Genomic DNA, 111,971 nt, shown 5'->3' with positions numbered 1-111,971 from the left:
TGAACGTACTGCCACCAAAGTCGAACTGCTTCCGCTCCGTTGATCTCATACGGTAAATCGCGTTTGATCCCGAGAGCCTTTTCGCAACCTTTGAGTCCTCCCTTGAAACCCAAACTCCGTAGGACGTACATCAGATCTATATGTCTATTCTTGAATTTACGACTAAACTCTCTTTCTAAGAAGGGAACATCGAAAGCGGCTCCGTTGTACGTTACGAACACATTCGAATTAGAAACGCTCTCCGGAAAATCATCCATATTCCTTCCTCTCAGAAAACTTTGGAAATTCTTTCCGTTGTAGGTGCCTACCACGGTTACAAAATCTCCGTCTCCTAGCCCGGAAGTCTCTATGTCTAAATACAATAAGCTTTCTCTAATATACGGAAAAAGTCTCCATTTTTGCTGGTTAGGAAGAGCAAAGAAGAAATAGTCCCAGTTCTTTCTCCCGATTTCTTTACGAGAGAAGTCCAAGGAATCCAAGAGAAGTCGAGAATACATATCCTCGGGTGATTTTACTTTCTCTTTCAATTCCTCCCGGAATTCGTTCCAATGCAAAATCCCTCTTTCCCAGAGTTTTGCCTCTTCGATTACGTCAATCCCAGGGAGATGACAGAAAGTATGTTCTAGCATGTTCCTCTCGGATCTTAATCTGGCGTTCCCGCCAAGAACCGTTTTCCCATAAGAGGGAATAACGCGGCGATCAAAATCGAGTAAAGAAAGAAGGGTATATTTCCCCATTTGGCGAAAAATGTATTCCCACCTGCTTTCAACTTAGTCGCAGGAAGAAGGAAGGAATCTGTAACCTTCTCACCATATTGAGTAGGATGATTTAAACTTCTTCCGTATGCATCCACCGCGAAAGAAACTCCAGTTACAGCAGGTCTTACAAAACTGAGTCCGTATTCGATCGCTCTGAAGCGAGCTGCTCCTCCATGTTGCCAAGCTTCTACTCTGGAAGAAAACCAGGAGTCGTTCGTTGGATTGGCTAAGAAGGTATACATATCGTTAGACGCGCTTTTGACTGAATCATGCACAAGCGCAGGAAACATTGCCTCATAACAGATTAGAGGAAGGATCTGATATTGCACCTTTTCTTCTTTTCTCATTTCGGCAGAAATAGGATGAAAATTTTCCGGATTCTGGATAAGAGAAATTTCCTCTTCAGTCGGTGGAGAAGGCCACCTTTGTCTTTGCAGAAATCTCTCTCCTTGCAAAGGTTTAGGATCTCCTCCAGTCACATAGTAAGAAGTTTCTTTGAACAATTTTCTTAAGAAGGGAAGAGCTGTTTCGAAAGGAATGTATTCCCCGAACGCCAATAATCTTCTCTTATCGTAACGAATAAATTCTCCTGTGTTTGAGGAGAGCAATGTGACCTGGTTCTTCAATCCTTCTGGAAATTGATTCAATTCGTTGAATAAAACATCTGCACCCGTTTTATACGTTAGATACATTACCGCGCCGTGAAATGTAGAAGAATAAACGGAAGGATTTGCAGGATCGCTTGGAATTGTCCCGTGGAACGGGATTGCAGACTCTGGAATAAAAAGAATATCAGGAGGAGGAGAAGTTTCTAAAGAAGATCTAAGCCCTAATTCTAAGGAAGTGCTGATCGTCTGACCTACGAACTCCGGATTTTCGGCCAGCTCTCTTTTTCCTGGGGAAGTATTCGGTTGCAATAGGACTGCGGAAAGTTTTAAAACATCGTTCTCTACTTTAGGAGTGCTGTTCGGTACTTCGTAATTCGGGGCCAAATAAAGCCTGAGTCCTCCAAGTGTCCAAACAAGCCCAAAGATCAAGATCCCGGAATATGCAAATTTTCTAAAGGATGAGTTCTTCCACAGAACAAGGCTGGAGGTTCCTAAGAGAAGAAAGAATCCAACTCCGTAAACTCCTACGAAAGACGCGATCTGGGAGAACGAAAGATTCCCTTCTCCTAAGTTTCCCCAGAACCATGGAAATAATTGAGGGGTCACAAGATCTGAGAATATTCCCCAGATCGGAAACAGGAACCATCCGAATAATTCCTTTCTCTTGGAAGAATTCTCATATTTAGAATATACGTTTAAGCTAATATTCCATCCAAAAAAGAATAAGAACAATTTGCTATGGGAGAAGAGTCCGTACACCAGAAATATGATCCAGGATACGAACAAGCCTGTTCCTGAGATCGCAGTGATAGAAGAGGGAATCCAAAAGAAAACCACAAGATTGATGATCTGAGAGAGAACAAGGAGCCAATAGATCACAGAACGTGTGCTCCATTTTCTTAGCTCCAAGAATAGAAGATATGCGCAGGCCGCTCCGAGTCCTCCCGCAGGAAAGAACTCGAAGGGTTCCATTCCGAATAAGATCCCGAATGCAATCCCGAACGAGTAGGCGAGAGGAAGGATCGGATTTCTAGAAAATCGGATCATTTTCCTTGGAGGCGTCTCTGGTCTTCTTCCAACGCTTTACGTCTAGCATACGCGTCCGCTTCTTCTTGGCCCAAATTCTTGACACGGATATCTTTTAAAGCCTTGTCTCTTTCTTCTGGACGAGCGGTTGGATGAGCCTTGAGCCAAGTCTGTTCCTCTTGGTCTGTCTGGCTTTCCTTCTGCTTGCTAGATTCGATCTCTTTATAGACCTTCTCTATGCGATCCGCTCCGTCTTTTCCGAAATATTTCTCTCGGATCGCTCTGACTTGAGGATCTTTCTGAGCTGGCGGAAGTTTGTCTAGATCAGATTCTTTAAAGAAGAGTTCCGTTTCATACTTAGTAAACTTAGGCTCTCTCTTATTGATCGCATTATAATAATTTCCATAAACTCCTTTGCGATACTCTTCGTATCTCGCGAGTTTTTTATCTCCGGAAAGACCTTTGGTTTCGCTCAAGAATTGATTGTATCCGAACTGGAATTCTTTCTCTGATTCTTCTAAGCCGAAGATCAGTTTTGCATCTTGGTCGGAGAAGATCTCTCTTCTCTTCTTCTTTACTAAATCGTAGATCTCTTCGGGAGTTTTGCCTCTGGGTTGCTCGAAATCTCTCAGCACGATCTCATAAGAAAGATACTTTCTAAATAGACCGACCAATCTTTCTCCGTCTGCACCAGGATAATGTTCTAGAATGAAAGCTTTTACGATCTCATTGCATTGGTCTGGACTATAATCTGCAGGACATTTTCTTCTCAATTCCCAAAGAGAAGAAACCAAATCCAATTCTCCATTGGATGCACTCTTTAGAATCTCATCATACGTGAGCCATTCGCCGTCTTTGTACAATTCATGAGAGGTGGAAACTATCTCAGGATTGATGACCCATTCTCCGGCTTCATTTTGGGTTACTGTATAACCGTCAGCGTCGGAGCCATCGAATCCGAATTCTTTGCCAGTGGAACCTGGTTCCCAAAGCAGGAAAATAACGAGTACTAGGAAAAAAAGGAAACCTAGGGAAAAAAGCCAAACTTTCAGGGGTATTTCTTTTAAACGTTCTAACATCTTCACTCTTTACCGATAAGAAGCGTTGAAACTATCTTCTAGGCGCGAGATGGCAAGATGTTTTTAAAGTAAAAATAAATGGCGCCTTCCACCGGACATGAAAGAAGTATCACATGCCTCTTCCCATTCTATATTATCCGGAAGGAACCACCGGAGCCTCAGAGATCTTTTCTTATTTTCGTAATCTGGAAATAAGATCATATCCAGTAAGGCATCCGGAGTCTGTGGAAAAGGAGAAGCCAGAGATCCTGATTGCGAACACTCGATTAAAGATAGATAGAGAAACTTGTGTAAAATTTCCGAGTGTGAAGGTTTTTGCTACTGTGAGTTCCGGGACCGATCATGTGAATTTTTCGGATTTAAAACAAGAATCTCGGATCTTTTTGAATTCTCCCGGCTGCAACGCAGGCTCTGTCGCTGAATACTGCTGGGTTGCTCTTCTTCATTTCTTTTCGGAAGAAGAATTGAAGCAAAAGAAGGTCGGCATCATCGGTTATGGAAATACGGGCCAAGCTTTCGGAAAGATCCTAGAAGCGAAAGGGATCGCCTTTCAATACAATGATCCTTATCATAAGGAAAAATCTCTGCCCTTAAAAGAGATCTTAGAATTCCCCATCGTAAGTTTTCATATTCCTCTTACTTCAGACGGGCCTTATCCTACGCTGGATCTACTTACGCAAGAGATGGCATCTTCTCTTCGTCCCGGGACATTGGTGCTGAACACGAGTAGGGGAGAGATTTGGACTGAGGAAGCGTTCCATAAGATCCTGGATCGAAATGATTTATCCAAGGTGCTGGATGTGTTTCGCCCAGAGCCTCCTAAGAATGATCTGGCCGTCCAGATGAGCGATCTCGCTCATTCTATTTTTACTCCGCATATCGCAGGATATAGCCAACTAGGCAGGCTCCTCGGAACATATAGATTAGCGGAGAAGCTTTGCATTCTATACAAAGATGGGCCCCTTCCTCCTTTGGAAAAATTCTTAGCGAAAGACCCCGCGATAAAAACAGAGAACTTCTTAAAAGAAGAAGATTCCCTTCTCAGAGCCTCTTGGAAGAAGAATGACTGGGAATATTTCGAAAAAAGAAGAAACTCTTATCCGATCCGGAAGGATCTGGGTATTGTGGATCTATATTAGGAAATTCTATTTTACTAAAGTCTTTTCACCCGGAAAGATCATATATTTGGGTCGGACTTTAGCGAGAATATCGTCTATCACAAAGACTTCTCTTGTTCCTCTCTTTCTCTCGAATGGAGCCTCATACAAGAATCCTAAGAATACCAACTCCGAACTCTTATGAGTGACCAGGTCGTCTTGCCTTACTTTTCGAGTGATATCCACTTTCAATGTTTTCCATCCGGTAAAATTGAAATGAGTAAGAAGGAGTTTTTTGATCTCCAGACTCGAATCTCGAACCAAAATAAAAAGAGATCCTCCACCTTCGTTCGCATAGAGATGAAACTTGAATTCCTTTACGAACTCTTGAGAGGACCAAGGTTTCTTGAATAGAATCTGGAAGGATTGATTCTTCTCCGCGCTTACTTCTACATAAAGGGATTTTTCAGATTCTCTTTCGGGAGTTCTGAATACACTGGAGATACGGACTTCCGGAGTAAAATCGGGGCCGAGCTTTGATTTTACATTCTCCTCTCCGAATGGATCCGTTTCGAAATCTTGCACTAAGACTTCCTTATAAATTCCGGAAAGATCCACTGCATCACTTCTATAGAAAGAAAGAAAGTATATAGCGCAAAGAGTTCCGAAGAGAAATTTCTTCTTAGAGTTAGAGAATTCTTTTCGGTCCATATTCTTAATTTCGGCCAATTTGACTAGAACTGCAATCTTTCCTTCTTCTCTTTTTTTAAGATTTGTCGAGCTTAAGATCGGACAGGCTTTTTCTAAAACTCTTGCTCGGAGGGATGTTCCTTCGAGAATTAGTCTATGGATCCTTCGGAAGATTCTTCCCTTCCTACAAAACTAGAATTTTCGGATGCGTTTCGTTCTGCCTTTCACGAATTCTTCGGAGACGAGAAGGAATTGCAGTACGAGTTATACGATATCAAGTCAGAAGGATCAGGCCCTAAGGCGAGATGGGCTACATTCACGATCCGAAATCCGTTAGGGGGAAGATCTCTTGCTTTCCGATTCGATCCTGATAGCGGTTCCTTCTACGCAATGCTCAAAGTACAAGTAATCCCAGGAGAAGAAGATTGGAGCTTGGATTCTTTCTTCTTAAGAAAAGGATTCACGAGCATGAATTCTAACGATGTGAAAAAGAATGCGGGCGAGTGGATGTTCCATTCTTTGGCTAGGCATTATCTAGGGACTATCTTTCGTTTTTGTCCTAGAATTTTGGAACCGGATTATAAATTAGAGCCTTAAGGTCCTTATGAGAGAAAGCATAGATCCAATACTCATCTTAGTCATCGTTTCGGGATTATGCGTGGGAATTCTGTACGGACTTTGGATCAAAAAAAGACATAAAAACAAAGAATGAGATTTATACTTTGGTTCACCAACTTAAGGGCTAAGAAAAAAATTTCCTCATTTTGAAATCCGCAAGCGAGCTCGTTGTTATCCAATTAGATAACGATGCAGAACGGAAAAAAAATCAAACTTCGGATCTGGAAATTCTACAGGATGTTTCGCCCATTTATGGCGATCTTACTTTCCTTGTTGTTTTTGCTTTTGATGCTTTATCTTCCGATCCGGCTCTGAACTGGAATCTATCAGATTGATTCTTGGCTTAGATCTGGCAATCATCCGAAGGAATAAATAGCAAGGTCTTAAAGAAGGATTTCAACACTTCTCTTCCTTTGCTTTGCAAATCTCTTTCACTGGAAATGTCCGATTGTATCTGCAATCCGTCAAATAAAGCCAGAAGTGTGCGTGCCAATAGCTCAGGAGATAGTGTCTCATGGATCTTTCCGTTTTTCTGGGCTTCTTGTATGGTCTTTGCAAATAGGCGCTCTAAAGAATTATAAAATTCTAATATTTCGGGTTCCATTGCTCCGCAGGCGGTGGCTTCTGCAAACAAGCGAGGACTGCAATTTCCATCTATGGCCAGTCGTTTTGCCAATCTCTCTAAATATTCCACCAATCTTAGATGTGGGGGAAGGGCGGCCACCTCCGGATCCTCGAAGCCGAATCTTTCCCAGGATAGGAAATTTCGAATGAGAGTGTCCCGGATCTCTTCTTTGCTCTCGAAATGGAAATAGATCCCACCTTTCGTGAGTCCTGCAGCTTCTGCAATATCCTGAACCGAGGTGCGTTCGAAGCCTTTGCTAAAGAAACAACGCATCGCCGCCTGCAGGATCGAGGTTTTGCGGATCTCTTCCGGCATTTTCTTCCAGCCAGGCTTGGATTTTGCCAATTTCATTAGGCCTCTATTTCCTCCACTTCGGGCGCATGAGTCAAATGAATTCTGACTCCAGTCTAAAAATAAATACCAACTGGTAGGAATTTTCAATTGATCGGATCGTCTAAATAAATACCGATTGGTAGGAGATTTCCGTAGGGAGAGGTAAGTGAAATGGTATCAGTATTAGAGAAAAATCCGTTGGTAGAGCCGCTTAGGCTTCCGAACGGTACGGTTCTTTTGAATCGAATCGCAAAGGCATCAATGGAAGAAGGACTTTCGAATGGGAAATTTCTTCCAGGAGAAAAGATCTTTAATCTCTATTCTCGTTGGGCAAAAAGCGGTGCTGGATTGCTGATTACCGGAAACGTAATGGTGGATCCGAATGGGCTCACAGGTCCTGGCAATGTGATTCTGAGAAAAGGAATGGATCTAAGCGGATTGAAAAAATGGGCCGAGATCGCAAAGTCAGGAGGCTCCAAGATCTGGATGCAGATCAATCATCCAGGAAGACAAACCTTCAGTTTTGTTTCCGAAACTCCAGTAGCTCCCTCTGCAATCAAAGTTAAAATTCCAGGAAAGATGTTCGAAAAGGTCTTTGGAGTTCCAAGAGCGTTAAGCGGAACAGAGATCAAAGAACTCATCCAAAAATTCGTACAGGCTGCTTTGCTCGCAGAAAGCGCGGGTTTTGACGGGGTGGAAGTCCATGCGGCCCACGGGTACATGATCAGTCAGTTCTTATCTCCTATCAGCAATATTAGAGAAGATGAATGGGGTGGTTCTTTAGAAAACAGAGCCCGACTTCTTGTAGAAGTGATCAAAGGGATACGAGCTGTAGTGAAGCCTGGCTTCGGTGTAGGAGTAAAATTGAACTCCGCCGATTTCCAAGGAGGAGGTTTTCAAGAAGAAGACGCCATCCAAGTCATTCGAATGTTGGAACCTCTGGGAATAGACCTCTTAGAAATTTCCGGTGGGAACTACGAGTCTCCTGCTATGCAAGGAACAAGCGGCAAGAGAGAGGCTTACTTCTTGGAGTTCGCTAAAAAGGCAAAACAGATCACAAAGATCCCTCTTTTGGTCACCGGTGGTTTTCGGACAAGAGCAGTGATGCTAGAAGCGATTTCTTCTGAAGAAGCAGACATGATCGGGATCGCTGCTCCATTTGCGTTTCATCCGGAATTTGCGAGTTCTTTGGCAGAAGGAAAGATAGAAAAAGTTTCTGCCGATATTCCTAAACTATCCAATCCTGCAATCAATTCGATCGCTAAAATGTCTGCGATCCGTTTGCAATTTCGTAGAATGGGAGAAGGAAAAGAACCTAAGTTACCTCTGTCTTTGGTATTCAATCTGATATTAGATCAGATCCGTTCCAGAAGAAACGCCAAAAGATATAAGAAATTCTTAATAGATGGAGCGAATTAAGCAAACAGTAGAATAGAATTTATCTGTAGAATAGCAAACCTTAAACTATCCGTCGGGAGTTTATTCCGACGGACTTTTTTTATCTGTTACTTGTGAGTTAAGGAGTTCTCTTTTAGTTTTTCTCCATTCCAATCCATCATAGGAGATTCCTTCAACAAGAAGGCGATGGCTAAATTCACCGCTCCGAGTCCAATAAAGATCTTTAGGAATAGATCCGATCCGAGAGTATTCAGTCCTACGATGAATGCGATGCCCGAGATTTGTCCGATCCAAAGAAGCAATCCTTGAGAAGAAGATTCGGGTGCAGGAGAAGTTACCTCTGCACAGTATTGGAATCCGATCGGAGCACCGATCCCCAAAACAAAGAATCCAATCAGGAATGCTCCTGCTAAGACGAAATAATAATCATGAGCAAACGAAAGAAGAAAGATCCCTGGTAAGAAGCCTGCCATAGCGAGCAGAATGAATGGTTGTCTTCTTCCTAACTTATCAGAGATGATAGGAACAAAAACGCCGCCGATAATCCCCGACATGAGCATCATTCCTGCGATCTCTCCGGATTGGGTCATATTCAATCCTTTGGATTCACAGATTTGATCGATACAGGTGCTGATCGCATTAAAGATCCCAAGTCCGATCAAGAAGAGAAAGAGAGCCTTTTGCATATCTTTTTGTTTCAATATATGTTTCAAGCCCTCGAACACTTTGATCCTTGCATCTTCTCCATGAACGCTAGGAGAAGTAGGAGGCTTTTCCTTAAAGAATGCTAAAAACAGTAAGGAACCTACAAAAGAAGCGATGCCGTAATTTAGTAGGATCCCAGGGATGGCCGCAGGATTAGGTGCGGTTTCTCCGATCAGTCTCGGGGTAAGAAGCATTACGATTATGATCCCTATGAATTGGGCTAATGTTCCTAACGCGACAGCGGTGGCTCTTTCTGTAATTGGGAACCATTGCACGCTTACCTTAGTGACTGCGTTTAGAATGAAAGGTTGAGCGATCGCTAGACCGATTTGAGATAGAACCACGATATTAAAATCATGCGCATAAAAGCCTTTGAGTAAGGAGAAGATGCCAGTTAGAAAGGCTCCGATTCCTACTCCAATGCGAATTCCATAAGTGTCGATGATATAGGAAGCAGGGATCGCTAAGAACACGAACACTCCCAAGAAAATCAAGGAGAGAAGGTCGATTTGAAAACCGCTCACTCCGTAGAATAGTTTAGCCTCTCTCGCAATCGACGCAAGACTTAGCCATTGTATTTGAATAATTGCCGTGATTAGCGCGTATAGGCCGAGGATCACCCATCTGTAGCCGTATACCTTTACCTGGTTTTCACGCATAGAAAGCCCCATTTATCTTTTTGATCGTAAAAGGAATAATTTCGCTTAACCTTCTCGCAATAGACGCGTAGATGCGCTCAAGAAGTTACTTTGACAGTATAAAGTGGATTGCTCAAGCTTCCAAGCAAATTATGATTTTAGAATGAGTACTCTCGGATTCTTCTAACGTTAATTATTACGATCACAATGTTTTACGAGTAAGCTCTTAGTAGAAATGTAAGGAGCATATAAGTGAAGGGTAATTCCTTCTTTATTTTATAATTTCGTGCTCTCTGGATTATTGTAAACGCTCGTTCTCCTACTTTAAGAAATAAGAAAGTTGTAAGTCTTGTTTTTTCTCTTTGGAGCAGTTCTTAAATTCGGACGTTCGACTTTAGTAAGACGGACGACCTTTTTTATTTTCTTTGCTAAGATGAAAAGCAGTGGAGAGAATTGTATGCTAAAAAAATGGGTCATGGTTTCGATACTTATATCGGCCTTCCTAAAATGCGAAACAGGCAATCTAGAAGATAGAACAACCGCTCCTAAATATTCCAGTTCTTCGATGGAGACAGTGATCAAGTTAGATCGTCCTCCTGGAAATATCAGTGTTTCGTCTTCCGGTAGAATTTTCTTTTCCTTCTTCCCGCAAGGAACACCTCCCATCAAAATTGCCGAGCTCAAGAACGGACAGGTCATCCCTTTTCCAAGCCAAGCCTTCCAAAGCAATTTCAATACCGTCATCTCTGTTCGTGTAGATAATAAAGGGAGACTTTGGACCTTGGATTACGGCAATCTAGGGATCGGAAATCCTCCCGGTATTTATGCTTTCGACATAGATTCAGGAGCAGTATTGCATCATTATCAATTTCCCTCCGACATTGCTCCTAAGGATTCTCTTTTCAATGATATGCAAGTGGATACAGTGACGGAGACGATCTATATCACTGACACGAGTCCTATTATTCCGGATCCGGGATTAGTAGTTTATGATATTGCATCTAAGAAGGCGAGACGCCTTTTAAAAGGAAGCGCTTCCGTAACCGGTGAAAGAAATGAGATCGTTGTAAATGGAAGTCCTTTCGAGGTGGCAGGAGTTCCTATCATTTTCAATGCAGACTCTATCGCACTGGATCAGAATTTGGAGTGGTTGTATTTTGCTCCGTTTACTTCAGGCGAATTGTATAGAGCCAAGACCGGCGTGTTGCTGGATACTACTCTTACTGCAGCTCAACTTGCGGCTCAGGTAGAACAATATTCTCTTAAGTCAATGAGCGACGGAATCAGCATCGATAAGAACGGAAATATCTATGTAACAGACCCGGAACATTCTGCCATCAACCTGATAGATCCTACTAAGAAGATCACGACTCTTTTTAAGGACACTAGCTTTCGTTGGCCAGATGGGTTCTCTTATGCGCCGGATGGCTATATGTATCTGACATGTAGCGCATTGAACGATGTGTTCCTACAAACGGATCCAACGATCTTAAGCAAAGGACCATATTATATCTATAGATTCAAACCGGAGGCGGAAGGGATCATCGGAAGATAATCAGACCGGAACACTCGAGTATTGTCCGTCGATTGAGAGTCGATGGGCATTCTGTGTGATTCGCTGGCCTTTGTTTTTTTCTGAGTGACTTTTTAAAGCGAATACCTATCTCTTCTCTGCCAGCTTTTTAAGATATTGCATAAACCCTCTCATCAATCCGGAAAAATGATTGCCCTTTTGGACTTCTTTTCCAATCTCCTGATGAGTGAGCGCTCACTCATTTTTGGCCTCGGCCAAGAAAGCTGGAGATTAGGAGGTTTGTATTCATGAAATCTAAAGTCTATGTTTTGGCCTATGATATTGGAACCACTGGGACCAAGACTTGCCTTTTCGAAATCGAAGACAAACTGACTCTGATTCATTCTTCTTCCTTGGAATACGGACTTACTCTTTTGGATGGGGGAGGAGTGGAGCAGGATCCGGAAGATTGGTGGAAGGCAATGAGAGAGACAACTTCCCTTCTTCTAAAAGAAACCGGATTGGATCCGGCTCTCATCTCAGGTATTTCCTTTTGTTCTCAAATGCAAGGGCTGGTACTCATCGATAAGGATCTGAAACCTGTTCGACCTGCTATGAGTTATATGGACCAAAGAGCTCGAGAAGAAATGAAGAAGGGAATAGAACACGGGATCAAGATAGAAGGTCTCAATGCATTTAAACTTCTTAGATCCTTGCAGATTACGGGTGCAGTTGCCGGAAGTGTTAAGGATCCATTATGGAAATATAAATGGGTAGAAGCGAAGGAACCTGAAAACTTTTCCAAGATCTATAAATGGTTGGATGTAAAAGATTATCTAACTACCAGATGCACTGGACGGGCAACCATGACCTTGGACTCAGCATTTGCTACATTCTTATATGATTCTCGTCCGGGCAAGGGGCATTGGCATAAAGGACTTTGCAAGACTTTCGGTGTAAGACTGGATCATCTTCCTGAATTGGTTCAATCTACGGAGAAGATCGGCGGGTTAACAGAAGCCTCTGCTAATGAACTGGGTTTAAAACCGGGGACTGCCGTTTTTGGAGGAGGAGGGGACGCTTCTCTTATCGGTATAGGAGCAGGAGCAGTAGAAGAAGGTGACACGCATATTTATGCGGGTACTTCCGGCTGGGTTTCCACCGTAACCAAAAAAAGAACGGTGGATATCAATGCTAGGATCGCTTCTATTGTGGGAGCAAGAGCGGGTTATTATAGTTATTTTGGTGAGCAGGAAACCTCCGGCAAATGTCTGCAATGGGTAAAAGACCATCTCGCCTTGGACGAAATCGACGTATATTTAGAAAAGAAGAATGTAACGGAAGGCCAAGACGCCATACATGATAGCCTCTTTGCATTCTTATTTGAGTCTATAAAAGATACTCCTGCGGGAAGTGATGGTGTGATCTTTACTCCTTGGTTGCACGGAAATCGTTGTCCTTTCGAGGATCCAGCAGCAAGAGGAATGTTCTTCAATATTGGTCTGGATACCGGAAAGAGAAAGCTGATCCGTTCCGTAATCGAAGGGATCGCATTTCATAAAAGATGGATATTAGAATTATCTGAAGCAAAGATCCCCGCTTCCTCTACCATACGATTTGTAGGAGGAGTGGCTCGCTCTCCGATTATTTGTCAGATTCTTGCAGATATTACTGGTAAGATTATAGAGACAATAGATCATCCGCAGAACGCGGGAGCTACTGGTGCCGCTGCGATAGCTGCTCTTGGTCTGGGAAAGATAAGTTCTTTCGCAGAAATCAGGAATTTGATCCCGAGTAGACAGAGTTGGTCTCCGAATAAAGCGAATCAAAAAATATATGATCGAAACTTTTCAGTATTTAAAAAACTTTACGAATCCAACAAAGAGCATTATGCAACTTTAAACATACATATATAAATTTAATCGGTGTTATATCCCATAAGGGATTGCTTATGAAAAATACTCCTAACGCATTAGTTTTTCGAAATGCTGAGGTGGTTCTTGGATATTTCGGAGAAGATCCGTTTTCGGATCTTTTTCCGAACCCGGTTAAGGCAAGGGTGTTAACCAATGAAGAGAGAGGAACAATCGAATCGCGTTCGAGCAAAGATATTAGAAGTCTCGAGAAAGTTATTCGTCAGCGAAGGATATGAGAAGGCAACCATCCGCAGGATTATAGAAGAAGCGGATATCACAACAGGAAGCCTTTATCATTTCTTTAAGAACAAAGAAGAGATTCTGCTAGCAATAGCTGGAGAAGTCTTTAACGAAGCGGGAGATACCGCAGAAAGGCTCGTGGGAGAAATGGATCCTCCCTTGGTCTTTGCCTTGGAGATAGGACTTCAATTTTATCTCTGTCAGAAAAAGCTTTCTATAGCCGAAACCTATCTGGCTGCCTATCGGACCCAAGGAGTCACGGAGATGATAGGTAAGAGGGGAGCTCATAGAAGTAAGATCCTATTCGAGAAGTACAACCCTAGATTTGATCATCAAGATTATCTAATACGCACTCTTGCTTTTAGAGGAGTCTTTCAAAGCTTATTGGAAGAAATGGTGTATTCCGGGCAGGTGGATCGAGTCCGAATGATGGCGACCGTTATCGAATTGGGACTTGCGACCTTCGGGGTCCCGAAAGAAGAAGCGGAGCTTGCCATGCAAAAAACTTTCCGTCTCTTGCAAGAGAGAGCCAGTGAAATAGAAGCATTGGCTGAGGGTCTTCTCGAGATCTTTGTAAACGGACCTAGATAATTTGCGAAAGTTTTCTTGATTAGCCCGATCGATTGTCGGGCTAATCTCAATCAAAAAGACAAGAACTGGAAACTAATCGCCTTTGTTGCAGGAGATTGACTAAACTCTCGAAAGTCTTTCTTCCATACCTTCTGCGACCTTGCGGACATCCTTCTTATTGATGACTACTTCGTAGGCTGCATACATAATAGGAACGTCCGTAGGATCTATCTTCATTAGGTTCGGCATTACTTTCAGACCATAAAATCCGTTAGACATCTTTTCGGACGGACGTCCGTTTGCGATATCATAGCCGGTCTTTCTGTCTTTTGCATCCGTTCCGAAACAAGAAAGCATGAAGTCAGTGAGTCCCGATAATCCTTGGAAGGTTTCTTGTTTTCCTCCCATCTGCACTCCTACCTTTACCATTTCATTGAAGAAACGATTGGAAAGATGGAAGAGAGAATTATCCACATTCCCACCGAGAGTCTGCTCAAAATGACCTTCTACAATTCCCATAACGAGAGCGTAGATCGTTTTGAGAGCTCCTCCAAGCTGCACTCCTTTCACGTCTGTTGGAATGATGGCCGGTCTCGGGAAGATATAACCTGTAGTTAACAATTTTTGAATACGTGGAATGAGGCTTTCGTTTACGGCAGCAATCTCGAATCCGGAGATCTTTCTCTCCATGATCTGATCCGGATAAGAAGCTCCGGAGATGACTCCGATCCTATCGTCTTCTAACCCGAGGCCTTGTTGTAGATCGTCCAAGATCAAACCGGAACTTGTAAATCCTTTGATGATATTGAAGAAAGGCGCCTTGTTCTTACTTAAGTAAGGTTGCAGATCCGGATAGATCGTATGCAATTCCCAAGGATTGGTTCCTTGGATGAATAAGGTAGCATTCTTCAGATCTTCCGGATCGGAAGTAAATGTCAGGTTGGGTGGAAGCTTGTACAGAGAATAAGTTCTTAGATCCCTTCTCTCTATATTGGATTGGGAAGTATAGCTTTGGTCCGGATGATATACTTGAACGACTACATCCTTGTTTGCAAGCACCGTTGCGATTGCAATTCCCATGCTGCTGTTTCCAATGACGACAACTTTCTCATTTGGTTCTTTCGGTACCTTGATGAGTTTGTTTTGGTCTCTGGAATCCGCGCTATATAGGTTTCGATAAATACCATGTTGGTGCTTGTTCAGATTTTGTCCTACAAGCAGAGCAAGATTATCGATCAGGAATTGCTTCTTATCCCCATGTTCCGGAAAAGGAAGATGCTCTACGTCTTTTGGAAATGTTGCCATTTCCTTTTTAGAGAGATCTCCGACCAGTACTGGTTTGCCGATCGTAAGCTTTCCTGCAACCTGATTGAATAGAAGGCTAGTTGTAGGAAGAATCTTGTCCGTCTTCTCTAAAGAAATAGGAAGGATCACCTTATTCGCAACATAATGATAGACAGTGTCCACGAAAGGCATCAATCTTCCGTCTCTGGAACGGGTTCCTTCGGGGAAGATGGCAGCGATCTTTCCTTCGCTTTGTAGTTTCTGAGAATGACGGAAGGCTCTCATGTTGATCTTGGTCATTAAATCCGAAAGACTTGGGTTATCCGCCATGTCCCTCTTGGAGCAGACCAGAAGTGTTCCGAACATATACAGACCGAGTCTGGTAAAATCGGGTTCGTATGCCAGACGACCGGCGATAAAGACCAGTTGCTCTGCGACTTCTCTTCCTTCTGGAGAAGCATGGTACAAAAGATGAAAGATTGCAGGAGCGTCTAAGTGGCTCAAGTGATTGGAGATCAGAGTGACAGGATATTTTCCGATCAGAGGTTTTACTGCAGCAAGGTTTTCGATCCCTTCTACAGTGAAGAATTTCATAATAGGAGAAAGGAACTCGATCATGAACTCTCTTGCCTTTTTCTCAGGAGGAGTATACACACCGATTTTTTCCAGGGAAGAAGGGTCCTTGAAAACATCCATGACCGGAGGCATAGGAGTGACTGAGCAAAGGTACAGAAATTTCTGGAGTATCTTCTTTGCTTCTTCTTCGCTCATTCCCGATCTTTTGAAGAGGTGAATGTTCTCGAAGAATTCCTTTTGCCATCTACCGACGGATTGCTCTTTTTCTGCCATGGTACGTCTCTGTCTTTGATCTAGCGGTGGTTCCCGGTTTTCGGTTGGAGTAAGATCGAACTTACGGTTCGTTACGAGATTTCCGGAGAATACTTTCTATCCTTGGAAGGCTTATTGTCATTCTATTTTTTGGGAAAAACGATTTGAATTCTACCCTATGCAAAACGAACTGTTCTTTGGGGCTTTCGCAAAGAGCAGATGACACATAATCCTCCAGAGTTTAGTGAGAAAAAATGGATACCGGACGGCTTTCACTTTCTCGGTCCGAACGAGAGCTCGGAAAGACGCAAACTTCTAGATTCTTTAAGCTCAGGCCTGAAAGGTTTCGGTTACTCCGAGGTATTTTTACCTTCTTTCGATTATTCTTCTTCCTTTCTTCTCACCGTTTCTGCCGAAGATTCCAGCGCTCTCTATAGATTTAGGGATTCAGATGGGAATGAGATCTCTCCCAGCGCAGATCTTACCGTTCAAGCAGTCAAGGGAATGGCCGGTTTTGCGCACCGCAAAGAAAACCAACGCATCTTTTACCAAGGAAAGATCTTTCGGGACTATGGTAGAAAGAGCGGCTCTAGAAAAGAAGTCCTACAGATCGGAGCAGAGCATATCGGAGGCTCGGGAGCTTCTGCCATATTAGGGATTTTGAAAGAGATTTCTTCCCTATTCTCTGCGCTTTCTTTAAAGTCTCCGCTAACGATCGTTTTGGGGAATGTGAACGTATTTCACTCCGTTCTGGAATCCTTGGATCTTTCCAGAAGTGAGAAGAGACAGTTATCGTTTTTATTATATAGAAAAAACCTTCCTGAGATCCGTCGCTTCTTGGAAAAGAAGGGGGGAATGAAGATTTATCCGGTACTCGAAGCTCTTTGCCTAGGATTCTATTCCAACGCAGTGGACTTGGCTTCTAAATTTTCTTCCGCTGGGCTTTCTGATTCCTTCCAAAAGATTGTCTCCGATACGGGGGAGATACTCAAGTCTTTAGGTCAGGTTCCAGGTGTGGAGTTCTGTGCGGATTATACTCTGATCCCGGATCTAGAGTATTATACCGGATTTGTTTTCCAAGGATATGTTTCCGGAAGCTCGGAGCCAGTTCTGACAGGAGGTTCTTACGATCATCTCTACGAACTCTTCTCCGGAACCCAAAAGGATGCCTGCGGATTCGCAGTTCATGTAGATGCATTAGAGAGCATTCTTTGAGAAGAATATGAACCTATTAATAGATCATTTAAATAATAAAGAGAAAGAAAATAAGGAAATCCTATGCCCGCAACATTAGTGGTCGGAACCCAATGGGGTGACGAGGGGAAAGCCAAGGTAATTGATTACCTTTCCAAAGATACAGATATCATAGTCAGATACCAAGGCGGAGCTAACGCCGGCCACACTGTTGTGGTTCACGGAAAGAAATACGTTTTTCATTTGGTCCCTTCCGGGGTCATTTATGACCAAACCGTTTGCGTGATCGGAAACGGAGTCGTATTGGATCCGATCTTCTTTATCGAAGAATGTGATAAGCTCCAGGCCGAAGGGTTTCCTGTTTACGAAAAACTTCTGATCAGCGACGCCTGCCATCTTCTATTCCCATTCCATGGATTGATTGATTCTGCGAGAGAGACTAGCTGTGCTCCTGACCGCAAGATCGGTACCACTAAGAAAGGGATCGGTATCTGCTACGCGGATAAGATGATGAGGATCGGTCTTCGTGTTGGAGATCTTTTAGAAAGCGATTTCGAGACCAGGCTCCAGCATTTGGCGGATGAGAAGAATAATGAGCTCACCAAACTCTATGGTGGAGAAGTGATCTCCACGAAAGAGATCCTGGAAGGAGTGAAGAGATTCTATTCCAAGATCCAAAAGAATATTATAAATACCCCATATTATTTGGAATCCCAACTCAAGGCAGGAAAGAAGATCCTTCTAGAAGGAGCCCAAGGAACCGGACTGGATGTGGACTTCGGGACATATCCGTATGTGACTAGTTCCAATCCTACAACTGGAGGAGCGTTTATAGGTTCCGGGATCGCCTTCCACCATTTAAAGAGTGTGATCGGGATTACTAAAGCGTATACCACTAGAGTAGGAGAAGGTCCATTCCCCACCGAACTATTCGGAGAGGAAGGAGAAAGACTTCGCACTTTAGGAGCGGAATACGGAGCAACTACCGGGAGACCGAGACGTTGCGGCTGGTTCGATACGGAAGTTCTTCGCCATGCAGTGAGGATCAACGGTCTGACCTCCATATCTCTTACCAAGATAGATGTTCTTTCTGCGTATGATAAGATCCCTGTCGCAGTTGCGTATGAAAGAAATGGAAAGAAATTGGATTGTTTCCCTTCACAAGGCTTGGACCAAGTGAAAGTGATCTACGAAGAATTTCCTGGCTGGAAATCCGATATCACCGGGATCAACGAATTCGATAAATTGCCTTCTGCTTGTAAGGATTATATCCGCGCTTTGGAGAAATTGATCGGAGTTCGTATTGATTTGATATCTACCGGACCGGATAGAAAGGATACAATCGCTTCCGGATTTTGATTTCGGAAACTTGTAAAAATCCTTCGAAATTCGTTTGACCAGCGAGGGTCGAAAAATATCGTGTTCTTACGTTCGAGTCGTTAGCTCAGTTGGTAGAGCATCTCACTTTTAATGAGAGGGTCTTGGGTTCGAGTCCCAAACGACTCAGAACACAACTAAATTAAATCGAATAAACGCCGCCATCGTCTAGTGGTTAGGACACCAGGTTTTCATCCTGGTAACCGGAGTTCAATTCTCCGTGGCGGTACCACTTCTTCCCTTTTTCCTTTTCTTAAAAATCAATCGTTTATAAACTTAGGCCTTCTCTTTTCCAGAACCGCTTTCAGTCCTTCTTCGAAATTGCCTACTACGAAGGGTTTGAATTCGCTGATCTGATTTTCGACAGGAGAATTTAATTCGGAGATCATATCTATACGGATCCCTTTCTTAATAGATTGAACGCTAGCTTGGGGAAGGTCCATAAACCCTAACATATAAGATTCTGCTTTTTTATGCAGTTCTTCCGGTGCATGCAGGGAATCTACCAGTCCGATCGACTTTGCTTCTTCCGGCTTAAAGGCTCTGCCTAACATAGCGACTTCTCTCAGGTTTGGTCTTCCTACAACGGACTCGATGATCCTTAAGAGAGTCGGAGGAATTGTCAGTCCTACTAATACTTCCGAAAAACAATAACGTGCCTTTCCTTCGGACATGAATCTGAAATCTGTGAGTATTGCGAGAACTGCTCCTCCTGCCATTGCATGTCCGTTGATGACGGACGCTTCCGGCTTTGGAAAAGAATAGATGACTCTCATCATTTCGAAGAGCTTTGCGAATACTTTGATCCTTCCTTCTGCATTTCTTTCTAACATATAATTCGGATCCAATCCGTTGGAGAAGAATTTGTCCGACTTAGATCCGATGAGAACCGCTCTGACGCTTTTCTTATCTGCGAGAATTCGATGGGCTTCGATCAACTCGTCCATCAGTTCTTCGGTCATTTCGTTTGCTGGTTGGTTATCCAACCATATCCAAGCGAGGCTTTCTTTCTCTTCGATCCGAATATGTTTCATCTTGTTTGATTCTCTCTAATATTATATAAGATCAGGTTACTGGATTATCAGGAAGGAGTCCTAGTAAGTTTCAATCTCTTTTTTGCATATACCATGCAGACAGAGTTCAGCTCGCAAGACTCGCAGAGTTCACGAACATATTGAGATTTACATTTCCTTAAAATTCCTAATCTGCATAAGGCAAAGTCCATTCTTAAAGGATCTTTCGGATAGAATCTTTGGAAGAAGTCAGTGATCTCCCTAGATTTCTTGAAGTCGGAAGTCTTTCGGTTTGTAACCCCAAGTATATTTGCGAGACGATTGATATGTGTATCTAAAGGAAATAATAGCTCTGAGGTGGGAATGTTCTTATATAGCCCTAGATCGGGAGCTTCTTTACGAACCATCCATCTTAGGAACATACAATAACGTTTGTGAGCAGACTTGGGATTTCCGATCCCGATCAAGAATCCAAGTCCATAAGATCTCCAATTCGGATCTAACGACTCTAGAATTTGAGAGAATCTGGATTGAAATCCTGTGATCCTTTTTTCTAAACCTTTTTCTTTTTCGTTTAGAGGGCGAAACCAAGGCTCTAAAAATTTCTCTCCATTCTTCTCCAATTCCAAATAGGCTAAACGCAAAGCCTGTAGAAATAGAAGAGTGTCTTTTTCCTTTTGAAAGCGATAGGCTCCTAATTTATTCTTCCAGATCTTGGTTCCTTGGCTTAATAGATATTTCTTAGGATGCTTTCCCATAGGCTCGAGTAACCTAGAAAGAAATCCGCGGATTGCAGCCACATTCCCGTACGCGAATAGCGCAGAGAGAAGTCCGACTAGTTCCTTATCTTCTGGAGAATCGTAGAGATAGCAGAGAAAGAGAGGATCCGAATCCAGAAACTCAGGTTTTGTATAAGAACGATATAGCTGATCGAAACTTTTCTTCAGCTCCTTGTCGGATCGGATAGGATGAGCATTCATTCAAAAAAATTAAGAGGCAGCTTTGGCCCTCAGAGCAATATAAGAACGAGACGCTAATTTTCTTTGGAGAATACTTTCCATAAAGGAAGAAGCTTCCAAAAGTTTAGAAAGATCTATTCCTGTTTCGATTCCGGATTTATGAAAATAATACACCAGATCTTCGGTAGCTAAATTTCCGGAGGCTCCTTTCGCATACGGGCATCCTCCCAATCCTCCAGAAGAAGAATCGAAGGAGCGGATTCCCATCTCGTAAGATTTCTGCACGTTAGAGATAGCCATTCCGTATGTATCATGGAAATGCCCAGCAAGTTTATCAGCAGGGATCTCTTTGAGTAAAACATTCAAAAGAGTTTCGACTTCGGATGGAACCGCGGTGCCTATCGTTTCACCGAGTGAGATCTCATAAGCGCCCTGGTCCAAAAGTATTTTAGAAACTTCTAATACTTTTTTGGGATCTATTTTTCCTTCGTAAGGACAATCGATCACTGTGGAGACGTACCCTCTCACTTTTAGGCCATCTTTCTTTGCCTCTTGAAATATCTCTTTGAAGCCATCTATAGATTCTTGGATCGTGCGGTTGATATTCTTTTTTACGAAACTTTCGGAGGCTGCAGTAAATACAGCGACTTCCTTATAACCGGCTTCGAGTGCGGCTTGGTATCCTTTTAAATTCGGAGTGAGCGCGCTGAATTGAGTCTTGCCATTCAGATCCAAAAGAGAAGAGAGCTCCTTTGCGTCTCCTAACTGGGGAATGTTTTCTTTTCTCACGAAAGAAGTGGCTTCTATATGGATCAAACCTGCTCGGATGAGTTTTTGTATGAACTCGAATTTGTCTCGAGTGGGAACTTCCGATTTTTCATTTTGGAGCCCGTCTCTTGGGCCAACTTCCGTGATTTTCAAAGCCATGATTTAAGGGATTGGTTGTCAGAATTCTAAGCAAGCACTAAACCGGTATCGATGATCCGGAAAGAAGAACCTATTTTAGTCTTAGAAGATGTTTCTCTCTTCTCTTCCGAAAGAACCTATTTATCCCAAATCAATCTCGAAGTAAACTCAGGGGAATTCTTAGGAATTTTAGGTCGATCCGGTTCAGGAAAGTCTACGCTCTTACGTTACATATTAGACCTTCCGTTTCCTTCTTCTTGGAAAAAAACAGGCAGAGTACGTTTCTTTGGAAAGGAGAAGAAGGAGATTCCAGCCAGATGGATCCAGCCAGTTTTTCAGGACCCTGTCTTGGGCTTCAATCCCACTTGGACAATTGAAAAAAGCTTAAGAGAACCGCTGCGCTTATTCAAAGAAGAAGAAAGGTTCGAAACTCTATTAGAAAAATGGAATCCTATACTGGGCTTGGAAGGAAAAGATAGGAATCGTCTTCCTTCTTCTTTTTCCGGAGGAGAATTGCAGAGATATTCCTTGATGCGATCCTTACTTTGTGAACCTAAGATATTGCTTTTGGACGAGGCTACATCTGCCTTGGATCCATTGATCAATGAGCAGGTGCTTACTGCTCTTGCGGATCTGAATCGAAAAGAAGGGACCACTATTCTTTGGGTGACTCATAATGTTAAGTCCGCTAAGAGGTTTTGTTCGAGGACTTTCGAGATACTTGCTCCGGTTTGAATCAAAATGAAAGAGAGAATTTCTACTCTCTAACAATCATAAAATTCTCAACTCAAACGAAATTCCAAGTCTAAGACCTATGTCCAAGCAAAAGATCCAATTTGTTCTCTTTATTATTTCAATCGTATCATTCTTCGCTTCCTGCGATGCAAATGGACCTTTTGGTCCCGGTCTTTTAAAGGATGCGAAAGCCCAGTCAAATCCGGTTCAATCTATCGTATTTGTTCCAGGATACAAAGGTTCGGAATTAGTAAAAAAAGAAGGGGACTCTTGGAATAAGATTTGGTTAACTCCTCGCCAAGCTCTTGGTCTTTCTCATCCGGACCTGAGTTATAAAGAAGGAGATGCGATCCAGGAAGGAGGAGTTCTCGGATCCGTGACCCTGATCCCAAAAGTTATCGACGTTCAAGTATATTCTCCCTGGCTGGAAGCACTTCGTTCTTCTAATCTAAAGCCCTATGTTTTTCCGTATGATTGGAGAAGGGATAACGGTGAGACCTCTAAACATTTGGAATCTTTTTTAGAGAAGGTAAAGTCGGAGAACGGAAATATCGCGCCTATCGTAGTCGGTCATAGCAACGGAGGAAATCTCACGCTTTCCGTTCTGAATCGCAGACCGGACCTGATCGGAAAGGCGGTGTTTGTAGGAACTCCTTTTCATTCAGGCATCGGTTTCATGGAGGATCTGATTCCCGGAGTATCTACTGGATTGAACGGAAAGATAGCGGGAGCCTGTGTCGTCTCCACGTTTGTGTCCGTTCTTACCTTCTTTCCTAGAAATCAAAGTTTTGATACAAAGGAAGTTCTGACAACTCTTAGTGGAGAGCCGATCCAAGTAGAATTCTTTCAAGCGAAAGATTGGAAACGACTTCAATTAGGAATTTATAATAAAGCATCCGGTTGTGCTTCGGAGCCTAGTTTGGAATCCTATCAATCCAATCTGGACAAGGCACTTTCTTTTCGTAATTCCCTCGAACCTAAGAAGAAGGGAAAGCTTCCTTCTGTTCTAGTCGTTCATGCTACAAATCGACCCACTCTTAGAACATTGCCTGGCGAAAAGAAAGCAGAGGATTGGATTTGGTATTTCGAGAAAGGAAAAAGAGTTCCAGGAGACGGTAGAGTCACTGCAGAAAGTTCTCTTCCTCCGGAGGGGATTCCATACGAACTTTTTGTATCCGAAGCGGAGCATTCCGCACTCCTAAATGATCCGAAGGTACAGCAGAAGATTTTGGAATTTGCGGAAAAGCGTTAGTTTTCTTTGATTTGAGTTGTCTATTTAAGCTCTCTTTAAAAGATGCCGAATAAGTGCCTTTAATGGCAAAAGTTTGGATTTTGGAGAAAGTTATTCGTGACACAAGTCAGAAATTTATTATTTATCGTACTATTTTGTTTTTTATTCGTACATTGTGAGCAGCACGGCAGCAAGCACTTTAAAGGCATTGTATCGTTTTCACATCCAAGTGGTTCTCCTTCCTTGCATTATACTGCTTCCTCTTCAAGCCAAGATGCAAGTACAGACGATGATCCGAGCACCTTTCTTTTTTTTGGTGGGATTAACTCGATTACATTAACCCCCGGGATTAGTACGAGCATCTATAATACGGACACGTCACTTCATAATCCGAGTAATTATACTTTCGCAATTTCCCCTAGTTTGCCATCGGGCCTTACCTTTACTCACGTAACACCGGATGGTTTTGAAGGAAGGATCATGGGAGCCGCTTCCGTTGTTTCTCCGAATACAGTATATACTGTCGTTGCAACGAACAATAGCGATCCAACTATGATTTTAAGCACGGAAATAAGTTTGGAGTTCTTACTCCCGCCACCTCAATATATTAACTATTATTGCGATGCTTGTAGTTTTCCAGCTGGGATTGCCGTTTCGCTAACACCTTACTATTTGCCGAATAATAGTGTTTTAGCGAATTCTAATATTTCCAATTGGAGTATAAGTGATCCGCTCCCATCCGGTATCAGTTTCAATGCTACTACCGGCGTGATTTCGGGAACCCCAACTGCTGTAACTTCGCCGATGTCACTGAATATATACGGAGAAAACACAGCCGGGACGGCAAGAGCGAATATTAATACGATAGAAGTTGTTAGTATGCTTTTCGGATATAACTATACGAATGCGCAATTTTACACTACGATGCCGATCAATTCTTTCGTAGTGAATTCGCCTTCGGTGCAATCAGCAACGACTACAACTTTTTCTATTTCGCCTTCGCTTCCCTCTGGTTTATCCTTTAATACTTCAAATGGAACTATTAGTGGTACTCCAACTGCTGTGAGTCCTTCTACTACTTATACTGTTACTGGGACGAATACATACGGTAGTAAGTCGACAGCTCTTAAATTTTCTGTCCTCGATTCAAACTACTTATGCCAGTATGTTGGTCCAAGCGGTGGTTGCTATGGAGCTACTCCGTATTCTTGTAACGCATCTTCTATGTGTTATTCAAGTCCAAGTTATTGTGCAAGTTCGTCTCCTTGCATGTATTATTGAAATAGAAGGGGCCGGAAGACGATTTCATACTTAACCTAATAAAAAACCCCGAAGCGATTTGTCGCAACGGGGTCTCAAAAAAGATACGGAACCTTTCGGATCAGAACTCGATATGATACAAGTTCTTACGGTCTTTTTTGTCCTTATACAAAGCTAAGAGAACGTCTATCCGATAGATGGACGAACGAAGGCTCGCTTCTAATAATCTTAAAGCTTTGATCTGGTTTTCGAGAGACATCTCACTCAAGCGGGTCACTTCCGTCTTCTCGAAGACTTCGTGAGTCACTTCGCTTGATTTTAAGTCGGCCGGTTTAAAGACGATTTTCTTGTTCTCGAACATCACCTCATAGTAGATCCTTTTGCTTTCGGATGCTAGGGTAATATCGGAAACCTTTCCGCTGTTGAATTGGAAGGTTATGTACTTAAATAAGTTACTCTCATAACCGTCCTGAACTTGGAAAGGAATGTCTTCCGTGACAATGGTTTGGCGTTTCTCATACTTCGGCATCAAGACCACGAGAATATCGTGTTTGCGCTCCAAGTCTTTCAATCTCTCGTTGATGGTAGTTTCCAACCCAACGATGATCTTTTTCAGGGACTTGGTGTACTCGCTTGTCTCATCCTGAAACACGTCCGCTTGATTGACCTTTTGTTTCTCTTGGGCCAGCAAAGGAACGAAGAAGAAGAGGGCCGCCAACGCGAAAAGCCTGGTTTGGTTTTTCATTGGATCCTCCGCCCTCAAGGATGGACGGTTTCCACCGTCTTGCCAAGTCTTTTTCGAGTTCCCGAAGGTGCCCGGCTATTGCTGTTCTTTCTCCGCTTCTTCGTCTGCGGCTTTGATCTCTGCGAATCTTTTGGCAAGGTCCCTTCTTCTCTCTATAATTTTTAAGGAGAATTCGGAGAAGAAAGGGTCGTTCGGGTATTTTAGCAGTTCTTCATATTCTTTGGCAGCCGTGACATAATCGCCAATCTTACTAGCTGTCTCCGCAAAGAAGAAATGAAATTTTTTATTGTACGCTCTCTTCTTCCCTTGGTCATCATAGAGATCCGTGTTCCTTAGGATCTTGTAAGCGAAATAATCCCGACCGCCCATGATCTCTAATCTTGCCAGTCCTAGTTTTGCGTCTGGACTATTCTGATCAATGGACAAGGCTTTTTTAATATAGATATTCGCTCTGTTCTTTAGATCCGTTTTGATATAATGTTCTGCAAGAAGGACCAGCGCTTCCGTTTGAAATTGATTCCTCTCCACTGCCTTTTTATAATAGATTACTGCTTGGATCTGCTCGTTCAAAAGCTCGCATAAGACTCCGAGGTGTATGTAAGTTCTGTAATATTGAGGAACTTCCGCCGCAGCATATTCGAATTGAAGCACTGCCTTTTGATAATTCTTCTCTATATGATGAGCTCTTCCTAAATTATAACGGAATGCAAAGAAGGAAGGATCGAATCTGACTCCTGCCTCTAACATAGAAATTGCAGTTGCTCTTTTTTTAGGATCTGCGGTTTGCAATAATGCCACCGCTTCATTATTAAAATTTCCGCAATTTGTGATCTGCTTTCCTTCGTATTCGAAACTTGCTTTCGATGCAGGAGGAGGACCTTTCCAATGTCTGCCCGCTGCCACAATGAAATCTTGTTCTGAGCGTGCCAGGCTTCCGTCTTGATAAAACTCAGGATCTAAGAATTCATTCTCTCCCCAGAGAATTCCGGCATATTCTATGCCTCCGATCTTGAATTGAGCATGGAGGGAATGAGAGAAGAGGCAAAGCAAGGAAATGCAAAGCCGGAAATTTAAGCCTTGTAAATACCGTTTTAGAAGGGAGATTGTCCTCATTGGTCTCGACTCAAACATCAATTCCCGTATTGGAATGTTCCGGTCTATCTTATAGTATCGGAAGAAAGTCCGTTTTAAAGAATGTATCCTTTTCCGTTTTTAGAGGAGAAGTGCTTTTCGTAAGGGGAATGAACGGCTCAGGCAAGACTACTCTTTTAAAATCCATTTTGCAACATGATAAATTTAAGAAGGAGATCCGCTTTCCTGCTTCGGGAACGCCTAGGTTTTCCTATCTGGGTCATGAACTTGGATTGTATACCACTCTTAGTTTGGAAGAAAATCTAGAATATTTTAGGGGAATTGCCGGGGATTGTCGTCCTGAAGATCAGATAGAATCTTGGCTTAGGGATTTTCGACTTTGGCAAAGAAGAAAGGATCCTGTTTCTTCTTTTTCGCGGGGAATGAAACAAAAGGCCGCCTTGGTCCGTGCTCTGTTGCCTAATGTGGGTCTTTATCTTTTGGATGAGCCATTCACCGCATTGGATACGGAAGGAGAGATCAAGGCAAAACTCGTTTTAGAATCGGTGCTGCAAACTTCTGCCTTAATCCTTGTCACTCACGATCCAAATTTGAAATTATCCGCTCCGAGTAGGATCTTGGAATTGGGAGATCCTTCCAAATGAAAGCAATCTTAGCTCTGGTCCGAAAAGAATTCCGACTCTTGGGAAGAGCAAGCAATGGAATCCTTTCCTTGCTCGTGTTAGTTTCCGCAATGGTGTTCTTATTTCATTATGCATTGGAAAGAAACGGAGCCATGGACGGGATTGCTCTCATCGGTTTGAAATGGTCCATTCTATTTGTAGCATCCTTTGTGTTAGTCGGACAATTCACTTGGGAAGAAAGAGAAGCAGGGGGAGGTACTGCGAGCCGCCTATTCATTTCTCCTTGGATCTTATTCTTATCCAAATCCATCCTTGTTTTTATCGCGCTATCCTGGACTAGCGTGTATCTATTAGGATTATTCGCTCTTTTCTTCTCCGCTTTTCCTGCAGAATGGGCGGAGGTTGGAAGACAATTGGTTTTCTTTTTGCCTGGATTGCTTTGCCTTTCCTTCTTGGGAGTCTGCCTTTCTCATATTAGTTTGTCTTCTCGCTTGAAGGAGATCCTTCTTCCGTTATTACTTGTACCTCTTTCCATACCGGTTTTCTTGTACGGAATGGAAGCGGAGAGAAAATTTGCCACGCAACCTTTTTCTGCCTTAGTCGGATCCTTTTGTTTGCTGCTTGCATTCTCTCTTTTTTACGGATCCATGGGTGCACTTCTGGTAGAAATGACTTCCGACGATTAGGATTCTTCTTGATCGGAAGATAGGATACGGACACACTTCCAAGCATAATGAACATTCGCCTCGCACATCCGGTTTGGGATTGGATCCTGGCTATCGCATTTTTTTTATTTTTTCCCTTTGCAGTCTTGCTCGGTTTGTATTATCCGAATGTGATTTTGGAGCAGGGGATATCTCATCGGATTTTCTATTTTCATGTTCCGGTCGCCTGGGTTGCGCTCTATGGTCCCGGAATCTCTGCGGTTTGTGCGGTAATTTATCTGGTTACTAAGTCAAGGATCTGGGACACTCTTTCTCTTTCTGCAAATAAGATCTCTCTCCTATTTGCGATTGGTGTTTTGTTTTCGGGACCTATTTGGGCGTATCTCGCCTGGGGAACTCCTTGGGACAGCACGGATGCTCGTTTGAATTCTTTCTTCGTATTAGTATTGAGCCTGGTTGCTTATTTCCTTCTTCGTTTCTTGATAGTTGATCATAATAAGAAGTATATCTTCTCCGCATTTTTGAGTTTGTTCTGTACCGTAAATGCGATCCTAACCTGGGGAGCGATCCGTTGGGTGGATAATCCGGGCAATCATCCTTCTTCCGTTTTGGGAAAGAAGGGAATGGACCCTGACATGAGAATTTCTTTTTGGGCGGGAATTCTCGCCTATCATTTGCTCTTTTTAGTACTGTATAGATTGGTTTACAGACTGGATAAGATGCAGGCGATCAAAGAAGAGCTACAAGACTAAACGTATCTTAATTTAAAAAGATCTAATATACAAATCCGGACTAAGAGTGGTAATAAGCAGTGGATAGAGAAAAGACAGAGGCACGTCTGAATTATTCCGACTATTCGATCCTTGCAGTGGACGATTCGGATATCAATCTGAAGCTTTTGGTCCATACTCTCAAACCTTTGGGCTTCCAAGTTCTGACTGCGATGAATACGGAAGAGGCGCGCACGATCCTCGCGACGAATCCAGTGGATATTCTGCTTTTGGACGTGAGCATGCCCGGCCAGGACGGTTTCTCTTTTTGTAAAGAGCTGAGAGAGATAGATAGATTCAATCTTCTTCCTATTCTTTTCATTACTGCTTACAATAGAGAGTTGGGATTCGACGAGGCGATCACTCACGGCGGGGACGATTTTCTCCATAAGCCTTTTCAGCCAAAGGAACTCGTCGCTAAGATTAGAGCCTTTATCCGTATCAAGAATCTTCAGGATGAACTTTTACAGCAAAAGAAGAAGTACGAAAAAGAACTAGTCATGGCAAGAAGAGTCCAGCAGGAACTCGTGCCTGAAAAGCAATTGCAATGGAACGGATTCAGTATCGCTTCCGTGTTCCATCCTCTTATGCAGATCGGAGGCGACTTTATCGACGCTTGGATCGAAGAAGATAAATTGCATGTATTCATTGCGGATTGTTCCGGACACGGTCCTTCTGCCGCTCTTCTTTCTGCAATGGTAAAGATGCAGGTAAGTAATTTAGGAAGAAGTAATACTCTTGCCGAGAAAGTTAAAACTCTTCGTCATCAATTGGAGAAGATACTACCAGAAGATTTTTCGATTACATTCTTCTATGGAATTCTAGATAAGGATAGAAAATTCGAGTACGCAAATGGAGGCCATCCTCCTCCGCTACTTTATAAGGACGGAGAAGTAGAAGAACTTCCCGGCATGGGTCCTTTGATCATTCCGATAGAGCTTGGAACCGAAGATGAATTCAGAAGTGTGATTTTGCCTGCTGGATCTTCCCTATTGCTTTACACCGATGGAGCCAGTGAAATAACGGACGAGAACTATAATATTCTCGGCGAAGAAAGTCTGAAGAAGATCTTAAAAGAGGCAGTAGAATCTAAGGCCGACATTTTGAATTTCTCTTTGGAAAAGATCCTCGCCCATTCCGGAAACATGACTCACGACGATGATATAGCTCTCATGGTTATCCAAGGATGAGCAAACTTCCAGATCCTTCTTATATTGGTAAAGTCAGAGACGTTTATGATCTAGGGGATGCACTCATCCTTTCTTCCACGGATAGGGTTTCTGCCTTTGATGTGGTCTTTCGCCAGCCTGTTCCCGGAAAAGGAAAGGTACTGAATAGGATCTCTGCCGAATGGTTTTCCTATTTCAAGGATATTCCGAATCACATACTGGAGACTGATGTTTCCAAATTCCCTTCTCCCTTTAAAGATCATCCTGATCTGCAAGATCGTTCCGTGCTTGTCAAGAAATGCCAGAGAGTGGATTTCGAATGCGTGGTAAGAGGGTATCTTTCCGGTTCCGGTTGGAAGGAATACAAGCAGGACGGAACTCTTGCGTTTAAGAAACTTCCTCCAGGCTTACGAGAATCCGATAAACTTCCTGAGCCGGCTTTTACTCCAGCGATCAAGAACGATACTGGCCACGACGAGAACGTTTCCGAAGAAAGAATGAAAAACGAGATCGGTGCAGAACTCTTCTCTATTCTAAAGGAAAAATCGATTTCCCTCTATACACGTGCGGCTGAACTGGTAGCAGGGGCCGGAATTTTGCTCTGCGATACCAAATTCGAATTTGGTATCTCTGACGGAAAGGTTATCTTAATCGATGAGATTTTGACCCCGGATTCTTCCCGCTATTGGGCGGAAGAAACTTATACGGTTGGGACAACCCCTCCTAGTATGGACAAACAGATTCTTAGGAATTATTTGGAGAAGTCTGGATGGAATAAACTTCCTCCTCCTCCTGATCTTCCCGAGAGCTTGATTGTCGAACTACAAGAGGCGTATAAAGAAATACAGGATCGGCTATTAAAATGTTTATCGCGAGAATTAACGTAACTCTAAAAGAATCTGTACTCGATCCTCAAGGAAGTACGGTTAAATCCACTCTTCGTGAATTGGGTGAGAACTCTGTTCAAGATGTGAGAGTAGGCAAGTATATCGAGGTCAAATTGGATTCTCCCGATATAGAGACCGCTCAGAAAACGGTTACAAGCCTCTGTGAGAAATTATTAGTCAATCATGTGATCGAAACCTATCGTTCGGAGATCATTCCCGGATGAGAGCGGCAGTAGTTACTTTTCCAGGTTCCAATTGCGATAGCGATATCGCAAGAGTCCTTTCTGATTTCTATTCCGCAAAAGTGGATCGAGTTTGGCATAAGGATCAATTTTCTGAGAAATATGATTTAGTCATATTGCCTGGTGGATTCTCTTACGGAGACTATCTCCGTTCTGGAGCAATGGCTCCTTTTTCTCCTGTCATGAAATCCGTAAAAGAGCATACGGACCGCGGAGGAAAGCTCTTCGGGATTTGCAATGGATTTCAGATCCTTGCAGAAGCAGGATATCTTCCTGGCGCCTTAATACGTAATAGAAATCTAAAGTATGTTTGTAAGACAGTTGGTTTGAAGAAGGCTTCGGATTCCAATAAGATCTCCGGTAAACTTGCAAATGACCAAGTGCTTAGAGTTCCGGTCGCTCACGGAGATGGTTGTTACTTCGCATCCGAAGATATTCGCAAGCAACTCAAAGATGAGGGAAGGATCCTATTCTTGTACGCAGACGAGAATCCGAACGGCAGCTTGGATAATATTGCGGGGATTTGTTCTCCCGACTTTAAAGTAGCAGGAATGATGCCTCACCCGGAAAGAGCCATGAATCCGATCACTGGAGAAATGGACGGAAAAACAGTTCTGGATCTGGTGATCGGCGCTTAAAAGAACGGAAGTTCCGTTCCGCGGAAGTAGCTTGGCCCCCGCCCTCATCGGGTGGTGGAGGTGGGTCCCCAGTGGGAGAAGCTCGCCATTCCTATATCATAAAAACCTGAATTTTGCAACTACGAAAAAAATCCGAAAATTTTGTGGGAACTCTTAGGATATCCTCAACTTCAAATCAAACTTGATCTAACTGGGCTCTTCTAAGATCGCAAATCCGCTTTTTACTTTCTGTTTCTTATCTTTTAGTTTTACCCAACCGGAAACAGTATATAATGTTTTTATAAAACGATCCGTTCCAAAGGTTTTAGGGCGGGAGAAACTTGCTTCCAGTTCAGGTTCTAAGTTGAGCTCGAGCTTTGAATTCGGATCACTCAGTATTCTGGATTTGCCTTTTTTTATAATCGAAAGAGACTCTAAGGATTGCGCTTCTCCATTTTGCCAGAGAATTGTTTTTTCTTCCGGATAGAGATGGAGCTTCTTCTTATTTGCGAATTGCAAATAGATTCGATTCTCTAAGGGGAATCCTTCCGCACCGAAGCCCTTATTCACAGTGTAGGCTAGGATATCTTCTTCTAACGCGAAAGAAAGATCGTTCCAGGCCAATTGCCCTTCCGCATTCAGGATGGGAGAATGTTGAAGGAACAACCAATCTTTGCCGGAAGGATGAATTTTAGTAAACCATTGGTTCTTGGTCTTGTCTCCCGTGTTGACTAACGCATCCAATTGAAAGTTTAGATCCTTGTCCCAGATCGCAGAATGCGTATAACCCTGACGAATGGACTCATCTAAACGAAAATTGAATCGTTTGTCGGATTTAGTAAAGCTCCAATATCCGTCCTTAAAGCTGCCTTGTTTCAAGAAGGAAGAATTTCCTCTCTCATGGATCTGCAAGTCTTGCAAATTTCCAGTTTCCCTTTCCCAGAGAAGAAGGCTTGCTCCTGCTCTAAACTGGGTCCTAAAAATTCTAAGCTCTAAAAACACCTTCTCGGATAAAATGTCCACGAGCACAGAGTCCACCGCGCGGAATTTGGAGAAGAGACTCGAATTGTATTCCTTGGAATTGTCCACTTGGACCGGTCCGAAATAGCTTCCGAAGAGCGGTTCCAATGTGGAAGGATGTAGGATGGATCCCAGAGATTCTCTCATGAGTTTTACAACTAATTCCCGTTAGTCGAAATCATATTTTCAATTTCGAAGTGTTCGCAAAGGTCCTTATTTGACTCTTATATTCTAGATTATTTGCCAGACTTACCAAAAAGAATAGAAAAAAAGAGGGAATTTTTCCTTCCTTTCGACCCGTTTCTTTACGCTCATTCCGGGAAATGTGCTTGTATGTTCTGTTCTTACGAATTCTAGTTGTGTTGGAATTCTGCATGCTCGCCGAATACGAGTCACACCAAATTCTATCACTGGGGGAAGGCTATTACACCCCGCATTACCAACCCATTTTAGACGTAGGCAATCGTAATATTGTAGGCTACGAGGTTTTGGGCAGAGTATTTTCCCCTGAATCCAATGATTACCGTTCTTTAGGCTATCATTTTCACAATCCGGACACGGATACGATCCGACTCGTCCATATCGACAGGATTATTCGCGAAAAAGCGATCAAACATGTAAAGGAAACGGGACTCAAGACCAAGATCTTCCTCAACATGATGCCAAACTTCCTCTCCATGGTATACACGGGAGAAGTATTGGATGTAAAACGGCTTCATATCCTTCACCTAATCGAAAAATACGATATTAATCCGAACGATCTAGTTCTGGAGATCACAGAAGATAAATTCGAAGGAAATATCGAAAAACTTCTCTATATCGTAAGCCTCTTCCGAGAACGCGGAATTAAGATTGCAGTGGATGATCTGGGAGTAGGTTTCTCCAATCTGGAAAGGATCGGATACATCCATCCGGACATCATGAAAGTGGATATCAAGATCATGAGAGAGAGCTTGAACCGACGCTCTTTCAAAAATGTTCTTTCTGCAATCTCCGAAATGTCCCAGCGGTTAGGTTCTCAGCTTCTTTTTGAAGGAGTAGAAAACGAAGAGGAATTGTATCTCGCTCTTTCGATGGGAGCAAATCTTCTACAAGGCTATTATTTCTCCCGTCCTGCTCTGGATTTCCAGGACAAGAAGAGATTCAATAAGACTCTCAAGACCTCTCTCGAAAAATTCTCCGGCCTTCGTTTCTTGGAGATTCTGGAAAATTTGAGAAGGGAACAATCCTTCTTGGATCAGTTCGTGGACTTATTCAAGCAGGTAGATGTCTCTTCTGAGAATGCGATGACCGAGTCCTTGAACTCGATCTTGGATCGCCTTCCTCTCGAAACCACTTCTATTCTGATCTGTGATATGCACGGATACCAGGTAACTCCTACTTTTAAACGGGATTCTTACGATCTGCCTTGGACTAGGCTTTTGACCGAGATCGGAAATAATTACGCTTGGAAACCTTTCTTTATTCGCCATAAGGCCGAGACCTATCATTCCAGCAGGAATTCAGGATTTACGGAAGCCTTCCACGATATAGAAACCAAGCGTCAATATGTCTTATTCACTCTGAATCTTGGCGAGAATCACGTTTTGATCCTTCGTCTAGATTGGGAATCTTACTGAACCTCCCGACTTAGAACATCTTTCCTATTGATCTCCGACCTAGGATTAAAAACATAGTCCTAGGCAGGAGTCCTGACGTGGCGGAACTACTAAAAATCTCGAATCTTCGCGCGGGAATTGAAACCGAATCCGGTGAGATCCAAGAAATCCTGAAAGGGGTCGACTTGATAATCGGAGAAGGGGAAGTCCATGCCATCATGGGTCCGAACGGGTCCGGAAAAAGTACCTTATCAAATGTCATCATGGGGCACCCTAAATACAAAGTGCTTTCCGGGGAGATTCTTTTTCGAGGGGAATCTCTATTAGAAAAGCCCACTGATGAAAGAGCAAGATCGGGTATCTTTCTTTGCTTCCAATATCCTACCAGCATTCCCGGAGTCACGATCGGGAATTTCCTACGAACCATTTTAAAATCCGTTCGAGGCAAGGAACTTCCTGTAAAAGAATTCCGTAAGGAATTGAAAGAAGCAACTGCTCTTCTGGATGTTCCTGATACTTGGATCGGAAGATATGTAAACGACGGTTTCTCCGGTGGGGAAAAGAAGAGAAACGAGATCCTTCAGATGACTTTGCTGAAGCCGAAACTTTCCGTTCTAGACGAGACCGATTCCGGTCTGGATATCGACGCTCTTCGGATCATTAGCGAAGGGATCACTAAGAATAAATCTGCGGATCGATCCATTTTACTCATCACACATTACCAGCGCATGTTGAATTACGTGACTCCTGATTTCGTACACGTATTCGCTCAAGGAAAGATCTTAAAGACAGGCGGGAGAGAACTCGCTCTCGAATTGGAAGAAAAAGGATACGACTGGATTCTATCGGGAGCAAACTAAAAGGGAATGCTTTTGGCGGAATCCATTTCTGATTTCATTAAGGAGAAGAAGGAACCTTCTTCTCTAAAAGAGTTTCGCAGTAAGGCAGAAAAGAACCTTTCCGAGATTCCTTTTCCGAATTCTTCTCTTGAATCTTGGAGAAAGATCAGCCTTTCTAATTTTAAAATTTCTGAATATACTAGAGTTTGTTCCGATTCTTCGGTAAGCTTTTTCGCTTCTTCCGGCGCGAAAATAAGCAAGCTGGAAGAGCTTTCTCCCGAAAAACTCTCCGAGGTCTTGAAAAAAGCGGAGCCAAGTCTTTCCTTTTATTCTAAGGAATGGTTCCCGAGTTTCGTTTTTGCTCGTTTTACTCACGCATATTATATTAAATTAAATTCTTCCGAAGACTTGCCGGAGATCCGAATCAGTTGCGAAGAAGGGAATATTATACTTCCCTTATTGATTGTGGAAGCTCCTTCGAATGAGAAAGTTTCTCTTTTGGAAAGATGGATTTCTCCTTCTCAAAAGGATTTGATTTTGATGAGCGGGGTTACGATACTCCTGACTCCTGCCAACGGCGATTTTCAGTATTCTACGATTGAGAATTTGGGAGATTCTACCTTTCATTTTAGAGCGGCTCATTCGGTTCAAGAGAAGGACTCTAAATTCCATGCAAGCATCGCTTCCTGGGGTGGATACAAAGGCAAATCCTTCTATGACTCCGTAATCGCAGGAAAAGGATGTTGGACGCGTTATGCGGGCCTTTCCCCTCTTAAGGCGAGAGAGTTTCAGGACACTGAAGTTCGCATTCTTCATTCAGAAAGTCATGCCCAAAGTTCTATTCTATATCGCACTGTGGTCCGAGAAAAGGCCCACCATGTCTTTACGGGCAATCTTCATATTCCTTCTCATTGCAAGGATGTGGGAGCAATTCAGATCAATAATAATCTTCTTCTGGATAGAACCGCGAGAGCAGAGTCCATTCCTAAGTTGGAAGTATTTGCCGATAGCGTGAAATGCGAGCATGGGGCCACTGTAGGAGAGATCGACGAAGAGCAATTATTCTACCTTGCATCTCGAGGCATCGACGAGTCCGAAGCCAGAAAAATGATTGTAGAAGGTTTCCTAGCAGAAGTAGTTCGAGAATTTCCTTCCGAAAGCATTCGAGAAGAATTGGGTTCTATGATAGAATCCAGAATGTTGGGGGAATAATGGGCGAATTCCAAAAGCTCGCGAAGCTTTCCGACCTGCAAGAAGGCAAGGTGTTCGTAGCCGAAACTCGTTATCATAAGGTCGGTCTGACAAAACTAGGAAATGAGATCTGTGCATTTGCGGATCTCTGCACCCATGACGGAGAAGAAATAGCCGAAGGTGATTTGGAAGGGGACGTAATCGTTTGTCCTAGACACTCAGCTAAGTTCAATATTCGCACCGGAAAGGTCTTATGTATGCCCGCGGTGGAGGATTTGCCAGTCTATAAGACAAGAATCGTGGGTGACGATGTCGAAGTAGAGTTAGAGGATTGACATGAGCACACTAAGGAGAAGGAAACCTTGAGTTGGAACCTGGAAAAGATCCGCAATGATTTTCCGATTCTCTCTACGGAGATGAACGGCAAGCCCTTAGTGTTTCTGGACAGCGCTGCTAGTTCTCAAAAGCCCAAATCTGTAATCGATACCATCCGCCATTATTACGAAGCGGAGAATGCAAACATTCATCGCGGAGTTTACTCTCTTTCCCAAAAGGCAACCGAGAAATATGAAATGACTCGGATCAAGACTTCTAGATTTATTGGAGCCGCTTGCGCTAAGGTGGTTATCTTTACTAGAAATACTACGGAGTCCATCAATCTGGTTGCTCAGTCTTGGGGCCGCACGAATATCCATGAGGGTGACGAGATCGTTCTCACCGAATTGGAGCATCATTCCAATTTGGTTCCTTGGCAAATGCTTGCTCAGGAAAAACAAGCTGTCCTGAAGTTTATTCCACTAAACCAGGATTCTACTTTAGATTTAAGTAATATAGATGAGATCATCACTGAGAGAGTTAAATTAGTCGCAGTCGCTCAGATGTCCAATGTGACCGGGACGATTCATGATCTAGATGCAATTATCCGAAGAGCAAGACAGGTAGGCGCTAAGGTGCTTGTGGATGGTGCCCAAGGGATTTGCCATCTACCTACCAATGTGCAAAAGCAAGATTTCGATTTCTATGCATTCTCCGCTCATAAGATGCTTGGTCCTACAGGCGTCGGGATCTTATACGCTAAGGAAGAGATCTTGGACACAATGCCTCCTTGGATGGGCGGCGGCGATATGATCTCCAAGGTTTGGAAGGAGAAATCCACTTACGCGGATCTTCCTGCCAGATTGGAAGCTGGCACTCCGAATATTTCAGGCGTGATAGGCTTCGGTGCTGCGTTGGAATACTTGGAATCCGTAGGAATGCAAGAGATCAGAAACCATGAATTGGAACTATTGCAATATGCCCTGGATCGATTGGAAGATTTCGGCGGATTGGAATTGTACGGAACCTCGGACCTGAGCAAAAGAGGAGGAGTGATCTCCTTCAATTTCCCTGGAGTGCATCCTCACGATGTAGGTTCCATTCTGGATGAGGAAGGGATTGCAATTCGAGTCGGGCACCATTGTGCTCAGCCTTTCATGGAATTCAAGGGGATCGCAGGCACCTGCAGAGCTTCCTTCTATCTTTATAATACCAAAGAGGACGTAGATGCCCTTTTGGTAGGTCTAAAGAAAGTGAAGGAGATTTTCGGTCGTGTCCTTAAGCGATAGTCTTTACCAAGAAGTTCTTTTAGATCATTATCAAAATCCTAGACACCACGGAAGGCTAGAACATGCCCATCTCCATGAAGAAGGAGTGAATCCTTTATGCGGAGATGAGGTGGAACTCTTCTTAGAATTAGAAGGGAATACTATCTCTAAGATCAGCTTTTGGGGAAAAGGCTGCTCTATCTCTCAAGCTTCCGCGTCAATGCTCACCGACAGTCTTTATGGAAAAACTTTGGACGAAGCAAGATCTCTTCTGCACGAATTCAAAGAAATGCTTTTGGAAGATAAAGAACCAAATTTTGCGGAAGAATACGAAGATCTAGAATCCTTGGAAGCAGTGAAGAAGATCCCGGCCCGCATCAAATGCGCCACTCTTGCCTGGAATACTCTGGAAAGGATCTTAAAGAAAAATCATTGACCGAAGAATATATATAGTTGTATATATATGTATATGATTTCGAACAGAGCTAAGATCTTTAAGAATGGGGATAGCCAAGCAATCCGCTTGCCTAAGCAGTTTAGATTCAAAGGTAAAGAAGTCTATATTCGTAGAGAAGGTAAAAACATAATCTTAACCCCGATCGATGACGTAGTAGATCGTCTGTGGGAAACCTTGAATGAATTTTCAAGCGATCTGAAGATAGAAAGAGAGCAGCCTACCCAATACGATAAACGCGACTCTCTATGAGTAAGTATCTATTAGATACGAATATCTGCATTTATATCATCAATCAAAGGCCTCCAGTTGTTCAGGAGAAATTCAAAAAAATCACTTTGGAGAATATTTATATCTCCTCAGTTACCGAGTTTGAACTTCATTACGGAATTCAGAAGAGCCACAAGAAAGAACAGAATACAAAAGTCCTCAGCGAGTTCCTAAGTTATCTCAATCTTCTTCCTTACGGAAGTAGAGAAGCTCAAATATCTGCCAGGATCCGATTTCAATTGGAGAAGCAGGGAAAACCGATAGGCCCATTCGATCTATTAATAGCCTCTCAGGCGATTGCAAACGATTGCATACTCGTTACCAATAACGAGAAAGAATTCAAGAGGATTAAAGAACTGAAAACTGAGAACTGGGTAAAATAATTCCCGGAAAAAGATTGAAAATCCTCAAATTTTTATAAGATCGCAAGAACTATCAAGCAAGCCGAAACGGAAGAAGATAGAATCGAATCCACATTAAGGAATCTGAATGGATTTTGTGCAAAAGGCTCTTTGGTTTATAGAAAGTCATTCCAGAGATGATATCAATCTAGAGGATATCGCTAAGGTTTCGGGAGTCTCTCCCTTTCATTTAACCAGGACCTTTGCCTATACAATGGGCGTTCCTTTAATGAGATATGTTCGCGGTCGAAGGTTAAGTGAAGCGGCGAAACGACTTACTCGGAGTGGTCCTAACATTTTGGATCTTGCTCTCGAAGTAGGTTACGGTTCCCACGAAGCGTTTACTAGAGCCTTTCGCGAGCAATTCGAGATCACTCCGGAGCAATTTAGGTCTTCGGGGGATTTGAACAATATTTCTTTAGTTGAGGCTATCACTATGAACGCAGAACCACTACCGGAATTAGATCCGCCAAGATTCGAAACTATCCCGCCTAGATTGATGGTGGGAATCACAGAACACTATGATTGCCAAGCTCCCGGAGGAATTCCGAACCAATGGCAAAAATTCTCTTCTTACTTGGGAAATATCCAAGGCCAGACGGGCCCAACGGCTTACGGAGTTTGCTATAACTTCGATGCGGAAGGATTTTTCGATTATATGACTTGTGTAGAAGTATCCAATTCTTCGAATATTCCGAAAGAACTTAAATCGTTAAAGCTATCTTCTCAGAAATACGCGGTCTTTACTCATAAAGGCCATGTAGCAGGGATAAGAGCAACCTTTGCTGCTATCGAAAAGAATTGGCTTCCTACTGCGAAAGTTAAGCCGGCAGAAGCGCCAAACTTGGAAAGATACGGAAAAGAATTCAATCCGCAAACCGGGTTAGGGGGAATAGAGATTTGGATCCCGGTCGAGGGCTAAGTAGAAGTATATTAAAATTGCTTGAAACGATCTAAGAAATCTGCAAAATGGCGACCCGTTGGTTTGTATTGGAGGAATTCTTTTATGGAATCTGAAAACATTTCGAAGGGACAATTATGGACGGGTCGAATTCTAAGCGGCCTAATTGTCGCCTTTCTACTCTTAGACGGTGTCATGAAATTCTTTTTGGATAAAATGCCAAAGGAAGCATTAGCTGATTCCGAGAAACTCGGATATCCTATGTCCACGATGCCAGGGATTGGGACTACATTAATCGTTTCCACTCTTCTATATGCGTTTCCGAGAACCGCTATCGTAGGAGGGATTTTATTGACTGGATATTTGGGTGGAGCAGTCGCTACTCATGTTCGGGTCTTGAATCCTTGGGGCAGCCATATCCTTTTTCCTGTGTATATGGGGATTATTCTTTGGGCCGGTCTGTATCTTAGAAATCCTAAGTTACGCGCCATCTTTCCTTGGCAAAAGTAGAGGGATAGTTAACGATTAAGAGATCGATCTTTTCATGCACGAAAGTTGGGAAGTATTTCTCACATTCTTGAAGTTAGGATTGATCTCTTTCGGCGGGCCGATAGCGCATATCGCTTACTTTCACACCGAGTTCGTTAAAAAGAAACTTTGGATCAAAGAAGAACAGTTTAACGAACTTCTTGCTGTTTGTCAGATACTCCCAGGACCTGCTAGCAGTCAAATGGGGATTAGCATAGGAACGATCCGATCGGGTTGGAAAGGAGGGATCCTTGCCTGGACCGGATTTACTCTTCCCTCTGCTCTTCTATTATTCATTTTTGCAATATTAGTAAAATCAAATATAATTCCCGACCTGAGATGGGTGCATGGACTAAAACTGGTCGCATGCGCGGTGATATCCCAGGCGGTTTGTTCCATGTGGGGAAGCTACGCAAAGGATCTAAGAGGTATCACTCTTTGCCTTTCTGCATTTCTCGCTTCCGTTCTTTTTCGAAACGCATATTCTCAAATCTTGATCATCTTTGTCTCCGCTAGTATAGGATTTTTATTTTCGAGTAAAATTGTTTCGGATGATCCTCGGGATTTTCAGACATCTTCCTTCTTGGAATTTGCATCTCCTAAAAATGCTTTCTATTGCTTACTTATCTTCTTTTTCTTATTATTCACGCTTCCATTTATAGATTTCTTATATAAGGATCCCCTCTTGGACATCGTAGATGGATTCTATAGATCCGGTGCCTTGGTTTTTGGAGGAGGTCATGTTGTGCTTCCCTTACTCGAAGGAGAAACGGTGCAGAAGGGATTGCTTTCTTCGGAAATATTTCTTATCGGCTATGGAGCAGCCCAAGCAGTTCCTGGGCCGATGTTCACCTTTGCTACTTTTTTAGGTGCAATGATCCAAGGTGTGACAGGAGCAATCCTTGCAACGATCTCTGTATTTCTTCCTTCCTTTCTTCTGGTGTTCGGGATATTTCCTTTTTGGCAAAAATTGCGAAAATATCCAAAGGTAGAAGCTGCATTGACTACGATCCAACCGGCAGTCCTCGGAATTCTATTGGCTGCTTTATACGATCCAGTTCTTGTTTCGACGATTCGCTCCGGACTGGATTCGGTCATAGTCATGGTATTATTCGTTTTTGCCTTCTTCTTCCAATTGCCGAGCTGGGTCATTGTTTTGGCCGGACTCTTCTCTTCTTTCTTAGGTTAAGGCCTGAGCTCAGTTTCTTCTCTATAAAATTCTTTACACTAATTCTGAGCGAGAATAGACTAATTACTAGACATGCAATTATTAGAATTACCAACGCAAGATATAGAAAAAAGGGTCTATGCGGAGATCCATAGAGTAGAAGATCCGGAGATCGGGATCTCGGTCGCGGAACTGGGACTTATCTATCGTATTCAAGTGGAAGGAGATAAGGCCAAGATCGAGATGACCTATACTTCCATGGCATGTCCTGCCGGACCTCAGATGAAACAGGAGATTCAGGACAACGCTCTTCGCGTGGAAGGCATCAATTCTGTTGATGTGGAAGTTGTTTGGACTCCAAAATGGGATCCAAGAGCTATGGCTTCTGAAGAAGCGAAGATGGATCTAGGAATTTTCGATTACTAATCCGGATCCTATATTAAAATACATTATAAAATCTTAATCTGTAGTAGCGGGGCCTTGCCTGATTTTCCCGTCTTCCATGTAAAGGGGAGAGACTCCGAAGAAATCAGGATCTATCCTATCATGCGAGATCAAAAGAATCGGAACATCGATCCTATTTCGCAGAGACCTTAATTCCTCTCTCATCTTTTGTCTTAGATCCGGATTCAAGGCTGCGAACGGTTCATCCAAGAGAAGAATTTCAGGATTTCGGGCAAGAGCTCTTGCCAATGCAACTCTTTGCTTCTGTCCTCCGGAAAGATATCTAGGATAGCTGTTCGCAGTTTCCTGTATTTCGAATAATTCCATTAAGTTTGCAACGGATTCTCTCGTTCTCTTGTCCGCGCGGATCTGAAACAGGCCTTTCAATCCGAATTCTATATTTTTTCTCACGGTCAAATGAGGGAATAATCCATAATTCTGAGATAAGTATCCCAGATTTCTTTTTTCGGCAGGGATGATTGTCTTTGCTTTAGAATCGAAATATACCCGATCTTTAAATTGGATCCTGCCTCGATCCGGTTTTAAAAGTCCTGCAATTGCCTTTAAGGTCAGGCTTTTTCCCGCGCCGGAAGGCCCGTACAAGACTTGAAAATTTCCTTGGAACTCAAATTGCACATCCAGAAGAAATTCTCTTTCTCCGTCAGTTAGTTTCTTCTGGATATCGACGGAAAGAGACATTAAGGAAGTGTAAATTTATATTTTGTAAATAAGGCTTTGGCTTCGGGAGATTGATGCAGAAAATTCAAGAAGGATTTTGCATCCGCTGAATTCTTAATGCCGCTCACTAAAATCCCGGGATAAAGGATCGGTTTATGCCCACTCAATTGTAAGACGACTTTTACTTTTGACTCGGCGACGAGAGCATCCGTTTTGTAGACAAAGCCTGCGTCCACTTCTTCTCTTCCTACATAATCCAAAACCTGTCTTACGTTTTCTGCAGGAATGAATTTATCTTTTAAAGTCTTGTTCAGTCCGTCTTTGCTTAGAACTTCTTCGGCATACTTACCAGCGGGAACGGAGCTTGGATTTCCGATCGCTATTTTTTTGATCTCCGGTGCTTGCAAGTCCTGCAGTTTTTCGATCTTTGCAGTGCTATTCTTTGGAACTACTAGGACTAAGGTATTCTTTAAAAGAATCGTTTTAGTATTCGATTCTAAGATTCCGTTTGCGATTCCTTTATCGGTGATGTCTTGGTCCGCAGAGATGAAAACATCCACAGGTGCTCCCTTTTCGATCTGCTGATACAGACTTCCGGAAGAACCGAAATTGAATACTGGTTTGATCTTTGTCTTCTCTTGGAAAACGATCCCGATTTCTTTTAATACGTCCGTGAGGCTTGAGGCAGCGGAAACAAGGATCTCTTTTTCCTTCTCTTGAGCGAGTAAGGAAACGTTAAATAGTAGAGAGAATATTAGGATTAGCGAATACTTTCTGGTCTTCATTCGAACGCCTTTTACCAATGAGGTTTTTTGAGTAGAATTCCTGCCAAAGTTAGAACCGATACACATGTAATAGAAGCAACAATTACGAGCAGTAAAGAAAAAGTATCGTTTCCTGCTTGGACTGAGTCGTAGATAGCTAAGGCCAAGGTCTGAGTTTTTTCAGGTATATTCCCCGCTATCATTAAGGTGGCTCCGAATTCTCCCATCCCTCTTGCATAAGCCATCATGGAACCGGCCAAAATCCCTCTCCAAGAAAGAGGAAGAATTACGAGTAGAAAAGTTGCCCACTTAGATTTCCCCAAAGTGTAGGCGGCTTCTTCGTATTCTGGATCTAAATCCTCGAAACTTGCCTTTGCAGATCTGTAGACTAAGGGAAAGGAAACGATTGCCGAAGCAAGAACAGCTCCATGCAAATTAAATAATATAGAATATTGGAAATGTTCTAATAAGAAGGAACCTAGTATTCCTCTTTTGCCGAACAAGACTAGCAGATAATATCCGAGAACTGTAGGCGGGAGCACCATGGGCAAAGTGAATACTGCGTCCAAGAATGATTTTCCTATAAATCGAGCCTTGGACATTCGATAGGCGAATAAAATCCCCACAAGCGTAGCAAAAAATGTGGAGAATAAGGTTACCTGTAATGTGAGAATTAAAGGCGATCGAACGGAGTCCCAGTCAAAAGATTCCATTTTATTAATAAAGATGATCTTTTAGGTCTTGGAGTTTCCCGAACTCAAGACAACCAAGGTGGTGAGAGACCAAGTTGTAAAGAAAGCGTAGAAATTCAGATTGTACACATAATCTTCTTCTTTCAAAAAGCTAACAAAGAAGATATCAGGAAACAAGACTCCAAGCAGAAATAATAGTCCGCTGATGCCTTGTAAGCTTAGGATCGTCTTACTTACCCAAAGGCTTCTCCAAAAACCTCCAAAGAAAAATGTCAAGAAGCATGGGAGTATGAAGAATATATTTATTGCGACTCGCATGTTCACTTCTTCTTTTCCATTACTATCATGCCCTAGTCCGAGTAGATTTGCGATCTTAGAAACCATATCCGAAGAAGATTCTACTCCCAAGTCTATGGAATAATTGATCCAGCTAGTTAAGCTAAAGAACAATTGCAATAATGCTAATATAAATAATAGTTTTTCCTTACCGTTTTTATCGGAGTAGAAATCTAAGAATCTCCCGAAGAGCTGGGATAAGAATTTTTTCCAGCCGTTGAGTATGATGGGAACGGCCGGAACTGCAAGGCTTAAGTCTCTCAATAAGGAGCGTATCATTATAAGGAAACCGTCATCTCCACTTCTACAGGAGCTCCTAAAGGCAGGGAGGAATTTCCTACCGCAAAGCGCGCATGACGTCCCGCTTCTCCAAAAATACTGAGCAATAAGTTAGAAGCATGATTTGCTACTAGATGTTGTTCCGTAAATTCGGGAGAAGAAGCCACAAAGACTCCTATCTTAACGATGGATTTGATTTGATCCAAATCTCCGATCACTCCGCTGATCGCGGCGAGTGCGTTTAGAGCAGCTTGTTCTGCAGCTGCCTTCACATCTTCTACTCCGAGGCCTGCTCCTAGGATCCCAGTGAGCATTAGCTTTCCGTCTTTCATCGGCAATTGGCCGGAAGTAAACACTAGGTTTCCGGATTGGGAGGCTGGTATGTATGCGGCTATGGCCTTAGGAGTAGGCGGGAGTTCTAACCCGAGGGATTTGATTTTTTCCAATATGCTCATTCGGCAGGGGCTTCCTTTTCTTCGTTCTCTTCAATTCCTGGATTCGTAAGGGTTTTTTCAAGCAGATTCGGAGGATTCTTTTCCGGGTGTATTTCTTTTCGAGAGGGGGATTTTCCTTTACGTAAGGATGAGTCTGTGACAAGGTTCAGTTAGGCAAGCATGTCCTCTATACTCGAACTGGAACCCCATCCTCAGTTTCCCGACGCCTACATGGTCTGTCGTCGCACGGGGGTCCATTACTATCGATTAGCCCAGGAAAGAAAATACGAAGACTCGTATTTCCAAGAAGAATATAAGAACCAATACAAGAAGACTTATTATGAGGATGAGGTACAGCTGAGAAATCTAGCTAAGCTTCGTTTAGACATGATGAGTTCTTTTCAAAGTCCCGAAGGCAAGACTCTTTTTGAACTAGGTTGCGCCGCAGGCTTCTTCTTATCCGAAGCAGAGAAGAGAGGATACAAAGTTAAGGGTTTAGAGCTTTCTAAAACAGAAGCTGCATACGCTAGAGAGAAATTGGGCTTGGATGTAATCGCTGGATCTTTCTTGGATGATTCCATTCTTCCTAAAGAAACCTTTGATACGGTCTGTGCTTTTTTTGTAATAGAGCATTTTCCTAACGTAGAAGTCGTTCTTGAAAAACTTACTTCTATGATCAAGCCTGGAGGGCTCTTGTTCTTAGGACTTCCTTCTTTGAACGGACCTTCTTTTCAAACGAATCCTCAGGAATGGTTTCGCACTCATCCAAAGGACCATTTTTGGGATTACTCACCCGATTCTCTTAAAAAAATGTTGAAAATGTACGGTCTCGTCACGGTATATAGGAAACCTATGTCCTACCACCCTAATAGAGACAGGGGGTGGAAGGGAAAATTCCTGACACATCGACTTTTCGTCCGCTATGCAAACCTCTCCTGCTACGCCGACACATTCCACTCAATCGCGATTAAAAAAATATGAAATTCGAAGAATTAAATCTCGAGCCCAACCTGCAAAGAGCCATACAAGAAGCAGGTTTCGTTGAGCTCACACCAATACAAGAAAAAGCAATCCCTCCTGGCATGGAGGGAAAAGACGTAACCGGTCTCGCTCAAACCGGTACAGGAAAGACGGTCGCTTTCCTAGTTCCTACAATTCACACGATCCTGAATAAAGGGATCCAAGGGATCAGCACTTTGATCCTTGCTCCTACAAGAGAATTGGTAATCCAGATCTCAGAAGAAGCAGAGAAGCTTTTAAAGCATACCGATTACAGAGTCGTTTCTATTATCGGAGGAACGGATTACAAGACCCAAAACAAAGATCTGGAAGGATTGAATGGTCTAATCGTTGCGACTCCAGGACGTCTGATCGACTTGGCAAGAAGCGGCACTGCAGATCTCGAAAAGGTAGAGTTCTTCATTCTGGACGAAGCGGATCGCATGTTGGACATGGGATTCATCAACGATATACGTTGGCTTCTTCATAAGTGTAAGAATAGAAAGCAAACTCTATTGTTCTCCGCGACTCTATCCGTTGAAGTTATGCGCCTTGCATATCGTTTCATGAACGAACCTGTAGAGATACAGATCAATCCGGACAAACTGATCACCGAAAGAATAGACCAAAAGCTCGTCCACTTGGGCAGAGAAGAGAAGATGCCGTACATGGTGAATTCTATTCTTGGCGAAGAGATGGAAGGACAGGGAATCATATTCACGAATTTTAAAGCGAATATTCCGAAAATCGTATATTCACTTAGAAAATACGGGATCCCGATCACAGGAATCTCTTCCGATCTAGATCAGAAAAAACGTCTGAGATTAATGCGTGATTTTAAGTCAGGCAAGTTCAAGTTCATGGTGGCAACAGATGTTGCGAGTCGTGGGATTGATGTAGAGAATATAGAAGTAGTTTTCAATTTCGATCTTCCTCAAGATACCGAAAACTATGTACATAGAATAGGAAGGACTGCAAGAGCGGGAAGAGTGGGTAAATCCATTAGCTTCTGCTCTGAATCGGATTATATAGAGTTGGAAAAAATAGAGAAGTATCTAAAACAGAAAATAGATGTCATCCCTGTCGAAGAGGAGACTCTCGTCTTTCCTTCGGGAGAGTTCCAGACATTCATGGGAGGAGATGCTTTCGATAACGCTCCTTCGGAAAGGAACGGAAATCGCAACCAGGGTGGAAGAGATAGAAACTCCAAGAAACCTCGCCGTGAATTCAGCCAGAACGGCGGAAGAGGAGAGAAGACTTGGAACAAAGACTCTAGAGACAATCGTAGAGAAGGCCAAAGTAAAGATTCTCGTCCCGGGAAACAGAAATTCGGTGGCAAGCAAAGACCGGAAGCTGCCATCCAAGAAGCTCAAGAATTCCTTCAAAAAGCGGATAACGTATTCGGTAGCTCTCCGGATCGAAGGGATAAAAACTTCAAAAACAAGAAGAAGGGAAAGCCGCGTCCGGAAAATCAGAGAGCCGCTTCTCAGCCCAATCACCGACAAGACAAAAGACAAAAACAGAACAACGACTACGATAAGAAGAAGAGAAATCTTTTCGATATCAATGAGTCTCGCAAAGGTTCCGGCAAGAAGAAGGAATCCATTTGGAAAAAAATCAAATCCTTCTTTGGGGGTTAGGAATATTCCTTTTTTGGAATGTTTCTCTCTCCGCTGAGACGAGAATACCTACTATAAGTAAGAACGGATATGTGCCTTTCGAAGAGATCCGAAAGCGCATTCCGGGACTACAGCCTAAATTTGAACCGGCAACTCTAGTCGGTTCCATCTCTCATACCACCGGAGAGATCCGTTTCAGGATCGGTTCTTCTTTTTACGCAATCAACGGTAGTTTAGAAAAAACGAATCTACCTGTTATTTATAGAGACAAAGATTTTCTACTTCCTCCGGATATTGTAGAAGCTGTCTTCGTGAGACTATTACCCGGAGACGTGAGTTACGAGTTCAAGGAAGGAGAACTGATCTTCGATCTTCTTCCCAAAGCGGAGAGGCTTAGGCTTTCTGCGATCATTGTGGATGCAGGCCACGGAGGAAAGGATCCGGGAACTTCTTCTCCTAAAGGGATCCAAGAGAAGATGGTTTCTTTGCAAGTCGCCAAGTTCGTAAAGAAATTCCTGAACAAGGTCTATCCAGAGGTTCGAGTGGTCCTGACAAGAGGAGGAGATTCGTTCATAGAGCTGGAAAGAAGATCGGAGATCGCAAACTCGGAACTCCAAAAGGGCGGTTCTGTTCTATTCATTAGTTTACATTGCAATGCTTCCATCTCGGACGACGTGAACGGCTACGAGGTCTATTATCTTTCCCAAACTCCTTCAACAGAGGCAGCGAGGGAGATTTCCTTATTTGAAAATAAGATCTCCGGCAAAAAGGGTGGGCCTCAATATAGAAAGATCCAGGCGGGAATGATGTCTTCTCTTATCCAAAGAAGGAGCCGCTTGCTTGCTCGCAGCATTGAATCCGAGATGAAAAAAAACCTTGGTCCCAAGATATTGTCGAGAGGAGTGAAGAAGGCCGACTTTTCCGTACTCAGGGGGAGTTTGATGCCTGCCATTCTGGTGGAAATGGGGTATCTTACCCATCCAAAAGAATCGGATCTCTTGGCTGACAAGACCCAACAGGTGAAATTGGCAAAGAGTATCTTAGAAGGTGTGAGAGCGTATGAACTTGCAAAAGATTAAGAAAATTTGGGCTGCGATCCTAGCTCGTTGGGAAGCGTTTTATGCCTGGATCTTCAGCCTAGCGACTCGACCTTCCGATTCTCCTGAATCCAAGAAGGCATTGTTCCTAACGTACTCTTGGATCATCGTCTTATTATTTCTGACCGGCTTTATTCTCGCTGGAAAAAATCCTCTGAAACTTTTAGTGCCTTTCACTCTGTACGATCTTCCTAATTTCGATCCTAGAAAAGAAGCAGTGGTATTCGAGTCTGATGGAGAAGGACAAGTCTATCCAGTTAAAAGAAGAGTTCTATTAACTGGAGAAGATTTCAGACACGATGCTCTTACTTTGATCGGAGAAACGGGAGAGTCCAATTATTTCGATCCGAGTGTTCCGAATGCATCCGCTCAATTTAGGAATTTGAAAAAACTTCCGAACCTGCAGGACTCCGTAATCTCTATTTGGAAAAGAGGAGATCTTTTGATCCTGGATCTTCGTAAATCCACTCTTGAAAATCTACTGAGTGAGATGAAATTCCGAATAGACTATACCTACGCGAGCCAGTTGTCGGAAGACCAGAAGACTGCAGAAATCAGCAGAAAGAAACTTCTACTTTTGTCCTCTGCTTTTTTAGCGGTGGAGAAAACTCTATTCGAGAATTTCCCAGAGATCACGCGCATAGAATATAGATTAGGTGGAGAAGTTTCGGATCTGAACGGACTTACGTATTCTCTTTCTACTTCGCATTCTAAGTAGGAAGCCTTCTAAAATCTTCAGGGGGCCTTGTTTATCGCCTTCTTTTTACCGATAGTAAGAAGAGCTATGTCCGGATCCCGTTCTTTCCTTTTCCGTCTTTGCATTGTTTTGCTATTTATAACTGCAATCTCGACGGATTATGCCGCTCCGGATCTTCAGATTTCTCCGGACATCGCGAATATAACCGATTTTCGTACGGATAGGATCGCTTTTCATTCTATTCAATTGGTAGATAAGGAAGGAAAGTCCCTTCCAGATCGTAATCTGAACAAGGACACATCCGAATCCACACTTCTTATCATTGATCGAGGACAACTTACTCTCTTAAAGGACGGTTATGATGATCCGGCTCAAGTCAAAGAGAAGGAAAAGGAATATTTAAATAAGATCTATAGATTCACTCGAATGAAGGAATTAGATCAGGAATATGCAAAACTTCCGGAATCGGAAAAATCGTATTCCATTAGCAAAACTGCAAGTACGAATCATACCGATAAACCAGACCCTGCGCCAGTTGCTCCTGCACAAGCGAATGAGCCTGAGCAGAAAAATAAAGAATTCGATCTGTTGGTAAAATACGACGATGAGCTTTTAAAGCTATATGCAGCCGAGAAGGCAGGCTTTGCTGAGTATTCTAGAACGGAAAGAATCTACGGAAAAGATTCCCCTAAGACGACTTCTCTAAGAACTCGTTTCGAGGAATTGAAAGCGAAAACGCAGGAGCGAAAAAAGTTCCTATTAGGTTTTTTGAATAATTCATCTCCAGATTCGAATCCTTATCCCGGAGATAGAAAGGATCAAAACTTTTATACGAATGTCTCTAATGGAGCTCCCGATTTTTATCTACATTCTACCACCCCTAGAGAAGTAGACGGGCTCATGAGAGGGGAAGAAGAAGTCGGAAAAAAATACGGCCAGCTCTATAGGGCAGCCGTAGACAAGCTGATCGATTCTCAGATCGATAAACTTTACTATTATCTTTGGAACAGGGATATGACGAACACTCGGGTCAAAGTGGATCGTTATTTAAAAGGAAAGAAAGTTACGGTAATCACCGGAGATTCGACCGTTTACACTATGATAGATAAGGAAGGAGACGGAATTACGGAGTCCTTTTTTGTGGACTCGCCCGGTCTCAGATTTTCTTGGGGAAGGGACATCCCAAATATCATTTCTATTTCGAATTGCACAGAAGAGCAGATACTTTCTAAGATCAAGGCTCTCTCCGACGACGTTTCTTCCGGACGGATCCCTAAGAAGGTAGAGAAGTTGGATCTAACCGTTCCGGAAGAACAAATACTGATCGAATTAAAACCTTTATTAAAGAATCTTTAAGTTCAGAACCCTTTAAAGACCGGCTTTCTCTTCTCTTGGATGGATTTGATTGTTTCTTTAAAATCCTGAGAAAGAAAATTCAATGCTTGGGATTCTGCTTCTTTGCGAAGGGCAGCGTTCAGGCTTTCTCTATCATACGAATTCTTTTTTAGTTCACTGAGAGCCATCGGCGCACTTTCAGAAATCGAGATCGCAATTTCGATCGCTCTTTGCAATACTTCGTCCTTCGGAACGGAATCATAACAAATTCCTAATGAAAGGCATTCTTCTCCGCTTAAGGATTCTGCCAAGAATAGAAGACGGTTCGCGAGGCTTTGTCCGAAAAGTTCTTTAGTAAGGTAACTCGAACCCATTCCAGGGTGAATACCCAGTTTCACAAAATTGAACTGGTACTTGCCGTCGTTTGCAAAGACTCTGAGATCACATGCGAAAGTAATAGAAAGGCCGGCTCCGATCGCATGACCGTTAGCGGCACAGATCACTGGAACATTCAAGTCCCTAACAGTAAGAAAAAGATTATAGAATTCGAACATTTCCTTCTTATTCGTTTCGAAGGACTTCTCTGCAAAAGACTTGAGTAATTCGAAATTACCGCCAGCAGAGAAAATTTGGTTCTTACCGGTTATGACTACTGCACGAGGAGGATTCTTTTTCAGCCTCTCGATATGTGCCTTAAACTCCTGACCCATCGGAACGGTCATGGAGTTCTTAGTTTCCGGGTTATTTAGATAAAGGATTTCTATTCTAGATTCGGAGGAGAGTTCGACTGTTTCAGAATCGACTAATGCCATTAAACCGCTTCCTGCTTGAGCTCGAAACTTTCGTACCAAACTCTATCGGAAACGGCAAGTGGTTTTTCTCCTAATCCCATCTGTTCATAATAATCCAATAGGATTTCCAGGTGGACATTTTCCTCATCTTCTAAGCTCCAAAAGCTGCTGTCGATGGAACGAGAAACTAAGGCCTGGCCTCTTACTGAATCGGTAAAGTAATTCGGTTTATCGGAAAAGATGAGATGAGCTGAAACCAGATCAAAACGGATCGTATCTACGATCTTGGTGAAATCGGAGTCAGATTTATCAAAATAGCGGGAAGCAATCTCGGTTTGGAAATAATCTCCCCAAGTAAGAATATCCGGTTCAACTCCTGTGAGTTGTTTGATCTCGGCCAATTTCTCTTCTTCTAAGAAAGGCTTGGATGCGAATTTATCCACGACTTCCCTTAACGAGATCAGATTTAAGATCTTGTTTGCGGAAAGCTTTCCTTGGCGCATCATATCGAAGAGTTCAGGATTGAGTTCGGATTTATTCTCTGCCATGGTTTATTTTTCGGCAGAAGGTCAAAAATTCCCCCGAACAATTTCCTTCCCCAAATACGACGTCTATGTCTCATTCCGAGAAAAAAAATCCGGAGACTTCTTTCCTTAACTAGGAACTGAATTCGGGATAGCTCGAAGTCGAAAATATAGATAGGGGAGAACTTTCCCTTTGCAAACGCATGGCAGTAGGACGATCGGATACACTTCAAGAACTGATAACGATATTGGAAACGATGTTCGGGGAAACCATCATCGGCTCCGACATCAATCTAGTTAAACATCTCTTCTATAGCTTAAAGGCGGATCAAAGAGAATTCCCTTTCGACTACGAAGGAGACAAGCTCAATTCAATTGTAGAAGAAGTCGGCGAAGATACTCTAATACTCTATGTGCCTTACTTACAGCCTAAGGGTATCCTGCGTGCGAAAATCAGTTTCGAAATTTTGAATATACTATACCAATTCGAAGTAGTTCTTTTGGATTTTTGGGAAGATCATGTTCGAATAAAGATCCCTTCCGAATTGCAGGCAGCTGCGTTCCGAAAGAATATCCGCGTCGCAGTAGACGACTTATTCATGAACTACGTAATTCTATATCGTTCTTTGAGCGGAGGAGAAAGAGAGCTCGGAAAAAATTTGAGTGTGGAACAGCGCTTCTTTCACTTGATGAAGGAGATTAAGAAGGACAATCCTAGTCTGAAGCTAATCAATTTGATGGCTACTGAATATATTCTAGGAGTATCTAAGGACTTCGAAATCGTATTCTTCGGTCCTGGAAAAGAAGAAGGGTTCCTTACTAAATTCATTCGCAAATACAATCGATCCGTCTACGTTCCTGATTGTTCCTTGATTATGAATTATATAGGAGAGGAGAAAGATCCATTTCTAGATAATTTTCGGGATGAATATCTACATCTTGTCAAGACCCAAAGTCAGGCCAAAGCAGATGAGTTTTTCAGAGAATTGCAAAAGGCAGAGATCCGAGACTTTATGATCTCTTATGTAGTGACTCCCATTCGTTTATTCAACGATCCGATCGGGTATATTAGAGTCTATACCACTGCAATGGACAAATTTTCTATCGTCCAACAACAAGCATTGTACATAGAAGAGTTGGGCGAGATCCTAACTTATGCCTTAACCAAGGTATATATCCGCCAAGATAATTTCAGAAATGAAGAGGCAGTTACGAGGATCCTGGATATAAGTATGAACGGTCTTCTCTATGAAATAGAAGATGCTCGGACCTTTCAATATTTGAAAAAACATAATATCATTAAGATGTTTGTCCCGATCCAGGAAAGAGAGCTCGTTCTCCGCGGCGAGGTCGTTCGTTTTCTTGAGTTGCCTAATGGTAAGTTTCATCTCGGGGTAAACTTCTTCGATTCAAATCCGGATGACATGGTCTATCTGCAAAATTACATCTTCAGCAAGAAGTTGAAGATACTTTCGGAGTGAGGATCTTTTAGATCTAATCTTCACCGGCTCCTCTCGTAGCCACCTCCGATTAGATACAAAAAGCTCCCTACTCAAACCATCATTAACTAGTACATCTAAACCAAATACATTCGCATTCTTAATAAAACTAAATTCATTCAGATATAAAGTACTATACTCTGGCTTTATCCACCCATAAGAAGCAAAAGCTGTTTTCAGTAGCCTATTATTTCCCTCTGATACCTGTGAGTGTATTCCATTTTTTGAATATCTATTCCTAGCCCATCTAAATCTGTTATCAGAAGATCTTGCCGAGTGGTTAACTGCTCGATGGTTCCTATAGACTCCCCAAAGCCATGAATATCCTAGATCACTAAATAAAGCAGATGAAGTAGGTATATGATCTCTAATAATAGGTCCTAGTGTTTCTGCTTTTTGGTTAGGCACAGAAGTAAAGAATACAGGACCATTTTTTATACCGATAGTTTGTACTAGGGTTCCGACTTGTTTACCTCCAAGCTTAGGAGATAGGTAAATAGAAGAGGTTTGTCCTTTACTACTGTATCTCTTTCTACCTTTATTAGCTCTTTCCCCAGCAGAGTATAAAACGGCTGTATCTACGCATACATAGGGTTTATTAGCCATTTTCTTAGAAATGTCTTTGTTCTCATTGGGAGGTAGTAAGAAGTCTTTAAACTGATGATTTAATGCATTGTAGGTTAGGTCTTTATACTTCGGTAACTGATCAGAACAGAATAACTGGAATCTTCTTTTGAGCAAACTAGCTGCTTTATAACTGATCTTTAGTCTTTTACTGATTTCTGTAGAAGTTAATACCTTAGGGAATTGGATAAGAGATTCATGTAATACATACCCGAACATCCAGAGATCCAATTTAAAATGGTGAAGGGGAGTATATGATAGTCTAGATTGTTGAGCATGGCATTTAGAACATCGAATCACATCTGGTCTAGTAGAAATCTCTTTATCTAAGATATGATTTTCACACGCGAGAGTTGTACAGGTTTTTGGGTAGAAGTTATCCAGGAATTTCTTAGTAATAGCTAAGTAGAAGTCCTTGTTGATTCCTAAATGAGATTTGCTAGTAAGTCTAATAGAGGAGAGGTTATTGTTCGTATAATCGTTATTAGGCGAATGTTGGGATTGCGCTGAAGAGATTTGAAGTGAAAGAAAATTAGTTGATTTGTGAGGACTGGAGCTACTAGATGAGTGAGGAAATACATGTTACGTAAATTGAATTTTTCTATAGGTCTCATTCTTTTAATCGCATTTCCGATTACCGGACTCTATATGCAGTATTATTTTCGCCCAGAACATCTAACTGAGATGACAGCTAGAATGGAAATGCGGGCAAATCATATTTATATTCTATTCGTTTCCCTTCTGAATTTACTCTCATTTACATCCTTAATTTCTTATTCATCACGGTTTGCTAAATCTTTGGATTTTATTTCCAGGATTCTTTTTTTAACAGCGGGGGTGTTTTCTTTCATCGCCTTCTTAAAAGAACATACTGGAACCTTGAAGGGACGCTGGTTCACTTTTCTTTGTGTTTTATCATCTTTAATCGGAACTGTTTTCTTTGCGACGGCATATATCCTTTCTCAAAGATCTAAAAGTTCAGAATCCTAAAATAAAAATTCTGCAATAGAGAATGTGAGGCTGATTCTTTGCTTACTCAGAGAAGAATGCTTTCAAAACAATCTAATTCCAAAGCGTTCTAAGATGCGGGAATATGCCACAAAAAGTAGAATCGTAAAAAGAATGCTAACAGACAATGCGGTCCAAAAACCGTATGATAGATATAATTTAGGAAAAATCAAAAACATGGGCAAGGTCGGCAGAACGAACCAGAATGTATAATAAGCATGATTGCTTATCTTCTCCTGCCCGGCATTCTCAAAGTGTAACCATAGCAAAGTTAATATAGTTATTATTGGCAAGGAGGCGATTAAGCCGCCCACTTTGTCATTTCTCCTTGCTATTTCGGAGATCAATACCACCAGGAAAGAAGTAATCAGATATTTGAATATTAAATGCTGCATAGAGATCTCCTAACGATTGTCCTTAAACGAATCAGATTTTGTTTATATAGAAAACCAACAATTGATACAATCTTCGGAAAGATTAATTTTCCAATATACAATGAATGTAGCAAGGCAAGAGTGATGGTATGAAAAAAATACTCGTTCCTGCTATGTTGCTTGGTTTTGTGCTCGGATTTCTTGCAATCGTCACTGTCTTTGTTGTGTTGCTTTTGGCCTTATACTGTAGTCGTGGAAGTGGCTGCTCTACAGGAGTGAATATAATCATACTTGCTCCCCTACTTGTCCTCGTCCCTGCTGTGGCGGGAGCTTTACTCCCATGGATCTTAGAAGAGATTTCTCGCCCTGTATTTAAGATTTCTTTAATAATCTCGTCGATTTGGGGGATCGAAATATTGCTCGTAGAGTATGTGTTAGTATCGTTAATCTCTAGAGCCGACCGTGGCATGGATTATAGGGATGCGTTTGGTGCGGGAGGCGACTTCTATTATTTCGTCGCTCTGAGACATTTGATTTTAGTTGTGATATTGGGTACTATCGGATTTATATTGGATAAGAGGTCTGAAAAGCTCCAAAAAGAAACGCCGAATGATTGAGTATCTAAGGCTTCTTATCTAAGAGATTAACGAAGATAGTAAGTATAAATTGCGATAAGCAGGATGGAACTCATATCATCCTTGCTTATCCTTTGATATTTTAATTGAAAGTCTTTCAGTAGCAGATCGAAATCAAAATCATTCAAGGCCGCATATATTTCTTTTGAACCCAGATAGTATTTTGAGCCACTATTCTTTTGTATTTCTTCGCTTAGATCGTTCTTTAATTTCCGGATTGTATCTACTCGGTCTTGGTCATAATCTCCTAACTCATAGTATTTCAATCTTCTCTTGATCTTCTTTTCCGTCTCTTTTGGCTTATCATATTCGTACAGCAGTTCACTGAAACAAACGTAGTCGTACGATGTTTCTCTTTTTTGGGATGGCATTTTAATTGCGATCAATGGGCTGTAAATTAGAGCCCTGAAACATTCTATGACTTTCCTTGCATAATTCGGTTTATGAGCTCCGAAGGGGGCATTGACTTTTGTAGCTCTGATTCAGAAGGTACTTTTTGCTTTTTCTTTTCGCCAAAGGAGAAGCCATTGCATGGATCCGAAGGTGAGGAAGGCATTTGTTTGATCGCACGAATCCAAGAGCAGGCCATTTTTTGGTATCCGACCATACCTGGATGGACTCCATCGGGAGAATAATCCGTTTGCGTTTGAAGTGAATCATACATGTTCACTACTACGACTTGCTTTGGAAAGTTATTTGCCAGAGTGTTTTGGATCCAGTCGTTGTATTGTTTGACGAGTGGGTTTAAGACGCTATGGTCTGCGCATCCAATGCAAGTGGACGCAGGTTTCACGAAACGAACAATTTGTGCTACATAGATCTTGGTCTTTGCATTTTGTGCGATCAAATTTTGTACGATCTGAGTCAGATTCGTTTCTGCTGAGGAGACGGATTTACCTTGTACAAAATCATTTGTTCCGGCATGAACCAGTGTGATTGACGCGTTACTTGGAAGCAAAGCTAACGGCACTAATTGATCTGTGCGGAAGCCGGGGTATCCGTCGTGTGACATGGAATTGGTTTCCCATTGAGCAGTATACGATCCTCCGCATTGATAACCTTCTGTTGCAAAAAGAAATTGAGTCGAAGGTTGTAATGCTAATTCAGTCATCCACCCGCGATATCCTCCTCCCCAGGAATAAATAGCACAGCTTGCGCATTGATAGAGTCGGCTGTTATATGTCCAATATGTCATACAGAATCCGGGTATTCCCGCACATTCAACAAAACCATAGCCATACGTAATTGAGTCTCCGAATTGTCGGATAACTTGCACGCCGGCAGATTGCTTCGATTTAGATTCCTCAGCCGAAATTTGATTTGGCCAGAGCATACTGCATAAAATGAAGTATGATAAAAAGATAATGCACAAGAAACGACGTAGGTAAGTGAGCATAAATTCTCCGCTAAGCTGATTTTATCTCTTAAGGAGAAGTCGCTTAATAGATAATAAATTATTGATCCATCGTTAATCTATGTTCGGATAAGATTTGCAAGTCTAAAATTTCGACTAACGGATCAATGGGGGTATTTTTTCGACCTACGAATGATCTGATTCCCGAAATACTCCATGATCTTCGGTAATTCAGCCCCTATGCGTTCTTGCTCTGCTTGCTTAAGTGCTGTTGCAAAGGTTTGGTCGGTAAGCGACAAGATTGCAAATTCTTTATGGAGCTTTATATTTTCCAAGGCTACCTTCTTCATTTGCATAAGTATCTCGAAAATAATTTGAGTGAGATTTGCCTTTTGGGGCAGATGGGAGGTAACATCCGCCGCAAGCTTTCCGTAAAATACGAAAAGATCTTCGTACCATACAGGAAACATAATCTCAATGCAATCTATTGCCCTGGCCCAAAGGGTTCGGAAAGTAAGCCGCTTATTGTTATGCTAAACGGCTTCGACGTGAGAAAGTTAAATTAGAACATGATCTAATTTGTTGACATTTTATAGGAAATCACCCACAGTCGTTCTATGGAATTGTTTGTGCTCCTCGGATTAGTGGCGTTGTTGCTGGCAGTAAACTTTGGGTTACTATTCTTCTCAAAACCTCGCCGATTGGACGATCTTCTCAGCGGAGAATTTGAAACGGCAGTGGAAAGACTTTCTAACGGAACATTCCAAGTCTCCGTGCGCACGCCAATGCCTGGAGTGTCTCCTGATATGGTAAGACTCTGGTTCGCAGAATATCTCCGGACTACAGAAGATTATAAACGTTGGCATCCCAAGGCTCATGTTTGGATGGATTGGGAAGCGAAACAACCAGGGATTTTGGTAGGTGCGAGTCACCTTGTGCATGAATATATAGGTCCTAGCTTGATGAAGCTCAGGATCAATTTTGTGGATCCGAAAATATTTTTCGGTTCGGATCCGAATGACAAGGATCGCTTTGTCGCCTGTGCGTTAGTCGGTGATCTTAATATGCCTGTGAATTTCGGCCTTCTATGCCATGCAGTTTCGCAAACAGCAGAGGGAGTTGAAATGCGTTCTCGCTTTTGGCTCGGCCATATTGCAGGCCGAGGAAGTAAGTTTAGCATATTCAGACTCGCGTGGCTGGCTAACTTGCCTATGATCCGCTTCGCGGCCATGCGTCGTTCGACTGCTAAGCATTTACAAATTCATTGTTTTGAAGAAATGAGTATATTGGCAGGCTTCCTACCTTCGTTATCGCATTCTTCTTAAGAGTAAGCCGCCAACCAGCATTTGATAAAAGCTCGGAAATATCCTTTGCATTAGATCTACAAAGGTTGCATCCGGTCCGATTAGAACTCTACGAGAATTCTTTCTGACGCCTTTTAAGATTACGGATGCCGCTTTCTTTGCAGTCGTAATGAATTGAGCGGACATCTTATCTTTTGCGGTAATCGGATCTAAGCCTAGAGATCTTACACTCTCGTTGGTTTGAGAACTCTTAGCGATCGCAGTTTGGATTCCTCCCGGATGCACGCTGGTTGCAGACACACCGCATTTCATCACATCCAACTCTTGTCTGAGTGTTTCCGTAAATCCTCTCACTGCAAATTTAGAAGAATTATAAGCAGAAGTTCCAGGCACTGCAATAATACCGAATACGCTCGAAGTATTGATGATATGACCTTCTCCGCTTGCTTTTAAATAAGGAAGAAAGGCCTGAGTTCCGTGCACTACTCCCCAAAAATTGATATCGATGACTCTCTTGAAATCCTTTTCTTCAAATCCTTCTATCGTGGAACCGAAAGCGATCCCTGCATTATTGAAGATAAGATTTACTTGGTTGTGATCTTTGGATACTTGAGATGCCCATTGAAAAACTGCGGCGCGATCCGATACGTCCAGCTTTTGACTGGTAATAGTTACGTTATTCTTGCCTTGGTTCTTGATGATCTGGATCGTCTCCGCGAGGCCTGATTCGTTCACATCAGATAGAGCAAGATTGCAACCTTGCTCCGCGAGTTGGATCGCTAATTCTCTTCCCATTCCTGAGCCTGCCCCCGTGATAGCGGCTACTTTATTTTTAAAACTCTTCATCCAGTTCTCCTTTTTGCTTCTTGTAAGTTTGTTTTTGATCTATCTGAAAGAAAGATTAGAATCTTTAATATTTGCGAAATTAATATCAAAAAGATCCATTAGATAATTCTGATGGAATCTCCAAGGCCTGTGAGCTCCTCTCATCGGGAATTTATCTATAGATCTCTGTATATAACCTGAGTTTAGATCTAAGATGGGTTCTCTTTCCATCTTGGATTCGTCACAAAGTGGAACACATTTAGTAAACCCTTTGGAATCCATGTGATTCAAGAGACGAGCCACGTAGGTAGAAGTCAGATCTGCTCTTAAGGTCCAAGAAGCATTCGTATATCCTACGCAAAATGCAAAGTTAGGGACATCGCTAAGCATCAAACCCTTAAACGTATACAATTTGGAAATCTCTATTGGAGATCCGTTTACGACTAAGCGAATTCCACCTACCGCTACTAAATCCAAACCGGTTGCAGTTACGATAATATCTGCCTCGAGCTCCTTTCCGGATCGTAGTTTGATACCATGAGAAGTAAAACCTTCGATCTGATCGGTAACAATCGACGCCTTGCCTTTCGAGATAGACTTGAACAGATCCGAATCCGGAACTAAACAGACCCTTTGGTCCCAAGGCTGGTAGCTAGGTTTGAAATGAGTATCTATATCGTAGCCTTTTGGAAGAGCCATCTTTAATCTGGCTCGGATCAACCACTTCGCTAGATTGGGAGATCTTTTGCAGAGTTGATAGAACCAGATCTGTATTAGAATATTCTTAATTCGTGTGATATGGTGAGCTAATTTCGCAGGCAGAAAGTATCTGAGAATATCCGCTACGATATCTTTGGATGGAAGACTAGTAATATATGTAGGAGATCTTTGCAGCATCGTTATATGCTCGGTCTGATCCGCCATAGAAGGAACAAGAGTCACTGCAGTCGCGCCGCTGCCGATCACGACCACTTTCTTTCCTCTATAATCCAAGTCCTTTGGCCAATGCTGCGGATGGATTAACTTACCCTTGAATTTTTCGATTCCTGGAAAATTGGGAGTGAACCCCTTCTCATAATTATAATATCCGCTGCAAATATAGAGAAAGTTTGCTGTATACGTTCTCTTTTCTTTTTTGGGACCGACTTCTATTTCGAGAATCCATTGCAAATCCTTATCGGACCAGGACGCGGACAATACCTTATGTTCGAAGCGGATATTCTTATCGATCCCGAACTCTCTAGCTGTATCTCGAACATATTTCAGGATGGAAGGTCCGTCTGCGATTGCTTTGGCTTCTTTCCAAGGACGAAAAGAATAACCGAGTGTGAACATATCGGAATCGGAACGAATTCCCGGATACTGAAACAGACTCCAGGTCCCGCCGATATCGGGTCTTCCTTCCAATATCGCGTATTTCTTGCCTGGGCAGAATTTTTGCAGATGGTAACCGGCGCTAATCCCGGAAAGCCCCGCGCCTACGGTGATAACGTCGAAATGTTCTTTGATCATATACGGAGAATAATCGAAACAGAAGATCTATTCGACTGATCTTATAATCCACAACCAAAAATATCGTGGGAAATTATAAGATCTTACCTCTTTTTCTGCAGAGGTTCTATAAAGGGGGATAAGTTACTTGGGTTTTTCTTTCTGATGCAAGGATCTCCTGTGATTTGGAGATCCTTTTGATCGGTTACTCACTCGTAACAGTGTTCGGTAATATTTTTACTCTTCTAATTGGTCTTGGATTTCCTTGAAGAAGGGATCCCATACATTCGCTTTGCCCCAGTTCGCATTTAAATGCGTTTGCTCGACCATATTATTCCAGAGTCTGTACCTTGTAGCCTGGATCATGCTTCTTTTTTTGTCTCCTGTTATCAGGAGATAATATTGGTGAGTCGCAACTTGCGACTGAGCGGAAGCATAATACTGATTACCTGAAATCGTCGTAAGCTTAAAGAATGGATATCTTTCAGTTACAATCAATCCCTTTTGCAAATCAGCCTTTTCTACTTCGATTTTTTGAGTCCTAAGTGCCGCAAGTGTAGCTTGTATCAATTTATCTTTTGGGTAATTGAACTCTCTCGTAAGATACATTCGATAAAATTCATCGTTAATTTGCGTGGAGACACAATTGCTTAAAAAGACAATCAAGAAGGCGACTAAAAGGCCGACTCCAGATTTTGCAGTTAGTTTAGGTTTCTTATTTAGCGGTTCAGATTCATCTTTAATCATTCTTTCTTCCCTTAACGGAAACATTTAGTTTCCATGTTCTAATAGTTAAACACTGACTTTCAGATTAATTTGAAAACATTATCGAAGCGATTGAAGCTCTTCAGGAATGAACGACATTTTTTAAGGAATAAAAGTACAGTTCTTCGGAATATTCTGCAGATGTTTGTACTTTAAACAAATGAATCAGATAGACTCTATCTGATTTTGCTCTGCAGGTAAATATTCGAATCGAAAAAAAATTGAGTCAACTCGGAGCAAGCGGGGGTGTTATTTATTTAGGCATTCATCATGGACCAAGATGCTTCAATAGAATTACAAATTCTTAATAATGCAGTCGGGGTTTTGGCTCAGTTCCTGACAGACATAGGCTTTGAAAAATGTAACGATCTGACTTGGCAAGATCCGTCGGATGCGAGCTATTTAAATGAAGACGACCGTCAGAACATGGATATTATGGCCAACGCTTTTGCCATGAGCGAAACGAATCGACTGATCTATTGGATTGGAAAAGACGAAGATGGATTTATCGGACTTTGGATCGGACCTTCTAACATAAAACTCGTAGATGCCCCGATAGTTGAATTGGACTTAGAAGGGCAATACAGGATTATTGCCGTTCGTCTTGCTGATTATCTTTTGTCTCGATCCATTTCAGAAGACTTAGATAAAAATCAGGAATTACTAACGCAATTCGGTTTCAATGTTACAGACTCACTCGATAATTCGGATCAGGCCCTGACTGAATTTAGAGAGAAGTTCCATTTAGATTCGGCCATGTCGCCTCAGTTTTATCGTCATCAGATTTATAATGACCAACGCATGCAGCGCGGGCTCGAAGCTATTCCTTTCGATTAGATACAGATTCTCTCCTGATAAACGTATATTCAATAATAACCGATCGAAATTTTCCCGATTTTTAAGATTAATTTAGACTTAGAGCTAACTCTAAGTGAGTCTGACCTAAAGGATCTGAAAAGATCCCCGGAGAATTTCAGTGAGCAAGTTTCTAAGCATATCCGAGATTTCTGAGATTACAAGTTTCACCCCTCATACGCTTCGCTATTACGAAAAGATGGGCATTCTTTCCAAACCGGAAAGAATTCATGGAAAGGATCGCAAATATTCGGAGAAGGAAGTCCGGCATCTAAAAGGCATCAAGACATTGAAAGAGATCGGAATGTCTTTGGATGATATTCGGGAATTCTTCTTAGAAGGATGTATCCTGGACAAGGTGCAAAGCGGAGAAAACTTTAAGCCTCCTCTGAACAAAAGGATCCGCATCTTAGAGACTCATTTAGGAAATTTGGATCAAAAGAAAAAGGATCTGGAAGCGATGATCCGGCTCACAAAAGCGAAATTAAAAGAATATGAAACTCTTTTAGGAACAGAGTAAGGACCAACATGCAATCTATCAAACCGTATCTTTCTCTACTATATTTCTCTTTGACCACTGGTGTTACATTCCATGTGGCAAAGGAAGCACTGTCTTACTTTTCACCCAGTCTCACAGGAGCATTGCGTTTTGTTCTAGCAACAATTCTGTTGTTCCTGTTTCTGTTGATAACTAACAGAAAGTTACTGAAAGTGGACAGAAGAAGTTTACTCGCATTTATCTTTCTCGGGATCATCGGAGTTTTTGGATTTAATTTCTTCTTCTTTATAGGAATGAAAAAGGCCTCTCCTATGAATGCGGCTATCGTAGTCGCTACCAGTCCAGCTATCGCGATCTTTTTCTCTTATTTCTTATTAAAGACAAGGCTTAAGTTCCAACATTATCTTGGAACCTTGATTTCTTTCTTAGGAGTCTTACTCGTAATTTCCGACGGAAGTATCGACGCTCTTACAAACGCCTTTCACGGAGAAGGGATCCTGTTCATCCTCCTCGCGGCGACTTGCTGGAGTCTCTACTCTGTCGGACTGAAGAAATATATTCCGGAAGCTTCTACCATCCAAACGACTGCTTATACTGCTTTATTTGGAACGATTGGATTGTTTATCCTAACTCTGATCAATGGAGATTGGAATATTGAGTTCTGGGCCATCCCTAATTCGGCTTGGTTAGCGATCTTATATATGTCAGTTTTAACCACTTTTCTCGGATATCTCTGCTGGAATTACGGGATCCAAACGGTCGGCCCGGACAAGGCAGTCATCTTTGGAAATCTGATCCCAGTGGTTGCCATGCTCACCTCGTGGGTAGTGGGAGAATCGCCTAACGTGTTTGATCTAAGCGGAGCTTCTTTGGTGATCGTCGGTATTTTTATAGTGAATGCCAAGTTGAGATCGTTCAGAATAGAACAGAAAGTAGAAGCCTCCTAAGCGAGGGATCTTATGTCTAAGATAAGATAGTATTGGGCTTCTTTTGAAGAGTTCTTTGAGAGAATGCCCATTGGGCGCAGAATTAATTTTTTGCCTGATTAGAAAATTTTAACATATAATTCGTCTCCTAAGTTAATGTTCCGGAGAACATTCTACCTATGAGACGTAAGTTTGTAATTTCTCTTATCCTTAGCTTTGCGACATTTAGCGTTAGTCTATCTTCCCAATCTCTTAAAAAGGTAGATAGTTTTAAGACGGAAAACCGGGCAAATTCCTTTACGAAACTAGATTCGAATCGATTCGTTCTGGTCGGCCAAAAGAATGAAAATTGGGATGTATTGGCAAGCCATAAGGTCACATTCCATATTTTTGATATACGAGAGAAGAAATTACAATCGGTAGTACCTCCCATTGCTGATTATGCACAAAACAATCTCGGTATATTCTTTGACGGGAATCCGGTTGTAAGCTATCCAAACGGCAAAACATACATTCAATTCAGATCTTCCCTTGTGTATTATGATGGAAATAGGGCAGGGATCCTTCTTAGAAATACTTCCCATTCGGATAAGACTAGAACGCAAGAAAGAACGATCTATCTAAACTGGGAACTAGGCTCGAATCAGATCACTTGGAGCAAAGCAATCTCGGAATTGAATCAATTCGAGAATGTGGATATCAATCGAGGCGGAGGAGTGAGAGAATCCAAATCCGTGCTCAGAAATTTGCTCATTCCTGTCGGGATCGATTCGAATCGTCAGATCTTTTACTATACGATAGAAAAGGAAAGAAATGAGAAAGGATGGCCTAATTCTATATCAGTAATGAGTTTTTCTATCGGGTCCAAAAGCGTGGATGAGGTTGCTTCTTTACAGGTAGAAAAGATCAACGACGCGGATTATTCCTCTCCGATGCTCGCTCCTAATTCTGATTTTTCAAAACTCGGTATACTCGAATATTCAGAGCTTTCCTTGAAGAAGCTTGTGAAAGGCCATGTATTGGATCTTAAAAAAGGAAAGGTCATAGATTTTCCGATTCCAGTCTCTCCTTACGGCGCTGCATTCGATCCGGAGAGTCAATACTTTTTGGTATTAAGCAATGAAACAGGCAAGTTGGTAAAAACCAACCTGACTACTTTGGAGCAGCAAACCATGGATTCTATTCATGGAGCTCGTTATTTAGTTTTTTCTAATACTGGAAAATATCTGTTCGCGTTTGCTCATGGTGGCACGATCGAAGTTAGGGCAGTTCCTTCTTTGATGGTTGTAAAATCGATCCAAGTATCTTCTTTACATACCGACCAAGCTGCCTGGGAACCTGGAGGTTCCGTTTTTACGAGTAATGGACTTTGGGCTACAATCCCTGAAAGCGATGCAATCTCTCAGTTAGGAAAGTCAGGGCTTCATCTTTTCGAAATAGAGGAATAGTTTTAGGGTTTCTTCTTTTAAAAGTAAAAGAGTTCGAGAGACTTCAGGCCTCGTCTATCTCCACATTCTCCAAAGTATCGAAAAAGCCGGTTTGGAGTAAGGGACCGAAATCCACCATATCTTCGGCGGAAAGCTTGAGCCCGTTTTCCATCGAATATGCCTGAAGAAGGGAAGCACAAGCAAGATGGCTTTCTTGCAGTTGAGCATGCGCTCTTGCCTTGATGACTAAGATGTCTGCGTCCGATTCCCCAAAGTATTTGATGTACAAGTCTATAAATTTAAGAGCATTCTTATGATCGGAGACTTTCAGATAGCATTGAGCAATCATATCATAATGCAGAAAGGTCTCTTCTTCGTCCATTCTCATGGCTGTCTTTAAAGAAGCTAATGCAGAATTATAATCGCCCCTTTGAAAATACAGATATCCAAGTTCAGCCCAGATATCCTTGCGTTTGATCCCTCTTCCCCTAGAAAGTTTTTCTTGAGAGAGAGCTTGCTTTAGGATCGTAATAGCTTCGTTGGATCTGTCCGTGTCCTTCAACAAACTTGCAAGAGTAAGATACAATTCGAGCTGATCCTGAAAGAGCTCGATTGCGTTCAAAAGTATCTTTTTAGCAAGTTTATAATTATGGACCTTGATGAGATAATTCGCGTAGTAAAGGCGGCTTTCTGGATGAGAGGAAAAACGATCCTGCAATTCCTGAAACAGATTCAGGGTCTCTCGAGTATTTCCAATATAATACTGACACCAGGCCTGACGATTCTTCACTTTCAGGATGGTCTTCGGATTTTGGGTAAAATTCAGGGACTCCTTGTAAAGGTTGAATGCCTTTGTAAATTCCCTTTGCCGTTCCCTGTGAACGGCGCTAACGATCAATTCCCTAAATCCCACGACTGGGACAGGCTAAAAAAAAAGCTAAAATAATCAAGTTTTCCTCGGATCAACCGATGATTGAATTGGGATAATAGAGAAAGAAAAACCCGAATCTAGTTAGAGGAAAAAGGAAATGGAAATTAGTAACCAAACCAGCCAATCTCTCCTTTTGGAAAGAATTGCCAATTTACCGAGAGAGATTTTCCAAGCTCAGTCCGATTTGAACTCAAAAATGTTGAAACTCAATGTCGAGTCTCAATTGCAAGCAAGTGCTTCGGAAGGAAAATCCCGGTTATTGGATCTTTACGCGTAAGTTCAGCCTTTATTATATTCAGGCCGCTTTCTATCACGGAAAGAGTTCATCGCTTCTCTGAAATCTTTGGAATCCAAAAAGCTGGAATTCCAAACCGCGACATAGTTTAATCCGGAGCTAAGAGGTTTTCCTTCGGAATAATTCATTACCTCTTTGGTTCCTTGTACGACGATCCGCGGATTTGCCGCGATTTCCGCAGCTGTCCCGATCGCAGCTTCCATTAATTCTTCTTGGGTCTTGAAGAGTTTAGACACCAATCCGATCCTGTAAGCTTCTTCTCCATCGATGTCTTTTCCGGTATAGGCCAACTCTCTAGTATGCCCTTGTCCGATAATGGAAGGAAGACGATTGATAGATCCCATGTCCGCAACGATCGCAACCTTGGCTTCTCGTAAGGAAATCGATGAATCATAAGTAGCATAACGAATATCACAAGCAGAGATAAGATCCAATCCTCCGCCTATGCAATGTTTTTGCACGGCTGCTACGGAAGGTTTTGGAGAATCATAAACTGCATTGATCCCTTTCTGCATTCTGAGAATAAGTTCGTAAAATTTTCTTCGATCGTCGCCGAATTGTCCGTGAACTACACTTCCGAATTCTTGGACAAAGGACTCGAGATCTAATCCTGTAGAGAAGGACTTTCCCTTACCTGCGACCACGAAGGATCTGATCTTAGAGTTATTATTGATCTCTTCGACTGCGTCCGGGAGATCTCTCCAGAAACTCCAGTTCATGGAATTTCTCTTTTCAGGACGGTTTAAATATAAAATGGCAACTCCGTCTTCTCTCTCGGTGATCTCAAAAAATTCGAAACTTGTCTTCATCGGGATCAGGGTTGCCCGATTCAATAGAGTAGTAAAACGTTTTTTGTAAAACTATTTATGCGGGGAAGCTTAAGGTGACCCTACAGCCGTTTGCGTTTTCCAGAATTAGTTTGCCCCTCAAAAGTTTTACAAAGGAATCCACCAGGGACAATCCTAAGGAACTGGAGCCTCTGGTCTGAGGAAGTGGATCTGGCAGTCCTACTCCGTCATCTTTGACTTCTAAGAAGTAATGATCTTCGTCTTTATGGAAATGGACCTCTATAGAGCCGCTTTCTTTGCCTTTAAATCCGTGTTTGAACGAGTTTGTGAGAAGTTCGTTAATGATGAGTGCGCAGTTCATTCCCATTTCGCTCGGAATGCGAGAAGCCTTTATATCCAGGGTAAGTTTAAATTTTTCACGATCTACTTTGTAAACTTCGAAGAGTAGATCCGTTAACTTCTTCACATATAGATCGAAACTGATGGAAGAAAGGTCATGATTTTCATACAACACTTCGTGTAATAATGCGACTGCCTGGATCCTATGCTGGCTATCCTTGAATATATCCAGAGTCTCCTGATCTTTCAAATTAGATGCATTCATACTCAGGAGAGAAGAAATAACAGTGAGATTGTTTTTGATACGATGGTGGATCTCTTTTAAATAAGATTGATTGATATTATCCAATTCACCAGAGCGAAGTACAGTGATCGTACCGCTCGCTTTTCCTTCGGAGTTCAGGATCGGAGAAATGTTTATGGAGATCTGAGTTTTGTTTCCGATTCCATCCACTGCAAAGACGCCGTTTTTTTCCACACTATGATTTGCGGATAGAACCTCGGAGACCGGCAGGTTGAAGGTAGAAGTGTTTGCTTCTTCTAATTTTAAGACCTTGCTTAAGGCCTGTCCTATACATTCAGCGTAACTGACGCCTGTGATCTTTTCAGCAACAGGATTGCAGAAAAGAATCAGACCATTCTCGTCTGTGGTGATGATCCCTGATTCTAAATGATTCAGAGTAGATTTAAGAGATTCTTCATTCTTACGATTGCGATGTTCTAATTCATTCTTATAGAGAGCTACTTCAATAGAAGAGCGAAGCTGATCCGATTCAAAAGGCTTTACTATATAACCTAAAGGTTGAGTCCTCTTGGCTCGGTTTAAAGTGTTTTCATCCGCATACGCGGTAAGATAAATAACGGGTGTTTGAAAACGGTTTCTGAGTAACTCTGCAGTTTGGATCCCGTCAAGGTTACCTTCTATATTGATGTCCATGAGGACTAGGTCCGGATGATTTTCTTCAGCCTTTTGAATGGCTTCTTCGCCGGAAGATGTAATGCCTACAAGATCGTATCCTAGCTTCTTTAATTTTTGTCCCAAGTTTACGGCGACTATGATCTCATCCTCGACGACTAGTATCTTAGGTTTTGTAAGCATACTTCTAATCTACGAAGAAAACTATTAGTTTCAACTACATAAATACTAAATGGTTTGTGAAAATGATGCGTGAATGGGCAAAGAAAATTTTTTTATATAACGGCAAGTAAAATCATTAAACCGGGACTTTTTTATTTCAGAAATGATTTGTATGACAACTTCGTTTAGAATCATTCCCGAATTTGGGAAAATCAAACTAGAATTGTAAGTGTAATGTTTACAACTTTATTATAAACATTATTACAAACCGATCCGAGACTAATCCAAACGGATTAGAAAGCTTAAACTTTCGGTGTATCGACTAACGTGCTGGGATTGAAATGGGGACGATTAGTTGCGAAGGATATAGTTCTCGTTGCCGTACGATCTTCTGATAAACAATCTCTTCTCCGCATGAAGCCCTAAGAAGAGTTGGTATAGATCGGTTATTACCGGTCGAGAAGAATAGTATCCATGTCCTAAGGAGAGTAGGGAAGCATCGATCGGATTCACATTCACGACATCCACTCCTGGAAATCTGGAACATGCTCCTAGACGTCCTGCTTGGTGGATCTGTGCAGAAGCAAATAATGCAGAGTCTCCGGGAGAACAGTAGAGAGTGATCCTTTCGGAGGATTTTAATAGGCTTTGTAGAATGAGTATGAAGTCACCGGTATCATAGTCGGGAGCATTCAATACCAATTCCTTTAAGAACGGTTGAGATCCTGCTTCTTTGGAAAGTTCCGCAATTGAATTCAATACTACCTGATGTCCCATGGAATGCACAAGAAGATGGATCTTCTTCTTGGTTTGGGACATTCTTCGGATAAAGTTCTTAAAGGAGTCTCTACTACTTCTTGCCGAGACCAGATTTTTCTCATACGTATTCCGCAAGAAGAGTGAGCCAAGCATGGTTCCATCGTTACCGGCCGGCCAACTATATAGAGCAACCTTGCCTGGAAATTTCAGATCGTATTTAAGCTGGGCTGCACGAAGTACAGCTTCTTCGAAGTTCACGTTGAAGCCGTGAACAAAGACCACTACTTCATCGAAAGGATCTTCTTCTATCCGCTTCCACCAAAGGCTTTCTTGGTCAGTAGGACTCGCTGTTTGATTTCCGATTTTGTGTTCTAGGAATTGAAAGGACTTATCCTTATTTCCCAAGCCGAATGGAAGCGCGCCAACTTCTCTATCTGCAGGAACACTCACTAAACAACTTCCTGTTTTTTGGGTCTGATTTCCGAAATTCAGAAAATAAGAGTTAGAGCAGGCAACTTGGGATCCAGGATTGATTGCCCTGGACGTGAGAAAGAATACCTCTAATCCTTGGGTGGCTGAATATTGTTGGTCTGTGCGCTTTTCTAAATACTCCACAACGGAGGGGTTGCATCCGAAGGAGAAGGTTGTTGCCGCAAATAGGCAGAAGAGAACGAATCGCTTCATGAGAAAATCTTAATGGTTCGGTTTAGAGCCTTTCTTATAAGCGAGGCCCTTCAGGTATTTGCCAGGATTGACGGATTTTCCCTTATGAATGACCTCGAAGTGAAGATGGGGGCCAAAGCAATAGCCAGTACATCCGGATGTAGAGATCTTCTTTCCTGCGACCACGTAATCTCCGCGTTTTACATTCAGTCTGGAGTTATGCGCATACAATGTCTTAAAGTCGTCGTTATGCTCGATCACGATCGCGTTTCCGTAACCGCCCATCCATCCTGCAAAGATCACCTTGCCGTTGCGTGCCGCCATGACTGCTTCGTAGTTTGCCTTTAAGTCCAATGCCTCATGGAATTTATGTTGGGGGAAGGTTCTCCATCCATAATTCGAAGTGACCACATGAGAAGTGACAGGAACAACCCATTTTGGGGTTGGATCAGGGATCACAGCTCCAGGTAAGAATACTTTCTGTCCTGGACGAAGAATGTCTAGATCATCCAGTTTGTTCTCTTCTAAGATTTCATCCAAGTTGACCTTGTAGAGGACGGCTACTTTGGCAACGGTGTCTCCCGCTTTTACCTTATAGAGAAGGCCTTGTTTATTCGGGATCTGTAATATTTGCCCGGGATACAGAGTATCTTCCATATTGATACTGGAAGATCCCGCGATGGATTCCATAGAAACCTTGTATCTGGTCGCGATCTCTGAGAGGGTTTCATTCCTCTTTACCTTGTACGTGACGACTTTCAGTTGCTTCTTCTTGTCCGAAGAATTACGGATCTCATTTGCCATGAGAATCGTGAGCTTTGCCTTTTCAGATTCTTCTAAGAATTTCTCGTCGCCTTTCTTGGCTTTTAAGTCTTCTGAATCGTTCTCTGTGACTTCGGTGCTTGCGGCATGGTGATGTTCCATCGAAGCATTGGATGGGCTCATCCAAAGGCCTAAAAATAATAATACGAATAGAACGGATGCGATTGCAGGAATGATACGGAATTTGCGTCTTCTAAAGTCCAGATTCCCGTGGTACAGATTTCCGCGAAAATAAAAGGAATAATGGAAATGAAAGGCGCCCAGGTATATGAGAGTGAAGTTATCGGTCCGGAGAATTTCCTTTCCGGCTGTCAATTGCCTGGGCTTCTTGAAGATCATAGTATCAGTATCGGCCAACGGGGTGGGCTTCCACCCGAGTTTTTGATTGGGACGAATCCTAAGAGGAGGGAAAAAGAACGGTTGGCCGTAAAATTACTCTTCCTTTCCGTTGTCCAGGGTTCTGGTACCACCGAAAGATTCTTCCACGATCTTTTTCACATCTTTCTTTTGTCCGCCGGTAACAGTGATGTTTCCTTTGGCAACGACTCCTTTCGCTAATGAAAGGGAAGGAGCAATAATGTCTCCTAAGAGACGTCCGGTTTCTTCGAGTCTGACCTCGTTTTCTGCCTTAATGTTTCCAATCAAGGTTCCCGCTACGATCACTTCTCTCGCAGAAATATTGGTGCGAACCTTTCCGGTCTCGCCTATGAATAATGCGTCGTCGGTCTTAATTTCCCCTTCGAATTTTCCGTCGATACGTAGGGAACCAGCGATATAGAATTTGCCCTCAAATATGGAACCGGGGCCGATTACGCTGTTATTATTATCCTTACCGATGGCCATCTGTTACTCCTGATTGCTGATTCATCTATTTGGTGAGCGGTTCCGAAATCGACAACTCTTTTTGTAGGAGATCCTACATGATTACCGAATTACGTCCTCGTCGCCTTCGAAAAGATTTGGTTTTTTCTTTTTAGTAGTTTGGGGTGTTGGCTCGTGGTGACTAGGCTCCGGACCTGTCATTCCCTTATGATCTTCGCAGACTTCTTTCGGGACTGTCTTAGAGTCGAAGACTTCTTCTTCTGTTTGGTAGCAATGGCTTCCGGGAAGCTTTCCGGAAATGGAGCAGATTGTTTTTCGTACAATCTTAGCTTCTCCGAAATCGAAGGACCTGGACTTTTCTCTAGAGAGTGCGTTTGCCATGAATCTTCCCCAGATAGGAGCGGCTACGACTGCTCCGGACATTCCTCTTCCGAGAGAAAGTGTTCCTGTATCGTATCCGACCCAGACCACTGCCACGAGTTCGGGAGTATAACCTGCAAACCATGCGTCCCTGAAATTATTCGTGGTTCCTGTTTTTCCTGCAGCGGGTCGAGTGAGTCCGTAAGATCTTGCTCCGGTTCCGGTTCCTTTCTTAATCACATCTTCCATCATGGAAGTGATTACATAGCTGACTTCGGAAGAGACTAATCGTTTCTTTTCTTTGGTCTCGAACTCTTTTCTGAAATCTTTGATAAGGACTCCGTTCTCGTCTTCTACATAGAGAACGCTAAGAGGAAAGACTTGCTTTCCTCCGGATGCAAAAACTGTGTACGCTCTCGCGAGTTCGTACGGAGATACTTCAAAACTTCCTAATGCGATAGAAAAGTCTCTCGGAAGGTTTCGGCTCTCTACTTGTAGTATCTTTTCTAAATTCGGAAGAAGATTATTTAAGCCGGTATGTTCCAGAAGACGCACGGCAACACTGTTTCTGGAAAGCTCTAGAGCCTGTCTTAATCTTATGAATCCTGAATATTCTCCGGAGTAATTGCTCGGATTCCATTCATCTCCATCTTCCAAAACATATTGAAGTGGAGAGTCATCAAAGAGAGAAGCCGCAGTTACATTCTTCTTATCGTCTGGATGCTGGTGATAGTATTCCATAGAAGAAGCATAGACTAACGGTTTAAACGCAGATCCAGGCTGTCTATACGCTTGGAAGGCGCGGATCTGCTGGTTGTCGGAACGGAATCCGGATCCTCCCACCATCGAAGTAATATAGCCTGTATCAGGACGAATAGAGATCAGCGCTCCTTCTACAGGAAGAAGATGGTCCTGAGTCGCTTGGGTCTTATAGTTTAGATCGATGCTTTCTCCCAAGCCTTCTGTGCCTGAGATCAAATTTAAGACGGACAACTCGTCCCTCAGATCCTCTTGCCAGGCCCGATTGAAGGTCCTATAAGAACGAGAGATCTTGAACTTGAACTCAGGAACATCGTTCAGATCCGAGAGAAGTTGGAAAATAGGACCGTAAGAATCCTCGAAGGAATCTATTTTAGTAAACGCTCTCTGGTTAGAAAGCTGGGTCTGTTGTTTGAGCCCGGAGATTAGCGCCTTCTCCGCTTGGGTTTGGTGCTGAATATTCAGTGTAGTATAGATCTTAAGCCCGCCCTCATACAACTGGGTCGGAGGAATATAGCGAGAAAGGTTCTTGCGCACATATTCCGTAAAATAAGGAAAACGATTCAATCGATCCGAAAATGCGGAATCATTCGGAGAACGGTTTAGAGTTATATAATATTCAGAGAATGCTGAGAACTCTTTCTCTGCGGTATCCACATCCAGGATCCCATTCTCCACCAATTTCTTGAATACTACCCTCACCTTACTTGCGGAAGTATTCGGATTTACCAAAGGAGAAAATTCCTTAGGTCTTGTGGTCAAACTCGCGAGAAGTGCCGCTTCTCCCCAGCTTAGATCCTTCAGATCTTTTCTAAAATAGAATCTGGCTGCAGCGCCGGCTCCGATTGTTCCATGACCGAGAGGGATCTCGTTCAGATAAATATTCATCAAAGTCTTTTTATCGAAGACTGCTTCTAGAAGAAGTGCGAGCCAAGCCTCTCTTGCCTTTCGTCCAAAGGATCTTTCTGTGTTTAGGAATTTAAGTCGAGCTACCTGCTGAGTGATCGTGGAAGCACCTTCTTTCACTCTTCCTGCAAGAAGATTGACCATGGCAGCTCTAAAAATTCCTCTCAGGTCCAAGCCCTTATGAGATCTGAAATTATTGTCCTCAGTGGATTCGAAACAGCGAATGACCTTATTGTCCCAACCTCCAGGAAGATCTTCTTCGGTTAATACGATCCTAGAAAAACGATAGAACTCGGCGATTGGTTCATAATTTCCTTCGGCATTGATCCCGAATAGAAGAGAAGGTTTTTCGTACTGATCTGCCTTCGGAACATTCCAAATGTCTTTTATAGAAAACACGAATAGGAATCCGTTCAAGAATAGAAGAAGAAGGACTAGATAGAAAAGTTTTCGGATTGGATCCGAAGAATGCAAACGACTCTGGATCCTTTCTCTAAATAAAACTACAAAGTATCTGGTAAAAAAATCGACCGGTTCGTGTTTCATCTGGCTGGTTTGTATTTCAAATTATAAAGGCGAAAACTGACGCATTTTATCTATACCATGGAATCTCAGGCCGGTGTCCAGATTATATCCTTGGTATTCTTTGATCATATTCGAGCGGGAAGCCTTGTCGTGCGCATAGTTCCAGGCCATTGTAACTGCTTCTTTAGCGGCATCGCAGGAGCGATTGATCAATTCTACGAAAGAATCATTACGAATTATGCTTGGGTCCGCAGGATAAGACCATTCTCTTTTTTCTTCGTTCATGATCCTCTTGTCTATATGCTCTTTGAGAGGAAGCATTAGAACGGAAGACTTAACTCTATGAAATGTAATCCTATCTATAAGGCTGAGTGCCGCGCGAATGAACTTGCTACGAGAATCAAGATATCTATGAAAATAGAGATAACCTAAAAAAGATTCGTTTAATATATCTCCCGGAATGATCTTCTCTTCGGAGCCTATATACTTTTCCTTGAACTCATTCGGAAATGTTTCTTTCAATCCTCTCAGCCAGAAATCCCAGAGCATAGGATCCATCTTTTGCTTTCCGTCCTTGCCCTTGAAGATCACGTCCACATGTTGTACGAAATCATAGGCCTTTGGAGTCATTCCCCAACGGAAATCCAAGAGCCAGGAATCCAGAGCGAACTCGACTCTCATGTGATTGTACTGTGCCTTGGAACTGATTTCCTTATCCGCGCTATAATAATCTCCGGAAATAAAGAAGATATAAGGATGGGTCACAATGTCCACTGCGCAATGGATAATGTATCCTAACGTGAATGCGAGAAATCTATCTCTATAAATTCCTTCTTCGACAGTAAGTACTCGGTCCAGGAAGTTCAAAATTAATTCCAAAACATTCTCGTGATGGCTTAGATCTCCCCAAGGCAGGGCCTTCTTGGTGCGAACGGGAGAAAGAACGTGATAAAAATAAAAAATATCGGGAGCGATTGCGCCTATGTTTGCGAACTTGCGGGTGCTTTCTTCTCTTAACAGCTTGGCGATCTTTCTTTGTTCAGGAGTGCCGTGGTCCAAATGCTTGCAGACCTGAGAGAGAGCTTCGAGGTGAGTGATTTTGCCTGCCATATTGGAATTTTGCCTTTGAAAAAACCCGGACCGATCAGAAAGATGGCCTAGAACTATCTAGAAAACCCTCTAACCCTATGCAATCAATAGAAAATCTTAAATTTTTGACTCCGGAAGAAGCAAGAAAAATCGCCGCAACATACGGAACTCCGATTTTTATTTATAACCGAAAAGGGATCGAAAGCAGCTGCGATTCGGTGCTTTCCTTTCCGAATGCTTTTGGCATTACCGTTCGATTTGCGATGAAGGCAAATCCAGGTCGTACGATCCTAGAAATCCTAAGAAAGAAAGGAATTCATATAGACGCTTCTTCTGAACATGAAGTGAAGAGGGCTCTTCTTGCAGGATTCAAGCCTTCGGATATTCTTCTCACTTCCCAGCAACTTGCAAAATCCCTAAAGGAATTGGTTTCTCAAGGTGTGCAATTCAACGCATGTTCTCTCAGACAATTGGAAGAATACGGCAAGGCATTCCCCGGCGGAGAAGTAAGTGTTCGCTTCAATCCTGGTTTGGGTTCCGGCGCTACTAAGAAGACGGATGTGGGAGGAAATACTTCCTCTTTCGGGATCTGGCATGAAGAGATCGGAAAAGTAAAAGAAATACTCTCTCAGTACAAATTGAAATTGGTCCGAGTTCACACTCATATCGGTTCCGGTTCTGATCCGGAAGTTTGGAAGGCAGTGGCTCACTATACTTTGGAGATCGCATCTCAGTTCCCGGATTGCAGGACTGTGAATCTGGGCGGAGGCTTCAAGGTGGGAAGGATGCAGGGCGAGAAGACCACAGATCCTCAAGTGATCGGAAAACCGGTCAAAGAACTGTTCGAAAATTATGCGAAGGACAAAGGCGTCCAGCTTAAGATGGAGATCGAGCCTGGTTCTTATTTAATGGTGAATAACGGAGCGATCCTGACTCAAGTAGATGATATTGTAACCACAGGCAAGGATGGATTCACATTCGTAAAACTAGATATGGGAATGGATGTGAATACTCGTCCAGCATTGTATGCGGCAAAGCATCCTCTCGTCGTTGTTCCTCAAAAAGAAGGAGCAAAGATTGGTACGGGAGACTTTGTATATGTGGGGCATTGCTGTGAGAGTGGAGATCTCATCACTCAAGAAGAAGGCGGCGGACCTCAACTCAGAACTACTCATACTCCAGAGATAGGTGACTTGGTAGTGATGGAGGGAACGGGAGCCTATTGTTCTTCTATGTCCACGAAGAACTATAACTCTTACCCAGAAACTCCTGAAGTTCTGATCGATAGCGATGGAAGTGTGAAGTTGATCCGACAAAAACAAAACTTGGAACAGATCCTACAAAATGAAGTCCTGGTTGCCCTCGGGTAATGTGCATGTACTTCTTCTCTCGGGAGGAACAGGCTCCCGAATGGGAAGATCCGTGCCTAAGCAGCTCTTGGAATTGCAAGGAAAACCGATTCTTCTTTATAGTCTCGAATCCCTACTCGAATGGGGAAAGACCAAGAGCATCATTTTAGTCTCTCACAGGGATTATATAGAAGAAACCGAAAAGATATGTTCTCCGTATCTTAGAGACTGGGATAGAATTGTAGAAGGTGGAGAGACAAGACATGCTTCCACGTTAGCTGGTCTTTCCTGCTTACAGGTAGCAAATCAAGATATAGTATTGGTTCATGATGCCGCTCGACCATTCGTGCTTTCTGACGATCTGGATCGTTTGGCCCAGGAAACGGAAACCTTCGGAGTGGCCACTCTTGCCACCAGGAACTACGAGACAGTTATGGAAGAGCAAAAGGACAGTTTCCATTTCTTGGACCGAGAGAAGATCTGGTTTATGAAGACTCCCCAAGCGATCCGAGGGGACGTACTGAAGAAGTTGCCGAAGCAGATCCCAGATTTTGAACCTACGGATCTATGCACTTGGACCCAATCGCAGGAGATACCTTCACACATGGTGGAGTCTCATGCGTACAATTTAAAAATTACTAGAGCAGAAGACTTGGCACTTGCAGAGGCAATTTTACCACTCTTCCAAGCCCTAGCAAAAAATTAGAAAAGTTTAATATTCTCGATCTTATTTGCCTTTGATCACAATACTGTCCGATCCAAAGCAGATAAAAAAGAAACAGAAAGGAACTCGCATAACCACGTCCCCGTTACGTTCAATTGGTCCTGCCCCTCTTGCTTCCGCTTCTTTCAAATAATCCGCGACTCCAACAGGACTCCGATACAGAAAGCCGACTCTCGACTTTTTAAAAATGGCCTTTTGAGACTGGGAGGTATCGATTTTTCCTACAGGTTGATCGACAGCAATGTACGTTAAAGGACCTGGATATTGAACGCTTTGGCAGGCAAGTAGGAGAAATAATGCCAAAATCAAAAGAAGTTTGAACGTCTTCATTTCTTTTTCTCCTCTTTTAAGTTAGCGCTATTCGTTGCGAATCCCTTAACTGAAATGCAATTACTTACAACAAATATTCCCGTCTTATGGGTGACATCCGCGTTTAGTAAAGTGTCCGCTTGGGGAAGTTTTTGCAGGGCCTGATGCACGGCCAACGCAAGGCTATAAGCGAAGCCGCAATTCTCACCTTCTACTGACCCTCCGGTCAGTTTCTCAGTAGAGTCTGGAATTTGTTTTCCTTCCAGATTCCCGAAGGAAAGCACAGAAACTCTCTGCGTAGTGGAACAGCTAATTGCTACGACTGCAAATAACGCGAGTAACGTTAACTTCTTACGAAAAATATTCATTTCATCTCCTTTAGAAATTTTATCCACGAGAATGAATTGAAAGAAAATATACAATAGATTTTACATTAATTTTTCATAATTTTCTTAATAATAATAAACATATATCCATTTTGAGATATGATTTATCAGAAAAAGATGTGCAAATAGGCTTAACTTCTAGAGCCATACGACTTTATAGCGTGTCTTATCTAGTTCCATAGTAAATATGGTCCTACCAAAGAACTTTTACGAACTATTGAGTTTGATCGGATTTTTTGCGAGTGGAGGGACTCGAACCCCCACACATTACTGCACCAGAACCTAAATCTGGCGTGTCTACCAATTTCACCACACTCGCGAGGCTTAAGGACAATTTCTAGTAGGTTAACTTACAGTCAAGCAGATTGAATTTGTTTTGTTTCGAGGAGCTACAATTAATTCTTGGATGCGCAAAAGATTTCGCTATCTGGTCGTGAAATGCCCCCCTACTCATCTCGGGAAGGGGGGCTTTGGGTTCGCGGATTCTGCTAATATCAGAAAATCGTCAAATAAGCAACCCAAACTCGATTACGTGGGAACTGTTTAAAAGCCGAACTCCAATCTTTTCTTCGAATTTTTACTTCGCTACGAGTCTCTGAGATTGTTCCGACAATTCTTCCAAATTCGATCTCATCCTAGAAGAACCTTCCGAAATGATATTCGAAGATTGTTCGATAGAAGAAAGAGCCTGCACGACTTCCTTCGTTCCATTCTTCTGTTCGCTCGCAATGGATTCAATCTGTCTGGAAAGATCGAATAATTCTCGGAAAGACTTTAAGAAGGAATCATGTATCTGGCCCTGATTTTCGACTCTTGTTTGGAGTTGGTTCAGGTTCGTAACGATAGAAGAGAAACCGGATTCTTGAACGGAGACCTTTCTTTTGGTTTCTTCTGCAGCAGAATTACCGTTTGTGATGAGTTTGGCTGCTTCTGCAATGATCTTAGAAATCGTAGACGCGTTCTCGGATGCACTGTCCGCTAACTTTGCTACCTCTTGCGCAACGACTGCGAATCCTTTTCCGTGATCTCCTGCTCTCGCCGCTTCGATAGAAGCATTCAATGCGAGTAGGTTTGTTCTATCCGCGATCTCTCTCATGATATCGTTCACGTCTTGGACTTTCTGGAAGGATTTGCTGACCTCGTTGAAGTTCGTTCCTAAGACTTCCATCGCTGCGGAAACGTCTCGGCTATAGACCTTAGATTCTTCGGTAGTTTTGGAAAGAGACTCAGTCGAGACTCGGACCTCTTTAAGAATAGAATGAAGAGTATCACTTTCTCTGTTCAAGTCCTCGATCTTAACGAACTGAGCCTTCACGAACTCTGCTGCGCTATCTGTGGAAGCCGCCAATTCTTCTAAAGAGGCACTAATCTGTTCCATGCTGGAAACCTGACTTTGGATCTCTGTGTTCAGAGTATCCATCTCGGTCTTCATTTCGGAAGTATTCTTATTCAATGCATCCGCTTCCGAAGTAATTCTGTCTTTCGTCTTCTCCGCTTCTGCGGTCTTTTGCTCCGCTTCCTTACTGGAGACGGTTGCGATTTCTGAAACATTCACTAAGAACTTCACTACCGATGTAAGAATATGGATCCCAAGGATAAAGAATACTAGCTTGATGACTTCGAAGAATACTGACATTTCTTCGGCTTTATCAGTTGCGTATCTAAATTGCACTCCATTCAACCAGGCGAAATAGTCCATGGAAAAGGTTCCGATCAACGCCAGATATCCTACGACCAGAGTGGTTCTTGGAGAAAGAAGAAGGCCCGAATAGATCATTACAAAAAAGTAAAGCATGATGAAGAAAGGCATCTTCAGTGTCCCGACCATTGCTTCCAGAGAAGCGGCCGTTACTGTAACCACGATAAAGATCATAGTATACATTAGGATGTCTAAATATACGCCTAGAGTTATAAAGAAAGGAGTAAGTTTATTCTTTCTGATCAGTATGATTTGAGCGATACCATATCCCAGGATCATGAACTCTATCAAGAGATTGAGGATAGTACTTTTAGAAGCTCCTTCTCCTTGAGCGTTTGAAACTATGGAGAGTAGGTTCACGAAAAGCATAACGATGGAGAAACCGATTCGGATCCGATTGATGCTCGTCGCTCCTTTAATGGAGAAGTTGGTTGCCTGAAATGAGTTGGAAGACATGTGATCCTCTATGATTCTTTCTTTAGGTAAAATTCACTAGATAAAATACGGGCCGTATATGGATCGGCCCTATTATTTTTGGACTTACGAAACTTGTCCTACTTTACAAAGTCTTGTTCCAGAAGAGCAAAATAAACTTTTCGCGGTTAGGCTAATCGGCATAGGAAATTTCAGCCTGCTTCTCATTTTTCCTTTTTTGAAAGAAAATCAAAGTTAGAGATAGCCCAAAACCAGTAATGAGTAAACCCAAAAGGTCTAGCCAAATCGGTTGCAAAGGCTGGGTTTTTCCGAATTCAGTTAGAGTTGTATAACCGATAATTTCTAATTTCAGAACATGTAGAACGACGAGAGGGATCCCGTTAAAGACTCCATGAACTAAAATCGTCTGAAAGATAGAATTGGTCCGATACAGGATCCATGCCAAATACACTCCGATAACGCTCGCGCTTACGAATTGCCAAGGATTGAGATGTATGATTCCGAATAGAATTGCAGAGAGAAGAAAGGCTTTTCTCACAGAATAATTTCTTAAAAATCCGTCTAGAAGAATTCCTCTAAACAAAAGCTCTTCTGTGACTGGGGCAACAACAGATAGAAGAAAGAAGGATTGGAGAATATTTTCTCCATCGAATAAACCACTAAACGCATCTATGATCCACTGAGGCTTTGGATAGACCAAGGAAAAAAGGTTATCTCCTTCGGACAAAAGAATGGAGAGCCCGACCGCAGTGATGATAAAGCTCAAGGATTCCATAAGCTTAGGTGGATCCATCCGAAATACTTCTGAGACTTTTCTCTTCGTGAGTAGAAAGCCGATGAAGATAGTAATCCCGAAGGCAAAAGAGTTTGTGGTTCCCATCAGGATCTTTTGATCCAATCGAATAGAGAACAGTGAAATACAAAAAGGAACTAGTAAACTAAAGAATATAACAAGCAAGAGTAAGGGAATGGCACCGACAATCCCGGGGAAATACTTTCTTCTTTCTTCTAATACCATGAGGCCTTCTCTTATCTTTAGTTTTCCGAAAATGCGGCTTCTGATCTAAAAAGCCGCATTCGAGTGATTTCGAGAATTATAATATTCTATTTAGCCCTCAGGACTCAACCGGAATTCTTTTGCTGTCCAACCAACCCGCCAAAACAATCAACAGAATATATCCAATCAAAGAAGAAGTGGAAAATTCAGGAATGCTTTGAGGAGGGGGCATGAATGGAGTCGAAAGCACTAGAAGAAACAGAAATCCCGAAAATAGGGTCATTCCATACTGTCCTACAAATCCTGGACCTGGCTTCGTTGCTCGGAAATACAAAAGCAAACCGACTAGAGTTAAAATAAACTCTGTTCCCATGGATAAGTATCTATGATTCCAAAGTCCGAAGCCGATTTTTGGTCCCGAATCGAAAAGGATCGGCAAGTCCTGATTATGCATAGGTAGATCCAGAAAATAATGAGAGAGAACGCTGAGTCCGATCAATACAGAGATCCTATTCTTAGTAGAGCTTGTATACGGTTTAGATCTTAATAATATATACTTAAAGAAAAGAGCCGCTATAATTCCCCATACAATCCCTGCGACAAGACTGTGGGTATAAGGCATAAAATACAGATCAAAGCTATTCACTTCGTTAATCCCGGGAACAAATCGAACACCTTCGATCCCGAATACGATAAAGATCATGAACAGAATGTCTACGAATTGGACTCCTAAGAAAGTGGCCCAAAGAGGAGTCTTAGGCTCCACCTTCTTTGCGGCAAACGCAACACTATAATGTCCGATAAACATGAACCCATCCTCCGCGGATCTAAGATCCGATCGGGACAAGATTGGATATTGTCCGGAAAAAATAGCAAGAGGGATTCGAATTAGAATTAGATTTGAGAAAGGAAAGAGAAAAGATCAGGCGTCTATCTTTTCGCCGTTGATCAGTTTGCCCAGGAGTCGGTTCTCTCTATCTACAAAGGAATCGATGAAAGGTTGTAAATCCTTGATCTTAGTGGAGAGATTGTAACCTGCTTCCATCGTATCAACGAGAGAAGTTGCTCCGACCATAGAGGCGGCTACTTTGATCGGTGCCATTATTAGTTTTACCATCGGGAGTTTGGAAAGTGAAAAGAAGAATTTCAAAGTCTCTCCGACCATGCGGATTTGTTCTTTTCTGTCCTCGAATCTTCCAACTGCGCCTAACGCTGCATACAATCCTTCTTGGGGAATGAATCCGTCCTCTATTAGATTATTCTCGATCACCACTTTGGCAGTATCAAAATCTAAGGAGTCAGTCATCCTATTTAATAGAATGATTTGATGGATATTGTCCGTCATCGACTTGCCCGCGACGGTTTTTAATTTTTCGTAAAGGCTTTCGAGAGCGCTGTCTCTTTCTTCCTTATTGCTGGGAGCGTATAAATTATTTTCGAAGAAGCTTGGAATTCCGTCGTATCCCTTAATCGAGCCAATCAGGTCCGAATACGTATGACGCAATCTATCTATGGTGGATCTTACAACGGCGATGCGAACTGGTTCGAGTTCTTTTTGATCCATTTCTATTAACAACGAAAGTGAAGTTTCCCGGTTAGTCGGTCAATTGAAAAAACGAAAGACTGATGTCTAAGCAATTCACACTCGAAAGAAATGTACAAACGTTCTCCGAGAGATTGAAATTATTCCTTAGAGACCAAAGAGTTCTCTTTCAAATTTGCGGGAAGTCTTTTCATAGATTTCTCCGCGTCATCCTTAGAAGGAAAATTGCCTAAGCGAACCGTGAAATATCCGTTTTTCGTTTTTTTCACGTAAGACTTCCCACCTAAGGACGATTTGAGTTCGTCCGCTTTTTCTTTTGTTTTGAAGGCCGCTACCTGAACGAAAAAGTCCTTATCTACTTTATGAGAAAGTTTTTTATGCGGAGTCCCAACGGATTTTTTTGGTTCCTTTTCCTTGCGAACTAATTTTTTTTCGGAAGAAACCGGAGCCTCGGTCTCGATCTTGGAAGGTTCTTCTTTCTTAGTCGGAGAAGGCTCCGCTCTCAGGTCGACAACTTCTGCTCCTGGAGGAAGATTTCGGAACTTCACTTCTTCTTCTCGTTTGGTTTCCGAGAGTTTCGCAGACTCTTCTAGATTTTGGGTCACGGAAGAAGAGGACATTGCCTGCAAACTTTCGCGATTCGAGTTCAAGGTCAGATCATCTTGGACCTGACCTCTCTTTCTTCCCACAGAAACTCCTAAGAAGAAGAAGGAAAAGAGAAGTCCTACTAGAAATAGGGATAATAACGTGATTCTTTTATTGTCTAGATTAATGACGTAGAAAACTTTCTCTTTCATTTCATTCTTTCCCTCAACTTAGAGTACAATAGTTCGCATTCTTTGCGAAGGTCTTCCAAATCCCCTGTGTTCTTAAGAGAATAGTCGGCCTTCTCGGCTTTTCCCTGAAGAGAAAGCTGGTTTTTGGCCCTTGCTTCCACCTCTTCTTTGCTGATCCCGTCTCTTTTGGCAGCCCTTTCAAGAGAAGAGCTAATGTCGGAGATCACGCATACGGTAGCATCGCAAAGAGTGAAAGAGTCCGTTTCGAAAAGAAGCGGAACTTCCCAGGCCACTAAAGTTCCCTTGCCCTGCCTGTTCAGGATGTCCAAGAACTCATTTCGGATCCTAGGATGAGTAAGGCCGTTTAAGGCTTTCAACTTCTCCGGATTCCCAAATACTAATTTGGCGATCCGTTTGCGATCCAACTTGCCGGACTCATCCAATATATCTTTGCCCAAGGCTTGGACCAATTCTTCGGTGATCGGGCTATCCGGTTCAGTGAATTTACGAGCTAACTCGTCCGCACTGATCCGAAAGGCTCCTAACTCTTCCAAGAGACGGGCAACCGTGGACTTTCCTCCTCCAATCATACCGGTGATCCCAACGAGAAAGCTCTCGTCGGCTCTCATGGAAGAGCGAGTCATTGGGAAAACTTATAGAAGAAGCAGTTTTAGTACAAGCGTTTTCATGTTTTATGTATTAGAATTACTTCTTTTCAAATGAGATCGGCCAAATAGAAACGAAGAATGAAATACCTGGAAACTTCTCAAATCATCCCTTCTAAGGGAATGTCTTATACGATGTATGAAATCGAAGGAGAGGACCAGATCCTAAGGATGCTGACTTATATTCCGGACACGGATGAGATCCATGTCTATCCTAAGCCTCCGGTAAAGAAATTATATAAACCTGAGCTTTGCAAACAGGTGGAGGATCTGGTTTTTACTGAACTATGGAAACTGGGAGAGGAAAGAAAGAAGGGATAAGTTGGATTTGGCTCCGGGCAGAATCGAACTGCCGACACAAGGATTTTCAGTCCTCTGCTCTACCGACTGAGCTACAGAGCCGAACCCAGAACCAAATTACTGAGTCGGGCCTAGGCGTCAATGGAAAATCCTAAATCAGACTCTTCCTCTTCGTTCGATACTCCCGAGACGATTCTCGCGAGAGAGAAGATGGTACGAGAGCAAATTGTGGGAAGAGGGATCCTGGACGAAAACTTGCTCTCCGCTTTTTTGAAAGTCCCTAGACATCTGTTTCTTCCGGAGGAAGTCCGACATCTTTCTTATGAGGATAAGGCCATTCCGATCGGCGATGAACAAACCATCTCTCAGCCTTATATAGTGGCCTATATAGTCAATCGGCTCCGGATCAATTCTTCCGACACTGTGCTGGAAATAGGGACAGGTTCCGGCTATCTCTCGGCGATCCTGGATGCGATGGGCGCGAAAATCCTTTCCCTAGAAATTTTTCCGGACCTGAGAAGAAGGGCAATCTCCGTTCTGGAAACCTGGTCTCCCGGATTCACGAAAAGAAATCGGATCCTGCAAGGTGATGCTCTTCTTCTTTCAAAAGGACAGGTGAGATTTTCGAAATTCGTTTCCTCTGCTTGCTTTCCTAAAACACCTTCGGAAGAGAATCCGTTATTCGATTCCTTAGAAGAAAATGGGATTGCGGTTCTTCCTGTGCAATTCAAGGACGAATATCAATTTCTTCTCACTTTGAAGAAGGAGAAAGAACGTCTGATCGAGACGGATCGACTTTCTGTGAAATTCGTTCCTTTGTTAGGAAGAACCGAACTGCTTTAGGATTTCATAAAATATTACTATAAACTAGAATATTTAAATCTCGTGCTTGTATCCGAATCTATATTGAGTTCCGCCTAGTACGATAGGATAAGCTACACTCGGAGCGAGCCCTAACGCACCACCCAAAGAGGATGGGTGAGCGATACCGTATTTGAAAGAATATAAAGTTTCGGCTTCCATATAAATGTGGCCCTTATCCGAAATTCTGGATTGAGCACCGATCAACCAGTTTGGAGCGAATCCAGCAACGTTGAAAGATGTCTTTTCCCAGTTTGCAACAGGAGAAGTTCCATCAGCAAGAAGATCGCTGATCTGAGTCGCACCCGGAACAGTGGATAAGAATTGGTGAACGTCTTCCGTTCTATTACTTCCTTCTAAAGTCCATCCACCTTTGAAGTAGTGAGCACCGGCACCGATATAGAAAGACGTATTTTCAGTTGCAGAAAGTTTAATACCTATGTTGACAGGAATTTGAACAGCGCTGTAATCCCAAGTAACATCATAGAACTGATATCCTAGAAAAGAAGAAGTAGTATCTCCTCCCATTACTTTCCGAGTATAGTTTGCGTTGACTCTCCAGAAGAAAGCCTTTCCGAAGTCTTGCTCGAATCCGATGGACATCACAATACCAGACATTGCACCATTCGCTTTGGTTTTGATCAAACCGTCAGTAGTATGTTGCAGAGTCAAAAGCCTATCTTCAGGAATGATTACTCTACGAGGGAGAATCCCAGGTGTTCCATCGGATGCGGTGGATGAATAATTGCTAGATGCATTCAATCCATCAGTGGCGATCGTATTTCCCAAGCTTCCTAAGTCGAATTGAAGACCTAAGCTTCCCATGACATAAGATTTTGCGTCAGAATTGCTAAACGGTAATAGAATGAGAAGGGCAAGAGGGGCCCATTTGTTTCGAATCATACGTCATCAAACAAACGAGGAGTAATAGAATCAAGCGGGAAGATCCAGGCTTATATTCCCTTTTTCTTGCATCAACGTAGAGTGAGAGGAACGAAAAAAAGATAATGCTTTGGGATTAGAACTTCTTGTCCTGAGGTCTACAAATAAAAAAGGCCCTCCTTTCGGAGAGCCTTTACACACTTTATGAAAATCTAATGATTAGATTTCGTGCTTGTATCCGAATCTGTATTGAGTTCCACCCAATACGATAGGATATGCAACGCTCGGAGCGAGTCCTAAAGCACCACCCAAAGAAGATGGGTGAGCGATACCGTATTTGAAGGAATACAGTGTCTCAGCTTCCATGTAAACGTGCCCTTTGTCGGAGATTCTGGACTGAGCACCGATTACCCAGTTCGGAGCGAATCCTGCAACGGAGAAACGAGTGTTTTCCCAGTTTGCAACAGGAGAAGTTCCGTCAGCAACCAGGTTGCTCAATTGAGTCGCGCCTGGAACAGTTGACAAGAATTGGTGAACGTCTTCTGTTCTGTTGCTTCCTGCTAAGCTCCATCCACCTTTGTAGTAGTGAACCCCTGCACCGATATAGAAAGATGTATCTTCAGTTGCAGAAAGTTTAATACCTACGTTGACAGGGATTTGAACAGCGTTGTAATCCCAAGTGATATCATAGAACTGATATCCTAAGAAAGACGCAGTAGTTTGACCGCCGCTCACTTTACGAGTGTAGTGCGCATTGACTCTCCAGAAGAAAGCCTTTCCGAAGTCTTGCTCATATCCTAAGGACATCACAATACCGGACATTGCACCATTTGCTTTGGTTTTGATCAAACCATCAGTAGTATGTTGCAGAGTTAGCAATCTGTTTTCAGGAATGATTGCACGACGTTGCAAAATACCTGGGGTACCATCTGTTGCAGTAGATGAGTAGTTGCTAGATGCATCCAAACCGTCTGTTGCAATTGTTTGCCCCAAACTTCCTAAGTCGAATTGGAGTCCCAAACCTCCGGTGACATAGCTCTTTGCGCTTAAGCCGGCAGTAGATGACAGGACGGCGAAAACTAACAAAGCTTTCGTAATGTTACGAACCATTTAAATAGCTCCTTAAACTTTTCGTATTGTAGAGAGATTTTCACTTGAACCATTTTATGTCTATACTGGGCCAAGCATTGGACAGGACTCTAACGATCGGGACCTGAGTGTCAAACAGATATTCTGAGTAAGAGAAAAAAGTCCCGTTAGATCAGATTTTATTTTGAACAATAGTTAGATAAAATAATATAGCGCCGGAATTTTAACGCCGCAAAACCGATCCTGTGACTAGAATGTATTTTTTCGTGACAAACTAACGAACGATAGTTCGTCTTTTTCATTCAAATTTTCAAATATGAAAACTCCTTGCAAGTTCCGTAACACGGAATCTACTGGAAGGAACCGTTGGGGGTGGGACGAACATTCGTCTCTGAGAGAGTCCCCGGAACCTGATCAGGATAATGCCTGCGAAGGGAAACGGAAAGAAAGAAGTCTATTTGGTTTTCGTAAGTAACGGATCCCGAAGATTACAATTTTCGCATAAACTTTTTTCGAATCCTTCTTCTTCTGCCTAGATCATGATTCCGGATATTCCCCTCAACATAGGGAGTAAGTTATGGAATCCAATCAACAGACGGTCTCTTCCGAGTTCGAGATCCCAAGAAAAGAAATCAAATTAACCGATGGCACTGTTTACAGCGCTTATAGCACGGAAGGTCCCTGGAAAGACGGCTGGAATCCTTCCGACTGGACAGTAGGAATTCCCAAGCTCAGAGAAAAATGGGTAAGAGCCAGAGAATCCGGTCAGAATCCGGTCAAAAACCATTCTCAAATGCATTTCGCAAAGCAAGGATTGATAACCGAAGAGATGAAATACGTCGCTCTTAGGGAAGGAATGGATCCTGAGTTTGTAAGAAGCGAGATTGCGAGGGGAAGAGCGATCATTCCTTCCAATAAGAATCACTTAGAATTGGAGCCGATGATTATCGGCAAAAACTTCTTAGTCAAGATCAATGCGAATATCGGGAATTCGGCTCTTTCTTCTTCCATACAAGAGGAAGTGGAGAAGTTACGCTGGGCGACAAAATGGGGAGCTGATACGGTGATGGATCTTTCTACCGGAAAGAATATCCACGAGACCAGAGAATGGATTATCCGAAATTCTCCTGTCCCAATCGGTACTGTTCCTATTTACCAAGCTCTCGAAAAAGTAAAAGGGAAGGCAGAGAATCTGAGTCTTTCCGTGTTCTTAGAAACCTTAGAAGAGCAAGCGGAACAAGGTGTGGATTATTTCACAATCCATTCTGGAGTTCTGCTGAGATACATTCCTCTGACTGCGAAGAGAGTGACCGGTATCGTTTCGAGGGGAGGTTCCATTATCGCAAAATGGTGCCTTGCTCATCATCAAGAGAATTTTCTTTATACCGGCTTTGAAGAGATCTGCAAGGTCATGAAGAAATACGGGGTTTCCTTCTCCTTGGGAGACGGTTTGAGACCTGGAAGCATTGCGGATGCGAATGACGAGGCTCAGTTTGCAGAGCTTAGGACTCTCGGAGAATTAACCCAAATCGCTTGGAAAGAAGATATTCAAGTAATGATAGAAGGGCCCGGACATGTTCCTTTGGATAAGATCAAAGAGAATGTGGATCTGCAAATGGAGATCTGTAAGGAGGCTCCATTTTATACGTTAGGACCTCTTGTCACGGATATCGCTCCCGGTTACGATCATATCACTTCTGCCATTGGTGCGGCTATGATAGGCTGGCATGGAACTGCGATGCTTTGTTATGTAACTCCAAAGGAACATTTGGGTTTGCCTGATAGAGAGGATGTAAAGCAAGGAGTGATCGCGTATAAGATCGCAGCACACGCGGCGGATTTGGCTAAGGGACATCCTGGTGCAAAGCAAAGGGATGATTTATTGAGCAAGGCTCGCTTTGAATTCAGATGGGAAGACCAATTTGCTCTATCTTTGGATCCTGATACTGCTCAGTCATTTCATGACGAGACACTTCCCCAAGATAGAATGAAGACTGCACATTTCTGTTCTATGTGCGGGCCTCATTTTTGTTCCATGCATTTGACACAGGAACTTAGAAAGTATGCAGAAGAGAAGGGAATCTCTAGCGAAGAAGCGATGGAAGAAGGATTGAAAGAAAAATCCGAAGAATTCCTGAGAAAAGGCGCAGATGTATATGTTTCTTCCGAGTAGCTTGACCTTTCTTTTGAAAGATTGAATCCTGGCTCGGACTTGAGACCTATTCTATGAAAAAAAACCTTCTGCAAGTATCTTGGATCGCTTTTTTAATTCTAATTTCCAGTGTTTCTTATGCACAGGAAAAGGAACTTCCTCCCATCCCGGGAGAACTGGAACAAGCAGATCGAAGAGCGAAACGTAAGATATTTGCGGGAGGTTTTACGGCAAACGGATTGAGTTGGTTCGGAGCTGGGTATCAGTTTTCTTCGAAGCTGGCTCTTTCCTTACAATGGCAAGAGCAAAGACAGATCCAAAGATTCGATTTAGATCTAAGCGGGGTGCAAACAAATTTATCGGGCACCTTCACACTGGTGAATTCAGAAAAGATCCAGAGACAAACAAGCATCCAACTGGAATGGTTTCCTTTTTCAAGTCCGTACTATTTTGCGGGAGGAGTAGGGGTCGAAAGCTATCTAGAAAAGCAGAGAAAATCCGAGACTCTTTATCCTACAGGAATTTATACAGATTATGCTTGGAACGTTTCTCAGCAGAAACTTTATGTTTCTGCAGGTTCCGGGTTTAGATATATATTTCCTTCCGGCTTCTTTATTCACATGGGAGCAAATATATTGTTTTATCCGAATCGTCCCGTTCATATTGTAAGGGATGCCTACGATAGCAATGCAGCCTGGGATGCTCGTGAATTTCAAAAAGATTGGAATGAGCCTGCGAAAGAAGCGAAGCAACATACGAATCCGTATGGAGCTCAATTGCAACTTCTGTTCGGTATCGCGATCTAAGCGGTAATATTTTCCGCCTTGCCCAAATATTCCAAGACGATCATTGCCATATCGTCGTGAGAGTTGTTCTTATCTTGGGTAAAGCTTCGGATCTGTTGTATAACCGTAGAACAAAAAGGATCCGGATCTAAACCAGCGCATTCGCTTAATAATTCTAAGAACTTCTCATCTCCGTAAAAATCGCCATTAGGCTTTCTCGCCTCAGGAAGACCGTCAGTGTAGAGAACCAATTTATCTCCAGGTCCCATGACGGTAATTTCCGTATGATAAGGAGTCTTCATCAGCTCAGTGATCGCCATTCCGGAAGGACGAAACAATTCCGGTTTAGGAAAATTTCTGCGAAGGATTACTGTCTCCGGATGACCTGCATTCGCGATCAGCAATCTTCCTGTTTCCGGAAAGAAGGTAGCTATCGTGGCGGTTAAAAAATTTCCGTTTAACTTTCCGATCAATTGGGCTCTCATCTTGGTGAGCATATGCCCTGGATCACTTAGATAATCAGTCCAATCGGCAAGAGCCATTTTCACCATAGAAGCTACCATTGCGGCTCCTGTTCCGTGGCCTGTTACATCGCAGATAAAGATTCCGATAGCTCTTCCTGTTCTGTCTACTACTGAATCTACGAAATCTCCGCCCACATCTAACATAGGCTCGTATCTATAAGCCAATCTAATATTAGGAATCTTAGGTAGATCGGAAGGTAAAAGAGAAGATTGGATCTTTGCCGCGATCGCTAGATCTCTTTCTAGGATCCTTGTCTTTTGCTCTATCTCTTCTTTTTGAGCGGCAATCGTTTGGGTCCTTTCGATCACCTTTGTTTCTAAGGATTCATTCAAAGACTTTAGAGAGGCTTGCGTGGACTCAAGAGTATGGAACGTATTAGAATATCTCTTAGCAAGAACGAACGAAAAGATCAGGCTCATCACGAAGAAGCCTTCATTTACCATAGGGTCGTCCGCAAGAACATCTGTGAAAATAAAGATCCCGTGAACAAAGAAAGCGAATACTGCAAGAAGAGCAATGAGCAAGGAAAATGCGAATGCATATTTTTTGATGGAAAAGTAAGTTACTTTGTAGATTAGAAATAGGAGAGTAAGCGGGACTGAAGCGATAAACGGATCATATAAATATTTCATGAAATACAAAATCGATCCGGTAAACCAATACTCTATTAAGATCTCGGACACGATTAACGTATAAAAGAATACGATCCCGTCATGGGCTTTATCTCTTTTTTGCGAAAAGAAAGTATACACGAACCTCAATAAGGAAAGGTTGATTAGCATCGCTGAGATAAATGTACAATAAATATAATATGTCTTGGATTCTGTGATTAGGCTTATATATCCTTTGAACCCTAAAAGCCACAGTGCTAAGAGGATATTTAACAAACTGTAATGAAGATAATAGGCCTCGTTCCTTCTATTGGCAAAAAGAACTAAACTATAAACAAATAGAAAGAGTTGAACTGCAATGATCGAGATGATGCGGATCGTTCTGGAGTTTTGTTCCTGCGAAAGGTCCAAGGTTCTCCCGAATAAAATATCTCCTTCGAAAGAAGAAAGATTATCTTCCGAGTAACCTCGAATTGCGATGAAATTCTCTCCCGATTTTAATATCTCATCGGGGATCGGAATGAGGACTGGTTTTGCGTTATTCTTGCTGAATGATTTCGTATTCGGATCAAACTCAGAGGAGTAGATCTCCTTACCATTTAAGAATAATTCATATCCGAATGCACGGACTGGCATGAGCAGTCCTAACCCCGGATGCAGAGCATTTTCGGAGATATGGATGCGGGAACGGTACCAGCCTATCCCATGGTGTTCTTCGAATTCCGGGTGACGGTTCCATTCGTCGTTTGTTGCGAGCGGGAACCAGGTGGAATCATCTAATTCTGATTGAGAATTTGAGGGATTATCCTGAGAGGAAAATCTCCATTCTTTATGCAGCTTAATTGGTATTAGAGGATCTGTGAATTCGTATCTTCCAAAACTCGTTCTTTCTTTTGCCTCTTCGCTTGAGATAGAGAAGAAGGAAAAGAATAGAATAAGGCAGACTAGATATTTAATAAGAACGTACGTTTTCTGTAAGCTTCTCTTGTCCAATGTGATGAGCGTTTTTGATCAATGTCTCACATTCTTCGATGGAAAGATTATAGCCTTTTTTTGAGAAAAAGCTTTGGAGGCTCTGGGAGTTTCCGTTGTTGATCTCTTGCACCGCTTCTTTTGCTAGAGCAGGGTCTGCAGCGGCATCAGCAATAAAATTCACGAATGTGGCCATGGAGCGTGTCCTTCTTTTTTTTTAATGTTCTAATATACGAAAATGGTTTCGATTTCGTTATAGATAGGTTGAGAAAAAGTTAATAGTCCTCGAGCCGTAAAATGCAACTGAAATTTTTGAAAAATCAGAACATTCCGGGAAATTTATTTCTGCTTCCAAACTGGTTGAAGAGTTCGTTTAACGTTATTCCGTATAGGAATCCAACCATTTATCTTGAGAAAAGCCAAAGAGGGAAGGCGAAAAGGATAGAATACTTAGATAGCGAGTCCGGATTCTGATTTGTATGTTTCAATCACCTTGGCACATTCCCAACTGGAGACTTCGTATCCGTTATTTTCAAACCAGGCTTTCATAGATTCTGGATCCAATTTTTGCACGACATTCGTGAATTGGGTCTTGTTTGCATGTTCGGAATGAATGAAGTCTAGGAATGTTCTCAAATCTTTCACCCTACAAAGATTAGATGGTTCATGATGTTCTTTGGGAAAAAGTGTTCAAGAAAAATATTGTATATTTGTCATATTTTTATATTGAAGCCAAAGGGAAGCTAACTTTAATAACTCCTTAAATTCAAAGCTTTTTGTTTCATACTGTCGTAGATATTTAAAATTCCGGGAACCTTTTAGATTTAAAATTGAACCTTCAATGGCTAACTATCGAGCTGACCACTAAATGCGATCTTAGATGCGATCATTGCTTCGCGTTAGCTGCCTTGGAAAGTAAGAATAGTATTTCCTTGGATCAAGCCAAACTGATCGCTACAGAAGGTATTCTTGCCGGTTTCAAAAAACTACATTTAACCGGAGGCGAGGTCACTCTTTGGAAAGACTTCTTCTCTCTTGTGGATTTTGCCTTTCGTATCGGTTACCAAAGTCTTTTTTTTAATACTCACGGAGGGCATCTAACGCGTGAGTTCTGCTCTAAGGTCGCCTCTTATGGGGATAAGATCAGTCTTACGATTAGTTTGAACGGAAATTCAGAGATCCATGATGCTTCTCGTGGAGAGGGAAGCTATGACTCAGCAATCCAAGGAATACAAAACGCTCAGGAATTCGGGCTCTCTGTTGAGATATTCGCTGTGGTGGGCAAACGTCTCCTTCCCCTCTTGCCTGAGTTTGCTCATTCTCTTTTTTCTCGATTTCCAAAGTTGCATAGATTGACTTTGATCCAGTTGCACAGAGTCGAAGACGATTTTTATGATGTAAGCGAGGATCTGCTTACACCTCAGGATTTTATCAGTATGATTAGAAGCGCCGCCATGCTTGCTTTGTACGGATATCCTATTTATATATTAGATAATTCTTTATCGAATGTGGTTGCTCAAGAGATAGGACTTCCGTATCTCCCGTATTCCCCCAATATCGAAGGAGAAGGTAGATTCGTGGTGCTTGTAGACGAAAAGATCACGAACTCTCATTCTTCTCGAGCCGAGTATGGTTATTTCAAGTCTGGGATTTTTCAGGAAATCTTGGGTTCCGAGAGCTACAAGGAAAGAACTCGCGATGACGATTCGATATGTCCTACTTGCAATTTTTTGAATCAATGTAGAAGGGCAGGGAATCCTCGTCCTTCATTGCCATATATGGATGATTCAAAAGAGCTATATTGTAAAAGGGTCTTAAGCCTTTTGCAAGAAGAGATGTCAATAGAACGTACATAACGTATGGATAACTAAATCCATTCGTCCCTGGACCAATGTTCAATTGCTGGGACATAATAAAACAAGCAAGTGTTCGACTGAGCATCATATATGAAAAATCGAATAGAGCACGTTATCGGAATGTAAAATCCCAAAAGAGGATTTTCAGGAATTCATATTCCATTTTTTGCAACTTAATTCTAACAAAAATTTCGTTTAAAATGGGAAAGAAATGGAAAAAAAAAGAAATTTGTCCAGAGTGTGGTCATGCAAAGGCTAGAGTTTGGTAGCAAAGATCCCTCAGAAGAGGAAAAAGATTTTTGTAAACTATTGAATCGGTCTACTTTAAGCCTTTGTTACGGACTACCAGTCTCTCTTAGAACGGAAGCTGTACTTTTTTTATACAAATACTCAGAAAGCAGCCTAATTGGTGGCTTTGATTTTTTAAGAAGATACTATGGGCCGAGCTATTCTATCCTATATTGGATAAATGAATCCGCCCAAGCACTTCCTTGGGAAGATTCTTGGCTGACCCTTTTGCTAGAGTCTCATTCTTGCGCTCTACTATTACATTCTTTAGATGATCATCTTGCCGATGGCTCCATAAAGGCCAATCATACGATACTGCAATTGAGAACCGAAGCTTGGAGCAGATATGCTCAGTCGAGTAAATTGTTTGGAAAGGAGATCCATGGTGGTGTTTCCATTTCTGAAGAATTCGTAGATAAGTATTTTAAAACGATCAGTGATTCTTCTCTTTTGGAAAATCTGGATGCACATCTGAATCGATTCAGATCTCAGATGGCTACTTGGTCTTTGCAGCCATATCTATTGGCTCGTTCTTATTTTTCTAGGGACCAGGCTGAGTTGGTCTTGAAAATGTATGAGTCTTTTGGGATTTCTTGGAGACTTTTGGACGATTACCAGGACCTAAATGATGATCTGGAAAACGAGGAACTTTCCTCTATGGTATATTTTCTTCCGGAAGAAAAAAGATCCGAATGGGGAAAAGAGAAGAAGGAAGAGATCTTGCATTTTTTCAAAGAGATCCAATTAGAAAAGCAGGTCTCTGATTTGGTGAATTCATATCTAAGTGATTCTGCGAGAATGGCTGACGAATTGCATTTGGAGAAATATTCAGAATCCTTAAAGTCTTTGAGGATCTCAGAGCATAGCCCGGCTTGAGATCTTTTTTAGAATTTTTGCCGGGCAATTTTCGTTTTCTATTCTGGTTTTCCTAAGAACTCTACTACAAGTAGCGCCATATCGTCTTGCAAATGGGATTCTCCCTGAAAGGATTGCACTCCCTTGATTACAAAATCACAAAGCGTTTCCGGAGGAGATTCGGAGTTTCGTTTGAATAGATCGGCGAGTCTATCTTCTCCAAAGAATTCTCCATTCGAATTTCTGGAATCCGGGATCCCATCCGTATATAATACGATCTTATCTCCAGGAGAAAGTTCGACTGCTTCGGTTTGGTATGTCGTAGGAATTGCTTCGTAAATTGCGACTCCCTTGGGTCTATAAAATTCTACTAGACCTTGTTTTCTAAGAACCAAACATTCCGGATGGCCTGCGTTTGCAATCAAAGCATGGCCGTTATTCAGATCTAGAGTTACTAGCGTAGCCGTAATGAAATGACCGTCTAACTTTCCTTCGAACTGTTCTCTAATATGCAATAGGAGTGAAGAAGGATCCTGTAATCTTTTGGACCATTCCCCTAATGTCATCTTGAGCATAGATGCGAGTAACGCCGCCGATACTCCGTGTCCTGTTACATCTCCTATGAACATTCCAAGGCAGTTCGTTTTAGGATCGTATAATACGTCTAAAAGATCTCCTCCCACTTCCATCATGGGTAAGTATCTATAAGAAATACTTACATTAGAGATAACTGGTAATTCTCTAGGCAATAATGCGTTTTGTATTTTTCCGGCAATCGATAGATCTTTTTCTAAGATCCTTCCCTTTTGGATCAACTCTGCTTTTTGGAGTTCTATGATCCTGGTTCTTTCTACTACTTTGGATTCTAAAGATTCGTTTAGCAATTTCAGTTTGAGTTGTGATTTCTCTAAGGCGCGAAATACTTCTGCGTATCTTTTTGCTAAGGCGAGACTGAACAATAAGGTCAAACCTAAGAAGCTTTCGTTTACCCAAGGTTGGGACTTGCTAAATCCTGCAAAGCTCAGAACCGTATAAAAGGAAGAGATTGCGACTAAGATCAGTCCTGATACTACCCAAGGATACGAAAGTACGCTTGATCTTCTGTATCTATAGAATATGTAGAGAGTATTTCCGTAAAAGAATACTAAGACTATTAAGAAAGTTTGAAATGCTATTTTTCCAAAGTAGGCATGTCCTCCAGTGATCGCAAATTCCAGAGTGGGCCAGATCGTAAGAAGGATGAATAAAAATTGGAGCAATCTTCCGAAGCGTCCTACAGGCGCCTGAAAGATCCCTATCGTAAATTCGTAAAACAGGATCGGTAAAAATGCTCCTAACGAATATCCGAAGATGACCCAGGTCCAAGGCGAATCCACTAAATACTGGGTCCAGCCTTCATACGAAGGATACCAGATCGCCATAGAAAGATTGAGCAAGGCAAAGGAGAGATTGAACTTATCGCTTCTTCTTCTGATATAAATGAAGGCGAAGAATACGAAGGAAAATAATTCCAACACGCTGAATAGCAATACTCGGAGAGCTTTTAATAGATAAACGGTTTGGATCTCTGAGACTGTTCCAAGGATCGGGTTTCCCATGATGTTTCTTGGGCCTTCGAACGGAAAGAGAGAAAGCGCCAGAACGATCTCTTCACTTTGAGAAGCGATCGGAACGATCCTAGGTTTTGAGGATTCCCAGAGTTCGGAAGGAACTATGGTTTCATTGGGCCCCTTGGATTGCACACTAAAGAAGCATCTGGAAGGACAGAAAGGTATATAAGCAGAAAGTAATATATCTTCGTCTTCTTTCTTCTTCTTTATGGAGTGAAGGAATACGTAAGCAGAATCCTTATCGAAGCGGTCCATTTCTCCTATCCGAGACGGAGAAAGGATCGGAGCATTAAGCGAATTCGATTTGAGATCTTTGAGATTCGGATCTTGGAATTTTTCGAACGCGAATGCTCTGGTTAAAGGAGATCCGATCGGCAATTGAGTAAAGACCCAGTCCGAAAGTTCATAGGGACCATGTGCCGGGTCCCATTTTGTGGTAAGTGTTTTAGGTTCCTGGGCTTCTAAGCCGAAGCAGAGTGCTATTCCACAAAGGGATAGCACGGACCCAGAAACGAGTCGTTTCCAATTAGTTTTCGTTTTCATTTCGCATAAGCCTTTTTAGGCTATTACGTATTTTTTTCCGGACCTGCCTCAGGTTGGCAAAGCTTTTTACTAGCCCGGATCTTTGGCGCAACGAAATCCGAAATGGTGGTATTCAGGGAAGTTTTGGGGAAGATGAGACCTTCTCTTGGAGCCTCTTGCATATTCTGCAGGCCACCACCATGAGCCTCCCTTCAAGGTCTTTCTGGTGAAACCTGGACAGGATTCCTCGCCTTTGCAAGGTCCTTTGGGGTCTTTTCCGCTACAAGCTTCTCCACATGCCGCATAACTTTCCGAATACCAATCCTGGACCCATTCCCAAGAATTGCCTGCCATATCGAATAAGCCATAAGCTCCTGCCGGTCTCGACCCAACCGGGGCAGTAGGCATTAGATTCGGAGGATTTAATTTTCTGGAAACACAACCTTTTCGATTGCCTTCTTCTATGACTGCGAGCTTGCAATTTGCGGTCTTATTTCCCCAAGGATAGAGATTGCCTTTGGGACCTCGGGCTGCCTTCTCCCATTCTGCTTCAGTGGGAAGACGTTTGCCTGCCCATTCACAATATTCTTTTGCGGTATACCAACTCACTCCGAGTACCGGTTGCTTTGGCTTCAAATAAATTTCACCGTAAGCGGGACCAATCGTATCGCAGGTCCCATTGTACAGACATTCCTTACAAGATCCGTCTTCGATACATCTACTGAAATCTTCGTTTGTGACCTCGTATAGATCCATGAAGAAATCGCTGATATAGATCTTTTGCTCCGGCATTTCATCCGTATCGTACTTGTTGCTTCCTCGAATGAATTCTCCTGCGGGAATGCATTGCATTCCTTTGGTCCTTTTTCCGTAGCAAGGTTTCTTAGGGTCGGGGGCTCCTAAAAGATGAGGTGCGAGTAGGAATGCGAGAGAGAGAATTAGGAAAGTAAAATGAATCGGTCGAAAAGAATTCATTTGGCGGAGAAAAGAAGGCACTCTTCTCAAGATATTTCTTGCCACCTCTTACTTCTGCAAGAGAAAAATTCGGGGGAGAACCCATTCTATTTTTTGAATTCTTGCTGAGAATTAAAGAAGTATGAGAGGAACACTGCAGGAAGAGAAGTCCACTGATCCGTTTCCGGAGGAAGAATTTCCGTCTGCGTCGGTCACATCATACGAATAATGCCCTGATCCGTTGTTAAAGCTCATAACTCCCGAACCTGTCAGACTTCCGCTCAGAGTGAAGGAAACTTCTCCAGACTCAGGAAGACAATCCACGTATTTCCATTTCACGATAGAAGTGACGGAAACTGTGAGAGTAAAATTTTCCTCTACATGTTGCACTTGGATCGAACCGGCACTCCAAAGTCTGTACCAAGAAAGAGGATTCGAGCTGTTCTTGTCCGCTCCATATTGCAAAGAACTAGGAGTAGTGATGGCATGAGAATAGACTAGATCCGATCCGGAATACGCCTGTCTTAGTACGGAAACATCCTGAGAATAAGAAGAGACTCCGGACATCTTTCCTGTAAGAATATTATTCCAAGTAAGAGAGTAGGCAAGATTTGTAGTAGGAGTTCCTGCACCGTATGTAAGAGCAGAACCTGTCCCTGTGACCTTATATGTTAATCCTCTAGACGAATTCTCTATTGTTCGATTGATCCCGATCTGCAGAGCAGTTCCATTCTGAACAAAAGGAGAAGATGAAGAGAGACCACTCCAGATACTTTCGGAGACACCGTCTATCTGCCAACTAGTGAAGGGAAGAAAGCGACAGTTCTGAAAATTCTTAGAAACAAAGAAAGAAGAAGAAGGAGTATTTCCATTTAAGAAATAATCGATGAAGTCGTATGCGTTTGCGTCGGTAGAGTAGACTTGTCTTTGGTAGTCTCCTCCTCCCAAACAATCGAAAGAGATATTGTAAGCCTGCAATTCTCCCAGGCTCGGTCCCTTCTGCCAAAGTTTATAAAGGGTAGAAGTAATCTCTTCTCCGAATGCGGGCTTGGTTCTGTAGAGAGCGGTGGAAGCACCTTCCCCGCTTAAGCCTTCCATAGAACCGGAAACCGGATCGAATGCGGAAGTTAATGCTTCGCCCACCTTATCGTTTTGGGCCAACAGACCTAATGCAAGTTTTGTGTCCTGATTGGAGCCCTTGTTTTTGTTCGTACAAGAAGTAGTAAAAGAAGAAGTCACTACAATTAGGGAGGCTGTAATAAAGAGGATATTAGTCCTTGAATGCATATATATATTTGTCCCGGATATGCCGAAATGTTTAGGCTATTTACTTATATTAACCAATGAGCGACCATGTTCTATTAAAAAATCCAAATTTCCCTCTGAGAAAAGGGCCTATTTTTCTAGCAAAAAAAGGCTATTGTAGAAAGTTGCTTGCTAGCTCCTAATTCGCACGAAATATAACCGATTTCAACAGAAACGTTATGAGGTTAATCTAAGATGAGAAAATCACTCGTTCTATTTGTCGTTTTGGCGGCTTTCTTAGTGGGTGAATCGGCGTTTGCAGATCCAGCTCCTGTGGTCGGAAAATGGAAGACCATTGATGACGAAGACGGCAAAGAGAAGTCCACAGTAGAAGTTTATGAGCAAGGTGGAAAGATCTACGGTAGGATCGCAAGCTTAAGAGATCCAAACGACAAAGACGGAAAACCGAAAGTTTGTACCAAATGCGAAGGTGCTGACAAAGACAAACCTGTTGTCGGTTTAGTAATCATCAAAGGTTTGAGCGCTGATGGTGACGAATATACCGGAGGGACTATTATGGACCCGAACAACGGTAAAACATATAAATGTAAATTAAAGGCCGTAGACGGCGGTGCGAAATTAAATGTTCGTGGGTTTATCGGATTTGCCCTGATCGGAAGAACCCAAACCTGGATGAAGAAATAATCATTCGATCCGAACGGGGAAAGTCTTCCCCGTTTCATTTTAATATATAAGAGGTAGTTCGTGAAGAGAATCCGATTGTCTATTTTATCCCTTTTATTTCTTTTCGCGTATGTCGGATTGTCTGCGGATCCTGCTCCAGTAACAGGAGTTTGGAGAACGTTCAGCGACAACGGAAAAGAAGAATCTACTGTAGAGATCTATGAACAAAGTGGAAAGATCTACGGAAAGATACTAAGCTTGGTCGATCCGAATGATAAGGACGGAAAGCCTGCTCGTTGCACCGAATGTGACGGACCTGAAAAAGACAAGCCAGTACTCGGCATGGTCATTATAAAAGGTCTTGGTCCAGAAGGAGACAAATGGTCCGGAGGACGCATTTTGGATCCGAATGATGGTGTTTGGTACAAATGCAATTTGAAAGCTGTTGAAGGCGGCAAGAAATTAGAAGTACGCGGATACGTGGGCTTTTCTCTTATAGGTCGCTCTCAGTTTTGGGTCAAAAAATAATCTTAAGATTGGTCGGGTGGAATTCTTATTAGGATCTTCCATCCGATGAAATTCTAAGATCACATAGAATTCTTTCTTTTCTTCTTCTATCTTCTCTTAAAACTTTACGACAGTGTCCGGTTTCGTTAGGTTTTTTTTCTCTTTATTCTGTTTCCAAGCGTTTCTACTCTCTTGTTCTCTACGAGAGACCATTCCCGCTAGGCCTTTAAATGATCCGGCTTACAACGCTCTTCTTAAGATCGAAAAGAATTATAAGGATGAATTCCAAAGGATCACAGAAGGGAAGATTCCTTTTTCGTATATGGAAAAAGACGTTTCGTATGCGGTACTTCCTAAGGAAGAGCTGAAACTCTACGGATTTCCGAGAGAAGGGATCAGCATCTCTAGAAGTTTGCCTTTTAAATATTATTCGGGGAATTATCAGGACGCTTTATCCGAATCGGTGTTTGCGTTAGGCGATATTAGGAAGGGCTATAAGGATAATGTATTAAATTCTCATTATCTGTTTTGGGTGAGCAGATTATTTCCGGATCATTCTTCTTTTAGGATTATAGGAAGATCGAGTCGCGGGAGAGAGATTCCTGCAATCGTTCTGACGGATCTTCATGTTCCAGACGAAAAAAAGATCTCAGTTCTATTCAACTGCGCTCATCATTCTAATGAAGTGGTTTCCATCGAACATTGTTATGATGTGATTTACGAGATACTTGTATTTAAGAGAAAGAATGCCGACCTTCTTTCCAAACTAAAGATCTGGGTGGTGCCTATCGTGAATCCGGACGGTTCTCGTATTTTTTGGCATGAGAATTTAGCTATGGGAAGAAAGAACGGAAGAGGACCTTTTTCCGATAAGGAACATTTGGGCGTGGATATAAATCGCAATTATCCTTTTGAATGGGGAAAGACCAAGTCCAATCAAACTTCCTCGGTGCCTAGTAGTGTTTTTTATAGAGGTCCTTTTCCTGCCTCTGAGCCCGAGACCCAGGCTATGATGTCTTTAGCGGAGAAAGAGAGATTTGCAGCTTCTATCAGTTATCATGCATTTGCGAATTGTTTATTGGTGCCGTATACGATAGACGGTACTGTGAATCCGGAACCGGATCTTGTATGGGACTTGGGAGAAAGGATTGCGAGTGCGGTGGAGAGTAAGAACCCAGTGAGAAAATTCTCCGCGAGAAAGAATATCTATGGAGTGGATGGAGTCGATCAGGATTATTATTTCTTTAAGTACGGAACATTGGCCTATTTATTGGAATCTTCTCATTTAAATCCGCCTTATGCCGATGTTGCAAAGATCATGGAATCATTGCGTCCTGCATGGAGCTTGGTTTTAGAGGAAATACTAGAAGGAAATAAGTTATACTTCAAGGTAAGAGACGATTCGGGTCATCCATTGTCAGCGAATATAATTTACGAAAACTTAAACTTCTATCATGGAGAAACCAGAAACTCTCGAAAAGAGGATGGGATCTTTTTTCAAACATTTCCATACATGAAGAAAATTAGGGTAAGGGTCCAAAAAGACGGGTATGAAACACTTTATTGGGAAGGAAATACTTGGAAATTCTGGAGACCAGTGGATCTTGTAATGAAGAAAATCCATCCGGCGGATTGAAATGAACCGCTATCGAAACGAGTTCGCGCTTATTTTTTGCACTCTGATCTGGGGAGGCACTTTCTCCGCAACCAAGCTGAGTCTTATTTCCGTTTCTTCCTGTCTATTTATTGGGATCAGATTTGCCCTTGCTTATCTAGTATTTCTAATTTATATTTTTATAAAGCAAAGGTCCGAAGGTACTCGATTTCCCAATTTAAAAGAGAATAAGGGTCTCTATTTCTTGGCATTTCTTTTAGGGTTCTGGATGTTTCTGGGATTCGCTTTTGAGACTATCGGGTTGAAATATACGACTGCTACCAAGTCCGGATTTCTGACCGGAACCTTGGTTGTGATTACTCCTATCTTGCAGACTATTTTCTGGAAGAAGACGCCGAACTCTGGAAATCTTCTGGGTGTGATCGTGGTCATGCTCGGGCTTTTCTTTCTTTCCTCAGAATGGACTGAGGATCATAAATTCGTAATATCATTTCGCTTGGGAGATGTGCTTACTCTCTGCGGCGCATTTTTCTTTTCTCTCTATATTATTTATGTGGATAAGGCGAGTAAATCTTGTCCTTTAGATATTCTTCTTCTTTCTCAGACCTTGGTTACGAGCGTATTTTCTTTCGGTCTGGCGTTCCTTTTGGATTGGAGCGGATTTGAACCCTTATTCGTTCGATTGGATGAGAAGGTCATGCCTGCGTTGCTATACAATGCTTTGATCTCTTCTGTAGGAACTACATTTCTTCAGACCAAGTACCAGAAGGGAATTTCTCCTACTCGGGCGGGATTGATCTTTTCGTTGGAACCAGTCTTTTCCGCTATTCTGGCGTATTTTACTTTGAACGAGACTCTGGATGGGACTGGATTATTAGGATGTGGATTGATTCTCACAGGAGTTGTATTGGCGGAACTTTTAGGTAGAGAGAGAAGTGTCGCATAAAGATTTCTTAATTTTCCAAGAAAGGAAGAATCACGGAGATGGAAACTAAGTCAGAGTAGTTTTTGTTTTCATACGTACCTCAAGCATTGATATCATCTGAAAGAGGCACGCATGTGTTTTTAAACTAAGTAGAATTTTTTTAAGCTGGAGGCATCATTTTCGTAGAGATTGCGATCCGATTCCAAGAGTTGATCGTATTGATCACGATCACAAGACCGATCGTTTCCTTTTCATCGAATTGCTTTCTGACTCTGTCATATACCTCGTCGGGGACTCCTGCTTCGGAGATCTTTGTCACATACTCGGTTAATTCCAAGGCAGCTTTTTCTTTCTCGGTATAGTATGTGGTTTCTCTCCAAGCGTCTAGAAGGTAGATCCTTCTTTCTTCTTCGCCCAAGGCTCTACTATCTACAGTGTGCATGTTCAAACAAAATGCGCATCCGTTAATCTGAGAGGCTCTGATCTTGATCAATTCATAGAGTTTGGGTTCGATCCCTGTGCTCTTAGCAAAGTTTTCCATCTCTAGCATTTTCTCTAAGACTTGTGGATAGACTTTGGCGTAGTTAAATCTGGTGCTCATTAATTTCCTCTTTTAAAAGGAAGACGCTTCTATAGTTGGTTTGTGACACGTACGAAAATTTTTGTGACGGAAAGTTACTTTCCCTTCCTTTGCTACTTAGGTAATTTTGAAGAATGACTCAATCCGAATTTCTCCTCTATGTTATAGCACCGGGAGCTGTTTTATGGTATCTCTTGACTCACTTTTTAAGTAAAAGTTCAAATAAACGAGACACCCGAATTTTGAATGATTTTGCTGGGCTACTTGATGATGGAGAGGTAATCGGGCAACCCGATGTTGCGCAGAGGGCAATTGGAGTTTGGAAAGGATTTGCAGTAGAAATTGGTTTCTTTGGTAGATTAGAACCAGCAGTTTTTTTAACATCTGTAAAAGTGCGACGTCGTTCGTCTCCTTTTGCTGGTTTATTACTTCCACGATCCATTCGAAAAGAGAAATATAAGCAGCCTACTTTAGAGGGTGTTCCTGAATGGATCTTGACTCTTGATAAAGAGTATGATGCTGATTGTGAGCCCAAAGAACTTTTTCAAATTTTCGTTGATGAAGAAGTCGCCACAACCCTTTTAAATCTAAAAAACACTGAAATAGAAATATTACCTGAATACGTAAATATTCAGCTTCGCAAGTATTCTCAAAACCGCTTGGAGTTAATTCCACTTCTTGATGCAACGATACTTATTGTTAAAAGATTAGAAATATTGTATGAGCAAATACATGGGCCTACAAAGAAAAGTAGTGAAGATAGATATAAGATGGCCTTTGAATTTTTGAGTCGCTTTAAATAAGATCTAAGATTGCGGTTCCTTCTCCTCTTTTTTATCCGAAGGATTTTCGGAGCCGGAAGGAAGGGAAGGTTCCTTCTTCTGTATGTCGTCTTCTTTTTTCGGACTGTCCCATTCTTTTTTCTTACTGTCTTCATCGAAAGAGAAATTTCGGTGTATGTTGAATCCGACGGAATATTGCCTCTTGTTGAAATCGAAGTCTCCTCCATTCAACAACTTAGTTTGAGAAAGAGTTCTTGTATCCGTTATGAAAAGTTGAAAAACATGGCCTCCCGTTTCGAAGTCTACACCGAAGCTGAGAGGAACGGAATAATGTTGGACAGGTTTATCTAATATTACGTTTTGTAAATATACTGCGGCGAGATCTTTCGGTAGGGAATAGTTGGCGTTGATCTGGTCTCCGGTCAATGTTTGAAATCCGTCGATCTTGGATTGTCTATCCGCAGATGCATAGTCGGTCCCGATATAATCTCTCTGTTTAGTAAAGATCGCTTCAAAAGTGAAGTCTACTCTTCTGAATAGTTTTAGCCTTCCTCCCACATCGACTCCCCAGCGATCATTGTCCAGAGTTGATTTTACGAAATTCCGATGAACGAAAGTGGGAGATATCTGGAGAGTGAAGTATTGGTTCACTTTTCTGGAGATCAGGATAGAGGCCATATAACTTCGCTTATCATTGTCACTCAAAACGTATTGGTTCAAGTTTTGCTGTAATTTAGAATCCACTGCGGGCATTCCTGTACTTGGGATCTGTATATTCGGGGTAAGCGGAACCACCTGTCGATCCGTGTCCTGAGATGCTACGCCCCAGAAAGAAACCGTAAAGGGAGAACTCTGCGATTGGGTAAGAAGTCTCGCCTTGGTTCTAAATTCGTACGTCTTATTATCCGAGATCCTTGCGACACCTATCGAGATTTTATCCGTGATCCCGTAATCTCCACCGATCAATATATTGGCACCGGAATCCAATCCGAACAAATCCTTGAATCCGTTCTGCGCGTCTCCAAACCTGTGGTTGAATCTTAGATCCAGATTCTTATATCCTACGTTCTCCGTAGAAGGCATATTGATCAGAGTAGGGCTCATGAACGCGCTAGACTGATTCTGAGAAAATGCAGATTTGCTTAAGAATAGAACAGTTAAGAAAAATATTATTCTAAAAAAGAAGCTTGGTTTCATTCGGACGGTTCCAGCAGGAAGTCGGTCTTTACTTCTACTTTATTATTTAGTTTGAATATTAGAAGTTTTGGAATTTCTATCTTATAATCTTCGAGTAGAATGAAAAAGGAAGAAGTGAGCCTGAACTTTCTATTTTCAGGGGAAAGGATGCCTTCTATTTTGAAATTTTCCTTTTGCTGTCCATGGAATTGAAAAGTTCCTAAGGCAGCCACTTTTCCGGATTGAGGATCATAAGAAGAGATCTTTCCTACAAAAGAAGCCTTGGGAAAGAGATCGCTTTCCAAATAGTTTTCGTGCATATGAGCATCTCTAAGATGATTCCCGGTCTTATAGTCTCGGATATCTATAAAGATTTGAACGGATCCTGTTTGAGGATCGACTTCTCCCGAAACTGAGCTACCGCTTCCGTAAATCTCTTCCTGAGGTGCTTCGCTTCTAAAAAGAACTTTTCCTTCGGAAATCTTGAGCTTTGGTAGTACAGTCTTGTTCTCCGCAGCCTGTCTGGAAGTGATACCAAGAGCCAATAAGATCAGAAAAGAATTCCGAAGAAGGAACTTTCTATTTTTATAATTCATGGATTGGTTCCTCCTTGGATCCAGCAATAGACTGCTTGGTTTAAGGCAGATGTAGTGTATTGGGACATTATATTGCCAGGAAGCAATACTCTATAGAAAACGCTCATGCTCGCATTTCCGGAAACGGTTTGGGATTTTAGAGAAGAGTAACTGGTTACATCTACGCCACCATTGATAGTAGATCCAGAGTGGCAACTTCCGCAAGAGGCAATGATCGCTCCTTGTTGATTCAAACTTGCAAATGCAGGTTGAGGATCCGCGCAAACGAAGGTTGTAGGGATGCTTGTAGAGAGAAGGCTATATAGATGCGGATCTCTTTTTTGATCCGCACCCGAGTTCTCGCAGTTCGTAAACAAGAAACAATAGGATAGAAGCAAAGCGATGGCTCCGTATCGAATGAATCGTTCTTTTGTTTGTCTCATCATTTCTTGTTCCACGATTTTTCTCCCGATTAGAAAACCAATTGAGCCGTCAGGTTGAACACTGATTTAGCTCCGAGTTGAGGACCGTTCAGATGTTGGTAAAAAGGAGTTCCATATTCCACATTGATCCTTGTTTCCGTTTCCGAACTAAAAGGAAGTTTAATATTCATTCCCGCAAATACGAGACCTCTTCTTCCTCCTTGAAGATTCGGATCGTTCTGGGGATCCATGGTTTGATCCAGTGCTTTATCAATTCCTGTGATATTGTCCCATTTCTGGTACTGAATTCTTCCGAGAAGGGACATCCAATCCAAGATCTTGAACCCAGCCCAGAGAGATGCTTCATAACGATTTCCGAATCTATATCCGTTATCATTCTTTCCATAGCGAAGATTGGCCAAGAATTGAGAACCCCAAAAGAATCCACCCGAGTTACCGGTATAAGTGAGTCCCGGAGATGGATTATAAGTCCTAGTTCCAGGTTGCATATTATAGGGAACCTTGGCTTGGATCATTCCCATGCTCTGTCCCATGGAATCCCTTTGGTCGACGGAACCGGTAGGAAGGCTAAGTCCAAAGTTGACCAAAAGATTATGATGTTCCATTTTTACGAATCTATACGTTAGTTGCCCTTGTATATCTCCGATCCCTTTAGAGCTCATATAGGACTTTAAGTAAGTTCCTCCATTCAGCATCTCCATATTGTTCCGAACATACGGAATCATGACCATGACGGAAAGGTTCTCGGTTATAGAGGCCATTACATTTGCCATCTGCATTTCCATCATCATTCTCTGAGGAACCATCATGTATGTGCTAGATCCGGAATTTCCTCCGGTTCCTCCATTTGCACCGGTTGCGTGGGGAAGGTTCAAAGGAAACATCGGACTGATCGTTTGCCCTCCGCTGTACAGGCCTTGCATATTCATTAGCATATAACGATATTCTACCATTATCTTTCCGGGTTGATGAATATGCGTACCCATCAAGCTTGCAGGAGCTTCCAACAAATGATCATCCTTATGCTCTTCCTTACCGGAACTTTTATGGACCTTATGGTCCTTCTCCTCCTCTTGCGGTTTTTCAGGCTCGGAAGGAGAATCGAAAATCCCTCCTTGCGAAAACAGCGGAGAATGAATAAAACAAAGAAGAAGAAAGAATAATAGGAAGGATCTCTTACAACCCATTCATACTACCCATATCGCCCATGTCGCCGTGCATATGCCCCATCGAAGATCCTCCACCCATCGAATAAACGGTGGTATAAGTAGGATTCCCTCCGACTAAAAGGGTTTGGATCGGATCCAAGCCTGCACTTAGAACAGTGATCGTGCCATCCGTATAATTCGGAACGAAGACCCCCATAAGGGAAGTTCCCGAAGAATTCATCGAGAAGGTACGATAAGACTGATTCGTGCTTCCGACTTGAATGCTTTTGATCAGGCTCAAATCCGGTAGGCTCGATGTACTATATACATAAAGCAGATCCGTTGCAGTGCTCGAATCTGTAGAAGCAGAAGCAACTAACAAATGTTTGCCGTCAGGCGTCTCTTGGATATCCGAGAACCCTATGTTTGAAACAGAGATCGGAGTTCCCAAGGCTCCCGTATGAAGATCGACCCCAAGCAAAAGCCCCTTATTGGGAGAAGTGGATGTATCTGTTCCTGAAAGAAGCAGATAACGTCCGGAAGAATCGATCTTTAATACAGAATACTTTGTTCCTACGTTGCTTATGCTTGTGCCTAAGGCTCCGGTATTTCCGTTGCCCGTCGGATCGATCACTGCAATGCTACCGGAACCGGAAGCTAGATACGTGTAAAACTTATTCGTATATTTAGAATAAACGATACCTTTCGGGGTTCCAGAGAGCGAAATCGTATTTAAGAGATTTGCGCTTAGAAATGTAGCCGAGTCTTCATCGTTATCAACAACGCTGATCGTATTATCGCCCTGATTTGTGATCATCGCTAGAAACGGGCTCACTGTTTGAGAAGCCGCTGAGTGAGGACCTAACCCGATACAAATAGAAGTGTGAATATCGCTGATAATTACGGGATCCGTACTATCGTGGATCACAGTAAATGATCCCTTGCTCGGTTGGCCGGGGCAGAGGATCGGATCTGCTCCGCTTCCGTCTCCATCGTTCATAAGCCAATTATGATCCGTGTTAGCAGGATCCACTGAAATCATTCCAGGCTTAGTCCCTACATTCAGTGTTTTTAATATAGCATTTGATTTCCTGATATCCAGGACCTGGACGCTATTGTTCCCAGGAATGGAAGTAAGAATATGTCCGGAACCTACGTCAGTCGCAAGTATCCCGGTAGGCATACCTAAGGACTGTATCTGATCATAAACACTTATCTTCCCTGCGAAAGAAGCACTTACGGCATTTACCCCGAAACTTCCCCCAACGTTGGAAGCGTAAGCTATCGCCTGGGTCTGTGTAGAAGCGAATATGTTCATGGCCATTACGCCTTGATTATATCCCTCATCCTTTGAAAGAGTGCAATTCAGTATGAATAACAAAAATGTAATACATACAATTGTCCGTTTGAATAACATAATATTCACCAGAGTATTTCATTCTTTGCGAATTCGTTCCGGTAGAATAGCTAGGTAGAAACAGGAAATCTTGAATGAGCCTTGGGCCGCCTCCACTTTTAGATACGCGGAACAGAAGAACCGTATAGCTCGATAAGATTTCCGAATATTCTTCGCCTTAGAGTGGTCTACTAACGGGTCGACGTTAGAAGTTGCCACTCCTGAATAGGACTCGGAAGGATCCTATTTTAGCCTTTATTCGTTTGTTTTCGGGGGTTTGAGGAAATCGGGAAAATAGCCTTTGGCTAAATCGGAATTTGGATCTATAAATGCGTCCGACTCAGAATAGTCAGGATTCAATTTCAAATATATGATTTCTTTAATATACGTAGAAGAGGAAACGCTCGCCCGAGAAGCCTTATCATGCTTTTTGCAAGGACAGGTATGGACATCCGTCTTGTCGGTAGTTGAATGACAATTCGGCAGTTTGGACATTTTATGATCGGAAGAATGGCTTAGCTTAGAATGATCTCCCTTCTTGAAAAAAGCATCCTCCGGGTTAACCGCATGACTTTCTTGAGAGGATCCATGATTGCAAGTGCAGATCATATTTTCTATCTCTACAGATAGAAAGGCAGAATGGACGGATTGGGCACCAAATAGAAGGGTGAGAACCAGAATAAAGACCCGATTCAGGATCGAGGGTGCCATAAAACCAGCGTTCTGGCCATTTTCATGAGGGTCAATTAGAATAAGCGCGGTCTTCGGTTCGAGATACTGATTAATGATACGAAACTGTTTTCCCTCGAAATTAATTTACTTCTGTCGCATGCAGAGCGCTTGAGTAAAATAATATTATAAATACGTATTATACTTTTCACTGACATATTCTTTTACGAACATATCGTTTGTGTTTAGGAGTATAAATGATCTCTTTTGACAAGATCCAAAAACGAGCAGCCAAAAGAAAAGGCGGGGAGAAGATCCTACAAACTCTTCTTCCTAAAGTAAGTCCTAAAAGCAAACTTGCTCGTCTCTCCGATGATCGAGTGCTCAGCGAAATGTCAAAGCGGATCTTTTCGGCTGGTTTTGTTTGGAAGGTTGTAGAAAATAAATGGCCAGGCTTTGAAGAGGCATTCTTAGGATTCGATCCTGCAAAATTACTCAAGCAGCCAAATCGATTTTGGGACGGCTTAGAATCGGATGAGAAGATCATTCGCAATGCGCAAAAGATCTCAGCAGTGAGAAAGAATGCGCAGTTCGTCGTGGATATTGCCCGCGAACATGGTAGTTTCGGAAAATTTTTGTCGGATTGGCCTATTCAAGATCAGGTCGGGCTTTTGGATTTTCTATCCAAACATGGATCCAGATTGGGCGGAAACACGGGGCAGTACTTCTTGCGTTTTGTAGGAAGAGATTCTTTTATTTTATCTTCAGATGTTATATTATGTTTACGTGATATAGGCCTTCCTTTGTCCTCCACTGGAAAATCCAAAAAAGATATGTCAGCAATCCAGAAACAATTCAATGCTTGGGCTGAGGAAACTGGCTTGTCGTACACTCATTTATCTCGAATTTGCGCGTTTTCCATCGGCGAAAACTATTCAGTTGATATGGAAGAAGAGTATTGATTCGAAAATAGCTCCTTCTCCGGAGATTTCCTTTTTAAAAAAATGTACAGAATTATGTAGGTTTTTCATTGACCGGGTGGCTCAATTCCCTACATTGGTTTTTACGGCCTTTTCCGTATGGGAGATCGCCGGCAAAGCGGAAGCGAGTTTAAAAGACGGAGAGCCTTCTCCCTCAAAAACAAAGACTCGCCAAGGCAAATAATCAGTTCTTTTACAACTTAATAACTGCGAATGAGAAATTAAATTTTTTATTAGCTGAGGTTAATCGGTGGTGATGAGTTCGCCATTGATATAATAATCTCGAACACTAAGAAAACAAATTAGCTACACTCATTCTACAATAT

At 42.4% G+C, this 111,971-nt stretch carries 118 protein-coding genes, 4 tRNA genes and 1 riboswitch (1 of these 123 running past the window's edge); of the genes, 61 read left to right on the top strand and 61 right to left on the bottom strand.

All coding sequences use genetic code 11. The features are described from left to right. The 3 genes in view from EHO59_RS00640 to EHO59_RS00630 are tightly spaced (at most 14 nt apart) and all read right to left on the bottom strand, a layout consistent with a single transcriptional unit that may run on beyond the window. A protein-coding gene (locus EHO59_RS00640; protein WP_135583764.1) for a ribonuclease H-like domain-containing protein crosses the window boundary here: on the bottom strand, positions 1 to 629 show its 5' portion. It extends 142 nt beyond the left edge of the window; 629 of the gene's 771 nt are visible here — the first part of the coding sequence; its start codon is at positions 627 to 629; its stop codon lies beyond the left edge, outside the window. A gap of 14 nt (positions 630 to 643) precedes the next feature. Further along, a complete protein-coding gene (locus tag EHO59_RS00635) occupies positions 644 to 2,413 on the bottom strand; it encodes an apolipoprotein N-acyltransferase (protein ID WP_135583762.1) in 1,770 nt (589 codons plus the stop codon). Beyond that, positions 2,410 to 3,471 carry a lipase secretion chaperone gene (locus tag EHO59_RS00630; RefSeq protein WP_135583760.1) on the bottom strand — a complete coding sequence of 354 codons (1,062 nt, stop codon included), beginning with the start codon at positions 3,469 to 3,471 and terminating at the stop codon, positions 2,410 to 2,412. Before EHO59_RS00630 ends, EHO59_RS00635 begins: the two co-directional genes overlap by 4 nt. A gap of 113 nt (positions 3,472 to 3,584) precedes the next feature. Here EHO59_RS00630 and EHO59_RS00625 point away from each other — a divergent pair, with 113 nt between their 5' ends. After that, entirely contained in the window at positions 3,585 to 4,610 is a 1,026-nt protein-coding gene (locus EHO59_RS00625) for an NAD(P)-dependent oxidoreductase (RefSeq protein WP_135583758.1), read from the top strand. A 6-nt stretch (positions 4,611 to 4,616) separates the two neighbouring features. Here EHO59_RS00625 and EHO59_RS00620 read toward each other — a convergent pair whose 3' ends face one another. Further along, positions 4,617 to 5,279 (bottom strand): flagellar assembly protein FlaA, encoded by a 663-nt coding sequence (locus EHO59_RS00620; RefSeq protein WP_246052563.1) that lies wholly within the window; start codon positions 5,277 to 5,279, stop codon positions 4,617 to 4,619. Between the two features lie 135 nt (positions 5,280 to 5,414). Here EHO59_RS00620 and EHO59_RS00615 point away from each other — a divergent pair, with 135 nt between their 5' ends. Next, the gene (locus EHO59_RS00615; RefSeq protein WP_135583756.1) at positions 5,415 to 5,855 is read left to right on the top strand and encodes a hypothetical protein; all 441 of its coding nucleotides are present in this window, start codon (positions 5,415 to 5,417) and stop codon (positions 5,853 to 5,855) included. A 167-nt stretch (positions 5,856 to 6,022) separates the two neighbouring features. Then, positions 6,023 to 6,211 carry a hypothetical protein gene (locus EHO59_RS00610; RefSeq protein ID WP_135583754.1) on the top strand — a complete coding sequence of 63 codons (189 nt, stop codon included), beginning with the start codon at positions 6,023 to 6,025 and terminating at the stop codon, positions 6,209 to 6,211. Between the two features lie 8 nt (positions 6,212 to 6,219). On the opposite strand, the gene EHO59_RS00605 is transcribed toward EHO59_RS00610, so the two are convergent. Beyond that, positions 6,220 to 6,852, bottom strand: coding sequence for a TetR/AcrR family transcriptional regulator (locus EHO59_RS00605; protein ID WP_135583752.1), 633 nt, complete (start codon positions 6,850 to 6,852; stop codon positions 6,220 to 6,222). 153 nt (positions 6,853 to 7,005) lie between these two features. Between EHO59_RS00605 and EHO59_RS00600 the strand changes: the two genes are divergently transcribed. Beyond that, positions 7,006 to 8,253, top strand: a complete 1,248-nt coding sequence (locus EHO59_RS00600) for an NADH:flavin oxidoreductase/NADH oxidase family protein (RefSeq protein ID WP_135583750.1) — start codon at positions 7,006 to 7,008, stop codon at positions 8,251 to 8,253. 86 nt (positions 8,254 to 8,339) lie between these two features. Here EHO59_RS00600 and EHO59_RS00595 read toward each other — a convergent pair whose 3' ends face one another. After that, positions 8,340 to 9,596 carry an MFS transporter gene (locus EHO59_RS00595; RefSeq protein WP_135583748.1) on the bottom strand — a complete coding sequence of 419 codons (1,257 nt, stop codon included), beginning with the start codon at positions 9,594 to 9,596 and terminating at the stop codon, positions 8,340 to 8,342. Positions 9,597 to 10,032: 436 nt separating this feature from the next. On the opposite strand from EHO59_RS00595, the gene EHO59_RS00590 reads away from it, so the two are divergent. The 3 genes from EHO59_RS00590 (at position 10,033) to EHO59_RS00580 (ending at position 13,835) form a co-directional block, all read left to right on the top strand. After that, entirely contained in the window at positions 10,033 to 11,130 is a 1,098-nt protein-coding gene (locus EHO59_RS00590) for an L-dopachrome tautomerase-related protein (protein ID WP_135583746.1), read from the top strand. 266 nt (positions 11,131 to 11,396) lie between these two features. Next, the gene (locus EHO59_RS00585; RefSeq protein WP_135583744.1) at positions 11,397 to 13,004 is read left to right on the top strand and encodes a xylulokinase; all 1,608 of its coding nucleotides are present in this window, start codon (positions 11,397 to 11,399) and stop codon (positions 13,002 to 13,004) included. Positions 13,005 to 13,157: 153 nt separating this feature from the next. After that, complete coding sequence (locus tag EHO59_RS00580) at positions 13,158 to 13,835, top strand: TetR/AcrR family transcriptional regulator (protein WP_135583742.1); 678 nt, start codon at positions 13,158 to 13,160, stop codon at positions 13,833 to 13,835. A 99-nt stretch (positions 13,836 to 13,934) separates the two neighbouring features. Here the strand turns inward: EHO59_RS00580 and EHO59_RS00575 are convergent, their stop codons facing one another. Beyond that, positions 13,935 to 15,947, bottom strand: a complete 2,013-nt coding sequence (locus EHO59_RS00575) for a 1-acyl-sn-glycerol-3-phosphate acyltransferase (RefSeq protein WP_135583740.1) — start codon at positions 15,945 to 15,947, stop codon at positions 13,935 to 13,937. A 198-nt stretch (positions 15,948 to 16,145) separates the two neighbouring features. On the opposite strand from EHO59_RS00575, the gene EHO59_RS00570 reads away from it, so the two are divergent. From EHO59_RS00570 to EHO59_RS00555, 4 genes are all read left to right on the top strand, one after another. Further along, positions 16,146 to 17,141: an ATP phosphoribosyltransferase regulatory subunit gene (locus EHO59_RS00570; RefSeq protein WP_135583738.1), complete on the top strand. Its 996-nt coding sequence runs from the start codon at positions 16,146 to 16,148 to the stop codon at positions 17,139 to 17,141. Positions 17,142 to 17,204: 63 nt separating this feature from the next. After that, positions 17,205 to 18,479: an adenylosuccinate synthase gene (locus EHO59_RS00565; protein WP_135583736.1), complete on the top strand. Its 1,275-nt coding sequence runs from the start codon at positions 17,205 to 17,207 to the stop codon at positions 18,477 to 18,479. A 74-nt stretch (positions 18,480 to 18,553) separates the two neighbouring features. Beyond that, positions 18,554 to 18,626, top strand: a tRNA-Lys gene (locus EHO59_RS00560). A gap of 28 nt (positions 18,627 to 18,654) precedes the next feature. Beyond that, positions 18,655 to 18,729: transfer RNA gene (locus EHO59_RS00555), tRNA-Glu, on the top strand. 28 nt (positions 18,730 to 18,757) lie between these two features. On the opposite strand, the gene EHO59_RS00550 is transcribed toward EHO59_RS00555, so the two are convergent. The 3 genes from EHO59_RS00550 to EHO59_RS00540 are packed head-to-tail and all read right to left on the bottom strand — an operon-like array spanning position 18,758 to position 21,396. Further along, the gene (locus EHO59_RS00550) at positions 18,758 to 19,531 is read right to left on the bottom strand and encodes an enoyl-CoA hydratase/isomerase family protein (protein WP_135583734.1); all 774 of its coding nucleotides are present in this window, start codon (positions 19,529 to 19,531) and stop codon (positions 18,758 to 18,760) included. 47 nt (positions 19,532 to 19,578) lie between these two features. Further along, positions 19,579 to 20,490 carry a TIGR02757 family protein gene (locus EHO59_RS00545; RefSeq protein ID WP_135583732.1) on the bottom strand — a complete coding sequence of 304 codons (912 nt, stop codon included), beginning with the start codon at positions 20,488 to 20,490 and terminating at the stop codon, positions 19,579 to 19,581. 9 nt (positions 20,491 to 20,499) lie between these two features. Next, complete coding sequence (locus EHO59_RS00540) at positions 20,500 to 21,396, bottom strand: hydroxymethylglutaryl-CoA lyase (RefSeq protein WP_135583730.1); 897 nt, start codon at positions 21,394 to 21,396, stop codon at positions 20,500 to 20,502. A 51-nt stretch (positions 21,397 to 21,447) separates the two neighbouring features. Between EHO59_RS00540 and EHO59_RS00535 the strand changes: the two genes are divergently transcribed. From EHO59_RS00535 to EHO59_RS00525, 3 genes are all read left to right on the top strand, one after another. After that, positions 21,448 to 22,110 carry an ATP-binding cassette domain-containing protein gene (locus tag EHO59_RS00535; protein WP_135583728.1) on the top strand — a complete coding sequence of 221 codons (663 nt, stop codon included), beginning with the start codon at positions 21,448 to 21,450 and terminating at the stop codon, positions 22,108 to 22,110. Between the two features lie 79 nt (positions 22,111 to 22,189). After that, a complete protein-coding gene (locus EHO59_RS00530) occupies positions 22,190 to 23,362 on the top strand; it encodes an alpha/beta hydrolase (protein WP_135583726.1) in 1,173 nt (390 codons plus the stop codon). A 222-nt stretch (positions 23,363 to 23,584) separates the two neighbouring features. Next, positions 23,585 to 24,622 (top strand): putative Ig domain-containing protein, encoded by a 1,038-nt coding sequence (locus EHO59_RS00525; RefSeq protein ID WP_135583724.1) that lies wholly within the window; start codon positions 23,585 to 23,587, stop codon positions 24,620 to 24,622. Positions 24,623 to 24,722: 100 nt separating this feature from the next. On the opposite strand, the gene EHO59_RS00520 is transcribed toward EHO59_RS00525, so the two are convergent. Both EHO59_RS00520 and EHO59_RS00515 read right to left on the bottom strand, forming a co-directional pair. Further along, positions 24,723 to 25,346, bottom strand: coding sequence for a hypothetical protein (locus EHO59_RS00520; RefSeq protein ID WP_135583722.1), 624 nt, complete (start codon positions 25,344 to 25,346; stop codon positions 24,723 to 24,725). A 75-nt stretch (positions 25,347 to 25,421) separates the two neighbouring features. After that, entirely contained in the window at positions 25,422 to 26,459 is a 1,038-nt protein-coding gene (locus EHO59_RS00515; protein WP_135583720.1) for a tetratricopeptide repeat protein, read from the bottom strand. Here EHO59_RS00515 and EHO59_RS00510 point away from each other — a divergent pair. Genes EHO59_RS00510 through purQ form a run of 7 tightly spaced genes read left to right on the top strand, consistent with a single transcriptional unit; the run spans position 26,459 to position 31,432 of the window. After that, positions 26,459 to 27,082, top strand: coding sequence for an ABC transporter ATP-binding protein (locus tag EHO59_RS00510; protein ID WP_135586360.1), 624 nt, complete (start codon positions 26,459 to 26,461; stop codon positions 27,080 to 27,082). The two genes, EHO59_RS00515 and EHO59_RS00510, sit on opposite strands and share 1 nt — an antisense overlap. Next, positions 27,079 to 27,747 carry a heme exporter protein CcmB gene (locus tag EHO59_RS00505; RefSeq protein WP_135583718.1) on the top strand — a complete coding sequence of 223 codons (669 nt, stop codon included), beginning with the start codon at positions 27,079 to 27,081 and terminating at the stop codon, positions 27,745 to 27,747. The genes EHO59_RS00510 and EHO59_RS00505 overlap by 4 nt, the downstream gene beginning before the upstream one ends. Positions 27,748 to 27,794: 47 nt before the next feature. After that, a complete protein-coding gene (gene ccsA, locus EHO59_RS00500; RefSeq protein WP_135583716.1) occupies positions 27,795 to 28,478 on the top strand; it encodes a cytochrome c biogenesis protein CcsA in 684 nt (227 codons plus the stop codon). 59 nt (positions 28,479 to 28,537) lie between these two features. Continuing rightward, on the top strand, positions 28,538 to 29,686 hold the full coding sequence (locus tag EHO59_RS00495) for a PP2C family protein-serine/threonine phosphatase (RefSeq protein WP_135583714.1): 1,149 nt from the start codon (positions 28,538 to 28,540) through the stop codon (positions 29,684 to 29,686). Then, entirely contained in the window at positions 29,683 to 30,552 is an 870-nt protein-coding gene (locus EHO59_RS00490) for a phosphoribosylaminoimidazolesuccinocarboxamide synthase (protein ID WP_135583712.1), read from the top strand. Before EHO59_RS00495 ends, EHO59_RS00490 begins: the two co-directional genes overlap by 4 nt. Continuing rightward, positions 30,528 to 30,776, top strand: a complete 249-nt coding sequence (purS, locus tag EHO59_RS00485) for a phosphoribosylformylglycinamidine synthase subunit PurS (protein WP_135583710.1) — start codon at positions 30,528 to 30,530, stop codon at positions 30,774 to 30,776. The genes EHO59_RS00490 and purS overlap by 25 nt, the downstream gene beginning before the upstream one ends. Then, positions 30,773 to 31,432 carry a phosphoribosylformylglycinamidine synthase subunit PurQ gene (purQ, locus tag EHO59_RS00480; protein WP_135583708.1) on the top strand — a complete coding sequence of 220 codons (660 nt, stop codon included), beginning with the start codon at positions 30,773 to 30,775 and terminating at the stop codon, positions 31,430 to 31,432. The genes purS and purQ overlap by 4 nt, the downstream gene beginning before the upstream one ends. A 186-nt stretch (positions 31,433 to 31,618) precedes the next feature. On the opposite strand, the gene EHO59_RS00475 is transcribed toward purQ, so the two are convergent. Further along, entirely contained in the window at positions 31,619 to 32,578 is a 960-nt protein-coding gene (locus tag EHO59_RS00475; protein ID WP_135583706.1) for a DUF2804 domain-containing protein, read from the bottom strand. Positions 32,579 to 32,805: 227 nt separating this feature from the next. On the opposite strand from EHO59_RS00475, the gene EHO59_RS00470 reads away from it, so the two are divergent. From EHO59_RS00470 to EHO59_RS00415, 12 genes are all read left to right on the top strand, one after another. Next, positions 32,806 to 34,050: an EAL domain-containing protein gene (locus tag EHO59_RS00470; protein WP_135583704.1), complete on the top strand. Its 1,245-nt coding sequence runs from the start codon at positions 32,806 to 32,808 to the stop codon at positions 34,048 to 34,050. Positions 34,051 to 34,127: 77 nt separating this feature from the next. Beyond that, positions 34,128 to 34,889 carry a Fe-S cluster assembly ATPase SufC gene (sufC, locus tag EHO59_RS00465; RefSeq protein WP_135583702.1) on the top strand — a complete coding sequence of 254 codons (762 nt, stop codon included), beginning with the start codon at positions 34,128 to 34,130 and terminating at the stop codon, positions 34,887 to 34,889. 6 nt (positions 34,890 to 34,895) lie between these two features. Beyond that, positions 34,896 to 36,080: a Fe-S cluster assembly protein SufD gene (gene sufD / locus EHO59_RS00460; protein WP_135583700.1), complete on the top strand. Its 1,185-nt coding sequence runs from the start codon at positions 34,896 to 34,898 to the stop codon at positions 36,078 to 36,080. Continuing rightward, complete coding sequence (locus tag EHO59_RS00455) at positions 36,080 to 36,394, top strand: Rieske (2Fe-2S) protein (RefSeq protein ID WP_135583699.1); 315 nt, start codon at positions 36,080 to 36,082, stop codon at positions 36,392 to 36,394. The genes sufD and EHO59_RS00455 overlap by 1 nt, the downstream gene beginning before the upstream one ends. A 27-nt stretch (positions 36,395 to 36,421) precedes the next feature. Continuing rightward, a complete protein-coding gene (locus tag EHO59_RS00450) occupies positions 36,422 to 37,663 on the top strand; it encodes a cysteine desulfurase (protein WP_135583697.1) in 1,242 nt (413 codons plus the stop codon). Further along, a complete protein-coding gene (gene sufU / locus EHO59_RS00445; RefSeq protein ID WP_135583695.1) occupies positions 37,647 to 38,078 on the top strand; it encodes a Fe-S cluster assembly sulfur transfer protein SufU in 432 nt (143 codons plus the stop codon). Before EHO59_RS00450 ends, sufU begins: the two co-directional genes overlap by 17 nt. Before the next feature lie 33 nt (positions 38,079 to 38,111). Continuing rightward, a complete protein-coding gene (vapB, locus tag EHO59_RS00440; protein ID WP_135583693.1) occupies positions 38,112 to 38,348 on the top strand; it encodes a type II toxin-antitoxin system antitoxin VapB in 237 nt (78 codons plus the stop codon). Next, the gene (gene vapC, locus EHO59_RS00435; protein WP_135583691.1) at positions 38,345 to 38,749 is read left to right on the top strand and encodes a type II toxin-antitoxin system tRNA(fMet)-specific endonuclease VapC; all 405 of its coding nucleotides are present in this window, start codon (positions 38,345 to 38,347) and stop codon (positions 38,747 to 38,749) included. Before vapB ends, vapC begins: the two co-directional genes overlap by 4 nt. Before the next feature lie 106 nt (positions 38,750 to 38,855). Further along, the gene (locus tag EHO59_RS00430) at positions 38,856 to 39,689 is read left to right on the top strand and encodes an AraC family transcriptional regulator (RefSeq protein ID WP_135583689.1); all 834 of its coding nucleotides are present in this window, start codon (positions 38,856 to 38,858) and stop codon (positions 39,687 to 39,689) included. Positions 39,690 to 39,773: 84 nt separating this feature from the next. Beyond that, positions 39,774 to 40,178, top strand: coding sequence for a DoxX family protein (locus tag EHO59_RS00425; RefSeq protein WP_135583687.1), 405 nt, complete (start codon positions 39,774 to 39,776; stop codon positions 40,176 to 40,178). A gap of 34 nt (positions 40,179 to 40,212) precedes the next feature. Continuing rightward, a complete protein-coding gene (gene chrA, locus EHO59_RS00420; protein WP_135583685.1) occupies positions 40,213 to 41,385 on the top strand; it encodes a chromate efflux transporter in 1,173 nt (390 codons plus the stop codon). Positions 41,386 to 41,457: 72 nt separating this feature from the next. Further along, positions 41,458 to 41,790: a metal-sulfur cluster assembly factor gene (locus tag EHO59_RS00415; protein ID WP_135583683.1), complete on the top strand. Its 333-nt coding sequence runs from the start codon at positions 41,458 to 41,460 to the stop codon at positions 41,788 to 41,790. A 33-nt stretch (positions 41,791 to 41,823) separates the two neighbouring features. Here EHO59_RS00415 and EHO59_RS00410 read toward each other — a convergent pair whose 3' ends face one another. The 5 genes from EHO59_RS00410 to EHO59_RS00390 are packed head-to-tail and all read right to left on the bottom strand — an operon-like array spanning position 41,824 to position 45,012. Then, positions 41,824 to 42,507, bottom strand: coding sequence for a sulfate/molybdate ABC transporter ATP-binding protein (locus EHO59_RS00410; RefSeq protein WP_135583681.1), 684 nt, complete (start codon positions 42,505 to 42,507; stop codon positions 41,824 to 41,826). Further along, positions 42,507 to 43,271, bottom strand: coding sequence for a molybdate ABC transporter substrate-binding protein (modA, locus tag EHO59_RS00405; protein ID WP_135583679.1), 765 nt, complete (start codon positions 43,269 to 43,271; stop codon positions 42,507 to 42,509). The genes EHO59_RS00410 and modA overlap by 1 nt, the downstream gene beginning before the upstream one ends. 11 nt (positions 43,272 to 43,282) lie before the next feature. Beyond that, positions 43,283 to 43,963, bottom strand: coding sequence for a molybdate ABC transporter permease subunit (gene modB, locus EHO59_RS00400; protein WP_135583678.1), 681 nt, complete (start codon positions 43,961 to 43,963; stop codon positions 43,283 to 43,285). Between the two features lie 21 nt (positions 43,964 to 43,984). Next, complete coding sequence (locus EHO59_RS00395) at positions 43,985 to 44,557, bottom strand: hypothetical protein (protein ID WP_135583676.1); 573 nt, start codon at positions 44,555 to 44,557, stop codon at positions 43,985 to 43,987. Further along, positions 44,557 to 45,012 (bottom strand): RidA family protein, encoded by a 456-nt coding sequence (locus EHO59_RS00390; protein ID WP_135583674.1) that lies wholly within the window; start codon positions 45,010 to 45,012, stop codon positions 44,557 to 44,559. Before EHO59_RS00390 ends, EHO59_RS00395 begins: the two co-directional genes overlap by 1 nt. 159 nt (positions 45,013 to 45,171) lie before the next feature. Between EHO59_RS00390 and EHO59_RS00385 the strand changes: the two genes are divergently transcribed. The 5 genes from EHO59_RS00385 to EHO59_RS00365 all read left to right on the top strand — a co-directional run bounded on the left by EHO59_RS00385 (position 45,172) and on the right by EHO59_RS00365 (position 50,759). Next, entirely contained in the window at positions 45,172 to 45,972 is an 801-nt protein-coding gene (locus EHO59_RS00385; protein WP_135583671.1) for a class I SAM-dependent methyltransferase, read from the top strand. Beyond that, positions 45,969 to 47,630 carry a DEAD/DEAH box helicase gene (locus tag EHO59_RS00380; protein WP_135583669.1) on the top strand — a complete coding sequence of 554 codons (1,662 nt, stop codon included), beginning with the start codon at positions 45,969 to 45,971 and terminating at the stop codon, positions 47,628 to 47,630. The genes EHO59_RS00385 and EHO59_RS00380 overlap by 4 nt, the downstream gene beginning before the upstream one ends. Next, positions 47,597 to 48,688 (top strand): N-acetylmuramoyl-L-alanine amidase family protein, encoded by a 1,092-nt coding sequence (locus EHO59_RS00375; protein WP_135583667.1) that lies wholly within the window; start codon positions 47,597 to 47,599, stop codon positions 48,686 to 48,688. The genes EHO59_RS00380 and EHO59_RS00375 overlap by 34 nt, the downstream gene beginning before the upstream one ends. Further along, a complete protein-coding gene (locus EHO59_RS00370; protein ID WP_135583665.1) occupies positions 48,669 to 49,424 on the top strand; it encodes an LIC_10740 family protein in 756 nt (251 codons plus the stop codon). Before EHO59_RS00375 ends, EHO59_RS00370 begins: the two co-directional genes overlap by 20 nt. 66 nt (positions 49,425 to 49,490) lie before the next feature. After that, positions 49,491 to 50,759: a hypothetical protein gene (locus EHO59_RS00365; RefSeq protein WP_135583663.1), complete on the top strand. Its 1,269-nt coding sequence runs from the start codon at positions 49,491 to 49,493 to the stop codon at positions 50,757 to 50,759. A gap of 2 nt (positions 50,760 to 50,761) precedes the next feature. On the opposite strand, the gene EHO59_RS00360 is transcribed toward EHO59_RS00365, so the two are convergent. Together EHO59_RS00360 and EHO59_RS00355 are read right to left on the bottom strand one after the other, a co-directional pair. Next, positions 50,762 to 51,550, bottom strand: a complete 789-nt coding sequence (locus EHO59_RS00360; RefSeq protein ID WP_135583661.1) for an enoyl-CoA hydratase/isomerase family protein — start codon at positions 51,548 to 51,550, stop codon at positions 50,762 to 50,764. Then, positions 51,550 to 52,077, bottom strand: coding sequence for a hypothetical protein (locus tag EHO59_RS00355; RefSeq protein WP_135583659.1), 528 nt, complete (start codon positions 52,075 to 52,077; stop codon positions 51,550 to 51,552). The genes EHO59_RS00360 and EHO59_RS00355 overlap by 1 nt, the downstream gene beginning before the upstream one ends. Positions 52,078 to 52,256: 179 nt before the next feature. Between EHO59_RS00355 and EHO59_RS00350 the strand changes: the two genes are divergently transcribed. Further along, the gene (locus tag EHO59_RS00350) at positions 52,257 to 53,534 is read left to right on the top strand and encodes a PilZ domain-containing protein (RefSeq protein WP_135583656.1); all 1,278 of its coding nucleotides are present in this window, start codon (positions 52,257 to 52,259) and stop codon (positions 53,532 to 53,534) included. Here EHO59_RS00350 and EHO59_RS00345 read toward each other — a convergent pair. Then, on the bottom strand, positions 53,463 to 54,692 hold the full coding sequence (locus EHO59_RS00345) for a transposase (RefSeq protein ID WP_425460210.1): 1,230 nt from the start codon (positions 54,690 to 54,692) through the stop codon (positions 53,463 to 53,465). The genes EHO59_RS00350 and EHO59_RS00345 overlap by 72 nt on opposite strands. 63 nt (positions 54,693 to 54,755) lie before the next feature. Here EHO59_RS00345 and EHO59_RS00340 point away from each other — a divergent pair, with 63 nt between their 5' ends. Beyond that, complete coding sequence (locus EHO59_RS00340) at positions 54,756 to 55,166, top strand: hypothetical protein (protein WP_135583652.1); 411 nt, start codon at positions 54,756 to 54,758, stop codon at positions 55,164 to 55,166. A 62-nt stretch (positions 55,167 to 55,228) separates the two neighbouring features. Here the strand turns inward: EHO59_RS00340 and EHO59_RS00335 are convergent, their stop codons facing one another. Further along, a complete protein-coding gene (locus EHO59_RS00335; protein ID WP_135583650.1) occupies positions 55,229 to 55,579 on the bottom strand; it encodes a DUF3147 family protein in 351 nt (116 codons plus the stop codon). Between the two features lie 128 nt (positions 55,580 to 55,707). Here EHO59_RS00335 and EHO59_RS00330 point away from each other — a divergent pair, with 128 nt between their 5' ends. Further along, positions 55,708 to 56,175: a hypothetical protein gene (locus tag EHO59_RS00330; RefSeq protein WP_135583648.1), complete on the top strand. Its 468-nt coding sequence runs from the start codon at positions 55,708 to 55,710 to the stop codon at positions 56,173 to 56,175. Positions 56,176 to 56,201: 26 nt separating this feature from the next. Here the strand turns inward: EHO59_RS00330 and EHO59_RS00325 are convergent, their stop codons facing one another. The 3 genes from EHO59_RS00325 to EHO59_RS00315 all read right to left on the bottom strand — a co-directional run bounded on the left by EHO59_RS00325 (position 56,202) and on the right by EHO59_RS00315 (position 58,017). Continuing rightward, on the bottom strand, positions 56,202 to 56,564 hold the full coding sequence (locus EHO59_RS00325; protein ID WP_135583646.1) for a hypothetical protein: 363 nt from the start codon (positions 56,562 to 56,564) through the stop codon (positions 56,202 to 56,204). Between the two features lie 44 nt (positions 56,565 to 56,608). After that, positions 56,609 to 57,589: a GDSL-type esterase/lipase family protein gene (locus EHO59_RS00320; RefSeq protein WP_135583644.1), complete on the bottom strand. Its 981-nt coding sequence runs from the start codon at positions 57,587 to 57,589 to the stop codon at positions 56,609 to 56,611. 122 nt (positions 57,590 to 57,711) lie between these two features. Further along, on the bottom strand, positions 57,712 to 58,017 hold the full coding sequence (locus tag EHO59_RS00315) for a hypothetical protein (protein ID WP_135583642.1): 306 nt from the start codon (positions 58,015 to 58,017) through the stop codon (positions 57,712 to 57,714). Between the two features lie 159 nt (positions 58,018 to 58,176). On the opposite strand from EHO59_RS00315, the gene EHO59_RS00310 reads away from it, so the two are divergent. Next, positions 58,177 to 58,872, top strand: coding sequence for a DAPG hydrolase family protein (locus tag EHO59_RS00310; protein ID WP_135583640.1), 696 nt, complete (start codon positions 58,177 to 58,179; stop codon positions 58,870 to 58,872). On the opposite strand, the gene EHO59_RS00305 is transcribed toward EHO59_RS00310, so the two are convergent. The 3 genes from EHO59_RS00305 to EHO59_RS00295 all read right to left on the bottom strand — a co-directional run bounded on the left by EHO59_RS00305 (position 58,855) and on the right by EHO59_RS00295 (position 61,914). After that, positions 58,855 to 59,697 (bottom strand): SDR family NAD(P)-dependent oxidoreductase, encoded by an 843-nt coding sequence (locus EHO59_RS00305; RefSeq protein WP_135583638.1) that lies wholly within the window; start codon positions 59,695 to 59,697, stop codon positions 58,855 to 58,857. The two genes, EHO59_RS00310 and EHO59_RS00305, sit on opposite strands and share 18 nt — an antisense overlap. Before the next feature lie 39 nt (positions 59,698 to 59,736). Then, the gene (locus tag EHO59_RS00300) at positions 59,737 to 61,188 is read right to left on the bottom strand and encodes a flavin-containing monooxygenase (protein ID WP_135583636.1); all 1,452 of its coding nucleotides are present in this window, start codon (positions 61,186 to 61,188) and stop codon (positions 59,737 to 59,739) included. 216 nt (positions 61,189 to 61,404) lie between these two features. After that, a complete protein-coding gene (locus EHO59_RS00295) occupies positions 61,405 to 61,914 on the bottom strand; it encodes a hypothetical protein (RefSeq protein ID WP_135583634.1) in 510 nt (169 codons plus the stop codon). 288 nt (positions 61,915 to 62,202) lie between these two features. Here EHO59_RS00295 and EHO59_RS00290 point away from each other — a divergent pair, with 288 nt between their 5' ends. From EHO59_RS00290 to EHO59_RS00275, 4 genes are all read left to right on the top strand, one after another. Beyond that, positions 62,203 to 62,769: a hypothetical protein gene (locus EHO59_RS00290; protein ID WP_135583632.1), complete on the top strand. Its 567-nt coding sequence runs from the start codon at positions 62,203 to 62,205 to the stop codon at positions 62,767 to 62,769. 139 nt (positions 62,770 to 62,908) lie between these two features. Beyond that, positions 62,909 to 63,307 (top strand): MerR family transcriptional regulator, encoded by a 399-nt coding sequence (locus tag EHO59_RS00285; RefSeq protein WP_167882039.1) that lies wholly within the window; start codon positions 62,909 to 62,911, stop codon positions 63,305 to 63,307. A gap of 8 nt (positions 63,308 to 63,315) precedes the next feature. Continuing rightward, positions 63,316 to 64,233, top strand: coding sequence for a DMT family transporter (locus EHO59_RS00280; protein WP_135583627.1), 918 nt, complete (start codon positions 63,316 to 63,318; stop codon positions 64,231 to 64,233). A 158-nt stretch (positions 64,234 to 64,391) separates the two neighbouring features. Then, a complete protein-coding gene (locus EHO59_RS00275; protein WP_135583625.1) occupies positions 64,392 to 65,660 on the top strand; it encodes a YncE family protein in 1,269 nt (422 codons plus the stop codon). Positions 65,661 to 65,703: 43 nt separating this feature from the next. On the opposite strand, the gene EHO59_RS00270 is transcribed toward EHO59_RS00275, so the two are convergent. Further along, complete coding sequence (locus tag EHO59_RS00270) at positions 65,704 to 66,552, bottom strand: tetratricopeptide repeat protein (protein ID WP_135583624.1); 849 nt, start codon at positions 66,550 to 66,552, stop codon at positions 65,704 to 65,706. Between the two features lie 115 nt (positions 66,553 to 66,667). Here EHO59_RS00270 and EHO59_RS00265 point away from each other — a divergent pair, with 115 nt between their 5' ends. Next, positions 66,668 to 66,847, top strand: a complete 180-nt coding sequence (locus tag EHO59_RS00265; RefSeq protein ID WP_135583622.1) for a hypothetical protein — start codon at positions 66,668 to 66,670, stop codon at positions 66,845 to 66,847. A gap of 2 nt (positions 66,848 to 66,849) precedes the next feature. On the opposite strand, the gene EHO59_RS00260 is transcribed toward EHO59_RS00265, so the two are convergent. From EHO59_RS00260 to EHO59_RS00230, 7 genes are all read right to left on the bottom strand, one after another. After that, positions 66,850 to 67,674 (bottom strand): crotonase/enoyl-CoA hydratase family protein, encoded by an 825-nt coding sequence (locus EHO59_RS00260; RefSeq protein WP_135586358.1) that lies wholly within the window; start codon positions 67,672 to 67,674, stop codon positions 66,850 to 66,852. Between the two features lie 55 nt (positions 67,675 to 67,729). Then, positions 67,730 to 69,091, bottom strand: coding sequence for a histidine kinase dimerization/phosphoacceptor domain -containing protein (locus tag EHO59_RS00255; protein ID WP_135583620.1), 1,362 nt, complete (start codon positions 69,089 to 69,091; stop codon positions 67,730 to 67,732). Positions 69,092 to 69,421: 330 nt separating this feature from the next. Then, the gene (locus EHO59_RS00250) at positions 69,422 to 70,513 is read right to left on the bottom strand and encodes an alpha/beta hydrolase (protein ID WP_135583618.1); all 1,092 of its coding nucleotides are present in this window, start codon (positions 70,511 to 70,513) and stop codon (positions 69,422 to 69,424) included. A 9-nt stretch (positions 70,514 to 70,522) separates the two neighbouring features. Next, positions 70,523 to 71,653: a peptidoglycan DD-metalloendopeptidase family protein gene (locus EHO59_RS00245; protein WP_135583616.1), complete on the bottom strand. Its 1,131-nt coding sequence runs from the start codon at positions 71,651 to 71,653 to the stop codon at positions 70,523 to 70,525. 93 nt (positions 71,654 to 71,746) lie between these two features. Continuing rightward, the gene (locus EHO59_RS00240; RefSeq protein ID WP_135583614.1) at positions 71,747 to 72,157 is read right to left on the bottom strand and encodes a bactofilin family protein; all 411 of its coding nucleotides are present in this window, start codon (positions 72,155 to 72,157) and stop codon (positions 71,747 to 71,749) included. An 81-nt stretch (positions 72,158 to 72,238) separates the two neighbouring features. Then, positions 72,239 to 74,707: a penicillin-binding protein 1A gene (locus EHO59_RS00235; RefSeq protein WP_135583612.1), complete on the bottom strand. Its 2,469-nt coding sequence runs from the start codon at positions 74,705 to 74,707 to the stop codon at positions 72,239 to 72,241. 21 nt (positions 74,708 to 74,728) lie between these two features. Continuing rightward, positions 74,729 to 75,796 carry a zinc dependent phospholipase C family protein gene (locus EHO59_RS00230; protein WP_135583610.1) on the bottom strand — a complete coding sequence of 356 codons (1,068 nt, stop codon included), beginning with the start codon at positions 75,794 to 75,796 and terminating at the stop codon, positions 74,729 to 74,731. A 77-nt stretch (positions 75,797 to 75,873) separates the two neighbouring features. Here EHO59_RS00230 and EHO59_RS00225 point away from each other — a divergent pair, with 77 nt between their 5' ends. After that, entirely contained in the window at positions 75,874 to 77,145 is a 1,272-nt protein-coding gene (locus EHO59_RS00225) for a diaminopimelate decarboxylase (protein ID WP_135583608.1), read from the top strand. Further along, positions 77,120 to 77,830 carry an IspD/TarI family cytidylyltransferase gene (locus EHO59_RS00220; RefSeq protein ID WP_135583606.1) on the top strand — a complete coding sequence of 237 codons (711 nt, stop codon included), beginning with the start codon at positions 77,120 to 77,122 and terminating at the stop codon, positions 77,828 to 77,830. The genes EHO59_RS00225 and EHO59_RS00220 overlap by 26 nt, the downstream gene beginning before the upstream one ends. Positions 77,831 to 77,851: 21 nt before the next feature. Here the strand turns inward: EHO59_RS00220 and EHO59_RS00215 are convergent, their stop codons facing one another. From EHO59_RS00215 to coaE, 9 genes are all read right to left on the bottom strand, one after another. Continuing rightward, positions 77,852 to 78,178 carry an LIC10260 family lipoprotein gene (locus EHO59_RS00215; protein ID WP_135583604.1) on the bottom strand — a complete coding sequence of 109 codons (327 nt, stop codon included), beginning with the start codon at positions 78,176 to 78,178 and terminating at the stop codon, positions 77,852 to 77,854. Next, the gene (locus tag EHO59_RS00210; RefSeq protein ID WP_135583602.1) at positions 78,175 to 78,525 is read right to left on the bottom strand and encodes a hypothetical protein; all 351 of its coding nucleotides are present in this window, start codon (positions 78,523 to 78,525) and stop codon (positions 78,175 to 78,177) included. Before EHO59_RS00210 ends, EHO59_RS00215 begins: the two co-directional genes overlap by 4 nt. Before the next feature lie 255 nt (positions 78,526 to 78,780). Next, positions 78,781 to 78,862: transfer RNA gene (locus EHO59_RS00205), tRNA-Leu, on the bottom strand. Positions 78,863 to 79,120: 258 nt separating this feature from the next. Further along, entirely contained in the window at positions 79,121 to 80,698 is a 1,578-nt protein-coding gene (locus tag EHO59_RS00200) for a methyl-accepting chemotaxis protein (protein WP_135583600.1), read from the bottom strand. 151 nt (positions 80,699 to 80,849) lie between these two features. After that, on the bottom strand, positions 80,850 to 81,695 hold the full coding sequence (locus EHO59_RS00195) for a CPBP family intramembrane glutamic endopeptidase (RefSeq protein WP_135583598.1): 846 nt from the start codon (positions 81,693 to 81,695) through the stop codon (positions 80,850 to 80,852). 97 nt (positions 81,696 to 81,792) lie between these two features. Beyond that, complete coding sequence (locus EHO59_RS00190; RefSeq protein WP_135583596.1) at positions 81,793 to 82,482, bottom strand: hypothetical protein; 690 nt, start codon at positions 82,480 to 82,482, stop codon at positions 81,793 to 81,795. 114 nt (positions 82,483 to 82,596) lie between these two features. Further along, positions 82,597 to 83,238, bottom strand: a complete 642-nt coding sequence (locus EHO59_RS00185; protein WP_135583594.1) for an FFLEELY motif protein — start codon at positions 83,236 to 83,238, stop codon at positions 82,597 to 82,599. Positions 83,239 to 83,357: 119 nt separating this feature from the next. Beyond that, positions 83,358 to 84,014 carry an SPOR domain-containing protein gene (locus tag EHO59_RS00180; protein WP_135583592.1) on the bottom strand — a complete coding sequence of 219 codons (657 nt, stop codon included), beginning with the start codon at positions 84,012 to 84,014 and terminating at the stop codon, positions 83,358 to 83,360. Beyond that, complete coding sequence (gene coaE, locus EHO59_RS00175) at positions 84,011 to 84,637, bottom strand: dephospho-CoA kinase (RefSeq protein ID WP_135583590.1); 627 nt, start codon at positions 84,635 to 84,637, stop codon at positions 84,011 to 84,013. Before coaE ends, EHO59_RS00180 begins: the two co-directional genes overlap by 4 nt. Before the next feature lie 102 nt (positions 84,638 to 84,739). On the opposite strand from coaE, the gene EHO59_RS00170 reads away from it, so the two are divergent. Beyond that, positions 84,740 to 84,979, top strand: a complete 240-nt coding sequence (locus tag EHO59_RS00170; RefSeq protein WP_036090732.1) for a hypothetical protein — start codon at positions 84,740 to 84,742, stop codon at positions 84,977 to 84,979. Positions 84,980 to 84,987: 8 nt separating this feature from the next. On the opposite strand, the gene EHO59_RS00165 is transcribed toward EHO59_RS00170, so the two are convergent. After that, positions 84,988 to 85,060, bottom strand: a tRNA-Phe gene (locus EHO59_RS00165). Positions 85,061 to 85,099: 39 nt separating this feature from the next. On the opposite strand from EHO59_RS00165, the gene EHO59_RS00160 reads away from it, so the two are divergent. Further along, positions 85,100 to 85,801 (top strand): protein-L-isoaspartate O-methyltransferase family protein, encoded by a 702-nt coding sequence (locus tag EHO59_RS00160; RefSeq protein ID WP_135583588.1) that lies wholly within the window; start codon positions 85,100 to 85,102, stop codon positions 85,799 to 85,801. A 33-nt stretch (positions 85,802 to 85,834) separates the two neighbouring features. Here EHO59_RS00160 and EHO59_RS00155 read toward each other — a convergent pair whose 3' ends face one another. Both EHO59_RS00155 and EHO59_RS00150 read right to left on the bottom strand, forming a co-directional pair. Then, the gene (locus EHO59_RS00155) at positions 85,835 to 86,722 is read right to left on the bottom strand and encodes a porin OmpL1 (RefSeq protein ID WP_135583586.1); all 888 of its coding nucleotides are present in this window, start codon (positions 86,720 to 86,722) and stop codon (positions 85,835 to 85,837) included. 198 nt (positions 86,723 to 86,920) lie between these two features. Then, on the bottom strand, positions 86,921 to 87,811 hold the full coding sequence (locus EHO59_RS00150; RefSeq protein WP_135583584.1) for a porin OmpL1: 891 nt from the start codon (positions 87,809 to 87,811) through the stop codon (positions 86,921 to 86,923). Positions 87,812 to 88,148: 337 nt separating this feature from the next. After that, positions 88,149 to 88,244: riboswitch (TPP riboswitch) on the top strand. Between the two features lie 123 nt (positions 88,245 to 88,367). On the opposite strand from EHO59_RS00150, the gene thiC reads away from it, so the two are divergent. Both thiC and EHO59_RS00140 read left to right on the top strand, forming a co-directional pair. Continuing rightward, on the top strand, positions 88,368 to 89,963 hold the full coding sequence (gene thiC / locus EHO59_RS00145) for a phosphomethylpyrimidine synthase ThiC (RefSeq protein ID WP_135583581.1): 1,596 nt from the start codon (positions 88,368 to 88,370) through the stop codon (positions 89,961 to 89,963). A 53-nt stretch (positions 89,964 to 90,016) separates the two neighbouring features. Beyond that, positions 90,017 to 90,748 carry a hypothetical protein gene (locus tag EHO59_RS00140; RefSeq protein WP_135583579.1) on the top strand — a complete coding sequence of 244 codons (732 nt, stop codon included), beginning with the start codon at positions 90,017 to 90,019 and terminating at the stop codon, positions 90,746 to 90,748. Here the strand turns inward: EHO59_RS00140 and EHO59_RS00135 are convergent. From EHO59_RS00135 to EHO59_RS00125, 3 genes are all read right to left on the bottom strand, one after another. Then, the gene (locus EHO59_RS00135) at positions 90,745 to 92,856 is read right to left on the bottom strand and encodes a PP2C family protein-serine/threonine phosphatase (RefSeq protein WP_135583577.1); all 2,112 of its coding nucleotides are present in this window, start codon (positions 92,854 to 92,856) and stop codon (positions 90,745 to 90,747) included. The two genes, EHO59_RS00140 and EHO59_RS00135, sit on opposite strands and share 4 nt — an antisense overlap. Next, positions 92,816 to 93,031 carry a hypothetical protein gene (locus tag EHO59_RS00130; protein ID WP_135583575.1) on the bottom strand — a complete coding sequence of 72 codons (216 nt, stop codon included), beginning with the start codon at positions 93,029 to 93,031 and terminating at the stop codon, positions 92,816 to 92,818. The genes EHO59_RS00135 and EHO59_RS00130 overlap by 41 nt, the downstream gene beginning before the upstream one ends. Positions 93,032 to 93,285: 254 nt before the next feature. After that, the gene (locus EHO59_RS00125; RefSeq protein ID WP_135583573.1) at positions 93,286 to 93,471 is read right to left on the bottom strand and encodes a hypothetical protein; all 186 of its coding nucleotides are present in this window, start codon (positions 93,469 to 93,471) and stop codon (positions 93,286 to 93,288) included. A 194-nt stretch (positions 93,472 to 93,665) separates the two neighbouring features. Between EHO59_RS00125 and EHO59_RS00120 the strand changes: the two genes are divergently transcribed. Together EHO59_RS00120 and EHO59_RS00115 are read left to right on the top strand one after the other, a co-directional pair. Then, positions 93,666 to 94,691, top strand: a complete 1,026-nt coding sequence (locus EHO59_RS00120) for a radical SAM protein (protein WP_135583571.1) — start codon at positions 93,666 to 93,668, stop codon at positions 94,689 to 94,691. 246 nt (positions 94,692 to 94,937) lie between these two features. Continuing rightward, positions 94,938 to 95,855: a hypothetical protein gene (locus EHO59_RS00115; protein ID WP_210413012.1), complete on the top strand. Its 918-nt coding sequence runs from the start codon at positions 94,938 to 94,940 to the stop codon at positions 95,853 to 95,855. A 38-nt stretch (positions 95,856 to 95,893) separates the two neighbouring features. On the opposite strand, the gene EHO59_RS00110 is transcribed toward EHO59_RS00115, so the two are convergent. From EHO59_RS00110 to EHO59_RS00100, 3 genes are all read right to left on the bottom strand, one after another. Beyond that, positions 95,894 to 97,987 (bottom strand): PP2C family protein-serine/threonine phosphatase, encoded by a 2,094-nt coding sequence (locus tag EHO59_RS00110; RefSeq protein ID WP_135583567.1) that lies wholly within the window; start codon positions 97,985 to 97,987, stop codon positions 95,894 to 95,896. 69 nt (positions 97,988 to 98,056) lie between these two features. Beyond that, on the bottom strand, positions 98,057 to 98,941 hold the full coding sequence (locus tag EHO59_RS00105; RefSeq protein WP_135586355.1) for a formylglycine-generating enzyme family protein: 885 nt from the start codon (positions 98,939 to 98,941) through the stop codon (positions 98,057 to 98,059). A 111-nt stretch (positions 98,942 to 99,052) separates the two neighbouring features. Beyond that, on the bottom strand, positions 99,053 to 100,207 hold the full coding sequence (locus EHO59_RS00100; RefSeq protein ID WP_135583565.1) for a hypothetical protein: 1,155 nt from the start codon (positions 100,205 to 100,207) through the stop codon (positions 99,053 to 99,055). Positions 100,208 to 100,420: 213 nt separating this feature from the next. On the opposite strand from EHO59_RS00100, the gene EHO59_RS00095 reads away from it, so the two are divergent. From EHO59_RS00095 to EHO59_RS00080, 4 genes are all read left to right on the top strand, one after another. Then, positions 100,421 to 100,870, top strand: coding sequence for a DUF2147 domain-containing protein (locus EHO59_RS00095; RefSeq protein WP_135583563.1), 450 nt, complete (start codon positions 100,421 to 100,423; stop codon positions 100,868 to 100,870). A gap of 75 nt (positions 100,871 to 100,945) precedes the next feature. Beyond that, positions 100,946 to 101,377: a DUF2147 domain-containing protein gene (locus EHO59_RS00090; protein WP_425460191.1), complete on the top strand. Its 432-nt coding sequence runs from the start codon at positions 100,946 to 100,948 to the stop codon at positions 101,375 to 101,377. Between the two features lie 112 nt (positions 101,378 to 101,489). Then, positions 101,490 to 102,992 carry a M14 family zinc carboxypeptidase gene (locus tag EHO59_RS00085; RefSeq protein WP_135583561.1) on the top strand — a complete coding sequence of 501 codons (1,503 nt, stop codon included), beginning with the start codon at positions 101,490 to 101,492 and terminating at the stop codon, positions 102,990 to 102,992. Between the two features lies 1 nt (position 102,993). After that, positions 102,994 to 103,917 (top strand): DMT family transporter, encoded by a 924-nt coding sequence (locus EHO59_RS00080; protein WP_135583559.1) that lies wholly within the window; start codon positions 102,994 to 102,996, stop codon positions 103,915 to 103,917. Between the two features lie 139 nt (positions 103,918 to 104,056). Here EHO59_RS00080 and EHO59_RS00075 read toward each other — a convergent pair whose 3' ends face one another. Next, complete coding sequence (locus EHO59_RS00075) at positions 104,057 to 104,497, bottom strand: carboxymuconolactone decarboxylase family protein (protein WP_135583557.1); 441 nt, start codon at positions 104,495 to 104,497, stop codon at positions 104,057 to 104,059. A gap of 113 nt (positions 104,498 to 104,610) precedes the next feature. Between EHO59_RS00075 and EHO59_RS00070 the strand changes: the two genes are divergently transcribed. After that, complete coding sequence (locus EHO59_RS00070) at positions 104,611 to 105,279, top strand: hypothetical protein (RefSeq protein WP_135583555.1); 669 nt, start codon at positions 104,611 to 104,613, stop codon at positions 105,277 to 105,279. 3 nt (positions 105,280 to 105,282) lie between these two features. On the opposite strand, the gene EHO59_RS00065 is transcribed toward EHO59_RS00070, so the two are convergent. From EHO59_RS00065 to EHO59_RS00040, 6 genes are all read right to left on the bottom strand, one after another. Next, entirely contained in the window at positions 105,283 to 106,455 is a 1,173-nt protein-coding gene (locus EHO59_RS00065; protein ID WP_246052559.1) for a DUF5777 family beta-barrel protein, read from the bottom strand. Next, the gene (locus EHO59_RS00060; RefSeq protein ID WP_135583553.1) at positions 106,452 to 107,030 is read right to left on the bottom strand and encodes a YceI family protein; all 579 of its coding nucleotides are present in this window, start codon (positions 107,028 to 107,030) and stop codon (positions 106,452 to 106,454) included. Before EHO59_RS00060 ends, EHO59_RS00065 begins: the two co-directional genes overlap by 4 nt. Continuing rightward, positions 107,027 to 107,467, bottom strand: a complete 441-nt coding sequence (locus tag EHO59_RS00055) for an LIC11213 family lipoprotein (RefSeq protein ID WP_135583551.1) — start codon at positions 107,465 to 107,467, stop codon at positions 107,027 to 107,029. The genes EHO59_RS00060 and EHO59_RS00055 overlap by 4 nt, the downstream gene beginning before the upstream one ends. A gap of 14 nt (positions 107,468 to 107,481) precedes the next feature. Next, complete coding sequence (locus EHO59_RS00050; protein WP_135583549.1) at positions 107,482 to 108,639, bottom strand: transporter family protein; 1,158 nt, start codon at positions 108,637 to 108,639, stop codon at positions 107,482 to 107,484. Next, positions 108,629 to 109,918, bottom strand: coding sequence for a YncE family protein (locus tag EHO59_RS00045; RefSeq protein ID WP_135583547.1), 1,290 nt, complete (start codon positions 109,916 to 109,918; stop codon positions 108,629 to 108,631). The genes EHO59_RS00050 and EHO59_RS00045 overlap by 11 nt, the downstream gene beginning before the upstream one ends. 333 nt (positions 109,919 to 110,251) lie before the next feature. Beyond that, positions 110,252 to 110,707 carry an LIC_11090 family protein gene (locus tag EHO59_RS00040; protein ID WP_135583545.1) on the bottom strand — a complete coding sequence of 152 codons (456 nt, stop codon included), beginning with the start codon at positions 110,705 to 110,707 and terminating at the stop codon, positions 110,252 to 110,254. Positions 110,708 to 110,922: 215 nt separating this feature from the next. Between EHO59_RS00040 and EHO59_RS00035 the strand changes: the two genes are divergently transcribed. Next, a complete protein-coding gene (locus tag EHO59_RS00035) occupies positions 110,923 to 111,627 on the top strand; it encodes a DNA-3-methyladenine glycosylase I (RefSeq protein WP_135583543.1) in 705 nt (234 codons plus the stop codon). Positions 111,628 to 111,971 lie beyond the last annotated feature (344 nt).

The organism is Leptospira semungkisensis, assembly GCF_004770055.1.
Classification (GTDB): domain Bacteria; phylum Spirochaetota; class Leptospiria; order Leptospirales; family Leptospiraceae; genus Leptospira_B; species Leptospira_B semungkisensis.
This window is presented reverse-complemented; position numbering and strand designations above follow the sequence as displayed.

Excerpts from the sequence above, each read along its gene's own strand:
- EHO59_RS00280 (WP_135583627.1), top strand. The coding sequence starts at position 63,316 with ATGCAATCTATCAAACCGTATCTTTCTCTACTATATTTCTCTTTGACC.
- ccsA (WP_135583716.1), top strand. The coding sequence starts at position 27,795 with ATGAACATTCGCCTCGCACATCCGGTTTGGGATTGGATCCTGGCTATC.
- EHO59_RS00390 (WP_135583674.1), bottom strand. The coding sequence starts at position 45,012 with ATGAGCATATTGGAAAAAATCAAATCCCTCGGGTTAGAACTCCCGCCT.
- EHO59_RS00340 (WP_135583652.1), top strand. The coding sequence starts at position 54,756 with ATGTTACGTAAATTGAATTTTTCTATAGGTCTCATTCTTTTAATCGCA.
- sufD (WP_135583700.1), top strand. The coding sequence starts at position 34,896 with ATGCTTTTGGCGGAATCCATTTCTGATTTCATTAAGGAGAAGAAGGAA.
- EHO59_RS00515 (WP_135583720.1), bottom strand. The coding sequence starts at position 26,459 with ATGAGGACAATCTCCCTTCTAAAACGGTATTTACAAGGCTTAAATTTC.
- EHO59_RS00635 (WP_135583762.1), bottom strand. The coding sequence starts at position 2,413 with ATGATCCGATTTTCTAGAAATCCGATCCTTCCTCTCGCCTACTCGTTC.
- EHO59_RS00300 (WP_135583636.1), bottom strand. The coding sequence starts at position 61,188 with ATGATCAAAGAACATTTCGACGTTATCACCGTAGGCGCGGGGCTTTCC.
- EHO59_RS00590 (WP_135583746.1), top strand. The coding sequence starts at position 10,033 with ATGCTAAAAAAATGGGTCATGGTTTCGATACTTATATCGGCCTTCCTA.
- EHO59_RS00520 (WP_135583722.1), bottom strand. The coding sequence starts at position 25,346 with ATGAAAAACCAAACCAGGCTTTTCGCGTTGGCGGCCCTCTTCTTCTTC.
- EHO59_RS00045 (WP_135583547.1), bottom strand. The coding sequence starts at position 109,918 with ATGAACATATTCGCTTCTACACAGACCCAGGCGATAGCTTACGCTTCC.
- EHO59_RS00330 (WP_135583648.1), top strand. The coding sequence starts at position 55,708 with ATGAAAAAAATACTCGTTCCTGCTATGTTGCTTGGTTTTGTGCTCGGA.
- EHO59_RS00070 (WP_135583555.1), top strand. The coding sequence starts at position 104,611 with ATGACTCAATCCGAATTTCTCCTCTATGTTATAGCACCGGGAGCTGTT.
- EHO59_RS00225 (WP_135583608.1), top strand. The coding sequence starts at position 75,874 with ATGCAATCAATAGAAAATCTTAAATTTTTGACTCCGGAAGAAGCAAGA.
- EHO59_RS00620 (WP_246052563.1), bottom strand. The coding sequence starts at position 5,279 with ATGGACCGAAAAGAATTCTCTAACTCTAAGAAGAAATTTCTCTTCGGA.
- EHO59_RS00100 (WP_135583565.1), bottom strand. The coding sequence starts at position 100,207 with ATGCATTCAAGGACTAATATCCTCTTTATTACAGCCTCCCTAATTGTA.
- EHO59_RS00315 (WP_135583642.1), bottom strand. The coding sequence starts at position 58,017 with ATGTTTCCTGTATGGTACGAAGATCTTTTCGTATTTTACGGAAAGCTT.
- EHO59_RS00355 (WP_135583659.1), bottom strand. The coding sequence starts at position 52,077 with ATGGCAGAGAATAAATCCGAACTCAATCCTGAACTCTTCGATATGATG.
- EHO59_RS00095 (WP_135583563.1), top strand. The coding sequence starts at position 100,421 with ATGAGAAAATCACTCGTTCTATTTGTCGTTTTGGCGGCTTTCTTAGTG.
- EHO59_RS00430 (WP_135583689.1), top strand. The coding sequence starts at position 38,856 with ATGGATTTTGTGCAAAAGGCTCTTTGGTTTATAGAAAGTCATTCCAGA.
- EHO59_RS00360 (WP_135583661.1), bottom strand. The coding sequence starts at position 51,550 with ATGGCATTAGTCGATTCTGAAACAGTCGAACTCTCCTCCGAATCTAGA.
- EHO59_RS00265 (WP_135583622.1), top strand. The coding sequence starts at position 66,668 with ATGGAAATTAGTAACCAAACCAGCCAATCTCTCCTTTTGGAAAGAATT.
- EHO59_RS00535 (WP_135583728.1), top strand. The coding sequence starts at position 21,448 with ATGATCCGGAAAGAAGAACCTATTTTAGTCTTAGAAGATGTTTCTCTC.
- EHO59_RS00240 (WP_135583614.1), bottom strand. The coding sequence starts at position 72,157 with ATGGCCATCGGTAAGGATAATAATAACAGCGTAATCGGCCCCGGTTCC.
- EHO59_RS00210 (WP_135583602.1), bottom strand. The coding sequence starts at position 78,525 with ATGAATATTTTTCGTAAGAAGTTAACGTTACTCGCGTTATTTGCAGTC.
- EHO59_RS00195 (WP_135583598.1), bottom strand. The coding sequence starts at position 81,695 with ATGGTATTAGAAGAAAGAAGAAAGTATTTCCCCGGGATTGTCGGTGCC.
- EHO59_RS00115 (WP_210413012.1), top strand. The coding sequence starts at position 94,938 with ATGCAAAGGCTAGAGTTTGGTAGCAAAGATCCCTCAGAAGAGGAAAAA.
- EHO59_RS00215 (WP_135583604.1), bottom strand. The coding sequence starts at position 78,178 with ATGAAGACGTTCAAACTTCTTTTGATTTTGGCATTATTTCTCCTACTT.
- EHO59_RS00545 (WP_135583732.1), bottom strand. The coding sequence starts at position 20,490 with ATGAATGCTCATCCTATCCGATCCGACAAGGAGCTGAAGAAAAGTTTC.
- EHO59_RS00580 (WP_135583742.1), top strand. The coding sequence starts at position 13,158 with ATGAAGAGAGAGGAACAATCGAATCGCGTTCGAGCAAAGATATTAGAA.
- EHO59_RS00320 (WP_135583644.1), bottom strand. The coding sequence starts at position 57,589 with ATGCTCACTTACCTACGTCGTTTCTTGTGCATTATCTTTTTATCATAC.
- thiC (WP_135583581.1), top strand. The coding sequence starts at position 88,368 with ATGGAATCCAATCAACAGACGGTCTCTTCCGAGTTCGAGATCCCAAGA.
- EHO59_RS00150 (WP_135583584.1), bottom strand. The coding sequence starts at position 87,811 with ATGGTTCGTAACATTACGAAAGCTTTGTTAGTTTTCGCCGTCCTGTCA.
- EHO59_RS00565 (WP_135583736.1), top strand. The coding sequence starts at position 17,205 with ATGCCCGCAACATTAGTGGTCGGAACCCAATGGGGTGACGAGGGGAAA.
- EHO59_RS00625 (WP_135583758.1), top strand. The coding sequence starts at position 3,585 with ATGCCTCTTCCCATTCTATATTATCCGGAAGGAACCACCGGAGCCTCA.
- EHO59_RS00245 (WP_135583616.1), bottom strand. The coding sequence starts at position 71,653 with ATGATCTTCAAGAAGCCCAGGCAATTGACAGCCGGAAAGGAAATTCTC.
- purQ (WP_135583708.1), top strand. The coding sequence starts at position 30,773 with ATGAGAGCGGCAGTAGTTACTTTTCCAGGTTCCAATTGCGATAGCGAT.
- EHO59_RS00410 (WP_135583681.1), bottom strand. The coding sequence starts at position 42,507 with ATGTCTCTTTCCGTCGATATCCAGAAGAAACTAACTGACGGAGAAAGA.
- EHO59_RS00490 (WP_135583712.1), top strand. The coding sequence starts at position 29,683 with ATGAGCAAACTTCCAGATCCTTCTTATATTGGTAAAGTCAGAGACGTT.
- EHO59_RS00065 (WP_246052559.1), bottom strand. The coding sequence starts at position 106,455 with ATGAAACCAAGCTTCTTTTTTAGAATAATATTTTTCTTAACTGTTCTA.
- EHO59_RS00160 (WP_135583588.1), top strand. The coding sequence starts at position 85,100 with ATGGAAAATCCTAAATCAGACTCTTCCTCTTCGTTCGATACTCCCGAG.
- EHO59_RS00155 (WP_135583586.1), bottom strand. The coding sequence starts at position 86,722 with ATGATTCGAAACAAATGGGCCCCTCTTGCCCTTCTCATTCTATTACCG.
- EHO59_RS00595 (WP_135583748.1), bottom strand. The coding sequence starts at position 9,596 with ATGCGTGAAAACCAGGTAAAGGTATACGGCTACAGATGGGTGATCCTC.
- EHO59_RS00220 (WP_135583606.1), top strand. The coding sequence starts at position 77,120 with ATGAAGTCCTGGTTGCCCTCGGGTAATGTGCATGTACTTCTTCTCTCG.
- EHO59_RS00190 (WP_135583596.1), bottom strand. The coding sequence starts at position 82,482 with ATGTTTATCGGACATTATAGTGTTGCGTTTGCCGCAAAGAAGGTGGAG.
- EHO59_RS00585 (WP_135583744.1), top strand. The coding sequence starts at position 11,397 with ATGAAATCTAAAGTCTATGTTTTGGCCTATGATATTGGAACCACTGGG.
- EHO59_RS00250 (WP_135583618.1), bottom strand. The coding sequence starts at position 70,513 with ATGAAGCGATTCGTTCTCTTCTGCCTATTTGCGGCAACAACCTTCTCC.
- EHO59_RS00615 (WP_135583756.1), top strand. The coding sequence starts at position 5,415 with ATGGATCCTTCGGAAGATTCTTCCCTTCCTACAAAACTAGAATTTTCG.
- EHO59_RS00080 (WP_135583559.1), top strand. The coding sequence starts at position 102,994 with ATGAACCGCTATCGAAACGAGTTCGCGCTTATTTTTTGCACTCTGATC.
- EHO59_RS00140 (WP_135583579.1), top strand. The coding sequence starts at position 90,017 with ATGAAAAAAAACCTTCTGCAAGTATCTTGGATCGCTTTTTTAATTCTA.
- EHO59_RS00505 (WP_135583718.1), top strand. The coding sequence starts at position 27,079 with ATGAAAGCAATCTTAGCTCTGGTCCGAAAAGAATTCCGACTCTTGGGA.
- EHO59_RS00305 (WP_135583638.1), bottom strand. The coding sequence starts at position 59,697 with ATGAAGAGTTTTAAAAATAAAGTAGCCGCTATCACGGGGGCAGGCTCA.
- EHO59_RS00540 (WP_135583730.1), bottom strand. The coding sequence starts at position 21,396 with ATGGCTTTGAAAATCACGGAAGTTGGCCCAAGAGACGGGCTCCAAAAT.
- EHO59_RS00060 (WP_135583553.1), bottom strand. The coding sequence starts at position 107,030 with ATGAATTATAAAAATAGAAAGTTCCTTCTTCGGAATTCTTTTCTGATC.
- EHO59_RS00035 (WP_135583543.1), top strand. The coding sequence starts at position 110,923 with ATGATCTCTTTTGACAAGATCCAAAAACGAGCAGCCAAAAGAAAAGGC.
- EHO59_RS00600 (WP_135583750.1), top strand. The coding sequence starts at position 7,006 with ATGGTATCAGTATTAGAGAAAAATCCGTTGGTAGAGCCGCTTAGGCTT.
- EHO59_RS00110 (WP_135583567.1), bottom strand. The coding sequence starts at position 97,987 with ATGAAAACGAAAACTAATTGGAAACGACTCGTTTCTGGGTCCGTGCTA.
- EHO59_RS00550 (WP_135583734.1), bottom strand. The coding sequence starts at position 19,531 with ATGAAACATATTCGGATCGAAGAGAAAGAAAGCCTCGCTTGGATATGG.
- EHO59_RS00575 (WP_135583740.1), bottom strand. The coding sequence starts at position 15,947 with ATGGCAGAAAAAGAGCAATCCGTCGGTAGATGGCAAAAGGAATTCTTC.
- EHO59_RS00295 (WP_135583634.1), bottom strand. The coding sequence starts at position 61,914 with ATGATTAAAGATGAATCTGAACCGCTAAATAAGAAACCTAAACTAACT.
- EHO59_RS00335 (WP_135583650.1), bottom strand. The coding sequence starts at position 55,579 with ATGCAGCATTTAATATTCAAATATCTGATTACTTCTTTCCTGGTGGTA.
- EHO59_RS00180 (WP_135583592.1), bottom strand. The coding sequence starts at position 84,014 with ATGAAAGAGAAAGTTTTCTACGTCATTAATCTAGACAATAAAAGAATC.
- EHO59_RS00170 (WP_036090732.1), top strand. The coding sequence starts at position 84,740 with ATGAAATACCTGGAAACTTCTCAAATCATCCCTTCTAAGGGAATGTCT.
- EHO59_RS00605 (WP_135583752.1), bottom strand. The coding sequence starts at position 6,852 with ATGAAATTGGCAAAATCCAAGCCTGGCTGGAAGAAAATGCCGGAAGAG.
- EHO59_RS00230 (WP_135583610.1), bottom strand. The coding sequence starts at position 75,796 with ATGGCAGGCAAAATCACTCACCTCGAAGCTCTCTCTCAGGTCTGCAAG.
- EHO59_RS00470 (WP_135583704.1), top strand. The coding sequence starts at position 32,806 with ATGCTCGCCGAATACGAGTCACACCAAATTCTATCACTGGGGGAAGGC.
- EHO59_RS00325 (WP_135583646.1), bottom strand. The coding sequence starts at position 56,564 with ATGCCATCCCAAAAAAGAGAAACATCGTACGACTACGTTTGTTTCAGT.
- EHO59_RS00255 (WP_135583620.1), bottom strand. The coding sequence starts at position 69,091 with ATGCTTACAAAACCTAAGATACTAGTCGTCGAGGATGAGATCATAGTC.
- modA (WP_135583679.1), bottom strand. The coding sequence starts at position 43,271 with ATGAAGACCAGAAAGTATTCGCTAATCCTAATATTCTCTCTACTATTT.
- chrA (WP_135583685.1), top strand. The coding sequence starts at position 40,213 with ATGCACGAAAGTTGGGAAGTATTTCTCACATTCTTGAAGTTAGGATTG.
- EHO59_RS00275 (WP_135583625.1), top strand. The coding sequence starts at position 64,392 with ATGAGACGTAAGTTTGTAATTTCTCTTATCCTTAGCTTTGCGACATTT.
- EHO59_RS00050 (WP_135583549.1), bottom strand. The coding sequence starts at position 108,639 with ATGGGTTGTAAGAGATCCTTCCTATTATTCTTTCTTCTTCTTTGTTTT.
- EHO59_RS00075 (WP_135583557.1), bottom strand. The coding sequence starts at position 104,497 with ATGAGCACCAGATTTAACTACGCCAAAGTCTATCCACAAGTCTTAGAG.
- vapC (WP_135583691.1), top strand. The coding sequence starts at position 38,345 with ATGAGTAAGTATCTATTAGATACGAATATCTGCATTTATATCATCAAT.
- EHO59_RS00415 (WP_135583683.1), top strand. The coding sequence starts at position 41,458 with ATGCAATTATTAGAATTACCAACGCAAGATATAGAAAAAAGGGTCTAT.
- EHO59_RS00395 (WP_135583676.1), bottom strand. The coding sequence starts at position 44,557 with ATGATACGCTCCTTATTGAGAGACTTAAGCCTTGCAGTTCCGGCCGTT.
- EHO59_RS00425 (WP_135583687.1), top strand. The coding sequence starts at position 39,774 with ATGGAATCTGAAAACATTTCGAAGGGACAATTATGGACGGGTCGAATT.
- EHO59_RS00475 (WP_135583706.1), bottom strand. The coding sequence starts at position 32,578 with ATGAGAGAATCTCTGGGATCCATCCTACATCCTTCCACATTGGAACCG.
- EHO59_RS00380 (WP_135583669.1), top strand. The coding sequence starts at position 45,969 with ATGAAATTCGAAGAATTAAATCTCGAGCCCAACCTGCAAAGAGCCATA.
- EHO59_RS00130 (WP_135583575.1), bottom strand. The coding sequence starts at position 93,031 with ATGGCCACATTCGTGAATTTTATTGCTGATGCCGCTGCAGACCCTGCT.
- EHO59_RS00350 (WP_135583656.1), top strand. The coding sequence starts at position 52,257 with ATGGCAGTAGGACGATCGGATACACTTCAAGAACTGATAACGATATTG.
- EHO59_RS00105 (WP_135586355.1), bottom strand. The coding sequence starts at position 98,941 with ATGAATTCTTTTCGACCGATTCATTTTACTTTCCTAATTCTCTCTCTC.
- EHO59_RS00040 (WP_135583545.1), bottom strand. The coding sequence starts at position 110,707 with ATGGCACCCTCGATCCTGAATCGGGTCTTTATTCTGGTTCTCACCCTT.
- EHO59_RS00235 (WP_135583612.1), bottom strand. The coding sequence starts at position 74,707 with ATGAAACACGAACCGGTCGATTTTTTTACCAGATACTTTGTAGTTTTA.
- EHO59_RS00370 (WP_135583665.1), top strand. The coding sequence starts at position 48,669 with ATGAACTTGCAAAAGATTAAGAAAATTTGGGCTGCGATCCTAGCTCGT.
- purS (WP_135583710.1), top strand. The coding sequence starts at position 30,528 with ATGTTTATCGCGAGAATTAACGTAACTCTAAAAGAATCTGTACTCGAT.
- EHO59_RS00385 (WP_135583671.1), top strand. The coding sequence starts at position 45,172 with ATGTCCTCTATACTCGAACTGGAACCCCATCCTCAGTTTCCCGACGCC.
- modB (WP_135583678.1), bottom strand. The coding sequence starts at position 43,963 with ATGGAATCTTTTGACTGGGACTCCGTTCGATCGCCTTTAATTCTCACA.
- EHO59_RS00260 (WP_135586358.1), bottom strand. The coding sequence starts at position 67,674 with ATGAAGACAAGTTTCGAATTTTTTGAGATCACCGAGAGAGAAGACGGA.
- EHO59_RS00200 (WP_135583600.1), bottom strand. The coding sequence starts at position 80,698 with ATGTCTTCCAACTCATTTCAGGCAACCAACTTCTCCATTAAAGGAGCG.
- EHO59_RS00365 (WP_135583663.1), top strand. The coding sequence starts at position 49,491 with ATGTCCGGATCCCGTTCTTTCCTTTTCCGTCTTTGCATTGTTTTGCTA.
- vapB (WP_135583693.1), top strand. The coding sequence starts at position 38,112 with ATGATTTCGAACAGAGCTAAGATCTTTAAGAATGGGGATAGCCAAGCA.
- EHO59_RS00570 (WP_135583738.1), top strand. The coding sequence starts at position 16,146 with ATGACACATAATCCTCCAGAGTTTAGTGAGAAAAAATGGATACCGGAC.
- EHO59_RS00530 (WP_135583726.1), top strand. The coding sequence starts at position 22,190 with ATGTCCAAGCAAAAGATCCAATTTGTTCTCTTTATTATTTCAATCGTA.
- EHO59_RS00455 (WP_135583699.1), top strand. The coding sequence starts at position 36,080 with ATGGGCGAATTCCAAAAGCTCGCGAAGCTTTCCGACCTGCAAGAAGGC.
- EHO59_RS00290 (WP_135583632.1), top strand. The coding sequence starts at position 62,203 with ATGGACCAAGATGCTTCAATAGAATTACAAATTCTTAATAATGCAGTC.
- coaE (WP_135583590.1), bottom strand. The coding sequence starts at position 84,637 with ATGACTCGCTCTTCCATGAGAGCCGACGAGAGCTTTCTCGTTGGGATC.
- EHO59_RS00185 (WP_135583594.1), bottom strand. The coding sequence starts at position 83,238 with ATGGATCAAAAAGAACTCGAACCAGTTCGCATCGCCGTTGTAAGATCC.
- EHO59_RS00630 (WP_135583760.1), bottom strand. The coding sequence starts at position 3,471 with ATGTTAGAACGTTTAAAAGAAATACCCCTGAAAGTTTGGCTTTTTTCC.